The organism is Capnocytophaga sp. oral taxon 902, from assembly GCF_013394735.1.
Classification (GTDB): domain Bacteria; phylum Bacteroidota; class Bacteroidia; order Flavobacteriales; family Flavobacteriaceae; genus Capnocytophaga; species Capnocytophaga ochracea.
This window is the reverse complement of the sequence record NZ_CP058261.1, coordinates 2,177,501-2,292,843: the sequence shown is the minus strand read 5'-3', so window position 1 is coordinate 2,292,843 and position 115,343 is coordinate 2,177,501. Positions and strand designations below refer to the sequence as shown.

The 115,343-nt window shown below is 39.4% G+C and carries 84 protein-coding genes, 3 tRNA genes and 1 pseudogene (2 of these 88 running past the window's edge); 52 read left to right on the top strand and 36 right to left on the bottom strand.

The window, feature by feature from the left end; translation table 11 throughout:
* The 5 genes from HW278_RS09805 to HW278_RS09785 form a co-directional block, all read right to left on the bottom strand.
* Positions 1-193: the beginning of a leucine-rich repeat domain-containing protein gene (locus HW278_RS09805; RefSeq protein WP_178977692.1), read on the bottom strand. It extends 1,130 nt beyond the left edge of the window; the window shows 193 of its 1,323 coding nt (coding positions 1-193); its start codon is at positions 191-193; the stop codon falls past the left edge of the window.
* Positions 194-292: 99 nt separating this feature from the next.
* Positions 293-2,092, bottom strand: a complete 1,800-nt coding sequence (locus tag HW278_RS09800; protein ID WP_178977691.1) for an AMP-dependent synthetase/ligase — start codon at positions 2,090-2,092, stop codon at positions 293-295.
* A 145-nt stretch (positions 2,093-2,237) separates the two neighbouring features.
* Positions 2,238-2,915 (bottom strand): PAS domain-containing protein, encoded by a 678-nt coding sequence (locus HW278_RS09795; RefSeq protein ID WP_128090923.1) that lies wholly within the window; start codon positions 2,913-2,915, stop codon positions 2,238-2,240.
* A gap of 45 nt (positions 2,916-2,960) precedes the next feature.
* Positions 2,961-3,647, bottom strand: coding sequence for a PAS domain-containing protein (locus HW278_RS09790; RefSeq protein ID WP_009422490.1), 687 nt, complete (start codon positions 3,645-3,647; stop codon positions 2,961-2,963).
* 221 nt (positions 3,648-3,868) lie between these two features.
* A complete protein-coding gene (locus tag HW278_RS09785; RefSeq protein WP_178977690.1) occupies positions 3,869-6,340 on the bottom strand; it encodes a DUF2339 domain-containing protein in 2,472 nt (823 codons plus the stop codon).
* A gap of 571 nt (positions 6,341-6,911) precedes the next feature.
* On the opposite strand from HW278_RS09785, the gene HW278_RS12270 reads away from it, so the two are divergent.
* From HW278_RS12270 to HW278_RS09755, 7 genes are all read left to right on the top strand, one after another.
* Positions 6,912-7,076, top strand: coding sequence for a hypothetical protein (locus HW278_RS12270; RefSeq protein WP_009411712.1), 165 nt, complete (start codon positions 6,912-6,914; stop codon positions 7,074-7,076).
* A 47-nt stretch (positions 7,077-7,123) separates the two neighbouring features.
* Complete coding sequence (locus HW278_RS09780; protein ID WP_178977689.1) at positions 7,124-7,987, top strand: NDP-sugar synthase; 864 nt, start codon at positions 7,124-7,126, stop codon at positions 7,985-7,987.
* A gap of 142 nt (positions 7,988-8,129) precedes the next feature.
* Complete coding sequence (locus HW278_RS09775; protein ID WP_178977688.1) at positions 8,130-9,173, top strand: phosphotransferase enzyme family protein; 1,044 nt, start codon at positions 8,130-8,132, stop codon at positions 9,171-9,173.
* Positions 9,174-9,251: 78 nt separating this feature from the next.
* Positions 9,252-10,079: an alpha/beta fold hydrolase gene (locus tag HW278_RS09770; RefSeq protein WP_178977687.1), complete on the top strand. Its 828-nt coding sequence runs from the start codon at positions 9,252-9,254 to the stop codon at positions 10,077-10,079.
* Between the two features lie 121 nt (positions 10,080-10,200).
* Positions 10,201-11,358 carry a galactokinase gene (locus tag HW278_RS09765; protein WP_009412982.1) on the top strand — a complete coding sequence of 386 codons (1,158 nt, stop codon included), beginning with the start codon at positions 10,201-10,203 and terminating at the stop codon, positions 11,356-11,358.
* A 12-nt stretch (positions 11,359-11,370) separates the two neighbouring features.
* Positions 11,371-12,438, top strand: coding sequence for an aldose epimerase family protein (locus tag HW278_RS09760; protein ID WP_178977686.1), 1,068 nt, complete (start codon positions 11,371-11,373; stop codon positions 12,436-12,438).
* A gap of 39 nt (positions 12,439-12,477) precedes the next feature.
* Entirely contained in the window at positions 12,478-14,040 is a 1,563-nt protein-coding gene (locus tag HW278_RS09755) for a UDP-glucose--hexose-1-phosphate uridylyltransferase (protein WP_178977685.1), read from the top strand.
* Positions 14,041-14,109: 69 nt separating this feature from the next.
* On the opposite strand, the gene HW278_RS12735 is transcribed toward HW278_RS09755, so the two are convergent.
* Complete coding sequence (locus HW278_RS12735; RefSeq protein WP_255493607.1) at positions 14,110-14,241, bottom strand: hypothetical protein; 132 nt, start codon at positions 14,239-14,241, stop codon at positions 14,110-14,112.
* 1,053 nt (positions 14,242-15,294) lie between these two features.
* Between HW278_RS12735 and HW278_RS09750 the strand changes: the two genes are divergently transcribed.
* The 14 genes from HW278_RS09750 (at position 15,295) to HW278_RS09685 (ending at position 28,210) form a co-directional block, all read left to right on the top strand.
* The gene (locus tag HW278_RS09750) at positions 15,295-16,035 is read left to right on the top strand and encodes a hypothetical protein (protein WP_178977684.1); all 741 of its coding nucleotides are present in this window, start codon (positions 15,295-15,297) and stop codon (positions 16,033-16,035) included.
* A 22-nt stretch (positions 16,036-16,057) separates the two neighbouring features.
* A complete protein-coding gene (locus HW278_RS09745) occupies positions 16,058-16,408 on the top strand; it encodes a hypothetical protein (protein ID WP_178977683.1) in 351 nt (116 codons plus the stop codon).
* A gap of 46 nt (positions 16,409-16,454) precedes the next feature.
* Entirely contained in the window at positions 16,455-17,474 is a 1,020-nt protein-coding gene (locus tag HW278_RS09740) for a tetratricopeptide repeat protein (protein WP_178977682.1), read from the top strand.
* Between the two features lie 3 nt (positions 17,475-17,477).
* A complete protein-coding gene (locus HW278_RS09735) occupies positions 17,478-18,434 on the top strand; it encodes an RHS repeat domain-containing protein (protein WP_178977681.1) in 957 nt (318 codons plus the stop codon).
* A 2-nt stretch (positions 18,435-18,436) separates the two neighbouring features.
* Positions 18,437-18,793, top strand: coding sequence for a hypothetical protein (locus HW278_RS09730; RefSeq protein WP_178977680.1), 357 nt, complete (start codon positions 18,437-18,439; stop codon positions 18,791-18,793).
* An 11-nt stretch (positions 18,794-18,804) separates the two neighbouring features.
* Positions 18,805-19,326 (top strand): hypothetical protein, encoded by a 522-nt coding sequence (locus tag HW278_RS09725; RefSeq protein ID WP_178977679.1) that lies wholly within the window; start codon positions 18,805-18,807, stop codon positions 19,324-19,326.
* Between the two features lie 806 nt (positions 19,327-20,132).
* The gene (locus tag HW278_RS09720) at positions 20,133-22,649 is read left to right on the top strand and encodes a DUF5686 and carboxypeptidase-like regulatory domain-containing protein (protein WP_053581796.1); all 2,517 of its coding nucleotides are present in this window, start codon (positions 20,133-20,135) and stop codon (positions 22,647-22,649) included.
* A gap of 88 nt (positions 22,650-22,737) precedes the next feature.
* A complete protein-coding gene (locus tag HW278_RS09715) occupies positions 22,738-23,742 on the top strand; it encodes an acyl-CoA reductase (protein WP_178977678.1) in 1,005 nt (334 codons plus the stop codon).
* A 183-nt stretch (positions 23,743-23,925) separates the two neighbouring features.
* Positions 23,926-23,997 (top strand) — tRNA-Glu (locus HW278_RS09710).
* Positions 23,998-24,039: 42 nt separating this feature from the next.
* Positions 24,040-24,111: transfer RNA gene (locus tag HW278_RS09705), tRNA-Glu, on the top strand.
* Positions 24,112-24,180: 69 nt separating this feature from the next.
* Positions 24,181-24,438, top strand: a complete 258-nt coding sequence (rpsT, locus tag HW278_RS09700; protein WP_002670974.1) for a 30S ribosomal protein S20 — start codon at positions 24,181-24,183, stop codon at positions 24,436-24,438.
* 83 nt (positions 24,439-24,521) lie between these two features.
* Positions 24,522-25,640 (top strand): hypothetical protein, encoded by a 1,119-nt coding sequence (locus HW278_RS09695; RefSeq protein ID WP_178977677.1) that lies wholly within the window; start codon positions 24,522-24,524, stop codon positions 25,638-25,640.
* Between the two features lie 19 nt (positions 25,641-25,659).
* On the top strand, positions 25,660-27,447 hold the full coding sequence (locus tag HW278_RS09690) for a vWA domain-containing protein (RefSeq protein ID WP_178977676.1): 1,788 nt from the start codon (positions 25,660-25,662) through the stop codon (positions 27,445-27,447).
* A 139-nt stretch (positions 27,448-27,586) separates the two neighbouring features.
* Positions 27,587-28,210, top strand: a complete 624-nt coding sequence (locus tag HW278_RS09685) for a rhodanese-like domain-containing protein (RefSeq protein ID WP_106095731.1) — start codon at positions 27,587-27,589, stop codon at positions 28,208-28,210.
* A gap of 92 nt (positions 28,211-28,302) precedes the next feature.
* Here HW278_RS09685 and panC read toward each other — a convergent pair whose 3' ends face one another.
* Complete coding sequence (panC, locus tag HW278_RS09680; RefSeq protein WP_178977675.1) at positions 28,303-29,199, bottom strand: pantoate--beta-alanine ligase; 897 nt, start codon at positions 29,197-29,199, stop codon at positions 28,303-28,305.
* 56 nt (positions 29,200-29,255) lie between these two features.
* Here panC and HW278_RS09675 point away from each other — a divergent pair, with 56 nt between their 5' ends.
* The 9 genes from HW278_RS09675 (at position 29,256) to HW278_RS09635 (ending at position 36,837) form a co-directional block, all read left to right on the top strand.
* On the top strand, positions 29,256-30,065 hold the full coding sequence (locus HW278_RS09675) for a glycogen/starch synthase (protein ID WP_106095733.1): 810 nt from the start codon (positions 29,256-29,258) through the stop codon (positions 30,063-30,065).
* A gap of 7 nt (positions 30,066-30,072) precedes the next feature.
* Complete coding sequence (locus tag HW278_RS09670) at positions 30,073-31,599, top strand: DUF4270 domain-containing protein (protein ID WP_178977674.1); 1,527 nt, start codon at positions 30,073-30,075, stop codon at positions 31,597-31,599.
* A gap of 2 nt (positions 31,600-31,601) precedes the next feature.
* On the top strand, positions 31,602-31,925 hold the full coding sequence (locus HW278_RS09665) for a translation initiation factor (protein WP_178977673.1): 324 nt from the start codon (positions 31,602-31,604) through the stop codon (positions 31,923-31,925).
* Positions 31,926-31,960: 35 nt separating this feature from the next.
* Positions 31,961-32,707: a 3-oxoacyl-[acyl-carrier-protein] reductase gene (fabG, locus tag HW278_RS09660; RefSeq protein WP_178977672.1), complete on the top strand. Its 747-nt coding sequence runs from the start codon at positions 31,961-31,963 to the stop codon at positions 32,705-32,707.
* Positions 32,708-32,743: 36 nt separating this feature from the next.
* A complete protein-coding gene (locus tag HW278_RS09655) occupies positions 32,744-33,550 on the top strand; it encodes an outer membrane protein assembly factor BamD (RefSeq protein ID WP_178977671.1) in 807 nt (268 codons plus the stop codon).
* Positions 33,551-33,562: 12 nt separating this feature from the next.
* Positions 33,563-33,877, top strand: a complete 315-nt coding sequence (locus HW278_RS09650) for a DNA-directed RNA polymerase subunit omega (RefSeq protein WP_002670957.1) — start codon at positions 33,563-33,565, stop codon at positions 33,875-33,877.
* Between the two features lie 89 nt (positions 33,878-33,966).
* The gene (coaBC, locus tag HW278_RS09645; RefSeq protein ID WP_178977670.1) at positions 33,967-35,151 is read left to right on the top strand and encodes a bifunctional phosphopantothenoylcysteine decarboxylase/phosphopantothenate--cysteine ligase CoaBC; all 1,185 of its coding nucleotides are present in this window, start codon (positions 33,967-33,969) and stop codon (positions 35,149-35,151) included.
* Between the two features lie 37 nt (positions 35,152-35,188).
* Complete coding sequence (fabD, locus tag HW278_RS09640) at positions 35,189-36,070, top strand: ACP S-malonyltransferase (protein WP_178977669.1); 882 nt, start codon at positions 35,189-35,191, stop codon at positions 36,068-36,070.
* Positions 36,067-36,837 (top strand): ABC transporter ATP-binding protein, encoded by a 771-nt coding sequence (locus HW278_RS09635; protein WP_009411683.1) that lies wholly within the window; start codon positions 36,067-36,069, stop codon positions 36,835-36,837. The genes fabD and HW278_RS09635 overlap by 4 nt, the downstream gene beginning before the upstream one ends.
* A gap of 197 nt (positions 36,838-37,034) precedes the next feature.
* Here the strand turns inward: HW278_RS09635 and HW278_RS09630 are convergent.
* The 5 genes from HW278_RS09630 to rocD form a co-directional block, all read right to left on the bottom strand.
* A tRNA-Asp gene (locus HW278_RS09630) sits at positions 37,035-37,108 on the bottom strand.
* 142 nt (positions 37,109-37,250) lie between these two features.
* Positions 37,251-38,594, bottom strand: a complete 1,344-nt coding sequence (gene dgt, locus HW278_RS09625) for a dGTP triphosphohydrolase (protein ID WP_178977668.1) — start codon at positions 38,592-38,594, stop codon at positions 37,251-37,253.
* 13 nt (positions 38,595-38,607) lie between these two features.
* Positions 38,608-38,817 carry a membrane protein insertion efficiency factor YidD gene (gene yidD, locus HW278_RS09620; RefSeq protein ID WP_002680684.1) on the bottom strand — a complete coding sequence of 70 codons (210 nt, stop codon included), beginning with the start codon at positions 38,815-38,817 and terminating at the stop codon, positions 38,608-38,610.
* 47 nt (positions 38,818-38,864) lie between these two features.
* Positions 38,865-39,674, bottom strand: coding sequence for an enoyl-ACP reductase (locus HW278_RS09615; protein WP_009421302.1), 810 nt, complete (start codon positions 39,672-39,674; stop codon positions 38,865-38,867).
* A gap of 119 nt (positions 39,675-39,793) precedes the next feature.
* Positions 39,794-41,038 (bottom strand): ornithine--oxo-acid transaminase, encoded by a 1,245-nt coding sequence (gene rocD / locus HW278_RS09610; RefSeq protein ID WP_048747386.1) that lies wholly within the window; start codon positions 41,036-41,038, stop codon positions 39,794-39,796.
* Between the two features lie 419 nt (positions 41,039-41,457).
* On the opposite strand from rocD, the gene HW278_RS09605 reads away from it, so the two are divergent.
* Entirely contained in the window at positions 41,458-41,931 is a 474-nt protein-coding gene (locus HW278_RS09605; RefSeq protein WP_009420700.1) for a hypothetical protein, read from the top strand.
* Between the two features lie 315 nt (positions 41,932-42,246).
* Here HW278_RS09605 and HW278_RS09600 read toward each other — a convergent pair whose 3' ends face one another.
* The 3 genes from HW278_RS09600 to HW278_RS09590 all read right to left on the bottom strand — a co-directional run bounded on the left by HW278_RS09600 (position 42,247) and on the right by HW278_RS09590 (position 45,122).
* On the bottom strand, positions 42,247-42,657 hold the full coding sequence (locus HW278_RS09600) for a hypothetical protein (protein WP_178958452.1): 411 nt from the start codon (positions 42,655-42,657) through the stop codon (positions 42,247-42,249).
* 148 nt (positions 42,658-42,805) lie between these two features.
* Positions 42,806-44,044, bottom strand: a complete 1,239-nt coding sequence (locus tag HW278_RS09595; RefSeq protein ID WP_178977667.1) for a sulfate adenylyltransferase subunit 1 — start codon at positions 44,042-44,044, stop codon at positions 42,806-42,808.
* A 118-nt stretch (positions 44,045-44,162) separates the two neighbouring features.
* Positions 44,163-45,122 (bottom strand): IS30 family transposase, encoded by a 960-nt coding sequence (locus HW278_RS09590; protein WP_255493530.1) that lies wholly within the window; start codon positions 45,120-45,122, stop codon positions 44,163-44,165.
* A 1,187-nt stretch (positions 45,123-46,309) separates the two neighbouring features.
* Here HW278_RS09590 and fmt point away from each other — a divergent pair.
* Positions 46,310-47,260: a methionyl-tRNA formyltransferase gene (gene fmt / locus HW278_RS09585; protein WP_178977666.1), complete on the top strand. Its 951-nt coding sequence runs from the start codon at positions 46,310-46,312 to the stop codon at positions 47,258-47,260.
* Between the two features lie 57 nt (positions 47,261-47,317).
* Here fmt and HW278_RS09580 read toward each other — a convergent pair whose 3' ends face one another.
* From HW278_RS09580 to HW278_RS09570, 3 genes are all read right to left on the bottom strand, one after another.
* On the bottom strand, positions 47,318-48,445 hold the full coding sequence (locus HW278_RS09580; protein WP_178977665.1) for an aminotransferase class I/II-fold pyridoxal phosphate-dependent enzyme: 1,128 nt from the start codon (positions 48,443-48,445) through the stop codon (positions 47,318-47,320).
* Between the two features lie 12 nt (positions 48,446-48,457).
* Positions 48,458-50,488: a recombinase gene (locus tag HW278_RS09575; protein WP_178977664.1), complete on the bottom strand. Its 2,031-nt coding sequence runs from the start codon at positions 50,486-50,488 to the stop codon at positions 48,458-48,460.
* 142 nt (positions 50,489-50,630) lie between these two features.
* Entirely contained in the window at positions 50,631-53,507 is a 2,877-nt protein-coding gene (locus HW278_RS09570) for a TonB-dependent receptor (protein WP_178977663.1), read from the bottom strand.
* A gap of 280 nt (positions 53,508-53,787) precedes the next feature.
* Here HW278_RS09570 and HW278_RS09565 point away from each other — a divergent pair, with 280 nt between their 5' ends.
* The gene (locus tag HW278_RS09565; protein WP_178977662.1) at positions 53,788-55,107 is read left to right on the top strand and encodes a sugar MFS transporter; all 1,320 of its coding nucleotides are present in this window, start codon (positions 53,788-53,790) and stop codon (positions 55,105-55,107) included.
* A gap of 86 nt (positions 55,108-55,193) precedes the next feature.
* Here the strand turns inward: HW278_RS09565 and lysS are convergent, their stop codons facing one another.
* The 5 genes from lysS to HW278_RS12730 form a co-directional block, all read right to left on the bottom strand.
* A complete protein-coding gene (gene lysS, locus HW278_RS09560) occupies positions 55,194-56,882 on the bottom strand; it encodes a lysine--tRNA ligase (protein ID WP_178977661.1) in 1,689 nt (562 codons plus the stop codon).
* A 392-nt stretch (positions 56,883-57,274) separates the two neighbouring features.
* Entirely contained in the window at positions 57,275-58,600 is a 1,326-nt protein-coding gene (nhaD, locus tag HW278_RS09555) for a sodium:proton antiporter NhaD (RefSeq protein WP_178977660.1), read from the bottom strand.
* Positions 58,601-58,671: 71 nt separating this feature from the next.
* Positions 58,672-61,602, bottom strand: coding sequence for a glycoside hydrolase family 3 N-terminal domain-containing protein (locus HW278_RS09550; RefSeq protein WP_178977659.1), 2,931 nt, complete (start codon positions 61,600-61,602; stop codon positions 58,672-58,674).
* A gap of 88 nt (positions 61,603-61,690) precedes the next feature.
* Positions 61,691-63,067, bottom strand: coding sequence for a sigma-54-dependent transcriptional regulator (locus HW278_RS09545; protein WP_002670899.1), 1,377 nt, complete (start codon positions 63,065-63,067; stop codon positions 61,691-61,693).
* A 984-nt stretch (positions 63,068-64,051) separates the two neighbouring features.
* A complete protein-coding gene (locus tag HW278_RS12730; RefSeq protein ID WP_255493817.1) occupies positions 64,052-64,201 on the bottom strand; it encodes a phosphinothricin acetyltransferase in 150 nt (49 codons plus the stop codon).
* Between the two features lie 549 nt (positions 64,202-64,750).
* Here HW278_RS12730 and HW278_RS09540 point away from each other — a divergent pair.
* The 7 genes from HW278_RS09540 (at position 64,751) to HW278_RS09510 (ending at position 73,356) form a co-directional block, all read left to right on the top strand.
* On the top strand, positions 64,751-65,980 hold the full coding sequence (locus HW278_RS09540) for a 3-phosphoshikimate 1-carboxyvinyltransferase (protein ID WP_178977658.1): 1,230 nt from the start codon (positions 64,751-64,753) through the stop codon (positions 65,978-65,980).
* 228 nt (positions 65,981-66,208) lie between these two features.
* Entirely contained in the window at positions 66,209-66,523 is a 315-nt protein-coding gene (locus HW278_RS09535) for an HU family DNA-binding protein (RefSeq protein WP_002670816.1), read from the top strand.
* A gap of 187 nt (positions 66,524-66,710) precedes the next feature.
* Entirely contained in the window at positions 66,711-68,255 is a 1,545-nt protein-coding gene (locus HW278_RS09530; RefSeq protein WP_002670818.1) for a ribonuclease E/G, read from the top strand.
* Between the two features lie 57 nt (positions 68,256-68,312).
* On the top strand, positions 68,313-68,996 hold the full coding sequence (locus tag HW278_RS09525) for a uroporphyrinogen-III synthase (protein WP_178977657.1): 684 nt from the start codon (positions 68,313-68,315) through the stop codon (positions 68,994-68,996).
* Between the two features lie 226 nt (positions 68,997-69,222).
* Positions 69,223-70,533, top strand: coding sequence for a stage 0 sporulation family protein (locus tag HW278_RS09520; protein WP_178978002.1), 1,311 nt, complete (start codon positions 69,223-69,225; stop codon positions 70,531-70,533).
* Positions 70,520-71,008, top strand: a complete 489-nt coding sequence (locus HW278_RS09515) for a gliding motility lipoprotein GldH (RefSeq protein ID WP_009409915.1) — start codon at positions 70,520-70,522, stop codon at positions 71,006-71,008. Before HW278_RS09520 ends, HW278_RS09515 begins: the two co-directional genes overlap by 14 nt.
* A 29-nt stretch (positions 71,009-71,037) precedes the next feature.
* Positions 71,038-73,356 carry a penicillin-binding protein 1A gene (locus HW278_RS09510; RefSeq protein ID WP_048748083.1) on the top strand — a complete coding sequence of 773 codons (2,319 nt, stop codon included), beginning with the start codon at positions 71,038-71,040 and terminating at the stop codon, positions 73,354-73,356.
* Positions 73,357-73,451: 95 nt separating this feature from the next.
* On the opposite strand, the gene HW278_RS09505 is transcribed toward HW278_RS09510, so the two are convergent.
* Positions 73,452-73,598, bottom strand: a complete 147-nt coding sequence (locus tag HW278_RS09505; RefSeq protein WP_178977656.1) for a hypothetical protein — start codon at positions 73,596-73,598, stop codon at positions 73,452-73,454.
* Between the two features lie 670 nt (positions 73,599-74,268).
* Here HW278_RS09505 and HW278_RS09500 point away from each other — a divergent pair.
* From HW278_RS09500 to HW278_RS09475, 6 genes are all read left to right on the top strand, one after another.
* Positions 74,269-77,334: a SusC/RagA family TonB-linked outer membrane protein gene (locus HW278_RS09500; protein WP_178977655.1), complete on the top strand. Its 3,066-nt coding sequence runs from the start codon at positions 74,269-74,271 to the stop codon at positions 77,332-77,334.
* 12 nt (positions 77,335-77,346) lie between these two features.
* Positions 77,347-79,152: a RagB/SusD family nutrient uptake outer membrane protein gene (locus tag HW278_RS09495; protein ID WP_178977654.1), complete on the top strand. Its 1,806-nt coding sequence runs from the start codon at positions 77,347-77,349 to the stop codon at positions 79,150-79,152.
* 87 nt (positions 79,153-79,239) lie between these two features.
* Entirely contained in the window at positions 79,240-80,340 is a 1,101-nt protein-coding gene (locus HW278_RS09490; protein ID WP_178977653.1) for a DUF5017 domain-containing protein, read from the top strand.
* A 273-nt stretch (positions 80,341-80,613) separates the two neighbouring features.
* Positions 80,614-84,744, top strand: coding sequence for a response regulator (locus HW278_RS09485; RefSeq protein ID WP_178977652.1), 4,131 nt, complete (start codon positions 80,614-80,616; stop codon positions 84,742-84,744).
* 46 nt (positions 84,745-84,790) lie between these two features.
* Positions 84,791-86,374, top strand: coding sequence for a glycoside hydrolase family 31 protein (locus tag HW278_RS09480; protein ID WP_178977651.1), 1,584 nt, complete (start codon positions 84,791-84,793; stop codon positions 86,372-86,374).
* Positions 86,375-86,403: 29 nt separating this feature from the next.
* Positions 86,404-87,885 (top strand): DUF4832 domain-containing protein, encoded by a 1,482-nt coding sequence (locus tag HW278_RS09475; protein WP_178977650.1) that lies wholly within the window; start codon positions 86,404-86,406, stop codon positions 87,883-87,885.
* Positions 87,886-88,407: 522 nt separating this feature from the next.
* Here the strand turns inward: HW278_RS09475 and rpmA are convergent.
* The 7 genes from rpmA to HW278_RS09440 form a co-directional block, all read right to left on the bottom strand.
* Positions 88,408-88,668, bottom strand: a complete 261-nt coding sequence (gene rpmA, locus HW278_RS09470; RefSeq protein WP_002670844.1) for a 50S ribosomal protein L27 — start codon at positions 88,666-88,668, stop codon at positions 88,408-88,410.
* Positions 88,669-88,695: 27 nt separating this feature from the next.
* Positions 88,696-89,322, bottom strand: a complete 627-nt coding sequence (gene rplU / locus HW278_RS09465; RefSeq protein ID WP_015782584.1) for a 50S ribosomal protein L21 — start codon at positions 89,320-89,322, stop codon at positions 88,696-88,698.
* A gap of 133 nt (positions 89,323-89,455) precedes the next feature.
* Positions 89,456-90,490, bottom strand: coding sequence for a cytochrome d ubiquinol oxidase subunit II (gene cydB, locus HW278_RS09460; RefSeq protein ID WP_009751643.1), 1,035 nt, complete (start codon positions 90,488-90,490; stop codon positions 89,456-89,458).
* Between the two features lie 12 nt (positions 90,491-90,502).
* Positions 90,503-91,849, bottom strand: coding sequence for a cytochrome ubiquinol oxidase subunit I (locus tag HW278_RS09455; RefSeq protein ID WP_178977649.1), 1,347 nt, complete (start codon positions 91,847-91,849; stop codon positions 90,503-90,505).
* A gap of 266 nt (positions 91,850-92,115) precedes the next feature.
* Positions 92,116-93,603, bottom strand: coding sequence for an LptF/LptG family permease (locus HW278_RS09450; protein ID WP_178977648.1), 1,488 nt, complete (start codon positions 93,601-93,603; stop codon positions 92,116-92,118).
* The gene (locus HW278_RS09445) at positions 93,604-94,251 is read right to left on the bottom strand and encodes a LolA family protein (RefSeq protein WP_048748093.1); all 648 of its coding nucleotides are present in this window, start codon (positions 94,249-94,251) and stop codon (positions 93,604-93,606) included. It abuts the gene before it with no gap.
* Between the two features lie 75 nt (positions 94,252-94,326).
* Positions 94,327-98,667, bottom strand: a complete 4,341-nt coding sequence (locus HW278_RS09440; protein WP_178977647.1) for a translocation/assembly module TamB domain-containing protein — start codon at positions 98,665-98,667, stop codon at positions 94,327-94,329.
* 903 nt (positions 98,668-99,570) lie between these two features.
* Here HW278_RS09440 and HW278_RS09435 point away from each other — a divergent pair.
* Positions 99,571-100,317, top strand: coding sequence for a murein L,D-transpeptidase catalytic domain family protein (locus HW278_RS09435; RefSeq protein WP_106095760.1), 747 nt, complete (start codon positions 99,571-99,573; stop codon positions 100,315-100,317).
* A gap of 88 nt (positions 100,318-100,405) precedes the next feature.
* Here the strand turns inward: HW278_RS09435 and hemA are convergent, their stop codons facing one another.
* Together hemA and HW278_RS09425 are read right to left on the bottom strand one after the other, a co-directional pair.
* The gene (gene hemA, locus HW278_RS09430; protein WP_178977646.1) at positions 100,406-101,650 is read right to left on the bottom strand and encodes a glutamyl-tRNA reductase; all 1,245 of its coding nucleotides are present in this window, start codon (positions 101,648-101,650) and stop codon (positions 100,406-100,408) included.
* A 158-nt stretch (positions 101,651-101,808) separates the two neighbouring features.
* Positions 101,809-102,729 (bottom strand): dimethylarginine dimethylaminohydrolase family protein, encoded by a 921-nt coding sequence (locus HW278_RS09425; RefSeq protein ID WP_178977645.1) that lies wholly within the window; start codon positions 102,727-102,729, stop codon positions 101,809-101,811.
* Between the two features lie 117 nt (positions 102,730-102,846).
* Here HW278_RS09425 and hemC point away from each other — a divergent pair, with 117 nt between their 5' ends.
* Positions 102,847-103,713: a hydroxymethylbilane synthase gene (gene hemC, locus HW278_RS09420; protein ID WP_178977644.1), complete on the top strand. Its 867-nt coding sequence runs from the start codon at positions 102,847-102,849 to the stop codon at positions 103,711-103,713.
* 73 nt (positions 103,714-103,786) lie between these two features.
* Here the strand turns inward: hemC and gyrB are convergent, their stop codons facing one another.
* Positions 103,787-105,763, bottom strand: coding sequence for a DNA topoisomerase (ATP-hydrolyzing) subunit B (gyrB, locus tag HW278_RS09415; RefSeq protein WP_178977643.1), 1,977 nt, complete (start codon positions 105,761-105,763; stop codon positions 103,787-103,789).
* 804 nt (positions 105,764-106,567) lie between these two features.
* On the opposite strand from gyrB, the gene deoC reads away from it, so the two are divergent.
* A complete protein-coding gene (gene deoC / locus HW278_RS09410) occupies positions 106,568-107,230 on the top strand; it encodes a deoxyribose-phosphate aldolase (protein WP_015782573.1) in 663 nt (220 codons plus the stop codon).
* The gene (locus tag HW278_RS09405) at positions 107,230-107,994 is read left to right on the top strand and encodes an exodeoxyribonuclease III (RefSeq protein ID WP_178977642.1); all 765 of its coding nucleotides are present in this window, start codon (positions 107,230-107,232) and stop codon (positions 107,992-107,994) included. Before deoC ends, HW278_RS09405 begins: the two co-directional genes overlap by 1 nt.
* A 66-nt stretch (positions 107,995-108,060) precedes the next feature.
* Here HW278_RS09405 and HW278_RS12860 read toward each other — a convergent pair.
* Positions 108,061-109,334 (bottom strand): annotated as a pseudogene (locus HW278_RS12860) (sensor histidine kinase).
* Positions 109,335-109,336: 2 nt separating this feature from the next.
* A complete protein-coding gene (locus HW278_RS09395; protein WP_178977641.1) occupies positions 109,337-110,008 on the bottom strand; it encodes a response regulator transcription factor in 672 nt (223 codons plus the stop codon).
* A gap of 826 nt (positions 110,009-110,834) precedes the next feature.
* Here HW278_RS09395 and HW278_RS09390 point away from each other — a divergent pair.
* Positions 110,835-114,134, top strand: a complete 3,300-nt coding sequence (locus tag HW278_RS09390) for a gliding motility-associated C-terminal domain-containing protein (RefSeq protein ID WP_178977640.1) — start codon at positions 110,835-110,837, stop codon at positions 114,132-114,134.
* Positions 114,135-114,143: 9 nt separating this feature from the next.
* On the top strand, positions 114,144-115,343 hold the 5' portion of the coding sequence (locus HW278_RS09385) for a PorP/SprF family type IX secretion system membrane protein (protein WP_178977639.1). The gene runs 204 nt beyond the window's last position; only the first 1,200 of its 1,404 coding nucleotides appear in the window; the start codon lies at positions 114,144-114,146; its stop codon lies off the right edge, out of view.

Below are 115,343 nucleotides of genomic sequence, written 5' to 3'. Positions count from 1 at the left end.
CTGTAGATAGGTCGAGATAATAATCGCCTATCGTTCCTTGAGAAGCATCAGGCACGCCTATTCCTGAGAGGATTAAGTTGCCACGCTCACCGCGTTCTCCTTTAATTTCTACACGTTCTGTGTCGGTTTTGGTACATTGTACAAACACAAGACCAAGGCAACTTAATATTGCCATAAATAAGAATCTTTTCATACAAATTACTCTTCGATTAGCAGATAATATTAAAAATCGGGCGCAAAGGTACAAAATAAGAAAATACAACAATGCTTTTACGGATAGTCTCTAATATCTTTATCTGTACATCGCCTCTATTTCACGACTATAATTGGCATAAATCACTTTTCTTCTGAGTTTGAGCGAAGGAGTAATCTCATTACGCTCAATAGTGAAAGCCGAAGGCAGAAGCGTAAACTTCTTAATCTGCTCGTAGTCGGGTAGGTCTTTCTGAAATTTTTGTAGTTGCTTACCTATGTACTCAATCACTTGGCTATGCTTTATCATATCTGCCGTGTTTTTGCACTTAATATTGAGGTCTTTTAGTGCTTGTGAGAGCATCTCGTAATTAGGTACAATAAGGGCAGAAACAAATTTCTTACCATCAGCAATCACGGCTATTTGTTCTATAAGGTTATACTTCCCAACCTTGCCTTCAATCATCTGTGGAGCAATGTATTTTCCGTTAGAGGTCTTCATCAGTTCTTTAATGCGTTCGGTGATAAAGAGATTGTTATTCCCGTCCAAATTACCCGCATCTCCCGTGCGTAAATAACCATCAGGAGTAAAAGCTTTGGCGGTTTCTTCTGGGTTCTTGTAGTAACCCTTCATCACCATTCCTCCTTTTACCAATATCTCGTTCTCCTCTCCTATCCGCACTTGTACATTAGGCATCACATTCCCTACCGATTGTGGGTTGATACGATCGTCGCCCCAACAAGATATAGTAGCAGTCGTTTCGGTCATCCCATAACCTAATTTTAGGTTAATACCTATCGACTGAAAGAAACGTCCGATACTAGGTTCGAGGTTTGCCCCTCCACAAGGCATAAACTTAATGCGTCCACCAAGAGCCTCTTTCAGTTTCTTATACACCATTTTATCAAAAAGGTTATAAGCTTTCTGTAATACAAACGACGGTTTCTTACCTTGTTCGCGTAATGCCAATACTCGTTTACCAGTAGCTATTGCCAAGCGGAAGAGCTTACGCTTTACAAATGACGATGCGTCAGCTCGGTCGTGTACGGTGGCAAATATCTTTTCGTAGAAGCGCGGTACAGCACACATCAAGGTAGGACGTACCTCAGCAAGGGCTTCGCGCACTAAGTTAGTATCATCTAAGTAATAAACAGTAACTGCTTTGTAAAGGCAGAAGTACGTCCACGCGCGTTCAAATACGTGCGATAGTGGCAAAAAAGCCAATGACGTATCAGTGTTATCTACGGTAGATAAGCGCTCGGTATGTCCTACCATCTGGAAAGCCAAATTCTCATAAGTGAGCATTACTCCCTTGGGCTCACCCGTAGTACCCGAAGTGTAGATAATCGTAAAAAGGTCGTCTAAATTGCGTTCTGCAATGCGCTTGTCTAACTCTGTATCATACTGCGGACTATTACCGAGTGCCAAAAAGTCATTCCAGTGAATGGAATACTGTTTTTCAGTAAGAGGCACTTCGTTATCACATACCACAATCATTTGCAAAGTGGGGCACTGAGAGGCCACTTCAAGAGCTTTGTGGTATTGCTTTTCATCGCCTACAAACAGCACTTTCACCTCAGCGTGGTTCATCACGTAGAGGGCTTGTTCAGCGGTATTTGTAGTATATATGGGTACCGGAATGGCACGTATTTGCAAGCAAGCAAGGTCGGCAAGCGACCATTGTGGGGTGTTCTGTGCAAGAATTCCTACAGTTTCTTGGGGTTGGATACCCAATGAAAGAAGAGATTTAGATAAAAGGGTTGTGGTACTGCCTAAGGTCTCCCACGTAATACCTTTCCAATGAGAAGAAGCGCCTCTTCCCATCAAAGCGTCTTTCTGTGGGTATTGCTGTACATTATTGCGAAACAGCGATACAAAGTGATAGGCTGTTAAGTCCATTTCGTTATTGAATTAATTAGTCGGGGCAAAAGTATAAAATAATTTTCAATTGACAATCCACGCTCAATAAATAACAAATCCTATGCCACAAAAAGAGGAATAGAGTCTACCTCTATTCCCCTCTTATCTCTCTCTAATATTTTTATTAGTTAAACAAACGCTCGAAGAAGTTCTTGCGCTTTTCATTCTTCGAGTCATCCATTTGGTAAATATCGTCAGATACTGTCACGTTGTTATTATCAACGCCCGATACAGTTTCAGCTGTAAATTTAGTTTGACCCTCTGACATAATACTAATCACAAAGTCAACATAGTCCTTCCCTTGCTTAGCCAAATAGTTTTTAAAGAAACGACTGCTCAATTCTACACCCCCTATTCTCTCCATTTTCAAAAGTGAATCATAGAAAGGTGCCAAATAGTCTTTAATCGCTGCTTCAGGCACCGATCTTCTTCTGCCAATGTAATGTGTAATATTACCCGATGCATCACGACGCATTTCAAAATCAGTAACCACCCAGTAGTATTCTCCTGTTTTAGCTAAGTTCTTAATCACACCCACAAAGTTATTTCCCGCCTTTAAGTTATCCCAAAGAAGCTTAAAAATAAGTTTTGGCATATCGGGGTGGCGTATCAAGTTATGAGGTTGTCCTATGAGTTCTTCAGCAGTGTAGTGTGATACCTCACAGAACACATCATTCACTTTGGTAATAGTACCAACCGCATCTGTTTCACTGATGAGTACTTTGGTCTTATCCCACTGTACTTCACGGTCAATAGGAGTGGGTCTTGCAATTGTAGGTACAGCACTTTTAAATTCTGACATATTATTTTAAATTTTTTAGTTAATCACATAAGTTGCTCTAGATAGTTATTGCACAAACAATCTACCAAAGAAACTCTTGCGTTTCTCGTTTTGAGCCTCATTCATAGTTACAATATCATCTGAAATCACTTGTGTAGTATCTACTGATGATACTTGATTTTCTTCGAAAGACACATTTTCTCTATTTTCATTCATTATATCTATAATGAAATCAATATAATCCTTGCCTTGTTTAGCTAAGTAGTTCTTGAAAAAACGGGTACTAAGCTCCATTCCACCTATCTTCTCAAGCTTCAAAAGCGTATCATAAAACGGTGCTACATAGTTGTCTATTACTCCTTTGGGCACCGATCTACGGCGTGCAATGTAGTGTGTGATATTCCCATCCGCATCTCTACGCATTTCAAAATCGGTGATTACCCAATAATACTCTCCTGATTTTGCTAAGTTCTTAATCACCCCAATAAAGTTATTCCCCAATTTAAGGTTATCCCAAAGCAGTTTAAAAATCAGTTTAGGCATATCAGGGTGGCGAATGATACTATGTGGTTGCCCTACCATTTCCGCAGCACTATAGCCACAAACATTGCAAAACACATCGTTTACATTGGTAATTCGACCATAAATATCAGTTTCACTAATCACTACCAACGATTTATTCCAGTTCACCTCCTTGTCAATAGGAGTAGGACGTTGTACAGTAAGCTTAATGTCTCTATAATCTCTAATCATTACAAAATTAAATTTTGGTTATTATGGCACAAAAGTAATGCTTTTATTTTAATTATATGTATTTTTTTATCAAAAAATTTTCCTTACAACAATCTTCGCCTTTTATTAGTTTGATTTACAGCTTACTATAATAAAACTAACTCCTCTAATCTCTCTCTTCTTATTTGGAAAAATAATACACATTTAGCATTTTTTCTCTCTCTTTTTAATCTTCCACCCTCTTATTTTTGCTCTCCCTCTATCTCTTTGGTATATTTGTTATAGAGGAATGATGCTATCAGTAGCAATACCCCAAGCAGTACAAACACTATGGTCTTATGAAGAGTGTCGAGGTGGGTAGTATCGTAAAAGAATAACTTCAACAGCGTAAAACCTACCAGTATAATACCCGATATTCGCTGGTATTTCTTCCTTTTAAAAATACCCAATACTACCAATAAAATAGCATAACCTCCCCATAAAATTGTAAGACCTAATTTATAATTAGCTACCGATTCATATATATCTGTCCAGTGCAGTAATTCACTGCTAGCAACCCACAAAATAACCAGATGCAACAACATTTCCAATACACGTCTTGCTCCTGTTTTAAATTCCAAAAACTTACTGAGGGCATAAATGCTATTGCCTAATACCACCAGCGAGAGCAAACCCACATATCTAATATTTAAAAACCAAAGTGATAACTGCCCTCCTTCCTGCGCTTCTTCCATATAACGTTCACGCAACTCACTGAAATAGTAGAGCCCCAAGGTCATAAATATAGTCAGTAACAAAAAGTTTAAGCCTATTTGTAGTTCTGCCAACAATTTCTTTTTCAGGTACTTCACGTTCAGAAAACTATAAGCCGAAATAAACAACACACTGTATATAATATGCCATACCCCTTTAAAAGTGTTCAAGTCTTGATATGCCTCATAATGGTTGTAAATCTCAGGGTCTTGATGTAAAGCCCTCATATCGCAAAACACGCTTATCTCTCTGTAAAAAGTGCAATACAAAATAAGTACCGAAAAAATATTGAACAAAAAGCTCAACACTTTATTAAGCGTCCCTGTCTCTTTGTATTTATCATTGATATAAGCCATTGCTCCTACCGCCACACTATAAAGTAACCCTGTAATAAAGAGCGAGTTAGCAAAAGGCGTGATATACGCACTCGCGTCTTCCATATCAAAGATACTATAAGAGCCTTTCCCCCAATCTATCAGCAAACTGAAAGTAGCCAAAATCACTACTGCGTATGAAATTCGCTCGTACACAGGCATTTTTTTAGTACGTCCAAACCCAAAGAGTAACGCAGCTTCGGCTATCCAGAAGATAGTTATCCACGTTCCTTTAAACTGTATCGGGATTACCAAAGTAGCAAATGAGAGTGCCAACACCAAAACTAAGTATTTCAAAGCCTGAGAAGGCGTCTTTTTGAGGTGAAAATAATAACCCACCAAAAAGTGAAATACAGCGTTAAGCAATGTAAACATCGCCACAAAAGTCCGATTATTAGGATAATAATCCAATATAAGCCAAACACCCATCGCGTAGAACGACAAGCTACTAAACAAGAACAAAAGTACATCTACCGCTTCCAATTCCTGTACCCTGTGTATTTTCTGAACTATAAAAGCAATATAGAAAGTGAGGAACGTTACCAAATTAAATACAAAGTAAGGTACAAAATCGTCGTACTGATAAGCCGATGCCCACGTCGAGAACAACAATAGCCAAGTGAGGAACAACGCCGAAATGTACAGTGAACGCCATTGCTTATAAAACGAAAGTATCAGCACACCTATATTAATAATTGCTGTATACATAAATAGGATTTCTACCTGACCCGAGTTATTACTCAAAAGAAAAGGTACCGCATAACCTCCCACAAGCCCTATAATAGCTATCACCACTTGGTTATAGCTCAACGAAGCAAGTACCGTAAAGGCTGTAAAGAGGAACATCAGCACAAAGGCAAGAGATTGCGGGAAATAACCAAAAACAGCATATGCAATAAAGGTGACGAAGTAAAAAATCGTCATTGCTCCACTCACCAAGATAGCACTAAAACTCTCATATTTTTTCTTGAGCATAGCTCCCGTTACAAAAAGCCCTATACCCATTAAGTAACCTAAAACCAAGCGCATTGCAGGGCTGATAAGGTTGTGCTGAATAGAGTATTTCACCCCTATAAACACCCCAATAATAATAATCACTATCCCTATCTTGCTAAACAAGTTTTCACCGATAAATCGCTCCCAGTTAGTAGATTGCTTCGGCTCAAACGGATTTCTCACCTTCTTTTTAGGCGCAAACGGATTCGTTTTTGTACCAAAAGTAATCGGAGGGGTCTCTTGTTTCGGTTGTGAAGTTTCTTGCACCGGTTCAGCAACCGTCGCAACAGGCGTTTGCTTCTCTACAACAGCTGCCGTCATCTCCTCAGCCACAGTATTTATTACGGTTTGTTCCTGAACAGGAGCTACCGTTCCCACAGGGGGAGTCTCTGTTACTGCCTCACGTGTACCCTCAGGCACTGCCGTTTCTGCGGGTACCGCCGAAGTTAATACCGAAGTAGCACGCATTTGGGCTTTCAGTTCCCAAAGCGTTTGCTTTATCTGCTTCATCTCTTTAATGAAGTCGTACTGCCTATCCACAGCACCATCTACCTGAGCCATTAAGGCTTCTAAATCTTTTTCTGATACCATAACTTATAAGTAAAAGCGAAAGCTAATAAGCAATGAAAGCACAAAGGTAACAAAAAAAACTAATTTACCAAAATCACCCATATAATCCTTACAGCATTCACATTTAACGGATTCTCCTCCATTGAGAATATGCAAAAAGTTTTAAATAGGTATGATTGTGGATTGTCCCCCTTTGGAGGAGGAGCGGGGGAGGTAAGTTATAACACCCCTCCCCTACCCCAAACGCCCTTTACCCTAAATTACGAAAGTGCACCCCTACACCTTAGCTTTCGTTTTAATATATCTTTAACACCTCCTAAATGCCTGTCTCTCAACGTTTAATACAGTCTTTGTATACCAATCGTCCAAGATTCGTATAAGCTTCCTATAAGCTTTCTATAAGCTAAGTACACTAAACCATACCTTCAACATCTTTCTAAACCTTTCTAAAATCCTTCCAAAAACTTTCGTTCCTCCTCAAATTTTCACCCCTTTCACTCCCCTTCCCGAGACTTTCAAAGTCCTCCCGAGATTCTCCGAAAAACTCCGGTGTGTCGCTTTTGCACTACAACACTTAGCCAAAGTTTGAACTTTGGCTAAGTTAATTGGCATTACTGACATTATCGGTATTATTGGCATTATCAAAACTCTTATAAAAGAACAAGTAACGGAAAGCATTTTTAAATTCTTCGTAAAAATTTCGTTATATTTTTTTCCAGATTACAAAATTATCCCTATCTTTGCCGATGCAAAATAAGTACATTCACTTATCAAGACTTTTATTTATTAAGAAATTAACTTTATATGACAACATTAGTAATTTTAGCGGCAGGTTTAGGAAGTCGCTTTGGTTCAGACAAGCAGTTAGAAAATATTCACAATGGCAACGCTTTGTTTGATTACGGTATTTACGACGCTCTACAAGCTGGTTTCGACAATGTAGTACTCATTATCCGTCGTGAAATCGACGATTTAGCACGCCAACACTTAGAAAATCGATTCAATAATGTGCCCATTACTTATGTATATCAAGACGATTTTAACCCAAAAGGCATCGAACGTAAAAAACCTTGGGGTACAGGGCACGCTATGCTTTGTGTAAAAGAGTTTGTAAAAAACCCATTCCTCATCATCAATGCCGATGATTACTATGGCAAAGAAGGCTTTCGTTTAATGTACGAAGCACTCAATGCTGGTAAAGAAAAAACGTTCTTTTCAGGAGGATATCTACTGAAAAACACCCTTAGTGAAAACGGAACTGTTTCACGCGGTATCTGCGAAGTAGACGCCAATCATCACCTACTCTCTATCAACGAAGCTACCAAACTGCGTAAAATTAACGAAACTACTGCCGTAGACGAAGCTACAGGCGCCGAGTATCCCCTAAGCACCTACGTATCTATGAACTTCTGGGGGTTTACTCACGAAGTATTGGATATAGCCGACCGTTATTTCAAAGAATTTGTAGCCGAACATAAAGATGACCCTAAATCCGAATTTTATATCCCTATGGTAGTACAACACGCCATTAAGGATTACGGATATAAATTAGAAGTATTACCCAATCACGACAACTGGTTCGGTATGACCTATCACGAAGACCTCGCAATGGTACAAAACGAAATACAAAAACTCGTAGATAAAGGCGAGTACCCTGATAGGTTCTAATTCAAGTGAAGACTAAAAAGATAACAACTTTCAACTTTGCCAAAGTTTGAAACTTTGGCAAAGTTCAATAATAAAATGTTTAACCCGTAAGAGATAATAAGTTTTTTTTACTTCTTATCTCTTACCTCTTACCTAAATAAAAATGAAAGAAATAGCCAATCAATTTAACTTAAAAGGAACCCTCCTTTCTGTGGAACCTTATGGCAACGGACACATCAACCGTACGTATCTGGTAAAAACCACCGATACAAATTATATCCTTCAAGGGATTAACAGCAATGTGTTCAAAACCCCCGACTGCATTATCAAAAACATCGAACTGCTCTGGGAAACTGAACCCAACAATCACATCATTCTCCCGATGATGAAAGCTAAACAAGGAGGATACTCCGTAAATGCCGAGGGCATTGTATGGCGAGTATTCCCTTTTGCAGAAGGCTATACTTCTTATGAATTCATCGAAGCTCCTTGGCAAGCCGAAAAAGCTGCCACCGCCTTTGCAACTTTTATGAAAACCTTTGCCAATATCGATACCTCTCGATTGCAGGCTACCATTCCTAATTTCCATAACGGAGATTTACGCTTCCAACAACTCGAAGATGCTTACGCTCAGGCAACACCTGCACGCAAAGACAAAGCTGAAAAGCTATACGAATTTGCGCAAAAACACAAGGTAATTTTCGACCTTATCCAAAAAGAAGTAGACGAAAAGCGTATTCCTATACGCGTAACCCACAACGACACCAAAATCAATAACGTACTCATCAATAAATCCAATCCCGATGATTTTAGAGTAATCGACCTCGATACAGTGATGCAAGGTATCTTACTGTACGATTTCGGCGATATGGTACGCACTTCGGTAAGCCCTACCGAAGAAAACGAAGCCGATGAAAGCAAAATCGTTTTCAATACCGAGTTCTTCGAAGCGCTCTGCAAAGGTTATTCAGTAATGAACCCTGTGATGACTCCCTCAGAGAAAAAACACATCGTCGACGGAGCCAAATATATGATATTCATTATCGGTATCCGTTTCCTCGCCGATTATTTTAACAACGATGTGTACTTCAAAACCTCATATCCTGAGGAGAATTACATTCGTGCCCGCAATCAATTTGTCCTTTTCCAACGTTTGGAAGACAAAGAAAAAGAACTCAGAGCGATTGCTAAAAAATACTTTAAATAGGTAATAAAAACTTTTAGTTTGAAACTTTGCCAAAGTTGAAACCAAGCTAATTTTTAATTTAAAATCTATTTTTTTACTATGAGAAATGTTTTTATAACCTCCCTTTTACTTATTTTGCCACTATCTACGTTTGGACAATCTCCATTCTCAGTGAAAAAAGTAGGAGAAAAAGGAAGTCCTATTTTGTTTATTCCAGGACTTGGCTGCTCCAGCGATGTCTGGCAAGAGACTGTATCTGCTCTGATCACTAACCACACTTGCTACCTGCTTACCTTAGCGGGGTTTGGAGGAATTACCCCTGTAAAGAATCCAAGTTTGGACTATTGGACAGATGCCATTATCTCCTATATCAAAAAGGAGAACATCCAAAAACCTACGATTGTAGGGCATAGCTTAGGGGGCATCCTTGCTATGAAAATAGCTGCTAAAGCCTCTGACCTACTTGATAGAATAGTGATTGTAGATGCTTTGCCTTGCTTGCCTTTGCTTTCTGATCCTAATTTTAAGATAACACCTAACAAGGATTGTACTCCTATGATTAAGAAACTTACAGCAATGTCTAAAGAAGACTTTGAGCGTTCGCAAATGGCTTCAATGATGTACTATACAACAAAGGAAGCCAAGAAGCCTACCATCGTTCAGTGGAGTGTAGCCTCAGATAGGGAGACCCTCGCCAAACTTGTGTGTGAAATCTCTAATACAGACCTCAGAGAGGAAATAAAACAGATAAAAGTGCCTGCCTTAGTGCTCTTAGAGTCCGTATTTACTTATTCAAAAGACAACATAAGAGATCAATATCAAAATTTATCTTTGAGAGACCTTAGATATGCCAATAAAGGGCTCCACTTTATTATGTATGATGACTTTGATTGGTATTTGACTCAGCTAAAATCCTTTATAAGATAAGAAATATATTGTCTCTACAAGAAATATCTATTAGAATTGTCTTTGACAGCACTCCCTTTTTCCATTATATTATTTAATTAAGTAATTTCTAAACAAAACTAATAACTAAAATTAAAACTATATGAAACACTTAGAACAAAAGTTTCAAGAAGTTTTCGGTGCTCCTGCCGAAAAACAATTCTTCGCACCAGGACGTGTGAATCTCATCGGTGAACATACCGACTACAATGGCGGTAATGTGTTCCCTTGCGCTATCGACAAAGGCACTTACGGTCTCGTAAAAAAACGCAATGACCGTAAATTCCGTATGTATTCTGAAAACTTTGCTGACCTTGGCGTAATGGAGTTCACTCTCGACGAACTTACCAACGACAAAAAACACGATTGGGCTAACTACCCAAAGGGTGTGATTAAAATGTTCCTCGAAGCAGGACAAAAAATCGACTCTGGGTTTGATATTCTCTTCTCTGGGAATATCCCTAATGGCGCAGGGCTTTCTTCTTCTGCTTCTATTGAGATGCTTACCGCTATTGTGCTAAAAGACCTCTTCCACCTCTCTATCGACCCTGTGGAAATGGCGCAATTAGGCAAGAAAACTGAAAACCTATTCATTGGGGTAAACTCTGGTATTATGGACCAATTTGCGGTAGCTATGGGTAAGAAAGACCACGCTATCCTCCTCGATTGCAACACACTCAAATATGCCTATGTCCCTGTGGTACTTAAAGATGAGGTAATCGTGATTGCCAATACTAACAAACGCCGTGGTCTCGCCGATTCTAAATATAACGAACGCCGTGCCGAATGTGATGAAGCCTTAGCCGAATTGCAAACTAAATTGCCTATTAAAGCCTTAGGAGAACTCTCTATTGAACAATTTGAAGCCAACAAAGACCTCATCAAGAGTCCCGTTCGCCAAAAGAGAGCTAAACACGCAGTATATGAAAACCAACGTACTCTTAAAGCACAAAAAGAGCTTTCAGCAGGTAATTTAGCTGAGTTTGGTAAATTAATGAACCAATCGCACATTTCTTTGCGCGACGATTATGAAGTAACTGGCGTAGAACTCGATACTTTGGCTGCTCTTGCTTGGGAACAACCTGGCGTAGTAGGTTCACGTATGACGGGAGCTGGCTTTGGCGGTTGCACTGTAAGCATCGTGAAAAAAGACAAGGTAGACGACTTCATTAAAAACGTAGGCGAGGCTTACAAAAACAAAATAGGTTATGCAGCCGATTTCTATATCGCTTCTGTAAGCGACGGCGCTAAAAAACTATAAACAAGACAAAGTATGATAACCATCAACAAAAGCCTGTTCGGTACTCACAACGGACAGGCTGTCTATCAATATACCTTACAGAATGCGAACGGCTTTCGCGTGTCTGTTTTGAACTTAGGCGGTACTATTACCGAAATAGCTGTAAAAGATAAGCACAACGTACTGAAAAACGTAGTATTAGGCTATGCGCATTTGGAAGATTACATAGGTAATAGTGCCTATAATGGAGCTACCATAGGGCGCACTTCAGGGCGTATTCACAACGCTGCCTTCACTATCGACGGGAAAACGTATCACCTATTTAAAAACAATGGTGAAAACTCATTGCACGGTGGTAAAGAAGGTTTTAGCAGTAAACTCTTTGAAGTAAAAGAGCTCGCTAATGGCTTGGAAATGCACTACACAAGTCCTGATGGTGAAGAAGGCTACCCTGCAAAAGTAGATTTCAAAGTGATTTACACTATCACTGATGACAACAGTCTGCACATTGCTTACGAAGCCGTTGCCGATGCTAAAACCTACCTCAATATCACCAACCACAGTTATTTCAACCTTTCAGGTGATATGGAAATGAATGGCGATACCCAAGTACTACAAATCGCTGCTGATAATATTTGTGAATTGGCAGAAGGATTAATACCTACGGGTGATTACATAGCTGTAAAAGGTACTACTTTCGACCTCCGCAAAGGTAAAGTTATCGCTGAGGGTATTGCCGAAGGACACCCTCAATTCAAAATCACACGTGCCTACGACCACCCCTTTGTGCTCAACCACAGCGGACTCAAAGGTGCTCCTCAGTTGGTATTACATTCTCCTCACAGTGGTATTACTATGGAAGCCTATACTACCCAGCGTGTGGCTGTGATTTACACTGGTAACTTTTTAGATGATGTTCCTGTATTCGATAAGGTATGTACTGCCAAAGAAAAACCATCAAAAAACCCACGATTTGTAGGTGTAGCTATTGAGATGCAAGATTTCCCCGATGGTATCAATCAGCCGAAGTTTGGGGTAAAACCCTTAGAAAAAGGGGAAGTGTACAAGCAAGAAACCGTTTATAAGTTTCTTATTAAATAACAAATAGTCTTGTTAATTATTAATTGATAATTATTAATCGTGAAAGTTTATATTGAAGTAGAAAAGCTCATCAGTTATGCGGTACTTCATAACTTGGTGAAGGAAGACGACCGTATTCTTGTTACCAATGCTGTTTTGGAAAGTATTGGTTGCGATAGTTATACCGAGTTTACAAAAGAAGAGCAAGCTCAAATCGCTAAAGAGGTAGCCCAGATAACTTATCCTACGGAAGTACTCGACCGCTTAGTGCAGTGGGCAGCTGAGAACGGCACCCTCACTACCGATACGCTTACTTTCCGCGACCTGCTGAACTCTAAGATTATGGGACAGGTATTACCTCGTACTTCTGTGATTCGCAACGATTTTTGGCATACTTACCAAAGGAGTAAAGAGCAGGCAACCCAACAGTTTTATGAGCTGAACAAGCAAAGCAACTACATACGCACCGATAGGATTTCTAAGAACATTCTGTGGGAACACAATAGCCCTTATGGCAATTTAGAAATTACTATCAACCTTTCTAAGCCGGAGAAAGACCCTCGTGATATTGCTGCCCAAAAAGATGTAATAGCAACTAACTACCCAAAATGTTTGCTCTGTAAAGAGAACGAAGGCTATATGGGGCGTGTGAATCACGCTGGTAGGCAAAACTTGCGCACGATTAAGCTGGATTTAGCCAATGAGGAATGGTTTTTCCAATACTCCCCTTATATCTATTACAATGAGCATTGTATCGTCTTTTCGAGTGAGCATCGCCCAATGAAGATTGACAAAGCTTGCTTTGAGCACGTATTGGGCTTTGTAGAGCAGTTCCCTCATTACTTTCTCAGCTCTAATGCCGATTTACCTATTGTGGGAGGCTCTATCCTCTCACACGACCACTTTCAAGGTGGGCGACACGTTTTCCCTATGGAAAAAGCTACCATAAAAGAACGTGTGAGTTTTAAAGGTTTTGAAGATGTGGAAGCAGGCATCGTAAATTGGCCTATGAGCGTATTGCGATTGCGTGGTGAGAAAGACCGCCTCATCGCCTTAGCCGATGTCATCTTGCAATCGTGGATAAACTACAGCGATGAATCATTAGGCATCTACTCGCATACTGAGGGTGTGCGTCACAATACGGTAAACCCTGTGGCACGTTTTAAAAACGGCAAATATGAACTCGATTTAGCTTTGCGCAACAACCGTACGGATACTGAGCACCCTATGGGGATCTTTCACCCTTACGAACATCTGCACAATATCAAAAAAGAGAACATTGGGATTATTGAGGTGATGGGCTTAGCGATTTTACCTGGTAGGTTAAAGACTGAAATGGCGAGTATTAAAACCTTGCTTGGTGAAGCTATTACAGCTGGTAACGCTTTCAGCACTGTATATACCAAAATGAACGCTGACTCTGCTTTGCAAAAACACACTCAGTGGTTAGAACGTTACGTGAGCTCCTGCCCTACTCCACTTTCCATAGAGAACTTAGATAACTTTATTAATAGAAGTATAGGCGATACTTTCTGTGAGGTGTTGGAGAATTGTGGCGTGTTCAAACATACTCCAAAAGGAGAAGAAGGTTTTAGGAGATTTATTGCTCAGGCTCAAGTTTAGGTAAAAGGTAAAAGATAAAAGGTAAAAAAATAAAGTATATTTAAGGGACGTTTTATAAACGTCCCTTTTTTAATAAGAAAGGCAATAATACAAGAAACGCCAATAATGCCAAAAATACCGATAATGCCAGAAATAATCAACTTTGGCAAAGGTGCGAGCCGCACAGGCAGTCGTAGCACGATGGGCTATTAACTTTGCCAAAGTTTTAGATAAAAAAGCGATGTATTGAGTACTGTTAGAAGGATTCGGAAGAAAACGGAATTTTTCAGAAGAGAGCTGAGAGGGATTTTGGTAAAAAAAGGCTATTAGGAGGGTGTGGTTAGCTTATAGAGAGCTTATAGGAAGCTTATACGAATCTTGGACGATTGGTATAGAAAGGGTATATAAGTGGTTGATTCATAATATAATACAACAGTGCTAAAAATGTTAAAAACGGGGTTTCGAGGCGAAAGAAAAAGGAATAGGCAATAGGTCTTAGGCCATAGGCACTAGGGGATAACATCCCCCTTTACACATACTCCGCTCTCGCGGACTTCCGTTCAAAGGGGGAATGTAGTGACGAAAAAGGGAAGTAATGACGAGGGACGAATGACGAATGAACAAGGACGGGTGGAAAATTAGAAAATGAAAGAATTAGTAGATGAGAATATTAGAGAGGCTGTCTTGGAGAGGCTCTGAGTACCTTTAGTAACTCTAAGGACTAATTGCTAACAACCGTGAATAATTTAGACATTAGTTGTCTGTGGATAATTGTGCTTTACCTTTTGTCTTTTAACTGATAATAAACAACTTATCTATTAAACAATAAAAATAAATGCTAAAATATTTGCGTAGTATAAAAAATAGTCGTAATTATGCACCGAAAATAAAGACATATTAAAAGCGTTAGCTTTTGTTCTGTTGTCTGAAAACTGGAAACTTTCACCGCAACGCAGTTCAAAAGGGTTAATGCTCTTCGCCTATGGCGTGAGTTATACCTGTTTTTGTGTTGCAAGGTGATCCAGTACCTCAGACAGCAAAAGAAAAAGTATTTACTCACGCTTTTTCTATTATATACATATTCAAAAAAGCGTTAGCTTTATTCTGTTGTCTGAAAACTGGAAACTTTCAATCGCAACGCAGAATATAGGTTAGCCTGAGAGCAAAGGAAGCACAGATGTGCCTTCCTTTGCCGTATGCAACTTCTCTTCTAAGAATAAAGACTTCTTCGCTTGTCATTAAAAATGAAATTAATTATTAAATATATTTACTAATATGAAACACTTATTATTTTTATGCTTTACATTATTTAGCTTTGTAGCTTACTCACAAGACCTTATTACTACTAAAAAAGGTGAAGATATTCAAGCTAAGGTCTTAGAAATAAATACTTCTCAAGTGAAGTACAAAAAAACAGATAACTTAGAAGGACCTACCTACACAATTCTTAAATCAGATGTTCTAATGATACGTTATGCCAATGGTTCAAAAGATATTTTTGCTGAGAGTTTTCGTACCATTAAAAAAGAAACAATGGAACCTAAACAAGAAGAAATAATAGTAGAAGTTGAGCAAGACACTATAAAAAAGACTATTACCCAAAAAGGTAGAGAGTTTTATCTAAATGGTCAATTAATTAGTGGAGGAGAAATGAAAAATTTCCTCTATAAAGATCCTGAAGCTAAGAGACAATGGAAAGGAGCACAAGGCTTCCAAACTGGACAAATTATTTGTTCCATATCTTCAGGCATTTGCCTTACTACAAGTGCTATTATGTTATTAGCAAGTGAAACAGAAAAAAGTAGCGATAGTAAACAAAACGAAATGAATTACAAAGCATCTCTATATCCTTTAGTTCCAGCATTAGTTTTTATGATTCCAGCAGGCATATTCAATGGTCAAAAGAAGAAGTTAAGATTAAGAGCTATTGAAACTTATAACCGAAATCAAGAAAAAAAGTTTGGAGTTTCTCCTATTATAGGTACTGATAAAGTAGGGTTAGTTATACGATTTTAAACAACTTTATAATTTTAAAATAATGAAAAAAGTATTGTACTTAGTGTTATGTTTATTCATAGGAGTAAGCACTTATGCACAAGAAAAGAAAACAGTAAAAAGGAAAGCTGTTAAAAGTTACACAACAGAACAAGCCGTTGTATATGCAGAAGATTATTTTGAGTTTTACGAAGCCAATACTCCTTATAGGTCTCCTCCAATAGCAAGAAAAATATCCAATAATGTATTCCATATAAAAATAGAAGTTTGTACTTGCTATCCTAAAAGTTATTGCTATAATGATGATGAACGTGATTGTTGGCAAGCAAAAATATACACACTCACCATAGCTAACGGGGAAAAGTATAGAATGGAAGAAAAGTTTAACTATTAACTAAAAAAATAAGATTTACAGTAATTAACAAATAAAAGAATAACTTATGTTTCTAATTATACTTATACTATTAGCCGTAGGTATTCCTTTCTATTTTATCTTAACGGATAAACCTTTAGACGATACGGTTAAACAATCAAATGCGGAAGCCTCTTCTTCTTCAAATAAATTACAAGAAGCAGTCAATCAAATGCAGGGAGAAGAACTTTTAAAACAAGCACTATCCCTAACTGCTCAAAACAATTACACAGAAGCATTACCAATTTTAAAACAAGCAGCTAACTTAGGAAATGCAGGGGCAATGTGTACTTTAGGTAAGCTATATGCTGAAGGAAAAGGTGTTGATAATGATATTCAAAAATCGTGTGAGTATTACAGGCAAGCTGCTCAAAAAGAACATCCTCAAGCGCAATACCAGTTAGGAATGTGTTTCTTAGCAGGAAAAGGGGTATCTACCGATGTACAACAGGCACAACAATGGATAGAAAAAGCAGCTCAAAATGGCTATCCTGAGGCTCTTAAGATCTTAAAAAGAATGGGGATTGAAGTAACTCCTATTAGAAACTCCGAAACTATTGCAAGTGAAGAAACCCCTGAAAATATACGTACAAAAGGAATACTTAGTAATATATTTATTTCTGTTTTACTATTCGGAATTACTCTTTGGATAGTATGTTTTGTAGGATATATGGGGCAATATTCTAAAAGAACTAATGACTATAACACTGGCTATTATAATTATAGTTATGAGATATATGCTTCTAAGATTAGAGAGAATGCTGCAGAGTTTGCTACTATTACAACTTTTATAGGAATTGCTATAGGGTTAGTATGTATGCTTATAGCTTACCATAAACCAAAAATCTCATCTTTTGTGTATGTTATAGTCATTTTTGTGTTAGCAAGTATATCTACTTGGTTATCTCTATTTATAGAAACAGGTTTTTCTAACCAACAAGAGGTCGCTGATTTTCTAGGAATCATTTTTTTCTACATAATATCCCTAATTATTTTAGGCTTCTTTATCAAGCTTTCTAAAAGTAAAAAACCTATCATAAAATTTTAAGATATGAAAAAATTAGTAATCATTTTAATTAGTCTATTAACTATTATTGGTTGTGTTGGTCAAGAATCATACAAAGAAACAGACCTACAAAAACAAGAACTGAAAGGAAAAGTAAAGTCCCAAACTAAAACAACATACAGATATAAACCTACTGAAAAGTCAGGCAAAATACAAAAAGAAGAACAACAGTCCAAATTAGTGTCTTATTTCAATAAGGATGGAAACTTTACTGAAAGGATTTTTTATGATAAAGAAGAGGGTACTATAAGACAAGAATTTAGCTATGACGAAAAAGGAAATCTAATAGAAATCAAGGGTTATGAGGCAAATGGTACATTAGGCACTAAAATTACTTACAAATATGATCAAAAAGATAACAGAATTGAAGAAAACACTTATTCTGAAGGAGTCTTACAGCAAAAAAACACTTACAAATATGATCAGAACAACAGAGAAATAGAAGTAATTAGAAATGTCTTTGCTTTTTGGAATGGTGGAGTAAAACTCAGGCAAGTGAACGAATATGATACAAAAGGAAAGAAAATAGAAGAAAGAAATTTCAGCAATAATAACGAACTTACTTCAAAAGCCCTCTTCTCTTATGATGAAAAAGGTAATCTAATAGAAGAATATTTTGTCAATCTAACTGATAAAGAACCTTCTAAAAAGAATACCTATGTCTATGATAACAATGACAATAAAATTGAAGAGAAAAAGTGTGTTTATCAAAATCTTTCAGAGAATATAGATCGTAAGGTTTGCAAGTTTTATGTAACAAACTACTATAAATATGATGAGAAAGGTAATAAAATAGAAGACTCCTTTTCTGATTTTGAAAAATCTATCTTTTACAAAGTCAAGTATAAGAATGATAGTAAAGGAAATGCTGTAGAAAGTATCTACTATACTTTAGAAAATACTCCTTTCTTAATAGAAGAAATTGAAATAGAATACTATTAGCAATGAAAAGAATAACTTTATTCCTCACCCTATTTTTAACTTTGATTGCTTGCAACCAAAGAAAAAATTATTACAACGACAATAGCACTGACGTCTATGAGGAAAACTCTACTTATGAAAAAGAAGAGAAATACCCTGATGGTACTTATGAAGCTGAAGTAGAAGTTTACAATCCTGACACAGGGCACGAAGCTACTTATACATTAAATGTAGAAGTGGAAGACGGAGAACTTACCAAAATATATTGGAATAATGGTGGATGGTTAGACGATAGCCATTTCTCTCCTGTAGATATCAGTGATGGTTCAGCCTCATTTGAGGATGATAGAGGTCGTGAATACAAAGTTGAACTCAATTAAATTCTACTCTAATGAAAAACCTCCTTCTTATCATTACCCTATTCACCTCCTTATCTCTCTTTTCACAAGTGAGAAAAGAAGTAGAAAATGGTATTTGGGTAACCTTCCCTAAAAATCCGCAGTATAGTGTAGCACAAGGGGCGCGACAGTATATCGCACAAACAGACAACACGGTGTGTATGGAGCAGAGTGTAGACCTACCTCAACGCACCCAATATTTAGCGGCTGAAAGAAACTTTTCAGAGGCAGAGAAAAAAGAAGTAGCAGATAGTTTTCTCAACAACTATACTCAAGGGGTGATGGCTTCCTCGGGCAATACCGCACAGATAAGCTCTATCAAAAAAGGAGCTCTCTATGGTAGAAAAATAAGCTATTCAGCGGTCAATCCTGCAACGGGTGAAGTTACTCAACGCAGTAGTGTCGTGCTTTTTGTTCGTGCTAAAGTAGTATCAATAGAGTGTATCACAATGAATAACACCTCTAAAGCTATTGCCGAGATGAATAGTTTTTTAAACTCTATTACGGTTAAGTAGCTTCTTATAAACATTCAAAAACTTTGCCAAAGGAAGCAGCGTGTGCTACTTCCTTTGGTATTTTTTTATTATTAGGTAGGGATAAGTTTTTAGCATTAGAAAATTTGAAGATTGGGAAATTAGTAAATTAGGAAGTAGTGGAAATTAGTTGAAGAATGTCGGAGAGACTCAGATGGTTCGGACAAGCGGGATAAGTTGAGGAAGGGAGTAGGAGTTTTCGGAAGAAAACGGAATTTTTCAGAAGAGAGCTGAGAGGGATTTTGGTGAAAAAAGGCTATAAGGAAGGTATGGTTAGCTTATAGAGAGCTTATAGGAAGATTATACGAATCTTGGACGATTGGTATAGAAAGGGTATATAAACAGTTGATTAATAGTATAATACAGCGATACAAAAAATGGTAAAAAAGAGGTTTCGAGGCGAAAGAAAGAGGAATAGGTGATAGGCCTTAGGCCATAGGCACTAGGAGGGAGTATGACGAAAAAGGGGGAATGTGGCGACGGGGAAGTGAAAGAAACCTTCCTCCTATCACATACTCCGCTCTCGCGGACTTCCGTTCAAAGGGGGAATGTGATGACGAAAAAGGGAAGTAATGACGAGGGACGAACGACGAATGAAGAGGGACGGGGGTGACGAATGACAAAGGAACAATAGATGAAAGATGAGTATTATTTTTTTGTGAAAGGCAGGTCTACAAAAAATAAGAGTTTATAATAATATACAGTAGATTTGGTTTTAGAAAAGTAGCATTCTGTATATTATTTTTATTATTTTTTATATCTTTGCATTTTAAAAGTGATTTTATACGATGAAAAAACGCTTCTTACTGCTCCTTTTATTCGGTTTAATGCTCTGTCTTACAAAAGTATGGGGGCAGACACACGTGTCGGGTAAAGTGATTGATGAAAACGGTAACCCCGTGGCTTATGCCAATGTAATTTTTGCAAAAACTACCATTGGAGCTTATACCGACGACCAAGGGCGGTTTTCTCTGTATTCGGAGAAAAGACAGAAGGATTTGGAAGTTTCACTTATAGGATACAACACTAGGAAAATACATTTAGACAAAGACAACACCAAGGATTTGGTAGTGGTATTGGTGGAAGGGGAATTGCTTGAAGAGGTAACAGTTGTAGCGAAACCTACTAAGGCACTGTCTAAAAAAGAGAACCCTGCCTATACCGTATTGCAAGGTATTTGGAAGAATAAAAAAAAGCGTGGACTGCAAAACGCTACGGCGTATCAGTTTAAAAAACACAGTACAACGGAATTGGGGGTGAACAACCTCGATACCATCTTCTTAAAAAAGGCTTTAGGAAAGGAATATGACACCATCAGGCGTATTCTTTCTGAGAAGAAATACAAAGAGACCTTCTCTCTGCCAATGTATCTCACTGAAAAAATAGAAACGGTTTACGGCAACAATCAGTTGGGGAAAAAGCGAGTAGACATAGAAGCTGAACGTGCTCAAGGGATTGTACAACAAGGTTTTGGATTGGAACGTGTAAGTCAGTCGTTTGACGATTTTGATATTTACGACAATACTTATATGATACTGAACAAGCCCTTTGTGAGTCCACTAGCGGAGTTTGGTTATGGCGTATATCTGTACGTGCTGAGCGATACGATTCAGAGAGACGACCGCTCGTTCTATCGCATCAACTTCTTTCCTCGTGATGACCAAGATTTAGCATTAGAGGGTAAGTTTGAAGTAGACACTAAGACCTATATAGTGAGTTCGATACAGATGCACACTACGGCTAAAACGAATATCAACTTAGTACGTGGACTTTCTTTTGAAAAATACTTTACCATTGCCAACGACAGTATTTACCTTCCTGAACACGAGATACAAGAAGGGGACTTTACGCTCCTGACGAAGAAAGACGAAGAAAAGGGATTGTATGTAAAGAACTACATCACTTTTTCGGATATTGTTCTCAACAAGCCTAAACCTGCTAATTTTTATGACGAGCAGGTGGTAAAGGTAGCGAAAAATCAGTTTTACAAAGACGATAGTTATTGGGACGCAAATACCTTAGGAGGGGCAGACCTCACTAAAACGAAAGTTCTAATTCGGGAAGTGGGGAGCAATAAACGCATCAAGATGATAGGTGATGTAACCGATATTGTGACGTCGGGCTATATTCCTATTGGCAATTATATGCAGTTTGGCAGGTTTTGGCAAACTTTCTCGAGCAACAACGTAGAGGGTTTGCGACTAAGAGCTGGCTTTCGTTCGTTCTTCTCTACCGATGACCGCTTCCGCACCTATGTATACGGAGCTTATGGAGTGAGAGACAAAGAGTTTAAATACGGTATCAGTGGTAAATACCTTATCTCTCACAGTCCGCGTATTACCTTTGGAGCAGGCTATCAGAACGACAATTTGCAGTTGGGTACCTTTGTGATGCACGACGATACCAAATTAGATTTTGAAAATACTACCAACTTTATCATTGCACGTGGTGAGAACTATTATCTTACTCGCAACAGAAAAGTACAAGGTGTTATTAACTATGATATTGTGCCTAACTTGCAGTTTTCGGTATTTGGTACTTACCAAAAACTCACTTCGGCAAGCGAAGAGAACTTCCTTATTGCCTACCGAAACCCCAAAACAGGCGAGGAAATTCACGAATACGACAACTTTTATACAGGGGCACAATTTACCTTTACCCCCAACAGAAAGGTATTTGGCTATGGGGTGGAACAGCGTTATGGCAAAAAGCTCTTCCCGATGTATACCCTTAAATACTCTAAAGGCGTAGACGGTGTATTAAACAGTAAGTTTGATTACGACAAAGTACAAACGATACTCTATAAACCAATTCCGCTTTTCGGGTACGGTATTTTCCACGCTACGGTGGAAGCAGGGAAGGTATTCGGTACAGCACCTCTGATAGCACTAACCCCTACTCCTGCAAACCAATCGTATTCATCAGCTCCTAACACTTTTGCGCTTTTAGATTACTACGATTTCATTACCGACACTTATATCAATGGATATTTTGAGCATCATTTTGATGGTTTCTTGTTCAACCGCATTCCTTTCTTGCAAAAAACGCGCTTTAAGAGTTTAATATTTGGGCGATTTGCTTACGGAACACTCTCTGACAAGAACAAACAAGCTAATATTACCAATATTATATTCAATTCACCTGAAAAACTGTATTGGGAATACGGATTTGGGATTGAGAACATAGGGTTAGGAAACTTTCGCTTTATACGAGTAGATTTTGTATGGCGCAACGATTTCAATGATGTGAATGGGGTGCGTAATCCTAAGTTTGGCGTACGGATTGGGATAGTACCATCGTTTTAGGTAAAAGGAAAAGGAAAAGCGAGCAAGGGCTCACAGCTGGGTATGTGAGCAAAAGGCAAAAAGTAAAAAGTAAAATAGATACTTTCTAATGAAGCAACAAAATATAAACAACTTAGTTCGGTTAGGAGAACTACTTTCTAAAACCGAACAATTCAACGATATATTTGATAAAGCAGAACAGCAGAACAGTTGGTTTACGCGTGCTAATGTAATATTTGCCTTTAAATCGTGGAGTGAAGCCCTCAGCAAAAACAATGTACAACAATGGCTGTCGCAATATCAATTACCACAAACTACTTCGCCTAAAAAAATATTGATTATAATGGCTGGTAATCTGCCTTTGGTAGGCTTCCACGATTTGTTGTGCGTATTGGTAGCAGGGCATAAGGCAATAGTGAAGCTCTCCAGCGACGATGGCGTACTACTTCCCTACCTTATAAAACAGATGAAGGCTTTTGCTCCTGAATGGGCAGAAGGGGTAGCTTTTACAGATGATAAAGTAACTGAATACGATGCCGTAATAGCTACGGGTAGCGATAATACCGCACGCTATTTTGAGTATTACTTTGGCAAGAAACCCCATATTATAAGGAAAAACCGCCATTCAGTAGCCGTACTTACAGGTGAAGAAACACCTGAGGAATTGCAGGATTTAGGTAAAGACATCTTTTTGTATTACGGCTTGGGTTGCCGAAGTGTTTCTAAACTATTTGTACCCCAGGGGTATGATTTCGACCTATTATTTCAGGCTATCTACCCCTATAAAGACATTATTGAAGAACAAAAATACGCCAATAACTACGACTACAACAAAGCCGTTTACCTAATGAGCTTGTATAAACTACTCGAGAACGGTTTCTTACTGCTGAAAGAAGACGAACATTACGGTTCACCTATTGCGACTCTTTTCTATGAATATTACACCAATAAAGAAGCTCTAAAAAAGAAATTAGCAACCGACAGAGAAAAGATACAATGTGTAGTAGGTCATAATTTTATAGATGGTGAAATACCCTTCGGGCAAACGCAGACTCCTAAACTATGGGATTACGCCGATGGTGTAAACACGCTTACGTTTTTACTAAATTTGTAACAACTAAATAAAAAGAATTGTTTACATAGAAAAAACACAGATTAACAACCTACTAACTATAAGACACTTAAAAAATAATTTTAGCGTTTTTGTAAAAAAAATGTTCAAAAATATTGCAGGTATAAAAAAAAGTAGTACTTTTGCCACCGCATTAAAGGAGAAGTAGTACTTTAATGGTAGAATGGTCCGTTCGTCTAGGGGTTAGGACGCAAGGTTTTCATCCTTGTAACAGGGGTTCGATTCCCCTACGGACTACAAACATATATTAAGTTTTTTGGATTAAACAATAATTTTCAAGGTCCGTTCGTCTAGGGGTTAGGACGCAAGGTTTTCATCCTTGTAACAGGGGTTCGATTCCCCTACGGACTACTAAATGCAACTATTAGAAGTATCTTCAAAGAAAAGGTACGGCGATAAAAATAAAACTAATAAAGGAAAATGGCAAACCATAAATCAGCATTAAAAAGAATCAGAAGAAACGAAGCAGCTCGTTTACGCAATCGTTATCAACACAAGACGGCTCGTAACGCCGTAAGAAAACTACGCGCTTTGGAAAATGTAGAAGAAGCCAAAGCTCTTTTCCCTAAAGTAGTTTCGATGATTGATAAACTTGCTAAGAGAAATATTATTCACGCTAATAAAGCGGCGAATTTAAAGAGCAGTTTAGCTAAACATATTAACAAGTTAGCTAAATAGTCATTTAGGTTTTAGATTTATCACTAATAGCCAGATTTATGTAAGTAAGTCTGGCTTTGGTGTTTTCAGTAATACAAGAGGTTATGAAGTACAGATTTTATATATTATTCAGTTTATTAACGTGTTTCATTTCGTGTAATGACGACAAAGAGACTAACAAAACAAGGCAAGTGCACAAAGTTAAATCAATTGACTTTGAGGAGTTCAAATTGATAGACCTTACCCCTAAAGCTCAAGAGGATATGAAGCATTGGAAGAGTTTTCAATCGCTGATGCAGGTGATTGTTTCGATGGCTCCTGCCAAGATTAAAAACACAGATGATTTAATGCTCTCAAACCCCGATAGCCTCTTGGTGTATAGTAGACTGTACCCTATCAACTCTAAAACTGAAAACATCAATAGCTTAGTAGAACGTGATTGGCGAGCTCCCGCAGAGGCTTCGAAAGACACTGTTTTTAGGTTTGAAAAGAAAAAGAACAATGAGGTAGCCTCTTTACAATGGAGTAGATTTTTGGTAGCAAACATTCCTTATACTTTTTCTGTAGTTTTAAAAAAAGTAAACTATCCAAAAGTAAACCTAAATTTCTCAGAGTCCAACAGCAATGAACTATCGGCAACTTTTGCATTAGATACGCTTAACTCCTCGACAAGCAACGTAAAAAAGACCGCCCTAGAAGACGATTGGAACAGATATCAGATTACTTTTTCACCTAAAAAATCAGCTCCTTACACTATAAAACTTTCCTTAGATGAGAATGCTAAAGAGAATGACAATGTAATTCTGTATCGTTCTGTTTTAGAACTTCCTGCTAAATACTTTCACAAAGTAGGACAGTATTCGGATAAGATTGTGGGGGAACATTCGGAAGTAGAGAGCTCTTATTATTCAGTATTCTTTTGGTTGGTACAGATTGAAGATGCCTTACGAGAATTACTCAGCGATGACGCTACCTTCCCTGAAAAGATAAATGTTCCTACTGTAAAGGCACGTCTTAGACTTTTCCAAACACAGATAAAAGCTTTAGCTGACAATGTAAAGAACAATCCAGATTTTAAAGAAGAAGAGCTTAAAAGCAATATTTCGCTATTAGGACAAACGTTTAACAGTGTGATTGCGCGTATCAATAACATCTATGGAAACGACTTAGAAGAACGAATGAAGTTTATTGGTACACAAGACACAGATAGCATACCTAAATAAACCTTATTAATTTTATCATATGAAACGAATACTAATTTTATTTTTCTTTACACTGACCACACTGTATGCACAAGAGTACGAAGTAACAGGTACTGTTACTGATGACGCTAAAGACCCATTACCTGGTGTTTCGATAGTAATTAAAGGAACTACCCAAGGTACTCAAACTGATTTTGATGGTAAATACACTATCAAAGTAAAGAATGGTGATATCTTAGAGTTTTCTTATATAGGAATGAAAATCAAACAAGTGAAAGTTACTGGACAGAAGATTATCAATGTAGTTTTAGAAGAAGATAATGTTACACTTCAAGAAGTGGTGGTAACAACAGGTTATGTAGGTAAACGTAATAGAAAAAAAGATAAACAAAAGAAAGCTGTTACTTATGACATTTATGAACCCTCTCGCGAAACTTATAAAGCGATAGACGAAAGTGGCTTTAAAAGTACAGCTACAGATCCCGTAACTACTTTCTCTGCTGATGTGGATAAAGCTTCCTACAGCAATGTGCGCCGTATGATCAACTATGGGCAAAAACCTGATGAAGATGCAGTACGCATAGAGGAACTTATTAATTATTTTGATTATAACTATACACCTCCAGCCGAAGGTAGCAAAGCACCTCTCAATGCTACAACAACGCTAAGTAGCTGTCCTTGGAATCCTGATAATTATTTGTTGCGCATTGGATTACAAGCAAAGAAAATAGATCTTACCAAAGCTCCACCTTCTAATATAGTGTTTCTAATAGACACCTCAGGTTCTATGGACTCACCTAACAAGATGCCGTTGCTAAAAGCATCGTTCAAATTGCTTTTGGATAATTTACGTTCAGAAGATAGGATAGCGATTGTAGTTTATGCGAGCCAAACAGGAGTTTTACTGCCTTCCACCCCAGCTAAAGAAAAGAAAAAAATATCTAAAGTGATAGACGATTTGGTAGCTAGTGGGTCTACTGCAGGAGGAGCTGGATTGCAAACCGCTTACAAAGTAGCCAAAAAGAACTTTTTGCCCAAAGGCAATAACCGTATTATCTTAGCAACCGATGGCGATTTCAATGTGGGAATTTCTTCACGTGATAAGTTGCAACGTTTGGTAGAAGAGGAACGTAACAATGGTATATACATTTCGGTATTAGGCTATGGTATGGGAAATTACCGTGATGATATGGCAGAGACTATTGCCGATAAAGGAAATGGTAACTATGCTTATATCGATAATCTTACCGAAGCCAAAAGAGTATTAGTGAATGAATTTGGCGGTACACTTTACACCGTAGCTAAAGATGTGAAATTGCAGTTAGAATTCAATCCCCAATACGTGAAAGAATACCGATTGGTAGGCTATGAAAACCGCGCCTTAGCCAATGAAGATTTTGAAGACGACAAGAAAGATGCTGGTGAAATAGGTGCTGGGCATACCGTAACTGCTTTATATGAATTGGTACCTGCCAAAGGCGCTACAACCGATGGGTTGCGCTATCAAAAACAAGTAGAAAAAGGATTTGCTAACGAATTAGCTTTCCTCAAAATACGCTATAAAGACCCTATAGTAAAAGATGCTAAAAGCGTAGAAGAAAGCACTCCTATCCCTTTTACACTTACTGAGTTCGCTAAAACAGATGATGATTACCGATTTGCATCAGCTGTAGCTGAATGGGGAATGCTCTTAAGGAACTCTAAATATAAAGCCAAATCCTCATTCTCTCAGGTACTTGACTTGGCTAAAAACGCTATAGGTAAAGATGAGGAAGGCTACCGAAAGGAGTTTATCCGATTAGTGGAAGTTTCGGAGAAACTGAAGTAATGAGCTAATGAAAGCCTCACCTCACTTCACATACTCTGCTCTCGCAGACTTCTCCAAAGGAGAGGAAACAATTCATAAAAACGAGTATTTACGGAGCAAAATTGTTCTAATGCTAAGTTATATAATAAAATTAATCTTTATGAAGTATTCAATGACCTTAGGGATACTTTTGCTTGTAACAATTACAGCAAAATCCCAAACGCTCGCCGAGCGTATCAACGCTAAAAATGTAACTTTAATAGATGTGCGTACTCCAAAAGAATACGCCGCGGGGACTGCTGAAGGAGCCATTAATATTCCTTTGGAAGAGATGGGTGCCCGATGGCAAGAACTAAAAGGAAAAGAGAATATTGTCCTCTTTTGCCGTCGCGGTATACGCGCTGGTAAAGCGCAGGACATTCTTAAAATGCACAACATTACGGCTGTGAATGGCAAAACAGTAGAACACGTAAAGTCGTTACAGAAAGTAAACTTAGCCGATAAGCTCACTTTTAAGACTGATAAACCTACTACTTATTTTGTAAAAGATGGTAAAAATGTGAGACAAGTAGCCATAGCTTTAGGTGAAGGAGGAGTGCTGAAAAAACACACTACCAGTATCCCTGCAACCCTTATTATGGTGAAAGGAACTGTACGTTTTCTTATCAATGGAGAAGAAATTGTGCTCAAAGACCTCGATACCTATCAAATACCCGTAGATGTAGAACACGAAGTAATAGGAGTAGAGAAAGAAAATGTATTTATAGTTACTAAGGGGGATTAATCAATTAGCTATTTAGAAGATATATAACTTTGCCAAAGCTCGTAGCTCCAAAGACAATTAGAGTTTTGGCAAAGTTTTTTATTACTTTTTACCTAAAAAGCAAGGTTATCAATCAATCTTACTCCCTCGGCGTGTACTACTATAAAAGCACGGTAGTCTTTACCTGCTTCTTTTTTGGTAATAGATTGCAAAGTATGTGCATCGGTAATGGTAAAATACTCTAAGGTGAAGTCGGGCTGTTGAGCAAAGACTCCTTTTATCCACGCTTCTACTTCGGCAGGGCTATGAGTAGCAAAACGTTCTTTGGCAGCGAGTAGAGTGCTGTAAATAATGGTAGCACGCTGTTTCATTGGCTCGCTGAGGAGAGCATTGCGGGAGCTGAGAGCCAAACCATCGGCATTGCGCACGATTGGGCAAGGAACAATGGTTACTGGCAAGCCCTTTTGTCGCACCATTTGCTGAATAATAAGCAGTTGTTGGTAATCTTTTTCACCAAAATAAGCTCTATCGGGCATTACAATCTCAAAAAGTTTTTTAACAATCGTGCCTACACCATCGAAATGACCAGGGCGAGAAGTACCTTCCATCACTTTGTCTAATCCTGCAAAGTCAAAAGGTTCAGCGACTACTTCTTCGCCATAAATATCGGCTACGGTAGGGGCAAAAATGAATATCTCTTTACTGAACTGAGCAATCTTCTGAGCATCGGCTTCTAAGGTACGCGGGTATTTTTGCAAATCGGTAGGGTTGTTAAACTGCGTAGGGTTCACAAAAATGCTCACTACCACTATATCATTCTCTTGTTTAGCTTTTTTTACGAGTGATAAATGTCCGTCGTGTAAAGCGCCCATAGTGGGCACTAATCCAATTGTTTTTCCTTGATTTTTAAGGGTTTCCAATAGATTATGGAGTTCCTTTTGGTGTGTGTAAATCATCGGTATCAAATCTTTTTTGGGTGCAAACTTATATAAAATTATGGATATGTGCATAATTTTTTGTACTTTTGTGCCTTCTAAGAGCTAATTAAAATAACTAATTACTTTTTATGAAAGATAAAAAAGTACTCTACGTATCGTCGGAAGTGTTGCCTTATTCGCCCTATAGTGAGTTGGCAAAGATGTCATTTGAAGCCCCGAGAATGGTGAATAACAATGGAGGGCAGATACGTATTTTTATGCCCAAGTTTGGTAATATCAATGAGCGACGTCATCAGTTGCACGAGGTGATACGCCTTTCGGGGATGAATATTATTATCAATGATATTGATGTACCTCTGATTATTAAAGTAGCTTCTATCCCTAAGGAGCGCATACAGGTTTATTTTATTGACAACGATGAATATTTCAGGCGCACTGGCACACTCTTTGATGGGGAAAACAATATGTACCCAGACAACGATGAGCGCTGTATTTTCTTTGCTAAAGGTATTGTAGAAACTGTTAAAAAACTGAATTGGTTACCCGATATTATTCATATACACGGTTGGGTATCGGCTTTGTTGCCTCTTTACTTGCGCACCTATTACAAAGATGAACCTATCTTTTCAGAAAGTAAAATTGTTACCTCAGTATTCGATAGCGATTATGAGGGGGCTTTGGACAGTACGCTTATCAATAAAGTGGCTTTTGATGGTATTAGCAAAAAGACGGTAGACCCGCTAAAAAATCCTACTTATTACAATTTGATGCGTGTCGCTATCAAGTATTCGGATGGAGTTGTAGTGGTGAGTGAAGATATGCCTGAGGATTTCCAAACCTACCTAAAAAATCTAAGAAAGCCTGTGCTTTACAACAGTGATAAGGAAACTTTTCAAGATTCTTACCGCGAATTTTACACTAAAATATTAAAGAAATAACAAACGAATGAATAACATACAGAAGATTTTATTTTTTGCTACTATAGTAACACTTTTCAGTGCGTGCTCAAGTAATGATTTTAACGAGATAGATGGTGGACTGCTAAAAAATCCTAACTTTGACACTAATGTATTTACAGCTACTATTCAGGTAAGCCAAGTAAAAGAAAGTGCAGTACAAACTAACGGTTTAGGAGGATACCTATTAGGACAGTATAGCCAAGTTCCCTTTGGTACTAAATCGGCTACCATAGTGGCACAAGTAACATTACCAGCTGTTAATCCGACTTTTGGAACTAAAACACAAGCCTCTGAAAATAGTGAGAACAAATCGGAAAACGAAACCGTTACAGAAGCGTATCTATACATTCCTTTCTTCAATCCGAATAGTTCTAATAGCAACGCTTCTTACTCTCAAAATGTAGAATATACGTTAGATTCTATCTATGGGAATAGAGATGCGAGCTTTCAAGTAAATGTGAGAGAACTGAACTATTTTTTAAGTGATATTGATACGGATCTCAATGCTAAAATATATTATTCAAACGACACTAATATTACAAGTAATTTAGGTGCTTCTATTGTGTCTAACACTACTAGTACTTACACTATCAGTAATAAAGCTATTACTCGCTATCAGTTTGACAACCCACAAACAAGTGAAGATGAGAGTAAAAAAGTACAAGATGTATTAGCACCAGGGTTGCGTATTCCACTAAGCACAAATTTCTTCCAAACAAAAATTATCAACAAGGAAGGCAGTAGCGAACTTGCTAACGTTAATGAATTTAAAAAATATTTTAAAGGGATTAGTGTCAGTACTTCTAACTTTTCAAAGGATTTAATGATGCTCCTAAATATGGCAAATGCAAAAATAGAGATTGTATATAGCTATGAAAATTCAGGAACTAATTCTACAACTACAGAAACACGTAAAAATCGTTATGAACTTTCACTGAACGGCATTACAGTAAACTTATTTAACAATTCAGGAGAGAGTTTAACTGATAGCAGTAAAATATATCTCAGTGGAGCCTTAGGACAAACGGCTTCGATTACTATCGCAAATACAGATATTGCCAATATTAAGTCGCAAAAACTAATGGTAACCGATGCGAGTTTATTGTTATATGTGGATAATTCAGTAAACTATACAAAAGAGCCTGAACGCCTCTTTATCTATAACACCCAAACAGGAGCTGTACTTGTAGATTATCAGTACGACCCAACATCAAATGCTGATTCGTCTACTTATTCATATCTCTATCATCTAGGAAAATTGCAAAAAGAAAACGGAAAAGGAGCTTTTTACCAATTGAGGATTACCAATCATATTTTAAATCTGGTTAATGAAATAGGGACAAATGTACCTTTAGGAATAGTAGTAGCTTCTAATGTGAAAAACACTAACTTAGGAGCATATTTGAGAAACACTAATACAAAAGGAAAAATACCATCTTCAGCAGTGGTTACTCCTTTGGGTACTGTTATAAAAGATGTAAAATTGCGTATCAGCTACACTCAACCTAAATAGTGATGGATTTAAGAGATCAGTTAAAATCACTTTTCCCTGACCATATAGAAGAGGAGATACCTCAAGAAGCTCCTTCTAATATTTGGTTGCAGGAAGAGCCTTTACTATGCAAATACGAAAAACACAAAGGAAAACCCGTAACCGTAATTGAGGGCTATAATGGCGCAGAAGCCGATTTTAAGATTTTGGCTAAAGAACTTAAAACGTACCTTGGCGTAGGGGGAACTGTGAAAAACGATACTATCCTCATACAAGGTGATTACCGCGACACTATTATGCAACTTCTCAAAGAAAAAGGGTTTAAGGTGAAGCGCATAGGCGGTTGAAAACAATTGACAATTCATAATTAACAATTAGTAATATGAAATTATTAGAAGGGAAAACAGCTATTATCACTGGTGCTAGTAGAGGCATTGGGCGTGGTATAGCCAAAGTATTTGCATCCCACGGGGCAAACATTGCTTTTTCGTACAGTTCATCAGTGGATGCTGCAATGGCATTAGAGAAAGAATTAGCTACAAAAGGTGTGAAAGTAAAAGGCTACCAAAGCGATGCTTCTAACTTCGCACAGTCGCAAGAATTTGTAGATGCCGTAGTAGCCGAATTTGGCACAGTTGATATTCTAGTAAACAACGCAGGTATCACTAAAGACAACCTACTGATGCGCATTAGTGAAGAAGATTTTGATAAGGTAATAGAAGTAAATCTCAAATCAGTGTTTAATATGACCAAAGCGGTACAGCGCATTATGCTTAAACAACGTAAAGGTTCTATTATCAATATGAGTAGTGTAGTGGGCTTGAAAGGCAATGCTGGACAGTCAAACTATGCGGCTTCTAAAGCGGGAATTATCGGCTTTACCAAATCGATTGCCTTAGAGTTAGGTTCTCGAAATATCCGTTGCAATGCTATTGCACCAGGTTTTATAGAAACCGAAATGACAGCTGTACTTGACGAAAAAGTAGTACAAAGCTGGCGTGATGCTATCCCTCTAAAACGTGGCGGACAACCCGAAGATGTAGCGAATGCTTGTGTTTTTTTAGCCTCTGATATGTCGGCTTACATCACAGGGCAGGTGCTCAATGTTGATGGAGGAATGCTCACATAATTTTGTTATATCAGAAAAACTTTTTACTTTTGCCGAATGTTAATAAAAAAATATATCATCATCGGTCTGCTGACTGTGCTCTTTACTTCGTGTGGAGAGTATCAAAAGGCCTTGAAATCAAAAGAAGGAAGCGTAAAATACACTGAGGCTGAGAAGCTATATAAGGCTAAAAAATATAAAAAAGCGACACACCTTTTTGAACAAATAGCTTCAGAATATGCGGGTAAGCCACAAGGAGAACGTATTTATTATATGTTTGGAGATTCTTACTATCAGCTAAAACAATACAGTTTGGCGTCTTATCAGTTTGAACGACTTCAGAAATTATATCCTCGTAGCGAAAAAGCTACAGAGTCGGCTTTCCTAGAAGCAAAATCGCTTTACTTGGAAACTCCTAAATATAGTGTAGACCAAACTTATACTTATCAGGCTCTTGAGAAATTACAGTACTTTTTGGATAGATACTCTGATAGTGAATATGCTAAAGAAGCTAACGAGTTAGCCTTAGACTTAGTAACTCGCTTAGAGAAAAAAGAGTTTGAAATAGCTAAACAATACGACCAAATACGCGACTATCAAGCAGCAATGAAGTCGTTAGACAACTTTTTGACCAATAACCCAGGTAGTGTCTTTAGAGAAGATGCGTTATACACGCGTTTGCATTCAGCTTACGAGTGGGCTATCAACAGTATAGAAACTAAGAAAGAAGAGCGCCTCAATACTGCTAAAGAAGCTTACGACAACTTATTGCGTACCTACCCTGAAACTAAATACAAAAAGGAAGCAGAGAATATGCTTACAAAAATAAACACATCATTGAAAAGTTTTATATCACAAAAATAATATCATTACATTATGGATTTTAAGAAAATAGATGCTCCTACCACTACTGTTACTTATAACAAATCGGCTATAGAAGCACCTACGGGTAATATTTATGAAGCTATATCTATTATTGCTAAAAGAGCTAACCAAATAAATGCCGAAATTAAAAAGGAATTAGTAGAAAAATTAGAGGCTTTCGCTACTAATAATGATAGCTTGGAGGAAATCTTTGAGAATAAAGAGCAAATAGAGGTATCTCGCTTTTATGAGCGCTTGCCTAAACCACAAGCTATTGCTGTAAAAGAATGGCTTGAAGGTAAGATTTATTACCGTGAAGCCGAATAGAATTGGGTATTTATAGATTATTTGTTAGGCTTTAAGCAGTAAGCGTTTGCTTGCCGTTTAGAGCCTTTTTCTAATTATATTTCTGAATTATGAATATCGTACTTGGTATTACTGCGGGTATAGCGGCTTATAAGACACCTCAATTAGTACGCTTACTCACCAAAAAGGAGCACAATGTAAAGGTAATTCTCACTGAGAATGCAAAAGAGTTTGTAACACCTCTTACCCTCAGTACAGTATCTAAAAACCCTGTGCTAACAAATTTTTCCTCTCCTGAGGGCAATTGGCATAGCCACGTAGAGTTAGCTCTATGGGCAGATGCAATGCTCATCGCTCCTGCTACGGCTAATACCATTGCTAAAATGGCTCACGGTGTATGTGATAACTTACTGTTGGCTACCTATTTCTCTGCTAAAGCACCGGTATTCATCGCTCCTGCAATGGATTTGGATATGTATGCCCACCCTACGGTTACCGAGAATTTAATTAAATTAAAGTCTTTTGGTAATCATATCATTCCCGCAACTTATGGCGAACTCGCTAGCGGACTTGTAGGACAAGGACGTATGGCTGAACCCGAAGATATAGTGCTGTTTTTAGAGAATGCACTTACCGAAAATCTTCCTTTTAAAGGTAAAAAAATTCTCATTACTGCAGGTCCTACTTACGAGGCAATCGACCCCGTGCGTTTTATAGGAAACTTTTCTTCTGGCAAAATGGGAATTGCCCTTGCTAATGAAGCCGTACGACAAGGAGCTGAGGTACATTTAATATTAGGCCCCTCTACTGAAAAGAATATTCACTCACAAATTCACTTGCATCGGGTGGTAAGTGCTCAGCAAATGTATGAAGCTGCTGTAACCGAATTTCCTACTTGTGATATCGCTATCCTCGCCGCTGCTGTAGCTGACTATACGCCTGAAACTGTAGCCTCCGAAAAAATTAAAAAGAAAGGCGGTAATCTCAGTCTAACCTTAGTGCCTACCGTCGATATATTAGCATCTTTAGGAAAAATCAAAACTACTCAGACGCTTATAGGTTTTGCCTTAGAGACTGAAAATGAAGTTGCCAATGCCCAAACCAAATTGGAGAAAAAGAATTTAGATGCTATTGTACTCAACTCCTTGCGCGATGCAGGAGCAGGCTTTGGTACTGATACCAATAAAGTTACTTTTATTACTAAAGAAACGCAAATCACTTTTCCTTTAAAAAGCAAAGAAGAAGTCGCTAAAGATATTTTAGCACAGATATTTGGCATTCTTATAGAAAAGTAATATCTTTGTACTTTCAATCTTATAAAAATAAAAATAAATGAAAGCATACATCTTCCCTGGTCAAGGAGCCCAATTTGTAGGTATGGGGCTTGATTTATACGAAAAATCTGCTGAAGCCAAAGCTCTTTTTGAAGCAGCTAATGGCATTCTCGGCTTCTCCATTACTGATATAATGTTCAGCGGTACTGATGAAGACCTCAAACAAACCAAAGTTACCCAGCCTGCTATCTTCTTGCACTCAGTAATCCTTAGCAAAGTACTCGGTAAAAATTTTGCTCCTCAAATGGTTGCAGGACATTCATTAGGTGAATTTTCTGCTTTAGTAGCCAATGAAGCCCTCTCATTTGAAGATGGTTTGCAATTAGTAGCCAAACGTGCTACCGCTATGCAAAAGGCTTGCGAATTACAACCTGGTACAATGGCTGCCGTATTAGGCTTAGACGATAGTAAGGTTGAAGAACTTTGTGCAACAGTTGACGGAATTGTAACCCCTGCCAACTATAATTGCCCAGGTCAGTTGGTGATTTCAGGTGAACTCAAAGCTGTAGAAGCAGCTTGCGAAAAGATGAAAGAAGCAGGAGCTAAGCGTGCTCTTGTATTGCCTGTAGGCGGAGCTTTTCACTCAGTACTGATGAAACCTGCCGAAGAAGAATTGGCAGCAGCGATTGAGCAAACGACTTTCCATAAACCACTTTGTCCAGTATACCAAAATGTAACTACTACGGCTGTAAGCAATGAAGCTAACATTAAAAAGAACCTCATCAAGCAACTTACTGCTCCTGTGAAATGGACACAAAGTGTACAACAGATGATTGCTGATGGTGCTACCGAATTTATTGAAGTAGGACCTGGCAAAGTGCTACAAGGCTTGGTGAAGAAAATAAACAAAGAGGCAGTGGTAGCTTCAGTAGAAATATGATACAAGTAGAAAATTTACATAAATCTTTTAACGGAACTGAAGTGCTCAAAGGTATTTCTACTACTTTTGAAAAAGGTAAAACGAATCTGATTATCGGGCAAAGTGGTTCAGGTAAAACTGTGTTCCTCAAATCACTTTTAGGTCTTTTTACCCCCGATTCGGGCGACATTATCTACGATGGGGTGAAGTACGCTGATATGAAACGCAAAGAACGTGTAGCCTTGCGTCAAAAAATGGGAATGGTATTCCAAGGAAGCGCTTTATTCGACTCTATGACGGTGCTCGAGAATGTGATGTTCCCTTTGAAGATGTTTTCTCAAAAAACACCTGAAGAAATACGCGAGCGTGCTAATATAGTATTGAGCCGTGTAAACCTAGTAAATGCCGATGATAAATTACCTTCGGAAATTTCTGGAGGTATGCAGAAACGGGTAGCTATTGCTCGCGCTATCGTAAACCAACCCAACTACTTGTTTTGTGATGAACCTAACTCAGGGCTCGACCCTAAGACCTCTATTGTGATAGACAACCTTATCCAGGAAATTACTGAAGAGTTTAACATCACCACCGTAATCAATACTCACGATATGAACTCAGTAATGGAAATAGGGGCTAAGATTGTATTCCTAAAAAATGGTTATAAAGAATGGGAAGGCACTAAAGAAACTATTTTCCGGACCGATAACGAAGCTGTTACTGACTTTGTGTATTCATCGGAGCTGTTTAAGAAGGTAAGGAAAGCTTATTTAGAAGAACACGAGGATTAGATTAATAATTAAATTTCTAAAAAGCTACCTATAAAGTTTATAGGTAGCTTTTTTATTATTAGAGAATTAAGGGAATTTATATTCTAAATCTCACTTAAAAAGAAAAGCTCTCCTTGGAGAAAGGAAAGCTTTCATTGGTTTACTATAAACCCGTGTAAAAATATTTACACAAAACAACACAACTAAATCTTATGAAGCGGTCTGGACGGGACTCGAACCCGCGACCCCATGCGTGACAGGCATGTATTCTAACCAGCTGAACTACCAGACCTTCAGCAAATTTGTGCAATTCATTTCTTCATTGCGGTTGCAAAGGTACTACTTTTTTTATTACTTGCAAATTTTTAGAGCGTTTTTTTAAACTTTTTTTAATCTTTCTTTATAATATATCTGATAATAAACATATTAAAATATTAGATATTAAAGGTTGTATTGGCTGTTTTTAGATGTAATTCCACTGCATTACTATCGGTAAGGCTTGTAATATAACAAGTAATGCCCATCACTTTGTCATATAACGAGCCATTTTTGCGATACTTTTCAGGTAACTTTTTAAGCAAAAGTTTATCAAATGATGTCTCACGTCCGTTTTCTTGATTGATAATAGCTGTAAAAAAGATATCTAATAAATGTTGTAAAACCACATAGCCCGATACTTCTTTTTCTACTACCTCATCTGATTGATATATACGTTCCACACTACAATCTATTACATCAGTGATTTGGTGGCGATATTTACTATCATATAAAAGCGACTGGTGAAATTCTCCTGCCAAGATTGCATCTTCATTTTGCAAGAAGATGTCGGTAGCATCTTGTATCAAAGTGCCTATAGCAACTGCACGTAAATAAGCAATACGTTCTTCTTTAGTTTGTAGTTTGCTATATTTATGAGTATTTATCTTATCTGAGATGATACCACCTAAATACTCTAAGGCTACATCTTCGCTTATAAGCCCTAAGTTGATACCGTCTTCAAAGTCTATAATAGTATAACAGATATCGTCGGCTGCCTCGACCAAGAAAGCTAAGGGGTGACGTGCATAACGCAATTCACCATTTACACTATTAGATTTTAGTCCTAAAGTTTCAGCCACCTCTTTGAAGAATTTTTTATCGCCTTGGAAAAAACCATATTTCTTATCAGCTATACGGTCAGTAGGACGTACAGGTAGTGATTCTTTAGGATACTTAGTAAAAGCTCCTAAGGTAGCATAAGTAAGCCGTAAGCCCCCCTCTGCCCCCAAACGTGTTTCATTAAGAATTCTAAAACCATTGGCATTCCCTTCAAAACTACACAAATCAGCATACTCGGCTTCTGTGAGTAAATGTTTGATAGCAGTTCCTTTTTTGAATTGAAAAAACTCTCCTATAGCCTTTTCACCACTGTGTCCAAAAGGTGGATTACCAATATCGTGTGCTACCGCAGCTGCTGCAATAATGGCTCCAAAATCATTAGTTTGGTAACCCAATTCGCGCAAGTGAGGATATTTAGTGAGCACGTGTTTACCCACAGCACGCCCCAAACTACGCCCCACTACCGACACCTCAATACTATGTGTAAGACGTGTGTGTACAAAACTTGTTTTTGAAAGTGGAATTACTTGTGTTTTGTCTTGCAAGCTACGAAAAGCACTTGAAAAGACCACACGGTCATAATCCATATCAAAACTGAGTCGTGTTTCATCTTCATTTTTTCGCAAACGAAGACTAGTATCACCATATTTGTTAAGAGAGAGTAAGTTTTCCCAAAGCATTTTTATTGTTTATTTAAGGTACGGGGTCATAGCCACTGCCTCCCCAAGGGTGGCAACTGCATATACGCTTAATTGCCAACCAGCCTCCTTTAAAAAAACCGTACTTTTGCAAGGCTTCTAAAGTGTATTGCGAGCAGGTAGGGGTATACCTGCACGTAGGAGGCTTGAGTGGCGAAATGGCTACTTGATAAAAGCGCACTAAATAAATGAAAAGATACTTCATTTCATTAGTTATTAGTCAGTAGTTATTAGCCGTTAGTTTTCTAACTACTACTTAGTAAATCGCTCAATTACTTCGTTGCTTACACCAGTATTAGAGAAGCCTCCATCGTGGAAGAGGTTTTGCATCGTTACTTTGCGAGTAAGATCGGAGAAGAGAGATACCGTATAATTGGCACAATCTTGAGCGGTGGCATTACCCAGTGGCGACATAGCATCGGCATAGGCGATAAAACCGTCGAAACCTTTTACACCTTGTCCTGCAGTAGTAGCGGTAGGTGATTGTGAAATGGTATTCACACGCACTTTCTTGTCTTTACCAAAGAAATAGCCAAAACTACGCGCAATAGATTCTAAGTAGGCTTTATTATCAGCCATATCATTATAATCAGGGAAGGTGCGTTGTGCTGCCATATAAGTAAGGGCAACAATACTACCCCACTCGTTCATTGCATCGTTCTTATAAAGCACTTGGCATACCTTGTGAAAAGAAAGCGCTGAAACGTCCCAACCTTTTTCGGTGTTCACATAGTTAGACTCGGTGTAAGGAATGTTTTTGCGTACGTTTACCGACATACCGATAGAGTGCAACACAAAATCCAACTTACCCCCTAAAATCTCCATAGCTTTGGTTACCAAGTTTTGGAGATCGTCCATATTGGTAGCATCGGCAGGAATGATTTCAGAGCCTGTTTTTTCAGCTAAGTTTTTTATTTGTCCCATACGCATTGCTACGGGAGCATTGGTAAGTACAAACTTACCGCCTTCTTCGTGTACACGTTCTGCTGTTTTCCAAGCAATAGAATTTTCGTCTAAGGCACCAAAGATGATACCCTTTTTTCCTTTTAATAAATTATACATAATTTTTTCTTTTATAAAATGAATTTTGTTCCTATGGGGCAAATGTACAAAATATTTCTGTATAAATAAAAAGCTACCTGACATTTTAGGTAGCTTTCTATCTGTATACAATAAGTGTATTACTTTTCAAACGCTTTTAAAGCATTGATAATAATAGCAATACACTCTCTTAATTCCGTTTCATTCATTACCAATGGCGGAGCAAATCTAATGATATTGCCGTGAGTAGGTTTAGCGAGCAACCCATTATCGCGCATCTTTAGGCAGATATTCCAAGCAGTGTCACTCTCTTCTGTATCGTTGATAACCACCGCATTTAGGAGTCCTTTACCACGTACTAAGGTGGCTATTTTTGAGGTTTTGATATAGTCGCCGATTTCTTTGCGAAAAATCTCACCCAAACGAGCGGCATTTTCAGCCAAATGCTCATCTTTTACTACCTGTAAGGCTTCAATCGCTACGGCTGCTGCCAAAGGATTGCCTCCAAAAGTACTACCGTGTTGTCCAGCTTTAATCACGTGCATAATACGGTCATCAGCAAGGACAGCACTCACGGGGTATACACCTCCACTAAGGGCTTTCCCCAGTACCAATATATCTGGTTTTACATTCTCGTGGTCTACTGCCAAACGTTTTCCGGTACGCGCTACTCCTGTTTGTACCTCATCGGCGATAAAAAGTGCATTATACTTTTCGCATAAGGCTTTTGCTCCGCTTAAATACCCCTCAGAAGGAACGTATACGCCAGCTTCACCTTGTATAGGTTCTACTAAAAAGCCTGCTACTGTTGCTTTATTATCAGCAAGTACTTGTTCCAAAGCAACTAAATCGTTGTAAGGAACGGAAACAAAACCAGGTGTATAAGGACCAAAGTTCTTACGCGCATTTTTATCAGATGAAAAAGATACAACTGTAGTGGTACGCCCGTGGAAGTTCTGGTCGCATACGATGATGATGGCAGCACTTTCAGGCACCCCTTTCTGTTCGTAAGCCCATTTACGACATATTTTAATAGCTGTTTCTACCGCTTCAGCTCCTGTATTCATCGGGAGGACTTTCTCGAAGCCAAAATACTCGGTTACGTACTTTTCATACACTCCGAGCTTATCGTTGTAGAAAGCGCGAGAAGTGAGTGTAAGAGTTTGCGCTTGGTCAGTAAGTGCTTTTATGATACGTGGGTGGCAGTGACCTTGGTTTACGGCAGAGTAAGACGAAAGAAAATCGTAGTAGCGTTTGCCTTCGACGTCCCACACATATACCCCTTGCCCTTTGCAGAGTACGACGGGTAGTGGGTGATAGTTATGGGCACCGTACTGATTTTCGAGTGCCATTGCTTGTTCTGAGGTTAATTTATGTGTTATCATATATTTGTGTTATATACTTTTAAAGATAAATAATATTCATTCTATTACAAAGCTTTATTTTCATATTTACTTTGTGTTTAATAGTAATTTTTATCGTAAAAAACTTGGACAAAGATACAACAATAAATTAAATAATCCTATATATTCATATAAAAAAACAAGTTTGACGCCTAAATTTCTTTATATGAAATAGTTAATATCCGTTTTATACTTACAGTATTTTTTCTTTTCACAGAAATAATTCTGCAGTATTTCATACTTTTGAACAATAACTTTATTACAGTGTTAACTATTGATTTTCTTTGTATTAACATTAGATTTTATATTTATTCAAAAAAATAGAAAAAAGATTTTTATAAAAAATTTCTTTTTATTAAAAAATAATACATATCTTTGCCCTCATTAAATTATCATAAATTATGACAGATACAGTATTACAGCCAAAAAGTACAGATGCAAAAACAGAAGTAAATACACAACTAACTGGTGCACAGCTACAACAAATGCTTGATGCTCACTGTCAAGAAATGAAAGCAGAAATGCCAGGATTCCTCTTCTATGGAATTTTGAGCAGTTCTGATGGTTCTATCTTAAGCAAAGCTTCTGCCAATGAAGAAGCTTCAAAAATAGTTGAACAAGGTTCTGCCTTTCATCTTACTATTATTGATCAAGTAAAGAAAGTAGTAGATAGCAATGACGCTTTAGGAAAGTCGGAGTTAGATTATATCCTTATTGAAACAGACAAAATCACGTTTATGTTGATGATTTCAGCTTTAGGAAAGTTCTTTTCTATTACTGCTTTAGATAGAGCTAAATCAAACGTTGGTATCTCGAGAGCTTTACTTTACAAGTGCAAAAGAGAGTTTGGGACACTATTAGACGACTTTTTTTAGTGTTTTTTTTTAACAGAAAAAATTATAAAGAGCACAAAGCAGACAATCTGTTTTGTGCTCTTTTTTATACTAATCAAAATATAAAACTTTTAATAAGATTTCATTATAAGCTCATCATTATAGTTCTACGATATTGCTGTTTTCATCAATGAGAATATAATGCCTCTTGGAAGCATCGCATACTAAAAAAGAAGCTTATTTGAGCTTGTTGTTTCACTTTAGATAGAATGGTAGCATATATTTTGTAAAAACAAAAAAGCACAAATTCGGAATGCCCAAATTTGTGCTCTGAAGATATTATTTAATATCTATTTTTTAGAGGTGTTCATCTAATGCTCCTGCAAGGGATCTGCTTCTTTCAACTAAAGTTCTAGCTATTGCTATATTAGCTTTGGCTCTATCTAAGGCTAAGAGAATAAAATATTTCCCTGAATTTGAAACCCCAATCACATTAGTAACTTTATCAGTTTCGATAAGAATACTATGTGTTTCTTTAACTCCTAATGATTCACTTGAAGTAACCACTTTTTTCACTTGCTCTACAATAGTTGAGAAAAAGGGAGAGACTTCGTTTGCAATTTTTGAAATTTCTGGATTAGCTGAAGAACTTCCAATGATAGTTCCATCAGCGCAATTGAGAATTCCACAAAAGATGAAGCCTGGCAAATTAGCTTTCATATCTAAGCAGAGCTTGTTAACTGATTCTTGTAATTCTTTACCTGTCATAAACTTGATTTTTTTATATGTTATTTTGATGCAAATATATGTATAATATATACAAGTATTTCTTTTTTAACATTATTTAATGCTTTTTATATATGCTTTAAGTTTTTTAACTTGTATTATTGTGAAATAAAACAGAAAAATAAAAGCATTAATATATCATCACAGCTCCTACGGTAGCGTTGCTGGTCTCATCGATGAGGATAGCACTACCCATTGGAGGATTGCTTTGGAATGCATCGTATACTAATGGGGAAGCCGTTTTGAGTCGGATTTTTGCGATTTCATTGAGTTTTACACTTTCTACGCCTTCAGTTTGGTTGAGGGTATTGACATCTATTTTATACTCTATTTCCTTCACAATTGCTTTTACAAGTTTACTACGCTGTTGCAACAAATATTTATTACCTTCGCGCAATTCGCGTTTATCCATCCAGCATACAACAGCCTCAATATCTTGTCCTTGCTGAGGCTCTGCTCCTTGTTTGGCAAAGTAGTCGCCACGAGAGATATCGATATCGTCTTCGATGTGTAGTACTACTGGGTCACCTGCCTTTGCTTCTGCCACTTCTTCGCCGTTATGCTCTATCTTACTGAGTTTTGTAGTAATACCTTCTGGCTCTACTACTATCGTATCACCTTTGCGATAAGTGCCCGAAATGACTTCTCCTGCATAACCGCGGTAATCGTGTAAAGCTTCGGTTTGTGGGCGTATTACGTACTGCACCTGAAAACGAGGTTGGTCATAGTTGTTTTTGGTAATTTCTACTGTTTCCAAAAAGTCTAAAAGCGAATTGCCTTTGTACCAAGGCATCGCCTCAGTGGTATTCACGATATTATCGCCTACAAAAGCTGAAATAGGGAAATAGTGCACGCTCTTCAATCCTAAACGTTTGGCAATCTCTTCGTACTCTTGCTTGATATTGTTAAATACCTCTTCGCTATAACCTACCAAGTCCATTTTGTTTACGGTTACCACTACCTCTGGGATATTGAGCAGGGAGGCGATGATTGAGTGACGACGAGTTTGTTCGGTTACGCCATTGCGAGCATCTACCAAAATGATTATGAGCTCGGAATTAGAAGCGCCCGTAATCATATTGCGGGTGTATTGGGTATGACCAGGAGCATCGGCGATGATAAATTTGCGCTTGGGAGTAGCAAAGTAGCGGTAGGCTACATCGATAGTAATCCCTTGTTCGCGTTCAGCACGGAGCCCGTCGGTGATGATAGCGAGGTCGATACCATCGTCGTTCTTATTTTTTGATTGTTGTTCCAATGCTTCGAGCTGGTCGGCTAAAATACTTTTGCTATCGTATAACAATCGACCTATAAGGGTACTTTTACCGTCGTCTACGCTACCTGCGGTGATAAATCGTAATATATTCATTTGCTTTATTTCTGTTGAGTAAATATAATTTGGTGCAAAAGTACAAACTAATTAGCAAATTAGCAAATTTGGGACTTAGTAAATGGGACACGCCCATTCCACCATCAAGTGCAATTTTTCAGATTACTTTCTGATAGAATAAATCTTTAGGTTTTTCAAAATCTAATACTTTTCTTGGTCTATTATTAATTTTATATTGATATTCTTTAATTTCTTTATCTGTAATATTTTTAAAATCAGTATTTTTAGGTATGTATTGCCGTACAAGACCATTGGTGTGTTCACTAAGACCTCGCTCCCAAGAACTATAAGGATGAGCAAAGAAAAATTGTAGGTTCAATTTCTTTTCAACTCGCTTAAAATCAGAAAATTCATTACCATTGTCAGCAGTAATTGTCTTTATATAGTTTTTGTAAGGCAAGGTCATATCTATAAGTTCATCTGCTAATGATTTAGCTTTCTTTCCTTCTTTTAACTTTTTCATAAATAACATTTTAGTAGTCATTTCAACCAATGTAAGTATCGCTCCTTTATTTCCTGCTCCTACAATTAAATCTATTTCCCAGTGTCCAAACTCTGTTTTCTGACTTATAACCTCAGGACGTTCTTCAATAGACTTTTTATCTTCTACTTTCTTTTTACAAGTGTACAATGCTCTACTTCTATGCTTAAGCTGATGACGAGTGTGTTTGTATAGTTCGCCTCCGTTTTCTTTGTCTTGGTGAATGAAATTATAGATAGTTGTTTTTCCAACCATTGGTATTCTATTTTTTTTACAATACCCTACAATTTGCTCAACAGACCACTGTTCTTCAGTGATATGCTTAATAACAAAAACTTTCATTTCTTTAGTAAATTTACGTTCTTTCCTAAAACGTTCTTTACGCTCTTCTGAGATTTCTTGAGCTACTTTTGGACTGTATTTTCCTGTCTTTGTTTTGTTTCTTGACAGCTCTCGACTGACGGTAGAGGGATTACACTCTGCATAAAGAGCAATATCTTTTTGTTTGATTCCGCTTGCTTTTAAAGCAGAAATTACCGACCTTTGCACCAAATTTAAATGCTTATATTCTTTCATTGTCATTTACAAAGAAAAGCATTTATTTTGAAAGAGAAAAGACTTTTATAGTTTTTTCTCTTTTTTTATTTTTCAGAGGGTTGCCCCTTAGAGGCAAAACCCTCTGAAAAATAAAAGTTTTACTAAAAATTACTACTTAAAATTGCAATTATTAGTGGAACTTACAACACTTGTATTTAAAAACCTAACCCCCGTTCCCCCTTCCCGAAAGGAAGGGGGGCAATGCGCAAAAGCGACTTTTTAAAGAGAAAACATCTAATATTCTCTACGATTTTTTTGTGGTTTATTAATAAAGTATAAGCCTATTATTTTAAAAACGAATGCCGTGCTGAGTAAATGAGGCACGAACTACAAGAAATGCAGTAGCAGAGGCGGACTTGTAGAACGAGAGTCAGACAGGTGGGAGGTGCGAGTCACACGGGCGATAGAGGATTAGAGCTATCGGAAGAAAACAGAGAAGTTCGAAAGTGATTAAAGAGTGATTTTGGTGAGAAATGGTCGTTAGGAGGGTATGGTTAGCTTATAGGGAGCTTATAGGAAGCTTATACGAATCTTGGACGATTGGTATAGAAAGGGTATATAAAAAGTTGATTAACACTATGATACAACAATGATAAAAATGTTAAAAACGGGGTTTCGAGGCGAAAGAAAGGGAAAAGGCAATAGGCCTTAGGCCATAGGCACTAGGGGGGAGTGTGAAGGAAAAGAGAATTGACGGGTCGGGAAATTAGAGAATTAGAAAATTTGGAAATTAGCAAATGGAGTGAGAGGTTCTGGACTATAGACCATAGGCATTAGGAGGGAGTATGACGGAAAGAGAATTGACGGGTCGGGAAATTAGAGAATTAGCAAATTTGGAAATTAGCAAATGGAGTGAGAGGTTCTGGACTATAGGCCATAGGCATTAGGAGGGAGTATGACGGAAAAGGGGGAATTAGTGATAGGAAAGGCGAATGAAAAATGAAATTTTGTTATATTGAATTGATGTTATTTAACTATAAGGGGCGAAAGAAGAACCAATAATAACTTGTATTAAAAGTTTTACTACAAAAAACTTTACTATTAATACCAAATTTTATATTTTTGCACAAAATAAATCAGAGCTAAAAACGAGCTCATCGCTTAACTGAAATAAGAAAATGAGCTTCTGAGACAATTAAAAGATTATAAGGTAAAAGGTAAAAAAGATGACAAGTGATAAAATGAGAATTGTATTTATGGGGACACCTGACTTTGCGTTGGCGTCGCTAAAAGCATTAGTAGAGAACCATTACAACGTAGTAGGTGTAGTAACGGTAGCCGATAAACCTTCGGGACGGGGACAGAAGCTACACCAGTCGCCAGTGAAACTCTATGCCGAAAGCAAAGGGATACCGGTATTACAACCCATAAAACTAAAAGATGAAACTTTTGTAAATGCACTGAAAGCCTTACAACCCGATTTGCAAGTAGTAGTAGCCTTCCGTATGTTGCCCGAAGTGGTATGGCGATTACCTAAATACGGCACATTCAATCTGCACGCCTCTCTTTTGCCTAACTATCGTGGAGCAGCTCCCATCAACTGGGCAATTATCAACGGGGAAAAGGAAACAGGGGTAACGACTTTCTTTATAGACGAAAAGATTGATACAGGAGCTATTATCGCACAAGAGGTTACACCTATTGAGTCTCACGAAACAGCGGGTACCTTACACGACAAACTAATGGTGCAAGGTGCTGAATTGGTACTAAAAACCGTAGATAGCATTGCAGAAGGTTCTTGCACTACCCAACCACAAAACAAAGAAGTAACCTTTGCCGAAGCTCCTAAGATATACAAAGAGACTTGTAAGATAGATTGGCAAGCGGAAGGAATGACAATAGAGCGTTTAGTGAGGGGAATGAGCCCCTACCCTACTGCGTGGACAGCGTTTGTACAAAAAGGAGAAGTGTTAAATGTAAAAGTATATGATGCTCTTTTCGAACCTGTCTCTCATCAATATCCTATTGGGGAACTCTTAGTAGATAAAAAAGGACTGCGTGTAGCTGTGAAAGATGGTTATATACAGCTATTAGAATTGCAATTACCTGCTAAAAAACGTATGAAGACCACAGACTTGCTAAATGGGTTCAGCTTTGATAATACCACAATACTATAATGACGAGTCGTAGCACGACAGGCAATTAAAAAACTTTGGTAAAGTTCGCTTTCTTAATCAGATAATTGAAAAATCGGCTAATTGGCTCATTAATTTTTCGATTTCTTGTTCGGTATTAAAACTGTGCAAGCATATTCTCAACCGTTCTTGTCCCGCAGGCACGGTGGGCACTAAAATGGGTAATACACCTATGCCTTGGGCTTGTAGTACTTTGGCAAGTGCTTTCACTCGTTCATTGCCTGCTACTACTATGGCTTGAATAGCCGAATCAGAAGGAATAAAACCCTGTATATTGTATTTAGCAATTTGCGATTTAAAATACTGTATATTATGATGCAGTTGTTCTATTGACTTAGTTGTCTGTAAGGTCTCATATCCTGCCCTAATAGTTGCCACACTATGTGGACTCATAGCAGTAGTATATATGAAAGAGCGTGAAAAGTTCACTAAATACTGTATTACCTCATTTGAAGCTAAGACAGCTGCTCCGTGTGCTCCCAAGCCTTTTCCGAAGGTAACGATGCGGGCAAAGATTTCTTCTTCTAACCCCAATGCTTGCACCAACCCAGAGCCGTGCTTGCCAAATACTCCTATGGCGTGTGCTTCGTCTACCGCTATATAAGCCCCATACTGCTTTGCTAATGTTACCAAACGCACCAAATCAGGACTATCACCGTCCATTGAAAAAACTGTTTCAGTAACGATGAGCATCGTTTTATCAGGGGTAGCAAACTTCTTTAAGAGCTTTTCTAAATCGTCTAAATCATTATGTTTAAACTTATAGGAGTTGGCTAAACTCAGTGAAATACCGTCGCGTATAGAAGCGTGGCTGTAACTATCGTATAAGATAATATCACCCCGCCCTACGATACAGGAGAAGAATCCCACATTGGCGTCATAGCCCGAATTGTACAAAAGAGCTGTTTCAGCCTTATGAAAATGAGCTATATAGCTTTCGGTTTCGGGAAATATAGGCAAGTTACCTGAAAGCAATCGGGAGCCTGTAGCCCCGTGAGGTGCCGTTTGCTGAGGGAGTAATTGAGAGATGCGTTTAGTAATCTCAGAATTTGTACTGAATCCTATATAATCATTGGAGTAGAAATCGATAGCAAAATGGCGTTGTTTGAGACTGCGTAAAGCATTGTGAGCCTCACGTTCAGCTAATTTTTCTTTGATGTGTTTCATATTGAATATTCTTTATTCTCTCTCCTTTACGGGGAAGAAAAAGGCTCTGGGACGAGCTTTAAAGGCTCTCCATACACAACGACCTAAATATTTTAGTTCTGAAGCAGGTACTTCGCGAGAGCGCAAGGCTATCCATAGAGAGAGACCAAAACTCACAATAAAGTTACCAAAGCCTATAATACCTATGCCTAAGATACACCAAAAGATATTCTCTAAGCTAATGATAAAATTCATACCATACAAGCCATAAGCTAAATTACCACTGGCAAAGGTGATGTGGCGTATATCGATGGGCAAACCGAAGAAATGACCTATTGCCCACGCACTTCCCATAAAGACTCCAAACCAAATATTTGAGACGACACTCGGCCACTTTTGTTGCATCCAGTTAGCAACACGTTGCATACGTACTTTACCAAAGAAGCCTTTAAGAAAGGGGTGTTCGGAAAGACGATAATAGAAGTTGTTAAAGTTGTTTACACTAGCTACGTTACCTGCTATAATACCCGATAAGAACAGAAATATCCCTGCAATACAAGCGTGCAAAAATACAGGGGTGTGCCATATATTCAGGTCTTCCAAGAGATGTAGACTCTTTTTGGTAGCGATATTGTAACCACTGAGATAACTCATTCCTATCGCTAAAAGCATAGACACAGGAAAAGCACCAAACACATTGCCCACAAAGGCGATGAACTGCGAACGGAACAAACGCGTAAAGAGTGCTGAGAATTCGGTGTAGTGTTTCTGTTTTTCCTTATTGTTATCGTTGTCGCTGAGGCTCTCTAAAGTCTTAGCAATCGTAGAAGCCGTCATCGCAGGTTGCTTGGTAGCCAAAGTAGACCCTGTGAGGTAGATGAGCACAAAACCAATAGCGTAGTTTAAACTGTAGTTTAGCGCACGAAAAAAATCACTTTGGTCGGGTTGCATCGACATATAGAGTTTTACCAAACACATAAAACCCACGATAACGCCACCCCACAAAGCTGTTTTGAGCATCTTGAAGTACTCACCGGTAGTAGAAGTAATATAGTGTTCACCCGTCTTTCCAGTATAGTTCGTAATCTCGTAGGTGATGTTATAAACACTATCATCTATCAGTTTTCGAATATTGTTCTTCTTAGAATTAGTTTTCACCATATCTAAGTAGAAGGCAATCGTTTTTTCACATTTATCAGCTTCTTTTTCTATAAACAGGTAGTTATAGAGTCGCTTGATGCGTTTTATTTGCTGACGAATAAGCAAAAGAGTTTGGTTCACACTAAAACTCACCCCATATTTAGAAGTATTAGCATCAGCTTTGTTTACAAAATCCTCACACTGACCAGCTAGGATATTCAGCTGTTTGTAATCGAGTTCGTGGTCTTGTATATATAAATAAGGCTTATCTTCCTTGGAAAGAGTACGTGCAAGATTGTTCAGCTCATCGTCGAGAGCGATAAAGGGGCTGTTGAGATGAGCATATTCAGGCACCATACGGCGCACATCAGTTTGCAAGGCGAGCCCTCCCATACGTTGGGAGAGAATCATTATTGCCAAAAGAATTTGCTTGGAAGTAGTTTTGCTCTCACTATCCTCATAGAAAGTAGATACAGCAAGAATTTCAAAGAGTTCTTTCCAGTTATCTAAAGGAATTTGATGTACCCATTTCACATCGGAAGGACGGTAGAAGAGTTGGTTGAGTACGTATTGTATATTCTCTTGAGAAGGCTGGTCGGGCAAAAGCTGACGACTGATACGACGACGCAATTCTTTGAAGAAAGAAACACTATTCAGCAGACCAGCATCAGTAAAAAGAATTACTTTTTGTTTATTAGCAAATACGTTATGGAGTTTTTCCTTGAAGAAAGCGATGCTATCGGGTTTGTGTTTGATTTCAGTGATGAGTTCATCGATATTGAGAGGAGACTTTTTATTTTTACTTTTGCGACGAAAGTAGTTCACTACATCAAACACGAAGTCAATATCTTCATAGTCTGATGAGTGCATATAAGTCTCAAAGATTTCATAAATAGATTTATATTCTTTTGCGAATCGTAACATATCCTACAATAAATAATTAAGAATTGATAATTTAGAATGGTGCAAAGGTACGAAAAAATTGTCAATCTGCTAATTTGTTAATTAAAAAAGGCTGCCCGAGTAGGACAGCCTTTTGAGTTCTTATCTTTTATTTTTCAACTTATTAGAAGTTGTAGCGTACGCCGAAGCTAAAGGTACGACCTTCACCAAAGTACACTTGGTTTCTTACATCGATACCTTGGTAAGTTTTACTACTATCAGTGGTGTGAATGCTTGTATATGATTCAGCGATGTAATAAGTATCTAATAGGTTATAGGCGTGAGCTGAGAAAGTGAGACGTTGCTTATCAGTAAGTTGCCATCTATAAAAAGCAGAAAGGTCAAACAAATGATAAGCAGGTAATTTTATAGCTCCTTTTTCGGCTACTGTTTTTTCAGAAAAAGTACCAATATTCAAATTAGCATATAGGTTATCTATATAGCGCCAATCGATATCAAAATTCAAATTCTTCACGGGCAGTACAGTTAATCCTAAAGAAGCTGTTGTTTGAGCTGTTTGTCCTACCTTTGCTTTATCTAAGTATAGTTTGAGCTCTGCAGCCCTACCAACAGGCACCTCATTTCCTTGTAAGTCTATAGCATTACCATTCTCATTCAAAAGAGTCCCTGAAGCATCGCCTTTGTAATACCAGTCACCAAATGAGAACATACCATTTAGTTTTAAGTAATCAGTAATAGTAGCTTTGAAATCTACTTCCACCCCATTGTGTATTTCTTGAACACCCAAAATATTTGCATAGCCTGTATTACTGCCACGTCCTCCTGAAGAACTTCCGAAAGTGTAAGTTTGACGAAGGAATCTATCTTTCCAAGTAGTGTGATAAAGGTTTAAATTACCACTGAAGAACTTAGATTTAAAACCATATCCAGCTTCTACTCCAAATATCTTTTCATTGGTAAGCGAAGGGTTTAAATAGTTTAGATTGTTAGGATATACAGCGTTGAAGAAAGGTTGCTTAGAATAATATCCTATGTTAGCATACACATTATGCTGTTCGTTGATATTATAATTCACTCCTCCTTTGATATTATAACCTATCAAGTTTTTAAAACCTGTTTTAGTATACATTACCGAATTAGGATTTGTACTTATGGCGCGTGAAACTCCATCTTTCAAAAAGTTATCAATACGTTGGTACGACTGCATAGAGGTAGAACCTTGTAAGAAAGCTGAAAAATGATCGTCAGAGTATTCTAACTGTGAAAAAAGTCCCATCCATTTCACTTCCCCTTCACTACTATAACCTATACGATTTTCAAGAGGTTCTACTTTCTGGAAAGGATTCCAAGATGGCTTAGTAGATACCGCAGAACGAATTACGGTAGGAGTTGGCAAATTCTTGTTGTTATTTCGTGTATTATCAGTATAACTATCGTTACCCAACAAATCAGTTACTACTTGGTAGTGATAACCATAGTAATAACGACCATCAAGCCCCATATTAATAGTGAAGTGATTATTAATCTGGTGTTGCAGGTTGGTAAGGATACCATACCAGTCGTGTGAGTTTACTGAGCCATTTAAGGTAAACCCTTCACCATAACCTGTAAAAGCTCGACCTCCACCTGGATTAGCAATTGTTACGTTCTTTCCTGCTTCTCTTGGGTGTTGCATAGGGAGTAAATCATCTACTGTCTCTCCGTTGTTATAACGCACCACTTTATCGAAATCTATCTGTCCATCATCTTTACGGAAAGAATTTAAATAGTTTTTCTGAAGTGAATAAGTGGTTGTACCACTAGCAGTAGTTTTCGAAGAGATTGAATGTGCCACCCCCGATGAACTTGTTCCCATACCACGTCCTAATGATGCATATACTACAGTACTAAGGGAAGTACTTTCATTGATATTCCAATCCCAATTGAGCATTGCTACTGGTTTGTGATAAACATTTTTCTTAATAGTGTGTTCTTCACCATTTAAGTATCCCCAATCTGAATTATAGCGACGGTTGGGTTTGTCTTCTGAACCATATTTCTGATAATCAGAAATTAGCGGACTTATATTACGTTGGTTATGCCATTGTGGAGCCCCTGTGAAGGTAAATTGGAAACTATGTTTTTTAGAAGGTTCATAACCTAACGCAAAATAGTAGCTATAGCCATCAAACTGAGTACCATCTACATATTTACGTCCTGCATTTTTGCTGAACAACACAGAAGCCGACCAACCAGTAAGACTCTTTCCTGTATTGTAAGAAACCGTACCTTTATATTCTTGATTAGTACCATAGTTGAAAGATATATTCCCTCCTTCTTGCATATCTGAAGCACGCAAAATGAAATTCATAGTACCACCCACCGATGCAATCGCTAATTTAGATGCACCGAGCCCACGTTGTACCTGCATTGCGGAAGTTACATCTGAAAGCCCTGTCCAGTTACTGAAGTATACGGTACCACCTTCCATATCATTTACAGGCATACCATTAACCATTACAGCCACATTCCTACTGTCAAAACCTCGAATATTGATTTTAGAATCGCCAAAGCCTCCTCCGCCTTTGGTGGCGTAGACAGAAGGTGTGCGATTGAGTACTTCAGGAAGTTCACGTGTACCTAATTTTTCTATAATTTCGGTAGCTTGAATAGTAGATACCGCCACAGGTGTTTTACGCTCTTGTGCAATGTCTAACAAGGTGCTTTTACCTGTTACAATTACCTCTCCTAGGGTTTGTTGGTCGCTTGTAAGGGTAATTCGCACGTGCGCTTTACCATTCACAAGTTTATACGAAACTGTCTTGGTAACATATCCAAGATAAGAGAACTCTAAGGTTCCAGTAGGTGAGTCTACATTCAAGGAATACTTACCGTCCATATCAGTAGAAGCCCCTTTGGTAGTCCCTTTAACCAAAACATTTGCTCCCATTAACGGAGCGTTGTAATCACCATCAATTACTTCACCTGTAATAACTCCTTGCTGTGAGTAAAGCATTGATGTGAGAAAAAGTACGGCTACATTTAAAAACCAGCTTTTCATTATATTAGTTAAATTAGTTACGAATGGTTATGGTCAGTAGTGAGCTAAGTAATACTATTTATTCGGAGCAAAGTTACTAACTTTTTTGATATCCCCCAACAGATTTGTCAAAATATTTTCTAACATATTTATTAACAAGGAGTCTACTTACACTTAAAACACTAATTACAAGTATGTTGTGCGCTTAAAGTTATGTATACAGCAAAAATAAAGTGTTAAATTTTAACTATTTTTTAATCTTTTGTAGTAGATTTGCGCTCTAAACCGAGCTCATACAGCAATGAATAGACAAAAGAAACATACCCAAGCCTTTGTTCTGGTAGCACTTTTATTCTTACTTTTTGGAGGTTTAACAGTGCTCATACAGCTTTTATTACCTCATCTTCGTGATGTGTTTCAGTTGCATTATTCCGATGCAGCCTATATTCTTCTATCTTTCTTCTTGTCTTACTTATTTTTTTCTATCCCTGCAGGTTTTATTCTCACTAAAATAGGTTATCAGCGAGGCATTATCTTAGGTCTTTTGCTCATCTCCTTAGGTGCTTTGCTCTTCTATCCTGCTGCTGGAGAACGTTTATATTGGGTATTTTTAACTGCTATCTTCGTATTAGGCTGTGGCGTTACTTTCCTACAAGTGGCTATGAACTCTTATATAGTGATTTTAGGCGACGAAGCCACTACACCTCGCCGGCTCACTTTCTCTCAAGCTTTCAACGCCATAGGCACTACTATTGCTCCTATATTTGGAGCCACTTACTTACTGAGCAACGAAATAAAAAAAGAAGCTGAAATAGAAGCCTTAGACACTACAGATAAGCTTATTTATTTCCGTGAAGAAGCCTTCTCTATACAATTACCTTTTTTGTATATAGCCTTATGGGCACTTGCTTTAGCATTTGTTTTTGCAGTAGTTAAATTACCTTATGCTTATAGAATAAAAGAAGAAGTAAATAAAGACAGTTATTCGAATCTTCTCAAGAAAACTCCCTTACTGTTGGGGGCTATAGGTATCTTCTTGTATGTAGGTGCTGAAGTAGTGATAGGAAGTTATGCAGTAAACTACTTCATCAATATGAACATCACTAAGGATATTTTAGAGAGCCCTTTTATGTGCTTTATTGTAGAAACGCTTGGCTTATTGGCAGGGAAACCTCATCTAACCTCAGCCGATCCCAAGGCTATTATAGCTGTTTTTCTCACTTTCTACTGGGGAGGTGCTATGTTAGGACGCTTTATCAGTGTTTATCTCATCAAGTGGATTGCTCCCGCCAAAGTTCTCATTGCTTTTGCTATAGTTGCCATCTCTCTTATTTTGTTTTCTATCAATACTGGTGGTTTGCTCTCAATGTGGACTTTATTAAGTATCGGCCTCTTCAACTCTATGATGTTTCCTACTATCTTTGCGCTTGCTTGTGAAGGGATAGACGAACTCAAAACTCAAGCTTCAGGTATCCTTTGTACGATGATTGTCGGTGGCGGACTCTTGCCTATTCTGTACGGTTTCCTTACCGACTATATAGGTTTCCGCTTAGCATTCCTCACCTTAGTAGTTTGCTACGGTTATATCGCTTTCTTTGGTTTTTACAAGAACAATAAATAATTTATTAAAGGTTAATGGTCAATAAAAAACTTTGTCAGAGTCCAAGGACTCTGACAAAGTATATATTTTGCTAATTTTCAATCTTGTTAATTTGCTAATTCCACGAACAGTTCTTCCCCTTCTTTTACTACTTTCGCTACTTTCTTACTGGTAAGACCTTTAATGGCTTTATCCCATTTCTTGTTAGAAAATGCTGTTTGTGTTTTGAGAGCATCTAAAACCAGTCTTTCTGAGGTTTTCAAAAGTTCAAACACTACTTTTTCGTCTTCCGAAAGCTCTACTTCTTTCTTCTCAGGACGCATTTGTGGGAAGAAAAGCACTTCTTGTATGCTCTCATTATTAGTGAGGAACATTACGAGTCTGTCCATACCGATACCCAAACCTGAGGTAGGTGGCATACCGTATTCAAGAGCACGCAAGAAATCTTGGTCAATGAACATCGCTTCGTCGTCGCCTTTTTCTGAGAGTCGCAATTGTTCTTCAAAGCGCTCACGTTGGTCAATAGGGTCGTTCAATTCCGAATAAGCATTGGCAATTTCCTTACCGCATACCATTAACTCAAAACGTTCAGTAAGGTCGGGGTTGTCGCGGTGTTCTTTGGTCAGTGGCGACATCTCTTTCGGGTAATCGGTAATGAAAGTAGGCTGAATGAAGTTACCTTCACATTTCTCACCAAATATCTCATCTATCAGTTTGCCCTTGCCCATCGCCTCGTCTACTGCAATACCGATAGACTGTGCAAAGGCTCTCAATTCGTCTTCTGTCTTCCCAGTGATGTCAAAGCCTGTGAACTGTTTAATAGCATCAGTCATCGTAAGGCGTGGATAAGGTGCTTTGAAATCTACTGTATGTTTACCAAAGGTCGCCTTAGTAGTACCATTCACGGCTATAGCGCAATGTTCGATTAAGCGTTCAGTGAAGTCCATCATCCAGTGATAATCTTTGTAAGCCACATAAATTTCCATAGCCGTAAACTCAGGATTGTGAGTTCTATCCATACCCTCGTTGCGGAAGTTCTTAGAAAACTCATATACCCCGTCAAAACCTCCTACAATAAGACGTTTTAAGTAAAGTTCATTGGCAATACGCATATACAGCGGAATGTCCAACGCATTGTGATGAGTGATAAACGGACGTGCACTAGCTCCCCCTGGTATAGCTTGTAGTATAGGTGTCTCTACTTCCAAATAACCTGCATCGTTAAAAAACTGACGCATAGCATTGAAGAGTTTAGTGCGCTTGATAAACACTTCTTTCACTTGTGGATTTACTACCAAATCTACATAGCGCATACGGTAGCGTTGTTCAGGATCGGTGAAGGCATCGTGTACTTTACCATCGGCATCTACCTTAGGCATAGGTAGCGGACGTAATACTTTTGAAAGTAGCGTAAAGTTCTTTACCAACACAGTTTTCTCACCCATTTTAGTGATGAAGAGTGTTCCTTCAGCACCTATAAAGTCACCTAAATCCAATAATTTTTTAAACACCTCGTTGTAAAGCGTTTTATCATCAGTAGGGCACATCTCATCGCGGTTGAAGTACAATTGCATCGTGCCTTCACTATCCTGCAAAGTAGCAAACGAGGCTTTTCCTTGTACACGCAACGACATTAATCTACCGGCTACAACCACTTGTTTACCTTCTTCATAATGGTTGGCTACATCCTTAGAGGTAGTATCAACCGGATATAATGGAGCGGGATAAGGGTTTATCCCCAATTCTTTCAATTTAGAGAGTTTTTCTCTGCGAATGATTTCTTGTTCTGATAACATCTTTTTTAATGATTAACGCTTAATGATAAATGGTTAGTGGCTAGTGATTAATTGAAATACTTTTAGGGTGCAAAAGTACGGCGTTTTTTTGACTTACACAATAGTATTCGCAAATAAACACGACGTTCATATTTAAAGTTTTAAGAGTCTTCTCCCTTACAATCCTATTTATTCTGTAAAACAATTCTTCATAATGTGCTTTTGCTAGTAAAGATACTAAGTTATTTTTAAATGTGAACACTGTGCATTGAAGTACTTTTATATTCTCTATACACCTCCCATAATACACAAAGAGAGACTAAGAAGTAACTATGCTGATGTTCACCTATTAAAAAAGACTGCCTAAAAAATTATATTTAGGCAGTCTTTCGTATATGATGTATCGTTTTATGCTATCCAAAAACGTGTAAAGCTTCAAAACTTACCAAAGTAAGATAACCTAACACAAAACCTAAAAGGGCTATCCATAAGATGTTTTTCACATACCAAAAGAAATTAATCTTTTCCATACCCATAGCTACTACCCCCGCAGCCGAACCGATGATAAGCAAGCTACCTCCTGTACCAGCCGCATAGGCAATGTAGTGCCAAAGACCACTATCCATAGGTTCTTGGAACATACCCATACTAGCCGCTACTAATGGTACGTTGTCTATTACAGCAGAGGCAAAACCTAAGAGCAAAATCACTACGTTTGTACTTGGGATAGTCTCATTCAATGTTTGTGCAAAATTGAAAAGCGTACCGATAGTTTGCAATGAAGCCACTGCCAAGAGGATTCCTAAGAAGAATAGTATGCTCGAAAATTCGATACGTCCTAAAGCACGATGAATACTGAATTTATCCTTATCGGTCGATGAAAGTTCCCTGATAGGTTTTAATTTTTCAGAAATAAACCACATAGTAGCCAAAGCAAAGAGCATACCTATATAAGGAGGTAAGTGTGTAATCGATTTAAAAATAGGTACAAAGATAATAGAGATAAAGCCTATTACCAACACAGGCATACTGCTCTTGTAAGTAATACTCTCTTCGCTGTCTGAAGTGTCTATCTTTCCTTTGAATACAGGTAAAAACGAAGCGACAAATAAAGGTACTATCAAGCATACAGTAGCAGGAATAAATACGTATTCTACTAATTTAGCAGCACTTACTTTATTTTTTACCCAAAGCATAGTAGTCGTTACGTCACCGATAGGAGACCAAGCCCCTCCTGCATTGGCAGCGATCACAATGAGGGAAGCATACCAAATACGCTCTTTTTGGTCAGGTATGAGCTTACGTACAATGGTTATGAGAATAATGGTAGTAGTAAGGTTGTCGATAATAGAAGAGAGGAAAAAAGCAATAATGCCTATAATCCAAAGCAATTTTACTTTGCTTCTAGTGCGAATCACCCGCTTGATGATTTCAAACCCACGGTGCATATCAATGATTTCTACTATGGTCATTGCACCGATTAAGAAAAAGAGAATTTCAGCAGTTTCAGCTAAGTGATGTCGTAGTGCTTCATCAATAGCATTACTGTTGTTAGCTATATCTACGGGCACTAACACTCCGTTGAGCACTTCTAGTACATCAAGGTTAAATACTTTAAGTATCGTCCAACAGATGACAGCCATAGCTAAGGCTGAAATGGTTTTGTCTACCTTTATTTGGTGTTCGGTAGTAATACAAAGATAGCCAATGAAAAAAATGGCAATAATCCACGCTTCCATATAATAAATTCTATTTTAAAAATTAACGTGGCGCAAATGTACTAAAACTTCTCGTTATATACCAAATCTTTTTAAAAGTTTTTATTCGCAGATAGAGCTTGGTACACCACTCCTTGTATCTTTTGGCGCACCAATCGGTTTACTAAAAGTTTATTGTCAGAAGAGGGATAAGTGCGGTTCGAGAGGATAACTATTACTATTTCATTAGTGGGGTCAGCCCACGCAAAAGTGCCTGTAAAACCGGTATGTCCAAAGCTATCCATTGGCACACAACCACAAGTAGGACCTGATTTGCCTAACTGTGGCTTATCGAATCCTAAACCCCGACGGTTGCCTTCTGGACAGTAGTTACAAGTGTTGAAGATTTTTATAGCCTGAGGTTGCAAGAACCACGTACCACCGTAATACCCTTGTTGGAGGTACATTTGCATCACTTTGGCTACATCGTCGGCAGTTCCAAAAAGTCCTGCGTGCCCACCAACCCCTCCTAAAAGGGCTGCTCCTTGGTCGTGTACGTACCCTCGAAGCTCCTGAGAACGAAAGGTCTTTTCATCTTCGGCAGGTGCAATATTTACAGGAGAGAAGCGTTGCAAAGGAAGAAAAGTAAGCTGGTAGGCTCCTAAACCTCTATAAAAGTGCTTCTGAACGATTTCTTGTAGGGGCTTCTTGTTTTTTTTTTCTATGTACTTCTTGAAATAATAATAAGGGAGGTCGCTATACAAGTACTTTTTATCTTTGATAAGCTCACTCTCGTCAATTGTTTTATAAATACTGTCAGTATACCCTTCTCTAAGATATAAGTCTTTGGCTACCTCAGTAGGGAAAGAATCACTTTTGGTAGTGCTGTAATACTCAGGCGAAGGTTTTTTATCAATGTCTAAGGTTTTTCGGTAAAAAGGAATCCACGACTGGAACTGAGCATAGTGCGAGAGTACATCTTTCATTACCAAATCTCCCTTGTTTGTATGTTTGAGCTTGGGTAGCAAATCCTCAAAAGTATCTACGGGTTTGAAATCTCCACGCACATAAAGACGCATCAATTCGGGAAGAGTAGCCAATATCTTCGTAAGCGAAGCGAGGTCGTAAATAGTATTGTCGGTCACTTTATTAGCTGGATTGTAATCTAAAGTACCAAAATTCTTGCGGTAAACTACCTTTCCTCTTTTGGCAACCAATACCTGCATCCCGGGTGTCATCTTTTGTGCTACAGCATCAAGAGCAATGCTGTCTATCTCTTTTAGTTTAAGAGAATTGAGTCCCACGCTTTCAGGTAAGCCGTAAGCTAAGCGTCCTATTCTGGGAGTAGCAATTGAAGTGCCTACGGGTAAGTTAGGGTGTGCTGTTACAGGCAAAACTCCTTTGCCTTCAATAGCACCAAAGATGAGCTGAGCGGCTTTCTCTTGCGCTACTTTGTGGTTTTGGTAAGCAAATACAATAGCTTTAATAGGAGCTATATTTTTCACGTCGAGCATCGCATAGGGGCGAGTAAACACTGCGAGGATTACCTTTTTTTTCTTAGCAATATGCTCTAACCATTTCAGTTCGTTCTCTGTAAACTTGTATGCGTCCCAAGGGGTCTTATCTGGTTTGTGCAACCCGATGATAATCGTGTCAAAAGGTTCAACTGCTTCATATAGCTGTGCCTCATTCTTAGGCTCAATAAGCACGGTCTCTGCGTATTTGCGTAAGGTGGAATAAAACGCCCAACCACTGTCGTTACCAAACTTCACATAGGCTATTTTTCGCTTGTCCAAGTCCTTTATAGGCAGTATATTTTCCTTGTTTTGCCCTACCGTAATCGCATTTTCAAACAGTTCCTCAGTGAGCAAATCGTCTTCTATTGTGTGCAAGGTAGAGGTTACAGTACTTTCATCTAACTGTTTAAAAGATGTGAGCCCCACTTTGTATTTAGCCATTAGTATTTTCTTTACTGAATGTGCTAAGCGTTCCTCACTGATGCGTTTGTTCTGGTAGGCTTTCTTCATCGCCTCAAAACCCTTAGCTACATTAGCTGGCATCAGCAAAATATCGTTACCCGCCAAGAAGGCTTCTACTTCCACTTCGCCTACGGGCAAGTATTCCGATACCCCTTTCATACCAAGTGCATCGGTAAAGATAAGCCCTTGATAACCTAATTTCTTTTTGAGTAAATCAGTGATAATAGCACTTGATAACGACGAAGGTAGCCCTGTTTTAGGTTCTAAGGAAGGAATATTAAGGTGCCCTACCATTATGCTAGCTACTCCTTCTCTGATGAGGGCTTTAAAAGGGTAAAGTTCTACCTCGTCAATACGGTTAGCAGCAAAAGATATAAGCGGTAGAGTTTTATGAGAATCTTTAGAAGTATCGCCGTGACCAGGAAAGTGTTTGGCACTGCCCAGCACCCCTACCGACTGCATTCCGCGAGTAAAAGCAAGCCCTTTTTGGGTTACATTCTCTTTATCCTCGCCAAACGAACGATTTCCTATAATAGGGTTATTCGGATTTGTGTTAATATCAATATCAGGAGCAAAGTTAAACTGCATACCCAATTGTTTGCAGTGTAACCCTATGCGTCTACCGGTACGTTCTACAAGATAGTTATCTTTGATTGCCCCAAGGGTCATATTCCACGGGTAAGCATAAGTAGAGTCCAAGCGCATCGCCAATCCCCACTCGGCATCCATTGCCATAAAAAGCGGAATTTTAGAGAGTGCTTGGTATTCATTAGTGAGCTTTGCCTGACGCTTCGGTCCTCCTTTGGAGAAGATAATCCCTCCAATGTAGTATTTCTTTATGAAGTCTTTTACCTCTTCGGCTTTTTTTGTGCCTATATGGCTTGAAAATACCGATACCATAAACAGTTGCCCAATCTTTTCATCAAGGCTCATTTTGTTATAGGTGTCGTTCACCCACTGCTGTTGTGCTTGGGCATCGGTAGTTGTTAAAGGAGATTTATTTTGGGCAAGTGTAGTAAATAGTGATAAGTAAAAAAAAGTAATTAGTAAATAAGTCTTTCTCATTTTTTTGTATAAAAAGTAAAAGGTAAGAAATAACAGATAAGAGGCGTTTTACTTGCCTTTTACCTTGTTACCTCTTACCCTTTACCTATTAAAATTCGTCTATGTTATAGGCTTTAAGTTTGTTGTAAAGTGTTTTACGTGTAAAGCCTAACAGCTTAGCTGCTTCTGTTTTATTATTATGGGTCTCGTGTAGCGCACTAATAATGAGTTCACGCTCGTTTTCTTTGGTTGAAAAAGAAAAACGCTCTGTAGGGAAATGGCGTGTTTCAGTAATTACAGGCTCTGGCAACTCATTTTCGGTAATATAATCACCTTGTGTGAGTAGGGCAGCGCGTTTCACCGTGTTCGATAGTTCGCGCAAGTTACCTCCCCAAGTGTATAAAAGCATCTTTTGTACCGCCTTTTCAGTAAACCCTTGTACGTTCTTATGTAGCTTTTCATTTGCTTTTTCCAAGAAGTATGAAGCAAATATCATCAAGTCGTCTTTGCGTTCACTTAGCGAAGGTACTTTTATCGAAAACTCGTTCAATCGGTGATAAAGGTCTTCGCGAAACTCTCCTTTTCCTACTGCTGCCAATAAATCTTCGTTGGTAGCTGCCAATACACGAATATCAACTTCTATTTCCTTAGAACTACCAATAGGTTTAATACGGCGCTCTTGTAGGGCACGTAGCAACTGTATTTGGTTGTCATAGCTTAGGTTTCCTACCTCATCAAGGAAAATAGTACCACCATTTGCCTCTTCAAAGTGTCCTTTTTTATCGGTAATTGCTCCCGTAAACGAACCCTTTACGTGACCGAAGAACTCACTCGATGCAATTTCTTTAGGAATGGCACCGCAGTCCACCGCAATAAAAGGCTTGTTACGACGCTCACTTTTCAAGTGAATAGATTTGGCTATCACCTCTTTACCCGTACCACTTTCACCAGTAATGAGTACCGACATATCCGTAGGGGCTACCAAACTGATAAACTTGTTCAGCTTTTTAGAAGCGGCACTTACACCTTCTATATATGAATTTTCGTTAGTAACAACAGGCTGAGCAGCTTTGCCAGGGCTGTTGTCCGCCTTCACATTTTCCTTCTTAGGTAACGAAGCCGTACGCGTACTGCTTTGCGCATTCTTAATAACATTCAGTACGTCCTCTTGTTGGAACGGTTTCGATATATAGTCAAAAGCACCCAATTTCATTGCCTCTACCGCAGTCGATACTTCCGCATAGCTGGTCATTACCACTACAGGCAAATCTGGATATACTTCTTTCACCTTTTTCAAGAAATTGATACCGTCACCATCGGGCAGACGTAAATCAGTGAATACTAAACTTAGCGATGCATTTAGGCTTTTCTCCGCTTCTTCTAAATTATAACATCTTACTACTTCATATCCATTGCGTTCCAAAAATTTACCTAACATTTTGGAAAAAACTACATCATCTTCTACTAAAAGAATTGGATTCTTCATACTTTATATATGTCTTTTTAAATTAAAAAATATACTGTTTTTAGCCGTTCTCTCACTTATCATCATATGATAAAAATATGAACATCAGCTTTGTGCGTTTAAAAAGCGCTCTTTAAAACAGGACAAAAATTTTGCAAATATACAAAACTTTTCTAATAAACATACTATATTAATAAAAAAAGACTTTCTTTTTTCAAGAAAGTCTTTCTTCAATGCATATAATATAAATACTACTACTAACTCCCAATATTTGTTAGTACTTTAAGCTAGCTTGGCTAAACTTAAAGGAATGTCTTAAAATAGTTTAATAAATGATTGTGTTTAAACAATTAAAATTTTAGCAATGTTCTTAATATAAAAGTTGTTTCCCAACAACACAATGAAATGAAATTTAATTTTTAACAACAGTTTTGTTTAATGATTCTTATCTAACAATGTTTCTTTTAGCAATTTTTTCAGTAATTTAATTTTTAACCATTTTCTGTTTGTGACAAATCATTTATTTTATTACTATGCACAATAAGTTTTATCAACTTACGCCTACTATATAGAAAATTCCGTGCCAAAATACCGTAAATCTGTTTATAACTACATTAAAATACTTATTATCAACATAATAAGTTATTAACAACCTGTTGATAACTTGTTAGTATCCCGTGCGTAACCTGTGTACAAAGTGTGTAGTTATACACAAAATGTGTAAATATGTAACTTTTTACACACTACTACTCCTCAGTTCAACCCCTCCTACACAATGTCATCTCCTCCCCTTCTCTTCATCTTATTTTTATCTTAACCTCAATTCAACCATCAAATTCATCTCACAAGTGCTACTTATCCCACAAATCTGAGTGTACAAAAGAACTATTTTCTCCACTACCCTTCTACCAATTCTCTACTAATTGTCCGTACAGCTCGTCTCTACCCGTCGTGTTACACCCTCACATTACCTTCACCATTCGTCCCTCGCTATTCGTCATTTCTTTACTTTCCCGTCACTACATTTCCCCTCTCCAAAGTAGCCAGCAATAGCTGGGTATGTGCACTGCGAGAGCGGAGTATGTGTAAAAGGGGAGGTTTGTCACCTTTTCCAGCTTGTCCCCCTTCGGGGGTTCGGGGGCTTACCCAATAAATAACTCACCACATTTCCCCTTTGAACGGAAGTCCGCGAGAGCGGAGTATGTGAATAGGGAGATGTTTTCACCACATTACCTTCATCATTCGTCATTCGTCCCTCGTCATTAATTCCTCTTTCTTTCGTCTCGAAACCCTCTTTTTACCGTTTTTTGCATTGTTGTATTATATTATGAATCAACTACTTATACACCCTTTCTATACCAATCGTCCAAGATTCGTATAAGCTTCCTATAAGCTCTCTATAAGCTAACCCCACCTTCCTAACAGCCTTTTCTCACCAAAATTCCTCTCAACTCCCTTCCGAACTTTTCCGTTTCCTTCCGAATCCCTCAACTCTCCAAATTTGCTAATTCAACAGCCTGTGTGGCTCACACTGCCTGTGTGGCTCGCACCTTTGCCAAAGTTAATTATCAGTATTATTATTAGTATTATCAGCATTTTTGGTTTTATCAGCATTATTCCCTACCTTTGCACCCTATTAAACACCCATTAACCATTAACCATTAACCATTAACTTTTTACCTTTTACCTTTTACCTTTTACCTTATGAACATACAATTACCTCATTCCATATTACAGTCAGGAAAACATTTGTTGCTCTCAGGCTCCAAGTCCGAAAGCAATAGAGCACTTATATTGCAAGCGCTCTTCCCTGAACTCACTGTGCGAAACCTCTCCACTGCCGATGATACCCTACTGCTACAACAAGCTCTTAGCTCTCACACAGAAGTTGTAGACATTCATCACGCAGGTACTGCAATGCGCTTTCTCACCGCTTATTTTGCAATACAGCAGGGCAAAGAAGTGCTCCTCACAGGTTCCCCCCGAATGAAAGAAAGACCTATACACCTATTAGTAAATGCATTACAACAGTTAGGTGCCGATATTACATATACTGAAAAAGAAGGATTTCCACCTATATATATAAGAGGCAAAAAGCTTACTAACAACGAAATACATATCCAAGGTGACGTCAGCAGTCAGTACAGCTCAGCTTTATTGCTTATTGCTCCTGCTTTGCCTAACGGACTCACCTTGCATTTGGAAGGCGAAGTTACCTCTCTGCCTTACTTAAAAATGACTACCAATCTCTTAGCTCATTGCATAGGACAAGAGCAAGTGTCGTTCAAAGCTAATACTATAAAGGTAAACACAATGAAAGGAAAAAACTTACTACATAACAGTTGGGAAGTAGAATCCGATTGGTCTTCCGCCTCCTATTGGTATGCTTTTGTTGCTTTATCGCCCATAGGCACCACCCTTTCATTGTCCTATTTTAAGCCTCATAGCCTGCAAGGCGATAGTGCCTTAAAAACTATTTATGAGTTTTTTGGAGTGCACTCCTCATTCAAAGGTAATGAATTAACTATTGAAAAAGTAGCTGAACCTCAGCAAAAGCGTTTCGAGTATAACCTAAATGCCACCCCCGATATAGCACAAACCATAGCCGTTACTTGTGTAGCAATGGGCTTAGAGTGCCATTTAACAGGCTTACACACTCTTAAAATCAAAGAAACCGACCGCCTTCAAGCACTACAAACCGAACTGAGAAAGTTAGGAGCAGAAGTAAGTATTACTCACGATAGCTTGCATTTAGCACCTTGCTCACACTTGTGCTCTGGCATTAGCATTGCTACCTATAACGACCATCGAATGGCAATGGCTTTCACACCTTTAATGCTAAAAACTACCCTCGAAATAGCCGATAAAGAAGTCGTGAGCAAATCCTATCCCTCTTTTTGGCACGATGTAGCCCAGCTTACAGTTAAAAGATAATCATTAAAACTTATTTTCAATCAGTAACATAAAAATCTACCGCGATACAACAAAAATATATTTTAATCGTAAAATATTAGAAAACAGTGTTTTAAACAACTAATTATCAGACACTAAAAAATAAAAAATAAAAAAAGTTGTTCTAACATAGTGTTTATTAAATAATTAATTTGTACCTTTGCACGCTGAAAGGATTTAGAGAATATTATTAATAAAAACAATATAAAGATGACAAAAGCAGAAATTGTATCAAAGATTTCCGACAAGTTGGGTCTTGATAAAAACGACGTTCAACTAACGGTTGAAAACTTTATGAACGAAGTAATCAACACATTAGAAAGTGGTCAAAACGTATATCTTAGAGGCTTCGGTAGCTTTATTATCAAAACTAGAGCTGAAAAAACTGGACGCAACATCTCTAAGAATACCACTTTGAAAATTCCCGCTCATAACATTCCTGCCTTTAAACCTGCAAAAGTATTCGTTGAAGGAGTTAAAGCTAAGGTAAAAGTAGCTAAAACTGATAAAAAAGCGAAAAAATAACATTGTATTAATAAATCACAATATATTAAATAATTAAGTTATGCCAAGCGGAAAAAAAAGAAAAAGACATAAAGTGGCTAACCACAAACGCAAAAAAAGAGCGAGAGCTAATCGCCACAAAAAGAAAAAGTAGTTTTTAACTACTTTTTCTCTTTAAAGTAGTATTGTTTAACTAAAATCCAACAAAGTGGACAAAGAATTAATCATTCGTTCTGGTTCCTCTTACGTAGATTTTGCTTTGCTCAGAGACGGTAGGCTCATCGAACTTCATAAAGAAGAAGATACTAACGGCTTAGGAGTAGGAGATATAATGCTCGCTAAGGTGCGCAAACCTATACAGGGGCTCAATGCAGCTTTTGTAAACGTAGGTCACGAAAAAGACGCCTTCTTGCATTATCACGACTTAGGCCCTCAATTAGCTTCTCTACTGAAGTTCCTTAAATGGGTAATCTCTGGAAAACTAAAAGACTTTTCTCTTAAAGATTTTCCCTTAGAACCCGATATCGATAAAAATGGTTCTGTAGCCGAAACACTTAAACCTAATCAACCTATACTGGTACAGATAGTAAAAGAACCTATCTCCACCAAAGGTCCTCGTATCAGCTCTGAACTCTCTATCGCAGGTCGTTACCTCGTGTTGGTTCCCTTTTCTGACCGTATTTCTATCTCTCAGAAAATAGAAGGTAAAGCCGAGAAAGAACGCTTGCGTAAACTCTTGCAAGGCATTAAACCCAAAGGTTTTGGTGTGATTGTACGCACCGTAGCCGAAGGTAAAAAAGTAGCGGAACTCGACAAGGATTTGCAAAGTCTCTTCAATCGTTGGGTTTTGATGTGCCGAAAAATTCAAAAAGCGGTTTTTCCCTCTAAGGTAATGAGTGAAGTGAACAAAACGGGGGCTATCCTCCGCGATATGTTCAACGATTCCTTTACAGGTATTCACGTAGATAATGAGCAACTCTATGAACAGATAAAAAAATACGTACAAGAAATTGCTCCTGAGAAAGAGAATATCGTAAAACTCTATCACTCATCAGTGCCTATATTCGAAAAGTTCCATATCGAACGACAAATCAAAACGGCTTTCGGTCGCACCGTATCGATGCCAAAAGGAGCTTACCTCGTAATAGAACACACCGAAGCCTTACACGTGATAGACGTAAACAGTGGCAACCATTCCAATAAAAATAACGACCAAGAAACCACCGCTCTATCCGTAAACCTCATCGCTGCTACCGAAATCGCACGACAACTCCGATTGCGCGATATGGGTGGTATCATCGTCGTCGATTTTATCGATATGGGCAATAGCGAAAACCGCCGTGTATTATTCGATCACTTGCGCAATGAAATGGCCGAAGACCGTGCTAAACACAAAATCTTGCCTCCTAGCAAGTTCGGTCTGATACAAATCACACGCCAGCGAGTGCGCCAAGAACTAAACATCAAAACAAAAGAAGAGAATCCAAGCAAAGAAGGCGAAATCGAAGCGCCTATCGTTCTAATTGATAAAATCAATATAGAACTTGAAAGCATTATTAAGGAGGAAGCCTATAAAGGACGTATCGTGCTAAATGCGCACCCTTTCATAGCAGCTTATTTAACCAAAGGGCTATTTAGCTCTATCCGTTTCAAGTGGTTCTTGAAATACAAGCGATGGATAAAAATCCTACCGCGCGATGCCTATACTTATTTAGAGTATCGCTTCAAAACCAACGAAGGAACCCCTCTTTAACTTTACCAAACTCGGTGCGTAGCAATACTCACCGAGTTTTTTTATTAAATAACAAATATGAAAACCATCGTCTCTACAAAAGTCTTATCCCAAGAACAGAAAGCAATCCTTTCAGTTCTTCCTATACACCTTATCGAACACAACTTTATCACTGTAAGTTCTATAACAATGAGCCTCACACCACCCTACGATTTGCTCATTGTTACCAGTCAAAATGCAGTGAAGAGCCTATCACAACACCCTTTGGCAACTACCTTAAAAGAGACTCCTGTTCTTTGTGTAGGTGAGCAAACTCAACAACTACTCACTCAAAACGGTTTTAATGTATTGCATTTTGCCCACTATGCCTCTGATTTGGTTCAACATTTACAGCAAAACTTAACTTCCTTAAAAAAACTTACCTCTATCGCATTCTTTGCAGGTACTCAACGCCTTAATACCCTCCCCAACTTCTTTGTTGAAAACAATTTAAAAGTAAAAGAAATCACCGCTTATAAAACTGAATATACTCCTATTGAGATAAAAGAAAACGCAAGTGCTATTCTCTTTTACAGTCCGTCGGGAGTAGAAAGCTACTGCTCGCGCAATACCCTTACCGCTGAACAACAGATATTTTGTATAGGTAAAACTACCGCCGAAGCCGTAAAAAACAGATTAAAAAACCAAACTGAAAATATAATCCTCCCTCCAATTCCTACTGTAAAATCTCTTTTAGAAATACTGTCTATAAACCTAAAATAACAGACTATATTAGGGTAATAATCCTAAAAATAAAGAAAATAATCACTAAACATTGTTGCTCTAATTATATTTTTTTGTATTTTTGCCGATTGAGGTAGTATGCTACCTAAACACTATTAACATAATAAACAGGAAAATGAGTTGCAATAGTTGCACAATCAATCATACAAAAAAAGGGTGTATATCCAACTGTCGAGCCAGTAGCTTTGGGAGTGTAAAACTCTCAGTGTTCGATTGGCTTGCTAATACTCAATTAGCTGGTGGACAAGAGTTTTTCGACTGCGTGGAAGTACGTTTTAAAAACAGTCGAAAGGAATACTTCCGCAATGTCGACAAGCTCCCTCTGCAAATGGGAGATGTCGTAGCTACCGAAGCTCCCTCAGGTCACGATGTGGGGGTGGTAACGCTCACAGGTGAGTTGGTGCGTTCGCAAATGAAGAAGCGAAAAATAGATTGGGAAGGCGAGTTGCCCCGCGTATACCGCAAAGCCAATCAGCACGATATAGATGTGTGGCAACAGTCACGTGCCAAAGAGATTGAAGTACAAAAACAATCACGCGAGCTGGCTATTGCCTTAGGACTCGAAATGAAAATCTCAGATGTCGAATTTCAAGGAGATGGCTCTAAGGCTACTTTCTATTATACAGCTGAAGGACGCGTAGATTTTCGCCAACTCATTAAGGATATGGCAAAAGCCTTTTCAGTGCGTATAGAAATGCGCCAGATAGGTTTCCGTCAAGAGGCAGCTCGCTTGGGCGGTATAGGCTCTTGTGGGCGCGAATTATGTTGCTCTACTTGGCTTACCGATTTTAGAAGTGTTTCTACTTCCGCTGCCCGCTATCAGCAACTCTCTTTAAATCCACAGAAATTAGCAGGACAATGTGGTAAGCTAAAATGTTGCTTGAACTTTGAGCTCGATACTTATTTAGATGCTCTGCAAGACTTCCCAAGAACCGATACAAAACTCCATACACAACGCGGTATGGCTACTTGTCAAAAGATAGACATCTTTAAGCGATTAATGTGGTTCACTTATGATGAAAACCCTATTACTTGGCACAAACTATCTGTAGATAGTGTAAAAGAAATCTTAGAAATCAATAAAAACGGCGAACCTATCGAGGAACTCGAAGAATACGCCATTGTAACCGATTTGTCTTCTCGTAAAAGTACCTCAGTATATGAGGGCATTGAACTCGCTCCAGTAGAAGAAGATAGCATCACCCGTTTCGATACTCCTAAGCGCAAAAAGAACAAACGCAACAATAAAAAGGACAATAAAGGAGGTCAAAAGAATGCTAAATCTGCTCAAAGTAACAATAATAACTCCTCTAAACAACTGAAATCACAGTCCAATCAAGGAGCTAAGAAAAACAATAACAATGCAGAAGTAGCAAACGAAAAACAAGCTCAAAAGCCACAAGCGAAACCTAAAAATACTCATTATACCAATGGGAATAACAAAAAGAACCCTAATTATAAAAACAAACAAAAAGTTAATAATAACGACAATACACCAAAAGATGAGAATTCTTAGCCTGCTAACCTTCTTTACCTTGCTTATTTCTTGCCATAGTGGGGTGGAATATAGCCAATATGTTTCCCTACCCAATGGTTGGGAACAGCATAAACCTATGTTTTTTGAATTAGAAGAAAACGACACAGTAGCAAAGAAGAACCTTTTTATAATGCTCCGAAATGACGAACATTATGAGTTCAGCAATCTGTTTCTCATTACTAAAATGGAATTGCCTAACAGTAATAAAGTAATTGTAGACACTTTGGAGTACGAAATGGCTACCCCCGAAGGTAAATGGTTAGGCTATGGCTATTCAGCCGTAAAAGAGAGTAAATTGTGGTATAAAGAGAATTTCACATTCCCTACTAAAGGTAAATATCTCATAAAAATAGAACAAGCAATGCGAAAAATAGGAGATAACAACGGCGTACCTGTGCTCAAAGGAATTACTGAAGTAGGATTAAGAGTTGAGGAAGTAAAAAACAGAAAGTAAACTTTCATTGATAAACTGATAAATAAGATATGAAAAAAACAAACGACACAGAAAACAATAGTCAAACCAAAAAGGGTATAAGCCCCGTCGTAAAATGGTTTTGGTACATCTTTGCTGGTGGAATTGTAGCAATTATGTTGCTGTTCTTATCAGCGTCTTTGGGACTATTAGGCGAGATGCCTGACTTCAAACACTTAGAAAATCCCGAAACCAATTTGGCTACCGAAATAATTACCGCCGATGGTAAATCCTTAGGAAAATTCTATTTAGACGAGAATCGTACTCCTATTAAGTTTAAAGATTTGCCCAAATCATTAGTCGATGCGCTTATTGCTACCGAGGACGAACGCTTTTATGAGCATTCAGGCATCGATGTACGTGGCACCTTGCGTGCAATGGTATTCTTTGGTAGCAGAGGAGGAGCTTCAACTATTACCCAACAGTTGGCTAAACAGCTCTTTCATAAAGAAAAGAAAAGAGGCTTAGGACGCTATACTCAAAAGATAAAAGAATGGGTCATTGCTACTCGTCTCGAGAAACAATATACCAAAGAAGAAATATTGGCAATGTACTTTAATGTCTACGACTTTAATAACAATGCCGATGGTATACGCTCAGCTGCCAAAATTTACTTCGATAAAGAACCTAAAAACCTTAAAATAGAAGAGGGGGCAATGCTAGTCGGAATGTTTAAAAACTCCGCTCTTTATAATCCAGTGAAAAATAAAGTAGGCGTCACCAATAGGCGTAATGTAGTACTTGCCCAAATGGCAAAGAACAATTACATTACTCAAGAGGAAAAAGACTCTCTGCAAAAACTGCCTTTAAAAATTAAATTCACCCCTGAGAGCCATAACGACGGCTTGGCTACCTATTTCCGCGAATACTTGCGCACTTATATGAAAACTTGGATTGAAAACAATCCTAAGCCAGACGGTACCAAGCACAACTTATATCTCGATGGACTAAAAGTCTACACTACTATCGATTCTAAGATGCAAGCCTACGCTGAGGCTGCCGTTAAAGCTCATATGCAACGACTACAAAAGGCTTTCGACGCCGAAAATAACCCTAAGAAGAACCCTATGTTCCCTTTCGTGAAGGTCTCAAAAGATGAGTACGCAGCCCTAATTGAAAAGGCAATGAAAAACTCTAATCGCTGGGCTCACTTAAAGTATTTAGGCTATTCCGAAAAGGAAATCCGCGACTCTTTCTATAAAAAGACCGATATGCGCGTATTCAGTTGGAAAGGTGAGAAAGACACTGTAATGACTCCTCGCGATTCTATACTGTACTACAAGGCTTTTTTGCGCACAGGAATGATGTCTATGGAACCCCAAACAGGGCATATCAAGGCTTGGGTTGGTGGTATTAACTACAAACATTTCCAGTACGACCAAGTCATACAAGGAGCTCGCCAAACTGGGTCTACCTTCAAACCTTTTGTTTATGCCACAGCTATTGACCAGCTCCACTATTCTCCTTGTTTAGAGCTACCCGATATACAAACTTGTGTAGAAGCCCATAAATATGGTAACCTGCAAGCGTGGTGCCCGCGTAACTCCACAGGTAACTTTACCGGTAAGATGATGACTCTCAAATATGCATTAGCAAACTCTGTGAACTCTATTACGGTGAATTTAATGGATAAAGTAGGTCCTCTTCCTGTCATTAACTTAGTGAAAAAGTTAGGGATTACTTCCAATATGCCTCAAGCTCCTTCTATCGCCTTAGGTACTGCCGATGCCACTGTTTTCCAAATGGTAGGTGCTTACGGTACTTTTGCCAATGAAGGCGTATATGTAAAACCTGTACTGATTACCCGTATTGAAGATAAAAACGGTACAGTACTCTTCGAAAATACTCCTGAAACTCACGATGTAGTAAATGCCGAAGTAGCTCGCGCCGTAGTAAATCTTTTGGAAGGTGTTACTCGCTACGGTTCAGGGGCGAGATTACGCACCAAAGGAGCTGATAGTTACAACGCTGTATATAAAAATGTGATGACTGGCTATCCTTACCAATTTACCAATGCCATAGCTGGTAAAACCGGTACTACCCAAAACAACAGCGATGGTTGGTTTGTCGCAATGGTGCCTAATCTTGTAACAGGCGTATGGGTAGGGGGCGAAGACCGTGCAGTACACTTCCGTAGTATGGCTTATGGACAAGGGGCTACAATGGCTCTACCTATTTGGGGATACTATATGAAAAAGTGTTATGCCGATGCTGACTTAGCTGTTTCCAAAGCAGCATTCCCTGCTCCTCAGAATGTACAAATCCAAATAGATTGTAGCAAGGAGAAAGAAGAAGACTCTGGAGAAGACGATACCTCTATCGATTTTTAATCATTAAATATATAAAAAAAAGGGATACCTTCGGTTTTGCGTGGGTATCCCATTTTTTTTGCATTGATAAATACAACCGAACTTTCTTCTTATCCCTATCTTAACTTTAACTTACCTTCACTTTTTCTTCGTCTTTTGTTCATCATTTGTTCGTCTTTTCTTTGTTCATTGTTCATCATTCCTTCGTCTTTTATTCGTTGTAGAGCCACTGTAGAGCCACTGTAGAGCCACTGTAGAGCCACTGTAGAGCCACTGTAGAGCCACTCATTGTTCGTTCTTTGTTCATTCTTTGTTCGTCTTTTCTATAAGCTCTCTAAATCTACATTATTTAATTCTCCCGCCCCCATTTGCTAATTTGCTAATTAACTCATTTACTAATTTTATCCGTCTGTGTGGCTCGCACCGTCATTTCTTCCCTTCTCCGTCGCTACATTCCCCCTTTTCCGTCATACTCCCCCCTATTGCCTATGGCCTAAGGCCTATTGCCTATTCCTCTTTCTTTCGCCTCGAAACCTCATTTTTAGCAGTTTTTAATCGTTATATTATAGTATTAATCAACTACTTATATACCCTTTCTATACCAATCTTCCAAGATTCGTATAAGCTTCCTATAAGCTCTCTATAAGCTCTCTATAAGCTAACCCAAGCTCTTTTCAACCAAAAAACACTTTTTCCAGTTACTTATAATTCCTTTTTATTTCCTTTTATAAAGTCCTTGTGCTTCTATTCTGTATATTTTTCGTAACATAAATACTACGATATTTCTTACGTTGAGCTCACGTTAACTTATTGATTACTTACGTTTTTACCAGAAAAATAACTTTTAGTAAAGAAAAATGTACAATAAGTAAAGTGCTTTTTGTTAAGTATCCCTTAATTTTGTCCCAAAGAAAAAACTTTAAATTTTATATAATGAAAAGCATCATTAGCATTTGTATTTTGCTGTTCAGTATCCCAATGCTGGCGCAAAAAGTAACTATTACGGGGGTAGTTACCGATGAAAACAAACAACCCCTCCCTGGTGCAAGCGTTGCTGTAGAGCACGCACATTCAGGTACGGCTACTGATTTTGAAGGGCGTTTCTCCCTAAGTGTAGCTCCTACCGATAAAATAGTAGTGAGCTTTATGGGCTATCGCTCCAAAACCATAGCCGTAGGTAAAACACGTACTTTCAATGTATCTCTCGAACCTGAGGTCACTCAGATTGATGAGGTAGTGCTTGTAGGGTACGGTACACAGCGCAAAAGCGATATCTCTACGGCAGTAGCTTCGGTGAAGATGGCAGATATTGCCCAAAGCAGTCCATCGCAGGTATTGCAAGCGTTGCAAGGTAAAGTGAGTGGGGTGCAAATCATCTCTTCCGATGGTTCTGCTTCCAGCGGACTCACATTTAGAATTCGCGGGGTGAACTCCATTACAGGAGGTACGCAACCGCTCTTTGTTATTGATGGGGTGCCTATGCCTACCCAAAGGGTAACCAATACCAATGAAGATGTGGCTACCAATCCGCTACTCAGTTTAAACCCTAACGACATTGAGTCAATGGAAATCCTCAAAGATGCCGCCGCAGCAGCTATCTACGGGTCTAACGGTTCTAATGGGGTAGTGCTTATCACCACCAAAAAAGGTAAGGAACTCGCTAAACCTAAATTTAACTTCAGTTATGCAAGTTCTATTGAAATGATGCCTAATATCCCTTTGAAGGTGCTCAATGCTGAAGATTATGCTCACAAAATGCTCGATTATGGCACTTGGGGCAATCAACCTCAAATAGACTTTTGGCAACGAATGATTGCCGAAAAAGGCTGGAATCACCCTGCTGTAAAAGATTGGCTGAAAGAAGTTACCCAAACAGGTACTAAAAACGAAGCTAACGGTAGTATCACGGGTGGTACCGACCAAACCCGCTATATGCTTTCAGTGGGCTATATGAACCAAGAAGGACTTATCAAGCGTTCTGCTTTCAATCGCTTTACTTCACGTCTCAACCTCTCACAGAAGATTAACGATAAGATGAATGCAGGTATCAACCTCTCATACGCCGTTTCTAAGGATAAAAATCCCGTAAGTGATTGGTCTCAAAATGGAGTGGTTCTCAAAGCTTTGCAAACTTCTCCTTTCTTAGACTACCCTGGTTTTGGTACCCTGATGAGCTATCCTAATATCCGTACGATGAGCCCTAAGGTAGCAGTAGACCAAGTGGATATCAATACCAAATACAACGAGCTCAACGCCAATGTATATCTCAGCTATCAACTGCTTAAAGATTTGACTTTTAACACCAGTGCTTCTTACCGTTTACACACTATTGGTCAAGACCGTTTTTGGGGGCCTGACACTTGGTTCGGACAGTCAGAACGCGGACGTATGGAGCTCTCTCATCGCAATGAGAACAGCTGGGTATATGAAGCCCGTTTGCAATACTCTAAGAGCATCAATAAGCACTATTTTTCTATAATGGGTGCTTTTGAAGCCAATAAGTATTGGACAGATTATACTTACAATAAGTCTACTAACTTCGAGGATACCAAACAAGGCATTTGGGGTATCAACCAAGGGTTAGTAACCTATGCGCCTTTGTACACTTATGATGGCAACCAATTGGTATCGTACATCAGTAGGGCTACTTATAGTTATAACAACAAGTATGTGCTTAATGCTTCTTTGCGTGCCGATGGTTCTTCTAAATTTGGTAAGAACAACAAATACGGTTATTTCCCTGCTATTTCTTTGGCTTGGAATGCTCACGAAGAAGACTTTATCAAGAAAATAGAAGCTATTTCCAATTTGCGTTTGCGCGGTAGTTTTGGTATGACAGGTAACAACCAAATCCCGTCTTACCAATCTTTAGCACAACTTGCTAAAAACAAAGTAGTATTAGACGGTAACAAAGTGGAAATCGGTCGTTATACCAGCAATATTGCTAACGACAACCTCAAATGGGAAAGCCAAAAACAATACAATATCGGTTTAGATTTGTCCTTCCTCAAAAACCGCTATACCTTTTCTACTGAATTGTATTACAAACGCATAGACGATATGCTTTTGGAAGTGAATATCCCTTCTACTTCGGGATTCCAAAAAGCGTGGAAGAATGCAGGTTCAATGGAAAACAAAGGTCTCGAAGTGAGCTTCAATGCACAATGGTTGCGTGAAGGCGATTTCAAATGGACAACCGATTTCAATATTTCTTTCTACCGAAACAAAATCCTTTCATTAGACGAAGGTCAGTATCAACAATTTTACGACCGAGGTATCAACTCCAAAATCAAAAGCGATGTGCTCTTGCGTGTAGGTATGCCGGTAGGTATTTACTACGGTTATGTAGCCGATGGTGTATTCCACAACCAAAACGAAGTGGATAACGCTCAGCCAGGGCCTAACGTAGCTTTAGGAGGTTTGCGTGTGAAAGACATCAACCACGATGGTGTAATCGATACTAACGACCGTGTACCCGTAGCCGATGTAAACCCATTGCACACGGGTGGTATAGGCAACACTTTCTCATATAAAGGTTGGGAATTATACGCTTTCTTGCGTTGGTCGTATGGCAACGATGTAGTAAACGGTAATGCTTACTACCTCACAGGTACTAAGAATATCGACAATATCACACAGAGTGTTTACAACAACGTGTGGTCGGAAGCACACCCCGACCGTAACTTCCCGCTCTTTGGAGGTGGTTTCTGGGCTGAAAATGCTTTCCGCAGCGACTTGGTAGAAGACGGTTCTTTCTTGCGTTTGCAAACTGTTACTCTTAGTTACAACTTGCCTAAAGAAGTGTTAGAGCCTTACAAACTTAACAAATTACGTGTAGGCGTTACCGGTACTAATCTTGCACTTTGGACGCGCTATTCAGGGTTTGACCCCGAAGCCAATACGGGCTATGGAACTATTGCCCGCTTAGCCCCAGGTCTCGATATGAGTCCGTATCCACGACCCACATCGGTTTTATTCTCAGTAGAAGTTGGTTTTTAAAAGATATAGATTATGAAATTACATATTACCACCATTATAGCAATAGGGGCAAGCCTCGGATTGAGCAGTTGTGGCAAGTTCTTGGAAGAAACCCCCAAGAGCACCCCTACATCTCAATTTTTCTATGAAAATGAATTGGATGCTCGCCAAGCGATGAACGGTACTTACCGTTACCTCACCGATGTGTATGTTACAGGACACGGCACTAAACAAATCAGTACCGACCTTGCTAAACGCGCCGATTGGGACGAAGGGGGAGGCTTGCGCAACTACAAGTTTGGGTCAGACAACGATTATATTACCCAAATGTGGCAACAACACTATGCTGCCATTAAGAACTGCAACTCGGTAATCGATAATGTAACCGAACACCAAGGTCGCATCAATAACTGGGAACGCTATGTAGCCGAAGCTCGTGGTGTACGCGCTTACTTGTACTTCGATTTGGTGCGTTGGTTTGGCGATGTGCCTTTGGTACTAAAAGAAACCCAATCACTCAACGACCTCAAAGTATCTCGTACCCCACAAAAGCAAGTGTTTGAGCAAATCATTGCCGACTTTACTTATGCAATGGCTCACGTAGCCGAAAAAGGCGATACAGGCAATGGTTACCAATACGGACGTATTACCAAAGATGCTTGTCGCGGTTTCTTAGCTAAAGTACACTTGTGGCTTGCCTCAGTAGCACAACGCGACGGACGTGAAGTGCTTGGTTCGGCTACTGAAAACTACACCAAAGCAATGAACTATGCCAAAGAGGTCATACAAGGCGGTCGCTACCAATTAGTAGAATACTATCCTGATGTATTCAACGCTAAAACCAAAATAAGCGAAGCTCCAAAAGAAGTTATTTGGTGCGTACAAGGTCTTACAGGTGACGATACCGGTACACTCACAGGAATGCTTTACGGAATGAGAGGTAATGAAAACTTAGGAGGTTCTTGGGATAATATTTCTAGCTCCGATTATCACCGTATGATTTATGAACCCTCTGACTCTATTCGCAGGTTGTGGAACTGCCCACGTGTGCAAGTACTCGACAATGGTAAGTTATGGGGTTGGGACTACAATATTTACAAAGATACCCGTGTAGACCAACCTCTTAGTAAGGCTACCGAAAACAATAACTGGGTAATGTGGAGTATCGGTAAGTTCCGCCGTTTCCCACTAGCTGATACCTCTTCGTATAACTACAAGAACTTTGGTATGGATGAACCGTTACTTCGCTTTGCTGATGTACTCCTCATCTATGCAGAGGCTTATAACGAGGTAAACCATTCACCTGGGGCTTACACACCCTCGTCTTCTTTAACAATGAATGGCACCAACGTGCAAAGCGCTTACGATGCGGTGAATTTAGTGCGTAAACGCGCTCGTATCTCTAATAAAGCAGGCGGACGCATCGTACACCGCGATGTATTGCCTCGTGATTTGGATAAAACCCATATCAACGATGTAAACACCGTAGTACCCGATTGGAAAACCTCCTCTTATGGTTATGACTATGCAGGTACTGCTATGTGGACAGCTAAACATTACAGCGATGATTATACCGCTTTCCGCACTGAAATCTTAAATGAACGGGCTCGCGAGCTTGTAGGAGAAACCACCGACCGCTGGTGTGACCTCGTACGCCGTGGCATTTTGGTACAAGCTTTCCAAAACTGGCGTATCAACAATCCGTTTATCAGTGGGGAAGAGCGTCGTATTCCAGCACCTGCTGCGCCTGAGAATGTTCGCCCTTATCACCAATTGTTACCTATTCCGCTTAGCGAATTGGACGCAAATAAGAATTTAACTCAAAATCCTGGATACTAAATAGCCAATGAGAGTGTCGCAAAACTTTGCCAAAGTTTGAAACTTTGGCAAAGTTGAAAAAGAACTAACAATTTAACACACAAACAAATGAAAACACATATATTACTCATTAGCGGGTTGCTACTCACGGCTTTGGGTGCTTGTACTAAGGATAAACCTGAAGACGTAGACCTATCAGTAACAGCTGATAAAACCCAAGTGAAGGTAGGCGAACCCGTAACTTTTACTATTCATCATAATGTAAATGCTTTGGCTATTTACACCGGTGATGAAGGGCACGATTACCAAAAGAGTATAGACAATGTACTCAAAGGGAAGACTTCAGAGGAATTACAAGGTAAAAACTATCGCCCTACCGACCCTGATGTGAAACCTTACAAAGTAGACTTTACTTCTACACAAGTAGGGAGCACTACTTTAGCCAATGGCGCTTTTGAAGTGCGCAACGCCAATAGCGGTGATAACTTAGTTGGCAGTCAAGCCGAAGTAGTAACCGATGCTACCATAGGTAAAAATGTAGTGAAAGTGAATGCCAAACACCCTAACTGGTGGTATGAAGCTTTGCGCCTTAATGTAAACACCAAAGTAGGAAGCGACAAGAAGATGACTTTAAGAATGAAGTTTGCGACAACTACTTTGAAGAGTACTAATGACGAAAGCGAACACCCCGAAGAAACAAAGTTCCCTATCGTGATATTCTTAGGAGGAATTGCTGAAGGAGAAACAGCAGTCACTTTCAAAAAAGAAACCGTTTGGGATTTATTTGTAGAACCCAAAACTGAGTATACCGATTACACTTTTGATATTGGTCGTACCATTTCAGCGTGGGAAAGTGCTGTAAACAAAAAAATGGCAACGCTTTCTTATATTCAGATTCTGTTTACTACCGTGGGTGCTGGCATTGGCTATATAGGCGATTATTTTGTTGAATCGGCTAACTTTGGAGCTATTGACTATAAGGCTTTCGATACAGGAAAAGGTATTACCATTACCGATGATTCTGGTGTGACCAAATACACTCATACGTATGACAAAGCAGGAACTTATGAGGTAGTGGTAGTGGGCAGTAGCAGTGGTTTTAAAAGCTATTCAAAAGACGGCTATAAAACTGATGTAGGAACTGTAAGTGCTGACGAGTACAAGTACAACACTGAATACCGCACTATCAAAATTACGGTGACCCCATAGGATAGTGATGAGGTGTAATCTGTACGAATAGGGTAAAGAAAAGACGAAAGAAAGGTGAACGAAGAGTGGGTCTACAGTGGCTCTACAGTGGGTCTACAGTGGGTCTACAACGAACAAAAGACGAAGGAATGACGAACAAAAGGCGAATCTACGATGAAGGTAAGGCGAATCTAAGATGAAGAAATGAAGGTTACTTATCAGTTTTTAGATTTGGGTATTTTGAGCTTTTGATAAGGATTTTATATCTTTGCCCTCTAAATGAGATTTTAACAAATGAACAGAACGATAAAGCTCCTGCGAATCCTGCTGTTGTGGCATTTTCTCTTTCCTATCGCTTTCACAGAGGGGGTGGTGGTGAGAACACAAGCGCAAGAAACTTTCCTTTTCCACCATCTTACGCGCAATGAAGGTCTGTTGCACGACAACGTTACTTGCATTGCTCAGGATTCGTTGGGCTTTATTTGGTTAGGTACTCATAGAGGGCTGAACCGTTTCGATGGCTATACTCTTGATGCCTACAAGTACGAGCAAGACCCTATCAACTCGGTGTACTACAACCGTGTGTACAGCTTGCAACCTATGGGGCGTTACCTTTGGGTAGCTACCGAAGCAGGAGTAGCTTGTTTTGATATTCGGCTGAAACAGTTTGTCAATTTCAAAATAGACGACCCTCTTGATTTGGCTTTCTATACCAAAGTAAAACTCTTACAAAAAGGCACAAACAATGAACTTTGGCTTTTGAGCGAAAACCAAATTAGGCGTGCTAAGGTAGTGTGGAATCAGCGCGAGAAGGCACTTACGCTGAAAACATTGCCTATTGGCTCTGTCTCACAACTCACTACTTCGCAACTCAATCCGCAAATAGCAGTGAGCGAAAAAGGAGAAGTGTGGCTTTCGGGGTTCCCTTGGTTATCGGCTTACGTTCGTGACAAGGGCAGACTAAAAGCCCTACCTGAAAAGGTGAACAACATAGGTTCGGGTATCGTAAAGATGCTCTATGCCGATGGCTACTTGTGGGTGATTTATCGAGATAGCTTAGTGAAGTACGCCTGTAAGCCCGATAACACCTATGCGATAGTCGCTAAAAAGGAATTTGACCTGAACAAACATTTGCTTTCTCTTACACTGAGCGGGCAATACGTGTGGATAGTGAATGAAGAAAGTATCTTTCAGTTGGATAAAAACAGTCTTTCTCTGCTGAAAGAACACAGTCACTCGCCTTTGAATCCGTATTCGGCAAGCAATCATATCAACAGTGTGTTCTTAGACAAGGAGAGCAATTTGTGGGTATCGGCTTGGTCTAATGGTGTATCGTACAGCAGTACGCGCGATGCGTTTTTCAAGACGGTATGGATAAAACCCCAGAGCAAAGTGGGTTCGGAGTTTGTAAGCACGATGCACTACGACCCCGATGGCTATGTGTATATAGGCAATAAGTTCGGCGGAGTGATTAGGTTTCACACCCAGAGCCAGCAGTTAGACGAGCACTATTGCAATGCTCCTGAGCTTTCGCCTAACGTTACGAGTATTCAGAGCGATAAAGCACACTTGTACGTATCGGTTCGCGAACGGGTATGGGTGATAGACAAGCAAAGCCGACGCATTATCGGTTCGTTTGCAACACAGTGCAACGATTATATATTTGATATCAAGCTCGATACCTTTCACCGTTTGTGGATTACTACCTATTCAGGATTGGAGTGCTTTGAAGAGCAAAAAGGACAATGGCAAAACGTCTACACCTTTACCGAAACAACGCCTGAACCTCGTAGGTTATCTACTAACAAGCTCCACAAAATATATGTGGATAAGGCTAAGAACGAACTGGTGATAACCTCGGTAATGGGCTTAAACAGATTGCAACTCAATGCCAAAGGCGAGGTAGTGCGTGTGCTCAAATACGCTGCCGACGCTAAAACCCCGCACAGCCTGAGTAGTAATTATCTTTGGGCAATTGATAAAGACAAAGATACTTATTGGATAGGTACTATGGGTAGCGGACTCAACAAGGTGGTTCTCACTGATAACGCTAATGGCAAACTCACTTATACTGCCGAACATTACGGCATAGAAGAAGGGGCAACCTCTAACGATATTGAAAGTGTGGAAGTAGATGCTTTTGGCAATGTGTGGTGTGGAGGCTTTTACTTGAGTTTCTTTGATACAAAACTAAAACGTTTTGCGGCTTTCAGCAACAACGATGGCTTGCAAGGACACAGTTTCGGGACGGCTTCCTCTTGCAAAGATGCTGAGGGGAATCTGTACTTTGGGGGCTCACACGGCTTTAACTATTTCAAACCACAAGCGCAGATGTTTTCGTCAGCTCACCTAAGAGTACATTTTAGCAGGTTTGAAAACAACGGCAAAGTAGTCAATTCGTCTATAGAGTTTACCGATGCGCTTTCGATAGCGTACCCGAACAACGATTTTTCGGTGTACTTCACCACTTTGTCATACAATGCACCTCAGCGATTGCGCTACCGTTATAAATTAGAGGATTACGACACTGATTGGCACTATATAGCCGTGAATGACCCTGCCCCACACGCCACTTACCAAAAGCTCCCTTATGGTACTTACAAACTATTAGTAGAGGTAGGCGATTGGCAACAGTGGAGCGGAGCGCAGACCGAGCTTACAGTGGTCTCCAAGCCTCCTTTTTGGCTTACGTGGTGGGCGTACACCCTCTATGCACTTGCCCTTGCAGGCTTGCTGTACATAGGTTTTAGGTACTTTATGCGATGGACGCAAATGAAGCATACCATAGCTGTACAAGAGGAAAAAGAGCGACATAAAGAAGAGCTAATGCAGATGAAAATGCAGTTCTTTACAGACGTCTCACACGAGTTCCGTACACCACTTACCCTAATGAGCCACGCAGTAAGTGAAATGGAAGAGGAAATGCCTTCCAATAAGTATGTGCATACCCTCAAACGCAATACGGGTAAGCTCAGCAATATGGTAAACGAACTGCTTGAGATACACCGTATGGACGTATATACACCTCAGCTAAAAGCCAATTACATTTCGGCAAATAGCTATGTGCAAGCCATTTACAACGAGTTTAAGGAGTGGGCAAGCCAAGTGGCTATAACGTTGCAATTAACACTACCTGAACAAGAAGTAAAGTTGTGGTTAGATGAGAAGTATTTTAGCAAGATACTTTCGAATATTCTTTCCAATGCTATTAGGTACTCCAATGCGGGAAGCACTATACGCTTATCGATTTCGGTAGAGAATTTGAGCGAGCTCACACCGCTCTACAAGAGCGCCTTTGAGAACACTGCGCATACCTTGCCAGGCAAACAGTTGGTGGTAAAAGTGCAAGATGAAGGCGTAGGGTTGGAGAAGAATGCCTTATCCGAAATCTTTGAACGCTTCCACCGTGTAGAGGGACAAGGACAAAAAAGAGTAGGTTCGGGCATCGGGCTTTCTTTGGTAAAATCATTAGTTGAAGCGCATCGCGGTGGGATTATCATTAGCAGTAAGCCCAATGTAGGTACCGAAGTCATCATCACCTTCCCTATGGACGACAGTTACTTATTGCCCGAACAGAAGTTGCAGGACAGTGCTTTTCAGCTGAAAGAATACTTATCGGACTATGCGGTTGAGTATGAACACATAGGCGAAGAAGAGGACGAAATGTTAAATTTGCCCCAAGAAGATAAACCTACCTTGCTTTTAGTAGACGACAATCACGAGGTACTGATGATACTCAAAAACATCTTTATCAAAGAGTACAACATCATTCTCGCCTCCGACGGCGAACAAGCGATTGAGAAGTGTAATCAGCATTTTCCTAATTTGGTCATATCGGATGTGATGATGCCTAAAATTGACGGATTTGAGCTCTGTGCTATCCTGAAAAAGAACCTGCAAACGTGCTTTATCCCTGTGATATTGCTCACGGCGAAATCGCAAATAGAGTCGCAGATAGAAGGAATTGAGTTAGGTGCTGATGCCTACCTTACAAAACCTTTTGATGTGAAACTGCTCAAAACCAATGTGCGCAACTTGCTCAACAAGAGCAAACAACACGCTCCTATTGAGAATATCCGTCAGAAAGTGATTGATAAAAAACAACAAGAACAGTTAGACAAGCTCACTCATTTGGTAGTGACCAATATGCAAAACCCACATTTCTCGGTAGATAACCTCTGCCTTGAACTCGGTATAAACCGCACTAAGTTGTACAGCTTTGTCAAACAAGCTACCGAGCTTACCTTGGCGAACTACATTCGCAAAATACGCTTAGACAAAGCTGCCGAACTGCTTAAAACTACCGATAAACTCATCAGTGAAGTGTGTTACGAAGTAGGAATCGATAGTCCGTCGTATTTCACAAGAGCTTTTAAAGAACAATTTGGGGTATCACCCTCAGAATTTATTTTAGGTAAGAGGTAAAAAGTTAACGGCTAAGAACTAATAACTAACGACTAAAAACATACAAATGAAAAGAATATTTGCTTTTATTACTTTGTGCAGTTCGCTATGGGCGAGCGCACAACAGCCCACTGAAATCACCCTACTACCCAATGAACAATGGTGGGGTGGCTTTACGGGCGTAGGCAAAGAGATGCCTTACCAACCATCGGAGCGTATTTACAACTTGCGCACCGAGAATTTTAACAACCAATCAGTGCCCTTTCTGTACTCTAATCAAGGGCGTTATATCGCTTCGGAAGCTCCTTTTGCTTACCAATTTAAAGACGGAAAGATACTTATCACTCCTTCACGGGCTGAGGTGAGTTGCCACACAGCAGGTACTACCCTCAAAAGTGCCTATCAGGAAGTGAGTAAACAATATTTTCCGCCTTCAGGGGTAATTCCCCCCGAAGTGTTCTTTACCAAACCACAATACAACACTTGGATAGAACTTATTTACAATCAGAATGAAAAGGACGTTTTAGCCTACGCCAAAGCTATTCTGGATAACGGAATGCCAACGGGAGTAATAATGATTGATGACAACTGGCAAAAAGACTATGGCGTATGGCAATTCCGCCCCGATAAGTTCCCTACGCCTAAGGAAATGATAAACCAGCTCCACCAAATGGGCTTCAAAGTGATGGTATGGGTATGCCCGTTTGTATCACCCGATAGCCAAGAATACCGCTTTTTGCGCGACAAAGGCTATTTAGTGAAGAAAAAAGGAGCTGACACCCCTGCTATCCTCGATTGGTGGAATGGGCTCAGCGCTTGCTATGACCTCAGCAATCCCGAAGCCTTTGCCTACTTTGTGAATATGCTTAAAGACCTACAAAAAGAATACGGCATCGATGGATTTAAGTTTGATGCAGGTGACCCAGAGCGTTATTTGGCGGAAGATGTAGACGTTTTCGACCAAAAATCTTACGATACTGAACAAACCTATCTCTGGGGTAAATTAGGCTTAGAATTCCCCTACAACGAGTTCCGCGCTTGCTGGAAATTGGGCGGACAGGCTTTGGTACAGCGTTTGGGGGACAAGAGTTACTCTTGGGACGGTGTAGCCCGTTTAGTCCCCGATATGATAGCCGCAGGACTCAACGGTTATGCATTTGCTTGCCCCGATATGATAGGCGGAGGGGAATACGGCAGTTTCTTGAATGTAGACCCTACTAAGTTCAATCAGAAGCTCATCGTGCGCTCTTGCCAAATACATTCGATGATGCCTATGATGCAATTTTCAGTAGCTCCTTGGCGCATTCTATCGAAAGAGAATTTGGCTATCTGTATCAAATACGCTAAATGGCACGAACAATTAGGCGACTATATCATAGCCGAAGCTAAAAAATCGGCACAAACAGGAGAACCTATTGTGCGCAGTATGGAGTATGCTTTTCCTCATCAGGGTTTCGCTAATTGCAAAGACCAATATATGCTGGGCGATAAGTATTTAGTAGCCCCTGTAATGACCGAAAGCGATGTTCGCACGGTAAAACTCCCCAAAGGCACTTGGCAGGATGAACAAGGCAAAAAGTACAAAGGAGGCAAAGCATACACCCTAAAAGTACCTTTGGAGCGATTGCCTTATTTTGTAAAGATTAAGTAATAAATTATGCATTGTAAACTTAAAATCCTATGAAAAAATATCTTTTAACATTTTTTGTTTTACTAACCACCATAATCTCTTGCCAAAGCAAAGAAGATGACGTTAACAATGGAGGAGGTACACAGTCACCTACTACCAAAACCTCTACTACTACGTCTACTACCACCCCTATACCACCCGTTACACCCCCAGCAGTTCCTCCTCTCAATCAGACAGTGAGATATGAAGGTACTAATGAGGTGTTTTTAAATCCTGAAAGAGGTTTTTTAACCCATCAAGACCAAGGGGAAGGTGATTGGACACTTAATGCAGATTGGGTGAGACAGAAGCGAAATCAGGAGGGGATAAGTCTTATCCTCACGATTTATTATATGAATAACTTTCGAGAGAAAGACATTCCGGAGTACTTTTTAAATCGGATTCGGAATAATATGCGAGTCATTCGCGAAGGAGGCTCTAAGGTAGTTTTACGCTTTGCTTATTCAAAAGACCAAGGTGATTATTACAATGGTAGAGGAGATACCTCGTGGTATTGGACGGAAAGACACCTTAACCAATTGGCACCAATAATTCGTGAAAATGCTGATATCATAGCTGTATGGGAAGCAGGTTTTGTAGGTGTTTGGGGCGAATGGTATTACACCAATCATTACGGCTTTGAACCCCAAGAAAATGCAGGAGCTTATGAAGCCCGCAGAAAGGTATTGGCAAAAGAATTAAGCATTTTACCTAAGGATAGAATGGTGTGTGTGCGCTACCCAATGGCAAAGATATTTACCCAAAACATCAATGTGCACACGAATCTTACAGAGGGAAATGCTTATAATGGCAGTGACTTATCACGCATAGGCTTCCATAACGATTGTTTTTTAGCTGATGCTCCTAATATGGGTACTTATCCTAATGAAAACTACCGCAAGTATATGGAGCGGGAGACCCAGTATGTGGTGATGGGCGGAGAGACTTGCACCTCGCCTAATAGTTTTACAGAATGTAGCAATGCTTTAAGAGAAATGGCTTTGTACCATTGGAGTTATATTAATATGGACTTCCACGAGGGTACTATTAATAGTTGGAAAAACAGGTGTATGGACGATATGAAAAGAAAATTAGGCTATCGTTTTGCACTTAATTACAGTAAATTTACGGGCAACCCAGTGCCTGGAGGACATTTGCAAATAGAGTTTGAACTCAAGAATGAGGGCTTTGCTTCGCCGTATAATCGTCGTGATGTGCAGATTGTTTTAGTGAGAAAAGGCACTTCGGAAAAACAAGTATTTAAACTCAATGACGACCCTCGACGTTGGTTTGCAGGTAAGACTGTGAAAGTGAAAGCAGATATTACTTTACCTCAATATCTTTCCAAGGGGCTTTATGACATTTATTTGAATTTACCAGACCCTTACCAAAGTCTTGCTCATCGTCCGGAATACAGCATTCGTTTGGCTAACAAAGGCATATGGGAAGCTCAAACAGGTTATAACAAACTCAATACGATTACGATACAGTAAAGATTAGGATAATAGAAACAGAAGAAGAAGGTCAGCAAGAAGAGTTTTGCTGACCTTTTTTAATAATATAATACCAGAAATACCAATAATATCAGAAATACTGATAGGTGATGGAAGGTCGAAAAATTCAAAAGGAAACGGAAGATTTCAGAAGAGGCTAGAATGCAATTTTGATGAAAAAAGGTTATTAGGAGGGTATGCTTAGCTTATAGAGAGCTTATAGGAAGCTTATACGAATCTTGGACGATTGGTATAGAAAGGGTATATAAGTAGTTGGTAATGAATAATTAAAGGTGGTGAGAAAACACTAATTTTGAAGGAAATAAAACGAAGGAAAAACGAAGTAAAATAGCGGATAAGACAAGGTAAGAAAGATGATGCAGCTTTTTTTGATTTTGTTTTTGACCTGCGTACTAATATAGACCCTAAATACACTATTATAGTAAAATAGGATGGTATTATTTACAAAAAAAGCCTTTGGAACTCCAAAGGCTTTTTTTATTGTAACATTAAAAAACTTTATTATGATTCTAATGGAATAACAGAAACAAATGATTTGTTATCTCTCTTCTTTTCGAACTTAACGATACCATCGATTTTAGCGTGCAAAGTATGGTCTTTACCAATATACACATTCTCGCCAGCATTGTGTTGAGTTCCACGTTGTCTAACAATAATGTTTCCTGCGATGGCAACTTGACCACCGAAAATTTTAACACCTAAGCGTTTAGAGTGAGATTCTCTACCGTTCTTAGAACTACCGACACCTTTTTTGTGAGCCATTTTTTCTTAGATTTTTAGGTTTAACAATTATTTTACGATACCACCGTTCAACTCGTCTTGCCATTTTTTAAGTTCGTCCCATTTGCCGTCAGCGGCTAATTGAGCTTGAGCTGCCCAAGTTTGAGGGTCTAAGTGTGCCAAGGTTGAACTTGTTTCTGATAGAATGGTTTTGATTTCTTCAACTGATTTCTTAGCTAATTTAGCAAAGGTGTCTACCCCTGCTGCTACTAAGGCTTCTGCTGCTTTAGGCCCAATACCTTCTATCTTTTTCAAATCATCAGCTTTTGCTGACTTAACAGGAGCTTTTTCTGTCTTAGGTTTTGCTTGGGTAGTTTTAGCACCACTTGCAACGATGTTCTCAATTACAATTTGCGTAAGGAACTGACGGTGTCCGTTCTTAACTTTGTAACCTTTACGTCTTTTCTTTTTGAACACGAGCACTTTGTCACCTTTCAAATGTTTCAAAACCTTTGCTTCTACGGAAGCTCCATTTATAGCTGGGGCGCCTACGGTGATGGTTCCGTTGTTATCTAAAAGGAGTACGTTATTAAACGCTACTTTCTCTCCCTCTTGATTAGGCAAACGGTGAACAAACACTTTTTGGTCTTTGCTAACTTTAAATTGTTGCCCTGCTATCTCTACAATTGCATACATAGCTTTGTTATTTAATAATGGTTTAAATCGGGCGCAAAAGTACGAATTATTTTTTACCTACCAAAATAAAAGAGAGAAAAAGTTTTAAAACCTTTTCTCTCTTTCTTATTTTATAGCGCCTATAAGGCTTGTATTAATAACTGTTTTCATCAATCTCTACTTTGCCCCAGAATACTTTGTAGGCGAAATAAGTGTAGAGAAGCAATAACGGCGCCCCTATCGCAGTAATAGTGAGCATAATCTTTAATGATTTTTGAGAAGCTGCTGCGTTGTATACGGTAATGCTATTGCCTGTTTCTAAAGTAGTTCTCAAGAAAGTAGGGTGCAAATTCAGTGCTGCTACCACCATAAAGAAAACGATGGTGAGAATAGTACCCACAAAAGCCTTTTTATAGTCTTTTTTCTTCATAAAGAAAGCTACGCTTAAGATGCTGAGGAGCAATAACGCAGGGAATACTTTCAGTGCAGTGTTATTAGCAATATTTTCAGCTAAATGAGGAGTGAGCATACTGTAAATCGCTACTGCTGTAAACACTACCAAAAAGCCGAGGTATGCATAGTTAATGCGTTTCTCGATGCGGTGGTGCATATCTCCGTGAGTTTTGAGAAGCAAATACAAACCTCCGTGTACCATAAAGAGCAAGAGTGTCATTACACCTACAAGTAATGCATAAGGGGTAAGGAAAGTAAAAAGCGCTCCTCCGGTGTACTGAAAGTTCTCGTCTAACGGAAGCCCTTGTAGTACATTGGCTATTACCACGCCTAAGAGCACAGGCAATACGATGCTACACACGCTATATACGGTATCCCAAGTGTTGCGCCAACGGTCGCTGTCCTCTTTGCCGCGTACCTCAATAGCTACCGCTCTAAAAATAATAAAGGTGAGGAAAAGCATAAAAGGCGTGTTCATAGCCGAAAACAATTCGGCATACATTAGTGGGAAACCAGCGAAAATACCTGCTCCCCCAATTACTAACCACGCTTCATTACCGTCCCATACTGGTCCGATAGCGTTTAGAGCTACACGGCGTTCTTTTTTCTTATCGAAGAACAAATGCCACGCTCCAGCGCCGAAGTCAAAGCCGTCTAAAATAGCATAGCCTGTAATCAAAAATCCTATAATGATGAACCACCACGTAGGGTAGTCGATTCCTAAAAATGTTTCCATATCTGTATAATGTTATGCTGTTTGTAATTGTTCTTGAGTTTCGTGTTCATCTATACCGTGAACGATTTTCTTGTTCATCAAGTAGATGAATAGAGCGAAGAGGATGATATAAATAACAGTAAATAAGATAATCGCAAAGAGTATTTGGTTAGCCGATACCGATTTAGAAAGGGCTTCGCTCGTGCGCAAGAGTTTGTACACTATCCAAGGCTGGCGACCCATTTCGGCTGCAAACCAACCTACTTGATTACCTATTTGTGGCAATAGTACGCTCCATACAAAAATATGCAAGAGCCAGCGTTTGTTGTATAATTTGCCTCTCCACAATAAGAAAGAAGCGTAGAGAGTGAGTGCGATGAGGAACATACCAATGGCTACCATTATATGATAGAATTGGAATACAGCATTCACTTGCCCAGGGCGGTCTTCCACTGGATATTGGTCAAGACCTGTTACGGGGGCATCAGCATCAAAATGCACCATATACGAAAGCCCCTTAGGAATACTCAACCCGTGAGTTCCCTCATTCTTTTTATCTACCCAACCAATAATGTAAGCATCGCCAGGGCCTGTTTTGAAGTGCCCTTCCATAGCAGCTAATTTCTCAGGCTGGTTTTTAGCTACACCATCAGCTGAGCTGTGTCCTGAAACCAATTGCAACAAGCACACAAAGGTACCGATGATAAGAGTTACTTTAAAGGCTTTTTTAGAGATTTCTACGTGGCGACCTTTGAGTAAATACCAAGCGTGAACGCTCAATACCAAGAAAATACCAGCCAAGAACGCTCCTTGCCACACGTGCCATATACGGTCTATGCTCGAAGGGTTGAATACCATCGCCCAAAAATCAGTGATTACGGCTTTAGCTTGCATACCTTCGCCTGCAATTACATAACCTGCGGGGGTTTGTTGCCAGCTGTTGGCTATTACTATCCAGATAGCAGAACACATAGAGCCTAAGAACACCCCAAGGGTAGCCAAGAAGTGCCATATAGGCTTTACTTTGTTCCAACCGAAAAGTACAATACCAAGACAGGTACTCTCTAAAGCGAAAGCAAAAACACCCTCAGCCGCCAAAGCACTACCGAAGATATCACCTACATAACGCGAATAGGTAGCCCAGTTGGTACCAAATTCAAATTCCATTACAATCCCTGTAGCGACTCCTAAGCCAAAGGTAAGTGAGAAGATGCGCGTCCAGAAGCGGGCGAGCGTGTCATACTCTTTTTTACCAGTGCGTAGGTAGATACCTTTAAAAGCTACCATTAGTAATCCAAGCCCTATACTTAAAGGCGGATAGATGTAATGGAAAGCAATCGTCAGTGCGAACTGCACCCGTGCTAAAATTTCTGTCTCCATATGTCGAGTAATTTAATTAGTGAAATATGCGACAAAAGTACACTATATGAGTAATATACCAAAAGAAAAGTAGAAAACGGATATTAATTTATATTATATCTAAATAATATAGCTCTTTCTCTACTCTCATACCTAACTTATCGCTAGCTTTACCTCTAATGATTGGTATTATTGTTTTTTTCGGTATTGTGATGTTATAAAAAATCAATGGATACTCAATACTCTGAATATCCATTGATGAACTTATAATTAGATATTATCGATTTTTACTTGTTCTTTTTAATTTTCCCTTTTATTTCTTTCACTTTGTCTTCTACAAAGCGCATTAGTTTATTGGTAATAGGGAAATTGAACACTTCTTTATCAGTAGTAACCCTTGTAGTGAGATAAATACCCAAAGGCAGAAGTATCAAAGCGGGTATCCACGGTGCTAAGGCTGGGTTAATTGTGTTGTTCTCAGCTATATTTTTCATAAACATTCCTATAAAATAATAAGCTAAGAACAGTATCATTGCTATTACCAAAGGCATACCAATCCCTCCTTTGCGAATGAAAGCTCCTAAAGGTGCCGCTACGAAAAAGAGAACAAAACAAGCTACCGTGAGAGCAAACTTATCGCTGAGATTTAAAATGTGTAAGTTCATTAGCTTATAGCGATATTCAAGGTCGCTTTGGCGGAATTCCACATTGTCTAACTGAGCTTGGTTGGTATTGATAGCCATATCAAGTACCATTGATTTTTGTGTGTTGTTCAGTTTGTTAAAGAGCTCTCTCACCGAAGTAATCTCCTTAGCAGGTTTAGGTTTCTCTTGTTTTTTTTCCTCGGCAGAAGGGGGTGGCGGAGGGGCTACTGAGAAACCTGTACGCCGAAACATATTATTGCCATAGTCAGTAATATTCTGCTTAAAATCGGTGCGGAGTGAGTCGATAGCGTAATTAAGCTGTCCTACATTCATCATACGATAGGTAGTAGCATCGGTTTTCTCGTTAAAATCTACATTGTTCAAATGCGAAAGGTCAAGATTGATGATGTATTTTTTAAAGTATACCTTGGCAAAAGGTTCTTTTTGTTGGGCTTCATAAGAGTTGGTTTTAATATCCTCGTAATAAGTCCCGTCTTCCAAAATAAGCTGTAAGAAGTTGCTATTAGTCTTAGAACTCTTAAGTTCTCCTCGCTTGGCATTGATTACAGTGCGATTTACTTTATCTGGAGTCTTTTTGTGAATGAGCACATTCTCTAAAAACTCGTCATTATCACCTCTTTTTTTTCCTACTTTTATGCTTATATCCTCCCCTATGTTAGAGAATACACCTTCGGCTATAGCCATAGCAGGCTTCACTTTGGCAATGTTCGATCTAAGGGTATACACCTCGCGATAAGCTACTGGAATTACATTATTGGCTAAAAAGAAAGTGCCTAAACTCAGTAATGCCATCAGTATAATCAGCGGACGCATTACGCGCATTAGCGAAATACCTGAGGCTTTCATCGCAGCAAACTCATAGTTTTCAGCAAATGCCCCAAAGGTCATAATAGAGGCTATTACCACTGCCAAGGGCATAATGATAGGGATAAGTTGCGGAATAAAATAGATTAGAAACTTGAATATAATCCATAACTCCAAACCACGCCCCGCTAGCTCATCAATGTATGTAAAGATAGTGTGGAATACAAAGATAAGAACAAGTATAGAGAGTGCTCCTAAAAAGTTAGTAAGGAACTGAGTGATAATGTAGCGGTCTAATATCTTCATCTATAATTCACTGATAGTATAGCCGTCCTTTTTGTACTTCTCGCGGTCGAATTTAAAGATATTGTTCGAAATAGGCTGGTTTGTTTTAAAAGTATTCACTGTGATAGTGGTTTTAGTACCGTTCTTTCCTATTTCAATAAGGTTGTAGATGTGTTTAGTTTGTATATCTACCCCCAACAGAATTTGCTTTACATCAGTATTAGCTTTCTGTGGTTTTAGCTCCACATATTGTATTTTGCGCCCGCGTACATTTTGCTGTATATCCCATTTGTACTTATAACCTTTCTTATAGAAGGTAAGCATTTTTGAAGGAGTAATGGCATTGTCGTCATTGGCGTTTTTCTCTATGGTTACTTCTTCATTCTCGGGTACTATGGTATAGGTCTTATGACCGTCGTATATTTTAGTAGCCCCCAGATAATTCAGCACATACTTGTTTTTGGCAATGGTTACATTACCTTTGGTTTCCTGATTGATATTCTCAGCAATATTATCGAGGTTATACTTAAAATCTATATAGATATTATTGTAAGCAACCATCTTGTTGTACACTTCGTCCAATAGCTTTTTTGCCTTGTCTACTTGCTGGCTATGTGCCTGAAATACGCCTAAAAATAAAGCAAAAGCTACAATAAATATTCTTCTCATTTCTAGTGTTTTTAATGATTTTGTCTCTGTCTAATAGCAATTATTGTTCCAAAGTTTTATTGCGATATATATTTTTTACTTCTCTGTCTTGGGTTCTATCACTTTGCCTCCCTTTTTAAATATCTTTTGCATCAACCCTTTAAAGGTATTGAAATCTACCGAATAGGTCAGTCCTACCCCTTGGGCATACCCTATACGGTCGAGCATATACTGTTGCCATTCGTTTTCTCTGTTGAATATTTTAGCCGTCAGGCTACCGTCGGTGTTTAAGCGGAATTGTACCTCTACGTTACCCGCCACTGCCGTACGGCTCACTCCTCCCACAGGGATACCCACTTTGGCATTCACACTCGCCCAATCGGTGATTTGGGTAGAGACAGTAAAGCCCAAACGGTCGCTGTTGATGTCGGACGAACCGTCGTTAATCCCCGCTTCGTACGATACTCCCAAGTTCAGCTTGTTGTCTTCGTCCGAGAGCAATTGGTTAAACAAGCCTGCTGCCGTTTCAAAGAGATTGTAAGCTACCAAACGGTTATCGGTATTCTTTTCGCTCATAAACGAACCCTGTGCCAAGAGCGAAAAGGCTTGCAACTGCTTGCGGTCTTGGTCTTCAAGCTTGTAGTTGAGCTCCGATACCAAACTCGGACTACTATCAGGGAAAGTAATGTCAAACAAGGTTTCGGGGCGCATCAATTCTCCCTCTAATTTAATGATTACCTGAGTGTTGATTTTCCGGTTATACTGGGTGCTTTCCAATAGCGTACTTGGGTTCGCACTCAGGTTATAAGCCGCTTTCAAGTCGCGCAAAGTAGCTCTTAGCGGGTCGCCACTCCAAGAGATAGACCCCCCTGGGAGCACCGTAAAACGCTTGTCGATGATGTTTTCGTACTTGAAATTATAAAAGCCCGAATAGGTGATAAAGTCCCCCCACATATTGAACTTACCGTTGGTATTGATTTCAATAAGGAGCGTACCTGCCCCACGCCCCACAAGGTTACTACCCGTTTTTCTATCCATCACAATTTCCACTTCGGCAGTAGGAAGAATATCAAGCTCAAAGTTCAGTTCTAACCCCTTGATAGACTCCAATTCTCGGTTAATTTTTACTTTTTTATCGCCCTTCTCTACAAAAGTGATAAACGAGTCATCGCCCACACTCTCACTATCGCTGAGCGGTATTTTAAAGGACGTACCCTCTTCGGTCTTCGCATTTACCTTAATCGCAATTTCGTCCAATGCTCCTTTAATGCTCGCATTCCCTTTGATAAAGGCAGTCCCGTAGAACAGCGCATCATCAGTATAAGGGGTGTTGAGCACCATAAAGCGCTTGCCAAGGGTTTGCAATCTTAGGTCTAAAAACCAATCTAATAGTTTGTTATGCCTAATCGAACCATTCAGTTTGGCTTGTGTTTTATAAGCGATATCGGTCAGTAGCCAGTTGTCTATATCAAACGTCTTGTTGTTTACCTTTATCCGTGCACCTTCCTGAATATCAGTGTTGAGTTTCAGGTACGTAATCCCCACACCTGCTTTGTGCAAGGTGAGTTCGCCGTCCATCAGTGGGTCGGTTACGCTACCGTCTATCTTCACTTGCCCCGACATCGTGCCTCTAAGGTTGTAGAAGATTCCCTCCAAGAATGGATTAAAAGGCGAGAGCTCAAAGTCTCTAAAATAAGCCGTAAGGTCAAGCAAAGTACCCCGCTTCTTGTCTAAGTTAATTTTCCCTCTCGTAGCAAAGCCAAGAGCCCGCCCGTTAGAGAAAAACGCCCCTACATCAAACGACGACAAATCACTGTTACCAAAGATACCCACTTCCAAATCGCCATAGTCATAGCCATTCAGTTTAAAATAGCGTATAAAAAGGTCTGCCGAAGGGTAATATAAGTTCCCGCGTTGAGTAAGCGACACGTTACCATTGAGCGTTCCCGTGAGGTTGAGCCCTTTGATTTCGGGTACTATCTTGTCCATCGCTACGTTATGGGCAACTAAGTGCAGGTTCTTATAATCTTTGGTAGTGATGAGCCCACTGAGGTTCATATATTGGTTTTGGTGCGCCATCTTGAAGTTGCTCACCTTAATCGTATCGGCAGTACGGTTGAGCACAATCTTGTTGTACTCATTCATCGCATTCTCGCGGTTGATATACCACGCATTGCCTTTGAAGTTTATCAGTGATTTCTTAATCCCTATAATCGACTGTTGTTTCTTGTTCAAAGTATGGTAGAAATTCAGCTCATAAGTATCTCTGCCGGTATCGCCCCCTTTGAACTCAGTACGGAAGAAAAGCGTATCTTTGATAGTGGTATTAATCAGGTTAAAATCTTGAATGGCATACACCCCAAAATCGGCTTTCTTCACTTCAAAATAAGTATTGTACAGTGGGTTTTTATTGTCTATTTCAAGACTAATACTGTCTATCTGAGTGCCGTATGCATTCACGCTAGGCGACTTCATTTGGAACTTAAAACTCCCTTTATCGGCATCTATATTCCCGTTGATGAAAGTGTTTCTGCCTATCTTCACTTTGGGCACAAACACTTCTACTATCTTGTTGTAAATATCAAAATGGAAGTCTACGTACTGGTTTTTCTCTATCTTATACGGGTTGTATTGGGCATAGATACTTCCCACCGCATTTTGCATTACCTTTTTTAGCTCAGCTAACTTGAACTTTCCTCTTACATTCCCGCTCACAATATCAGGCGAATTAATCGCGATTTCTTTCACTCCATTGTTCAAGGTTGAAACGACCTCGAAGTCTTTAAAGGTAAAACTTCCTGCTGAATTGATGTAATTGGTGTGTTTAAATGATATTTTACCCACAATATCGTCCAACTGATTGCCCGAAATGTCTATCACTACCTTACCACATAACTGCGATACACTGTCCATTTCCATAAAGTGTAAAGCGTGCAAATCGGCAATAGCAATATCCGCTTGAAAGTCAAATTTGTTGTTTCTGCCCGATAGGTCAGCAAGTCCGTTGAAGTTCATTGTAAGGTTCGGGTCTCTTGCGTCTATTTTACCGTTAAACACCTGATTCCTAAACTCCCCATTAATACCTATGCGCTGGTAGTTATAACCGTTGTAGCCCACCGAATGAACCGTGCCATTGGCGTAGAGTTGCATAGTTTTAAAGTTCAATCCCTGTCCGCGCACTGTCATATCGGCAGTGAGTGCGCCCATAGTTGGGTCGTCTAAAATCTTGCCCAAATGAAACTGATTCGTAGTGAGCGTGCCTCTAAAAGCCGTTTTATCGGTATGGGTAAGGTCTTCCAAAGAGCCGTCGATATGTGCTTCGCCGTCATTGGTTTTCAGCAATACGTTGGCTTGTAGCGAAGTCGTTCTGTAAGCAAAATCACCTTCTACTGAAAACATTCCTAACCTTTGTAGTTCCCCTGGAATATTTTCACCCAAATCCTTAGGCATTAAGTAAGCCAAATCGTTATAAATACTCTCGGCATATATACCTTTGCCTATCACGGCTATATTAGCGTGTTTTGCTAATAGGTTTTGGAAAGTTAAATCTCCCTCAATAAGCGTGTTCTGATAAGATATTTTTCCCTGCGGAATAGTGAAGTTGTTCAGCGTTCCTTTCATCGTTACGCCCTCTAACACAATGTTTCTACCTCCGTTGAAACCATTGTAAAAAGCGTTCAAATCGGTAGTGTTTACCGTAGCTTTGGGCAGATTAATGTCAAAGACTACCTTGTTCACAAAATCGCCAAAACTGCCGTTGTGAGAGAACATCGTTATAGTACCCTGAATGTCCGTCAATGCCGTTTGCAGTCGCAAATCCTTGGCTTGCATCAAGCTATCGGTATAGCTGAACTGTGTATTTAGGTGGGTAACATTCAGTTTGTCATCAAAGCGGAAGTTCCCTTCTTGCATCTCAAAAAACACTTTGCTACCCAAGATTTTAAAGTCATTTAGCTTAGTGTTCAGATGGTCTACTTTCAAGATAGAAGGGTTGGCGTTATTCTCGTCCGAAATACGGCAATAGCTGTCTTTTAGCTTGATACTTTTTGCCTTCATCACAAACTTGCCCGTGCTGGGTTCCCCCGAATCGAATTTGTTTACAAACACGTCTAAGTTAGACAAAGTATCGCCCTTATGGGTTTTCATATTGAAAATGAGACTATCACCCTTTATGTGTCCAAAGTACAAATTACCGTCAAACAGCTGTTTAAAGTCTAAAATAGAAGTCGTAAGTTTCTTTGCCGAAATAAGCGTATCTTGCTTGTGGTCGCGAATAAGTACTCGCTTGATATCCACATCCCCGTTGATTTTCAGATGTATGCGCTCTATATTCAGGTCGATATCAAAATCTTCATTCAGGTAGTTCACCACCTTTTTAGCAATGAAGGTTTGGGTGGCGGGTAAGGTCAAAAGCAGAGCCGTAACCCCAAGTAACACAGGGGTTATAAGGAAGAAACGGACAAGTATTTTTCGTAATTTTTTGATAGAATGAGTTCTTTACTGCTGACTTAGCGTGCAAAGATACGAATAAAATTGAAAAGCAAAAAAAGATATACTGAAAAAATACCCAAACACACTAAAATAGCTTCTTTCCTCCTTCATCTTACCCCCGCTTTATCTTCATCGTGCCTTCGTCATTCGTCACTCGTCATTCGTCATTTCTCTCCTTTTCCCTCACTACACACCCCCCTCTCCTTGGGAGAGGGACGGGGTGAGGATTCCCTTTCTTTCGCCTCGAAACCCCTTTTTTAACATTTTTAGCGTTGTTGTATGATATTATGAATCAACTTTTTACATACCCTTTCTATACCAATCGTCCAAGATTCGTATAAGCTTCCTATAAGCTCTCTATAAGCTACCCCCACCCTCCTTACACCCTTTTTTCACCAAAATTCTTCTCAGCTCTCTTCCGTTCCCCTCCGATATCTTTCGTCTCCTCCTAACCACCCCAATACATCGCTTTTTTATCTCAAACTTTTGCAAAGTTTAAAACTTTGCCAAAGTTGAATAAACTAACAATCCCTATTTTCTCATTTCCAAATTTTCTTATTTCCAAATTTTCTTATTTCCAAATTTTCTTATTTCCTCATTTTCTAATTTTTGACATTATCAACATCAAATTGGTACAATTATTGCGTTATGGTGTGGCTGAAAAATACTGCTATCAACCATCACAAAGGCTATTACGCTACTTCTTATGGGTATTGTGGAAATTATTTAAACGTGTTAAATAAATGTTAAAGTGTCACCTTTCTGATACAACGTAAAAAAAATATACTACCTTTGCACCCGCAATGAATTCTTATTTAACAATTAAAAAATGTTTCGAACAACAACACTATGAACAAAAAGTATTTTTTCTTATTCCTTATTTTTGTATTAAGCAGTTTTTTGTATTTCGTACACGCCCAAAATTCCCATCTTAGCAAAGAAAAACTATTAGCCTTAAAAAAAGTCGAACTTAACATTAAAGATTTGTATAACGAGCTAAACGCCGCCCAATACGACCTTAGCTTCGAAGCTTTTCGCTACGCTTATATAGGCTATCAATCTCTCAGAAAGCAACACCGCTTAAACGAAAAAGACCTCTTCTCTATTATTGATTTTACAAAAGATAGTAGCTCTAAGCGCTTTTATACCATCGACTTAGAGAAGATGAAAATAGTGTATTACACCTATGTAGCACACGGTAGAAATAGTGGAGAAATAAAGTCCTCCTCTTTTTCAGATGCGATGGAATCTAACAAAAGCAGTATAGGCTTTTACATTACAGGTACCACTTACATCGGTAGTAAAGGATTTAGCCTAATGTTGTACGGCGATGAAAAAGGCTATAATAGTAACTTAGCCAAACGTGCAGTAGTTATCCACACTGCCAATTACGCCAATGAAAATTACATAGCTCGTACGGGGCGTATGGGCAGAAGTTTAGGTTGCCCTGTATTGCCCGAAAACATATATAAACAAGTCATTGAAACTATCAAAGAAAAAACAATGATTTTTGCTTATTACAACGATGCAAAATACCTCAGCTCCTCTAAATACTTAAATGTTTTAAAACTTATTGACGACGAATCCGTCTTCTAAATAAATTTTGATTATCCTTATCTGAATACTTAAAAAATAAAAAAGACTGCTGTGTAGCAGTCTTTTTTATTTTTCTTATATAGATGTCTTATACTTCTAACTGAAACACCTCTTGTACCCAACTGATACTTTCATCTACTGACGAGGTATCTTTCAAGTGGTTTACAAATTGCGTGGTTATCTTCTGAATGATGCGGTTACTTATCATTTCAGCTTGTTGCTCGTTAAAGTTTTCAATTTTCTTTCGCTGGAAGTCCATTTCAGCTTCTTTAAGGCTTTCAAGCTTCGCTTTTAACGCTTTGATAGTAGGCGCAAATTTGCGGTTGTCTAACCATTGGAAAAACTCTTCTTTTACCTCTTCTACAATCTCCAAAGCCTGTGGAATCGCTTCTTTTCTACGCTCTAAGGCTTCGTCTTTGCGCTTAGAAAGCTCGTCCATATGCAAAAGGGTTACATTGGGGAGTGTTGCCACTTGTTCCTCCACGTTCTTAGGAATAGAAAGGTCTAAAATGAGTATCGGTTGAGCCGGATTGATAAAATCTTTATACACCGTAGGAGTAGCAGCCCCTGTGGCGACTATGAGTACATCAGCTTTGCTAATTTCATTTCGTAACTCGTTAAAATCTTTAACTATTACATTAAACTTACCCGCTATTTGTTCTGCTTTCTCGCGCGTGCGATTGATAAGAGTAATATGTTCGTTCTGAGTGTGCTTGATGAGGTTTTCGCACGTATTGCGACCTATCTTGCCTACACCAAAGAGAAGAATATTCTTTTGCGACACCTCAGGTATATTCTGCATAATATACTGCACCGCCGTAAACGATACTGAGGCTGCCCCTGAAGAAAGCGCCGTCTCGTTCTTGATACGCTTGCTGGCGTTAATAACAGAATTCATCAATCGCTCCAAAAAGGCTTTGGCAAGACCTTTGTCGCGCGAGAGGGTAAAGGCTTGTTTTATCTGCCCTATAATCTCAAAGTCCCCAAGAATCTGGCTATCTAAACCTGTACCTACTTCAAAAAGATGATGCACAGCCTCTTTGTTTTTTGTTACGTAACCCACTTTCTGAAAATCATCTACCGACCCATTAGAATTTTCACAGAGCAGTTGTATCAGCTGAAAAGGGTGTTCGGCATAACCATAGAGCTCCGTACGATTACAAGTAGAAATCACCAATAGCTCCTCAAAGCCTTCACTTTTAGCTTGGGAGAGCAATTGGTCTTTGTTTTCAGGGGTAAGACTAAACATTCCACGCATCGTTGCATCAGCTTTCTGGTAGCTGAGCCCAATGCAGTAAAAGGTTTTATTCTTAGATATAGTAGGTTGTAACATAGTTTTTTAGTAATTGATACTATCAGTAGTTGTGTTTCGCAAGCGCAAAAATAATAAGTTCGCCGTAAATCACATAAGATACGACGAACTTTTATTCTAAAAAAATAAAATATGTAAACAATCTAAATAATTAGTCTTTTTATCATTTTGTCTATTTGTTAATTGCCACAGCGACTGAGAGGCAAAGTAGAGCACCTTAGCAATCCCTCTTGTTTGGCAATCTCGGCATACGGAATTTCCTCTACGGTGAAGCCTTGCGAGCGCAACCAGTTATTCAAGCGTGTAAAATTCTTTTCAGAAACCACCACCTCTGGGCTAATAGAAAAGATGTTGCTAAACATATGGTACATTTCCTCTCGCTCTATATGAAAAAGATTCTCTTTGCCAAAGAGGTCTACCAAATACTGATAATCAGCTTCACAACGGAAACCGCCTTTGTAAATAATTCCTTTGTCTTTACCAATCGGTTGGAAGCAACAGTCGAGGTGGAGGGCATTATCGCGCGCCTCAGTTTGTGATTTCACCAAATCAAACTCCTTTACCTTTTTCTGAGGGAAGAGCTTTTGGATAAAAGCCACCCCTGCTACATTAGTACGAGCTGTGATTTGCTGTTTATAATCTTCCCCTTTATAAGTCCCGATGAAAATATGGTCGTTCCAAGGCATTACATCGCCCCCTTCAATATGTACCTCAGCAGGAGGGGTTATCACTTTTTTAGGGTCTATTTGTTTTACAATGTACTCAATAGCCTGAAATTCTTCTTGTCTATCGGGTAGTATATTAGCTTTGATAAAAGTATCTTCAATCACAAAACCGATATCGCGAGTGAATATCTGGTTGCAGTCAGTAATGATTTCAGGACGATAAACGGTCACGCCGTATTTTTGGAGTACTGCACAAAAAGCGTCCATTTCAGCAACCATATCTTTTTCTATGGGATAAGTACCCGCTTTGATATGCTCCGCCGATTTAGGGTCGTAGGCTTCTTCGAGCTTTGGAGTAGGTCCATTGCTAGTAGCTGTGCCTAAAATCACAGTTTCTAATTGATTAGTTTCGTTTGTAATATGTAATTTTAGCATATTAATATTGTCTTGTTTTGGGCAAAGATACAAATAATTTGGTAATTAGCAAATTTATCAATTCTCAATTGTTAATTGATAATTATTTTGTACTTTTGTCGCTCTAAATTCAATACAATGAACACCATACGCATAGGTACACGCGATAGTGAGTTGGCTCTCTGGCAAGCTAAAACCGTACAAAACCAATTAAAAACCTTAGGCTATCCCACTGAGATAGTAAGCACTAAATCTCACGGAGATATAGAGCTAAGCAAACCACTCTACGAAATGGGGGTTACCGGTATCTTTACCAAAGCGCTGGATATTGCCTTGCTCAATGGTGAAATAGATATTGCCGTACATAGTATGAAGGACGTACCCACGGCTTTACCTGAAGGAATTGTGGTAGCGGCGGTGCTCAAGCGTGGAAATCCTCACGATGTATTAGTATACAAGGGTGACCTTTCGTTTTTGGAGGCTGAAATAGCAACTATAGCCACCAGCAGTTTGCGACGCAAGGCGCAATGGTTACACCGCTACCCGCATCATAAGATAGAGAATTTAAGGGGGAATGTAAATACCCGCTTGCAAAAACTCACCGATAACTCTTGGAATGGGGCTATCTTTGCTGCTGCGGGCTTGGAACGCATTAATAAATTACCTGAAAAACACTTGGTGCTGGATTGGATGCTACCTGCACCTGCGCAAGGAGCTATCGTAGTGGTGGTGCGTGAGGATAACGTAGCTTTGCAGAAGAAACTACTCCCTCTCCACGACGATTATACTTATATAGCCACTCAATTAGAACGCGATTTTCTTCGCGCTTTAGAAGGTGGCTGTACAGCACCTATTGGAGCTTTTGCTGAGTTTAAAGATGAAAAACTCTACTTCAAAGGAGGCTTGTGGAGCGAAGATGGCAAAGAGTCTTCGGTAATAAACGAAGTACTCACTCAAATAGATGAATATACGGGAGAAAAACTTGCTACAATGGTAAGAAGTTAACGATTAATGGTTAAAAAAAAGCGCAACACTTGTAACCAAGTGTTGCGCTTTTTTATTGCTTGTTATACTATAACTACGCATCGATTTTAGCGTACTTAGCGTTTTTCTCGATGAACTCACGACGTGGTGGTACTTCATCACCCATCAGCATAGAGAATACGCGGTCGGCTTCAGTAGCGTTGTCGATGGTTACTTGGCGAAGGGTGCGGTGTTCGGGATTCATAGTGGTATCCCACAACTGGTGATCGTTCATTTCACCCAAACCTTTATAACGCTGGATATTCACATTGCCCATTTCAGCTGAAAGCGCATCGCGTTGTTTGTCGTTCCAAGCGTACTCTTCGCGTTTGCTATTTTTGCTTTTTACTAAATAGAGCGGTGGTGTGGCAATATACACGTGTCCGTTCTCTATAAGTTCGCGCATATAGCGGAAGAAGAACGTAAGGATAAGAGTCGTGATGTGCGAACCGTCTACATCGGCATCACACATAATAATCACTTTGTGGTAACGGAGCTTGCTCAAATTAAGTGCTTTGGCATCTTCCTCAGTACCCACAGTTACACCCAAAGCGGTATAGATATTCTTAATTTCATCGCTATCGAACACCTTGTGTTGCATCGCTTTTTCGACGTTGAGGATTTTACCTCTGAGGGGTAGTATTGCTTGGATATCTTTGTTACGTCCTTGTTTAGCTGTACCGCCTGCTGAGTCTCCTTCGACAAGGAAGAGTTCGCATTTTTCTGGATCTTCTTCAGAACAGTCGGCGAGTTTACCAGGAAGACCGCCACCACTCATCACGCTCTTACGTTGTACCATCTCACGAGCTTTGCGGGCTGCTTGACGTGCTTGAGCAGCCAAAATCACTTTCTCGACAATGGTTTTGGCATCGTTAGGATTTTCTTCGAGATAATCTTCGAGCATTTGTCCTACGGCTTGAGATACGGCTGAGGTTACTTCGCGGTTACCGAGTTTGGTTTTTGTCTGTCCTTCAAATTGAGGTTCGGCTACTTTTACCGAAATGACAGCGGTAAGCCCTTCACGAAAGTCATCACCTTCAATCTCCACAGGGTTCTTTTTATCTTTACTCATCTTCTCGAGCAAGCCTGATTTATCGGCATAGGCTTTGAGGGTACGAGTGAGCCCCATACGGAAACCTTGTAGGTGAGTACCTCCTTCGGAAGTGTTGATATTATTGACGTAAGAGTGTAGGTTCTCGTTATATGAATCGTTGTAAATCATAGCGACCTCCACAGGGATACCGTTCTTTTCACCGTCTATAGCTATCACGTTTCCGATGATAGGCATACGGTTGCCATCGAGGAATTTAACGAACTCTTTTAGTCCGTTTTGTGAATAGAATTTTTCGGTGATAAAGTTACCTTTTTCGTCTTTATTGCGAAGGTCGGTAAGGGTGATAGTAATTCCTTTATTTAAATAAGCGAGCTCGCGAATACGGGCTGCGAGGGTATCGTATTTGTATTCAATAGTTTGTTCAAAAATTACTTCATCGGGGTGGAAAGTAACCTTAGTACCGCGTTTATCGGTGTTGCCCACTTGTTTTACAGGGTACATCGCTACCCCGCGTTGGTACTCTTGTTGCCATATTTTGCCGTCGCGGTATACGGTAGCAGTAAGATGGTCGGAAAGGGCATTTACGCAGGAAACTCCTACCCCGTGCAAACCACCTGATACTTTATAAGAACCCTTGTCGAACTTACCTCCGGCACCGATTTTAGTCATTACCACTTGAAGGGCAGAAACGCCTTCTTTCTTGTGGACATCTACTGGGATACCGCGACCGTTGTCTTCCACGGTGATAGAATTATCCTCATTAATGGTTACCGAAATAGTATCGCAATAGCCTGCGAGCGCTTCGTCGATAGAGTTATCGAGCACCTCGTATACAAGGTGGTGTAACCCGCGCGTACCCACATCGCCGATGTACATTGAGGGGCGCATACGCACGTGTTCCATTCCTTCAAGGGATTGGATATTGTCTGCCGAATATTCAGCTGAATTTTGTTGTTCGTTATATAATTCTTCTGCCATAATTTTAATATCGAATCAAGGGTGCAAAGATATGAATTAATTTATTAATGAGCAAATTTTATAATAGATAAATAAAATTAGAAAATGAGAAAATGAGAAAATGAGAAAATGAGAAAATGAGAAAATTAGGAAATTAGCAAATGGGTAGTGATAAAAAAGGTTTTTTGACGGGTCTGACTTGTCGGACAAATTGGACTGATCTGGGTTATCGGAGGAAAACGAAAAATATAAAAAGTGTGTTGGAAGGATTTTTGGTGAAAAAAGGGTATAAGAAGGGTGGGGTTAGCTTATAGAGAGCTTATAGGAAGCTTATACGAATCTTGGACGATTGGTATAGAAAGGGTGTATAAATAGTTGATTCATAATGTAATACAACAAGGCTAAAAATGGTAAAAACGGGGTTTCGAGGCGAAAGAAAGAGGAAGAGACAATAGGCCTTAGGCCATAGGCACTAGGGGAAATGTGACGGAAAAAAGAAAGAAATGACGAATGATGAATGACGAGAGATGTGACGCAAAAGCAATCACAATATTGTAAACCAGAGATAATCACTCTTTTTAACCCTTAGATTCGCTTTACTATCTTTGCTGTTAGAAAAAAAATATCTACCTTTGCCAAAAATATTTAGAGCTACGCAGGTAGAAATTGTAAGATTTCAAACAGAAATAAGTGCGTTAGACTTCCCTTTACTTACAACTATTAAGAAGAAAGTTGTAATAACACGAGTGTAAGAACAAATAAGAATTGACAAATAGAAAAGAATCGGTTGAATTCTTTTCAGTTTTAACTTTTAACTAAAACAATATGGAATTAAACAAACTAATTGACCACACGCTTCTAAAAGCAACGGCTACCATTGCGGATATTGAGACCCTTTGCAAAGAAGCAGTGGAGTACGATTTTTATTCGGTATGTGTGAATAGCTGTTATGTAACAACAGCTAAGAAATTTTTAGCAGGCACTGATATCAAGGTGTGTAGCGTGGTAGGCTTTCCCTTAGGAGCAATGTCGGCTAAAGCAAAATACTTTGAGACGGGTGAAGCTCTCTCCGATGGTGCCGACGAGATTGATATGGTGCTAAACGTAGGCTTGTTAAAATCTGGTGAAGTGAACAAAGCATTAGACGAAATTATATCGCTGAAACGCTGTGTAGGTGAAAATAGAGTGCTAAAAGTAATCCTCGAAACCTGCTACCTCACTGACGAAGAAAAACGCTTGGCTTGCCGTATGGCTCTTGATGCTAAAGCGGACTTTGTAAAGACCTCTACAGGATTTGGCTCAGGAGGGGCTACTCTTGCTGATGTGAAACTAATGAAAGAATGTGTGCAAGACAAGGCAAAAATAAAAGCCTCAGGAGGTATACGCGACTACGAAACAGCTATGCAGTACGTGAACTTAGGGGTACAACGCATTGGTACATCGAACGGTATTGCTATCTTAAAAGGAGAAAAAGGAACAGGCTACTAATGAAAATTATCAGTTATAACGTAAATGGCATTAGGGCAGCGCTTACGAAAGGATTTGCCGACTGGCTGAAAAGTGCTAACCCCGATGTGTTGTGCTTACAAGAGATTAAAGCTACAGAAGACCAAATCCCCACGGAAGTTTTTTCGGAATTGGGCTATAAATATCAGTATTACCACAGTGCAGAGAAAAAAGGTTATAGTGGCGTAGCGATACTCTCTAAAATAGAACCTAAGCACGTGGAAGTAGGTACGGGTATCGACTATATGGACAGGGAAGGACGGGTGCTTCGCGCCGATTTTGAGACCCTATCAGTAATGAGTCTGTACTTGCCCTCAGGTACAAACCCTGACCGCCTTGACTTCAAACTGACTTTTATGGCTGACTTCCAAAAGTACATAGACAAACTGAAACAGAAGATACCTAACCTCGTTATTTGTGGTGACTATAACATCTGTCACGAGGCGATAGACATTCACGACCCCATACGAAATGCCAATGTATCGGGCTTTCTTCCCGTAGAGCGCGAGTGGTTGGATAAGTTTATGAAGAGTGGTTTTATTGATAGTTTTCGCTATTTCCACAAAGAAGCACATCAGTACTCGTGGTGGAGCTATCGCGCAAATGCTCGCAACAACAACAAGGGCTGGCGCATCGATTATCACTTGGTATCTGCTCCCTTAGAAAAGCGTATGGAGCGCGCGCTTATTCTCCCCGAGGCTAAACACAGCGACCACTGTCCTATCTTATTAATGATTAATGATTAGTGGTTAATGATTAAAGGCTGTCCGAAAAGTTTATGCTGTTATAGTTTTTCGGACAGCCTTTGTTTCTTATTTCTTCTTTAAAGTAAAACAGTGCATTTCCTCTTCAAAACTATACTTCACCTGCAATTGATAACTATCGGCGATAGACTTTACAATAGCTAAGCCTAAGCCAGTGGAAGTAGCTTCCTGTTGCCCTTTGTGGAAGCGTTGGAAAATCTTGTTGGGGTGTAAGCGTATTCCGTCTTTGGCAGTATTCTTCACTTGAAAACAGTTTTCTTCTAAACGGACTTGTATCTCCCTTCCCTTTTCGGTGTATTTAATGGCATTGCGCAATAAGTTCGACACGAGTACCGTTGCCAAATCCTTATTCATTTCCACTTGAAAATCACTATCTTCTTTCACCGTAATTTCCAATTCTTTAAAGGCTATTAAATCACTGAGATCTTCTATAATAGTTGCTGTGAGCGCTTGAAACGATATGCTCTCAGCTTGCTTGTATTGGTGATTTTCTATGCGGGTGAGCATCAGTAGCGACTTGTTTAAGTGAGTCATTCGCATTAGTGACTGCTTGACTTCGCTGAGCTGAACTAATTGCTTTTCGGTCAGTGAAGGGTCATCGGCTAATAGTTCTAATTTGTTGAGGGTAATAGCTAAGGGCGTTTGCAATTCGTGTGAAGCGTTCTCAATAAACACTTTCTGTTCTTCAAATACTACTTCGTTGCGTTGCCACATTTGCTGGATATTGTCGTGCAACACGTTGAACTCAATTACATCGGTAACGATGGGCTGTAGTTTGGTTTTATTCCCTACTTCATATTGGCGAATAGCTGTGAGTATCCCCTTGAAAGGTTTCCATATTTTGTTGATAACTAACAGATTGACAAGATACATTGAGAGTACCAACACCACATACAATACCCCAACGCAATGGCTAAATTGAACAGCAAATCGTCTTTTTCTACCGTAGAGGTGCGTATTTCAAGCGTATAAGGGTTCATATCGCGGTCGTAGAAGCTGGTTTTGAGTACCCTGTATGGCTCGTCCTCATCATCAAAAGGCATATAGAAAAAGGCATTACTAAGAATATTATGGTCGGAGAAATCTTCTTGCGAAGGGTACACTCTAAAGTCCTCGATACCAAATTCATTTATCTTTAACAGCTCGGGGTGGCGAAGGATATTTTGGATAATGAGCGTCTTCTTGTCTTTCAGTCCGTCATCGATATTGTCGTACACCTCGTCTAAAATATAAGCGTAGAACACCGCCGCCCACACCGCCAAGATGAGCAAAAAGGTGAGTGTGAGGTAGCGCAAGGTGTAGTTTTTCAGTGATATTTTCATAGTTAAACCAATTTATACCCAATGCCATAAACCGCTTGGAGGTCTATTTCGGCTTCGGAAGTTTTGAGTTTTTTGCGGAGATTCTTTATTTGCGAATAGATAAAATCGAGGCTATCCACTTGGTCGATATAGTCTCCCCAGACGGCTTCGGCAAGGGTAGTTTTCTCCACCAATCGTTCAGGGCGAATGATAAAGTAATACAACAGGTCGTATTCCTTTCGGTTGAGGGTAAGGGTTGTATCGCCTACCCTCACGGTACGAGTTTCGGGAAAAAGCTGTACGTTTTTGAGGGTAATCACTTCCTCACCTTGCTGGTTTTTGCGCCGTATAATTGATTTGACGCGAGCCAAGAGTTCGGCGAGGTGAAAAGGTTTTGCAAGATAATCGTCAGCACCCTTTTCGAGTCCGAGCACCTTGTCCTCTACTGAGTCTTTCGCCGAGATGATAAGCACCGAATGGTTCTTTTTCATCGCCCTAAGCTCGTCCAGCAATTGCATACCGCTACCGTTGGGCAACATAATGTCCAAAAGAATGCAATCGTAGTCGTAGTCGGCAAGTTTAGCTAGCCCCGAAGGGTAGTCTTTTGCTGTTTCCACCAAAAAGTGTTCTTGTTCGAGGAACTGTCGCAGGGTGAGGCGCAGTTCTTTTTCGTCTTCTATAATCAGGATTTTCATACGGGGGCAAAGATAATAAATAATTGCGAATGAAGAATGATTGGGAAATGAGGAAATGAGGAAATTAGAGAATGAGGAAATTAGCAAATTAGAGAATGGGGTAAATACCAATAATGCCAAAAATACTGATAGTGCCACCAAGGAGAATGGACGGGTCGGACAGGTTAGAGGAGGGATTGGAGGATTCGGAAGGGAACGAAAAAGTTCGGAAGAAGGGAGGAAGGTTTTTTGATGAAAAAAGGCTATAAGGAGGGTGGGGTTAGCTTATAGAGAGCTTATAGGAAGCTTATACGAATCTTGGACGATTGGTATAGAAAGGGTGTGTAAATAATTGATTAATAATATGATACAACAATTCAAAAAACGGTAAAAACGGGGTTTCGAGGCGAAAGAAAGAGAATCCTCACCCCGTCCCTCTCCCAAGGAGAGGGGAAATAGTGACGGGAATAGTGACGGGAATAGTGACGTGAAGGGGGAAGATGGTGACGGGGATTATACCGCTTGTGGTTTTATTTTTTAGCTTTTACCTGCGTAAGCTTTGCGTTAAACATTCTTAAAAGATTCTTAATTGATGCTTAAAATTTCACAGGAGTAGCGCGATGGCATAGGGAATGTGAAGGAGAATTATATAACGAAAAGTGTATAATTTTCAGCAAGTTATAACAAAAAGCAGATAGAGATATTGGGTAAAGGTAACAGAAGAGTGTAAAAAAAATGGACAATTAATTTTGTGTAGATATTTCTTTTTCGTATCTTTGCACCGTGTATAGTACCCAGTGGGTATGATTTATAATGTTTTTAGCAATGTTTTAATTCGTATTTTAAAATGAAAGTAAGCAATTTTTTTAAATACATAAGTGTTTTTCTGCTTTTATACTTCTTTGGTATTGAGGGGGTACAAGCACAGCAAAATAAATTACTACACGCAAAGAGTAATTTTAATACCAGTTTCTGTGTTACTCCCAATTATAACGGAAAAGTCATCGTTACTAATCCTGATGGTACTAAAACTACTTCAGGATTTAGAGTTAAAGTTCGTTGGTCTCCTCCTCTTCCAAATGCGGATAATAAATATATATTTGAACTATCAGATGCTAACGGAAGTTTCAATAATCCTACTGTATTACCTTATGAGACTGATGGTATTCCAAAAGGGAAAACAATAAATAATGTTCTATTTTTTGATGCTTATTTAACTTTTCCTAAGACTCTAAATGGTAAAAAATATAGAATTCGTCTTCGCTCAACTAATCCAGCAAGTGAAGTAATTGTTATAGGTGAACTAAGCGGTAAGGAAGAGTTTGAGGGTAATTTTATAAATGCAACAGGATCTGTAAAAACAGTACCTTCAGGTAATGTAAACCTTTGCCCTGGACAAACTACAGAAATATCTGTAACCCAAATATTCACAACAGCAAGCAATAATATTTCAGATTATAATTATGTTTGGTATAAAAGTGATATTGGAGGTAATAATAGTGTAAGAATAAATGGACAGACAGGTCCAAAAATAACAGTAAGTGAAGAGGGAACTTATAGGGTTTATATTGATTATGGAGCTTGTACAAATTCTGACCAAAACATTTCCAAATCCAATAATATTAACGTAAGAATAAAAGGAGGAGGACAGTCGTTAGTGCTTAGTAGTTCTGCTACTGAGATATGTAGTTCAGAGAGCTTTACCCTTACGGCTACCCCTGCGGGTACCGATACTTATTCGTGGTATCGCGACAATACTAAGTTGGGTGAAACTAACGGGGTGGCTACCTATGTGGTGTCGCCCCCCAATAACTTGCCAGGTAAATACCGCGTACAAATAGGCGACGGAGGTGGTTGTGGCGTGCGCTCTAACGAGGTGGAAATAAAACATAAAGATGCTATTAAAGCTAATATTACTACCACGGGGGGCAATGTATTGTTGCCCAACAAACAGCGTACCCTCAGCGTAAACACTACCGCTCAAAATCCGTCTTACAAATGGTTTAAGGACGGGGTGGAAATACCGGGGCAAACTGCCAATACTTATGTAGCCACCAGCGCAGGTAAATACAAAGCCCAAGTAATCCAAACGGGCAGTTGTGCCTCGACGGTAGAAACGGAGGAGTACGAACTTAAAGCCCCTGATAGCTTCAAGGTGAGCATCAAGCCTAAAACTTCTTATCAGCCTTGCGAGACGAACAGCATAGACCTCACGGTAGACAAAATTACAGCCGTATCGGGTGCTACTGAGCTTGCAATAGACCCGAGCGACTATTCGTTTTTCACTTTCCAATGGCAAAGAGAAACGGGCGGTGCATTTACCGATATCAATACCACGCAAGAAATCACCCTTAACAGCGCTACCCAAAACGGCAAATACCGCTTGAAAATAACGGCTTCGGGGTTTCCTGCCATTCCTGAATCGAATGTATTAGATATTCAATTGCAGGACAGCAATGCATTGCGCATTAACAACAGTGTAGATAATGTGGATTTCTGTGGAGAGGTGTATACGCTCACGGTTACCACTGGTGCCGACCCTACGGCTACTTACACTTGGTTTAAAGACCGTACGCAGATAGCGCAAGGGGTAGGAATGACCGAATATGGGGTAACTACCACAGGAGTGTATTACGCTACCATAGGCGGTACGGGCGGAGGTTGCCCCGCTACGTCCAACTCGGTAGTGGCAAAGCGCACCGTTATCACAGCACGTTGGGCGGAAGATATGAACACTCGCGAGATTTACTACCCTGCGAAAACTACGGTACTGAAAATATCGCACAATATGACCAACCCTACTGTGGAATGGAAGAAAAACGGCACCGTAATAACAGGCGCTACGGGTGTGGAATACACAGTTACTGATACGCCTGTATCGGCTGACGTATACGAAGCAAAAATCACCGATGGCGGTAGTTGTGGTACAAGTATCAGCCTTACCCCTATTTATTTTGAAACCATTGCTGATATTAAAGGCGTGAGAGTAGGAACGGTAGCATCTACCAACTGTGAAACCCGTACGCAAACCACTCTTGAAGTACAAAAGATAACCGTACAGCTAAGCAGTAGTGGAGAACAAGTGGAAGTAAAGAAAATAGATTACCAATTCTTTAACTTCCAATGGCAAAAAGACAGCAACGATGTGCCAGGCGAAACCCGACAGCAGTTTGTCGTGTCGCGTGCAGGCAACTCAGAATCGGCTAAATATTCAGTGCGGGTTAGTTATGGCACGATTATCAAGACTTCGGACGAAAAACCGGTAGCCTTTACTCCTATCCCCGATTTTGAGATATCGTCGGCTGACGGTGCGAAGAGAACAGTATACCTTTGTCAAGGAGGAACTATTAGTCTTACCGTAGCTGCCGATAGCTTCGACCCTAACTCATCAGTAGCCGATAGTTTTTCTTACGTATGGAAGAAAGTAACGAGTGCCAATTACACTAACGACACTCCCATAGGCAGCGAAAACCCTACGGCAAGCGTGAACGAAATAGGCGAATACTATTTAGAAATTAACAACGGCGGTTGCCCTAAACGCGCTCATATACAAGTGAAGAACTACCAAGTAGGCGGTTTGAAATTGAGTTTAATGCGCGACAGTCAAGGCACTGCTCCTGTGAAACAAGTATACCAAACCAGTACAGCACGTGAGCGCAAGTTCGACGTGCGTATAGGTGATAGATTAGTTGCCGAAGGGGGTAATAAATTCAGCTGGACAAAAGACGACGGCACGGTGAAATACGGCACAACTTTGGAGGTGACCTCTGAGGATATGTCGGGTTCTTATACACTGAAAGAGGAGTCGTGCGTGGCAGCAGGCGAGAACATATTGCCTTTTGAACTGAATATCTACCAAGTGGTGGAAGTGCCTAATGTGGTAACTCCTAACGGCGATGGTATTAACGATAAGTGGGAAATACCGTCGGTATACCTCACTCCGAAAGTGAAGGTAACGATATACTCACAAGAAGGTAAAGAAGTACTCTCGACAAACAACTACCAAAATAATTGGCCTGATGAGCGTACTTTCAATGACCTTGGCAAGCGTGCGCTTATCTATATCTATACCCTCAAAGGTGAGATTACCGAAAACGGCGAAACGAGAGGCGTGGATAAGAAAGGAACCATTACAATACTTAAATAAGAATTGACGATGAAGATAGTACATAACATAACGATAACAGTGTTGGCGCTTAGTGTTCAGTTTTTATTTGCACAAAGTGATGGTAATTACCTACCCTACGAAATGCCTGGACATACGGCTGTAAAATACAACACCTACCTAATGAACCCTGCGTTTCCAATATTTAGCAAGAATGAGTCGCAAATTACCTTCTTTCATCGCAACCAGTGGATGGGCTTTAAGGAAGATAAGTTTAATACCTTTGGGCTCTCTTATGGCAAGAAGTGGGGTGGCGATGCAGGTAGAAAGAATGATTACTACGATGGCAACAATATGGCACACGGGTTGGTTTTCCAACGTACAGCAGGTATATTTGCCAATATAGGTATACTAGGGAACTACGTACACCAAGTAGAGATATCAGATGATAACTTTTTGCGCTTAGGGTTAAACGTAGTGTTTGCCCGTAGTAGTATCGACAGAAATAAAGTGCGCGCAAACGTGCAAGACCCCTTGATAGAGAATGCGAAACCTACGAGTATCATCAACTTACAACCAGGGGTAGACGTAAACTTTAACTTCTGGCATTTTGGTATTACCGCGGAGAACCTCTTAGACTATTCGTTTTCGGCAGGAGAAATGGCAGTGCCTTTTAATGAAAAGTCGCTCACCGCTCACGTGATGTATCGCAAAGAGTTGGATTCTCGCAGTGATTTCTTAGAAGATGGTTTTTTCAGTGTGTATGCTAAAGCTAAGAGAACCAAAGATAATTTTCAAATGGGCGGACACGTGATGTTGGATGTTCCTCTGGGTTGGGCTTACGCCGGTTATGACCAAAAATATGGAGCTTTCGGTGGCTTAGGCTTTAACGTGACTAACCACTTGAGCGTAGGATTTGGCTACGAACAAACCATTGCTAATTATGTAGCTGAATTGGGTGGTAGTTATGATGTGGTAGTTTCTTATCAGTTTGGTGGCAAACATCACATTAAGAAACCAATTAAGACCACTCCTCCTGAACCTATTGTGGTAACGCCTCCAACGCCTAAGGTAGTAACTCCTACGGTAACAGAAACAAAAACACCTACGGTAGAAACTCCTAAAACAACAACTAAAACACCTACTGTTCAAGAAGAATTAGACAAGCGCATAAGAGTGGTAGAAGACCCAAAAATAGAGGGTATAGCACAAGGCTATTATGTGATTGCAGGAGTATTCCAAAATCCTAAA

What these genes read in the sequence shown, in the direction of transcription:
- HW278_RS09720 (WP_053581796.1), top strand. Translation starts at nt 20,133, where the DNA reads ATGAAAAAACGCTTCTTACTGCTCCTTTTATTCGGTTTAATGCTCTGT.
- HW278_RS09800 (WP_178977691.1), bottom strand. Translation starts at nt 2,092, where the DNA reads ATGGACTTAACAGCCTATCACTTTGTATCGCTGTTTCGCAATAATGTA.
- rpmA (WP_002670844.1), bottom strand. Translation starts at nt 88,668, where the DNA reads ATGGCTCACAAAAAAGGTGTCGGTAGTTCTAAGAACGGTAGAGAATCT.
- HW278_RS09490 (WP_178977653.1), top strand. Translation starts at nt 79,240, where the DNA reads ATGAAAACACATATATTACTCATTAGCGGGTTGCTACTCACGGCTTTG.
- rpsT (WP_002670974.1), top strand. Translation starts at nt 24,181, where the DNA reads ATGGCAAACCATAAATCAGCATTAAAAAGAATCAGAAGAAACGAAGCA.
- yidD (WP_002680684.1), bottom strand. Translation starts at nt 38,817, where the DNA reads ATGAAGTATCTTTTCATTTATTTAGTGCGCTTTTATCAAGTAGCCATT.
- HW278_RS09745 (WP_178977683.1), top strand. Translation starts at nt 16,058, where the DNA reads ATGAAAAAAGTATTGTACTTAGTGTTATGTTTATTCATAGGAGTAAGC.
- HW278_RS09565 (WP_178977662.1), top strand. Translation starts at nt 53,788, where the DNA reads ATGAATAGACAAAAGAAACATACCCAAGCCTTTGTTCTGGTAGCACTT.
- HW278_RS09715 (WP_178977678.1), top strand. Translation starts at nt 22,738, where the DNA reads ATGAAGCAACAAAATATAAACAACTTAGTTCGGTTAGGAGAACTACTT.
- deoC (WP_015782573.1), top strand. Translation starts at nt 106,568, where the DNA reads ATGGAATTAAACAAACTAATTGACCACACGCTTCTAAAAGCAACGGCT.
- HW278_RS09550 (WP_178977659.1), bottom strand. Translation starts at nt 61,602, where the DNA reads ATGAGAAAGACTTATTTACTAATTACTTTTTTTTACTTATCACTATTT.
- HW278_RS09730 (WP_178977680.1), top strand. Translation starts at nt 18,437, where the DNA reads ATGAAAAGAATAACTTTATTCCTCACCCTATTTTTAACTTTGATTGCT.
- HW278_RS09405 (WP_178977642.1), top strand. Translation starts at nt 107,230, where the DNA reads ATGAAAATTATCAGTTATAACGTAAATGGCATTAGGGCAGCGCTTACG.
- HW278_RS09485 (WP_178977652.1), top strand. Translation starts at nt 80,614, where the DNA reads ATGAACAGAACGATAAAGCTCCTGCGAATCCTGCTGTTGTGGCATTTT.
- HW278_RS09580 (WP_178977665.1), bottom strand. Translation starts at nt 48,445, where the DNA reads ATGAAACACATCAAAGAAAAATTAGCTGAACGTGAGGCTCACAATGCT.
- HW278_RS09670 (WP_178977674.1), top strand. Translation starts at nt 30,073, where the DNA reads ATGAATAACATACAGAAGATTTTATTTTTTGCTACTATAGTAACACTT.
- fabD (WP_178977669.1), top strand. Translation starts at nt 35,189, where the DNA reads ATGAAAGCATACATCTTCCCTGGTCAAGGAGCCCAATTTGTAGGTATG.
- HW278_RS09515 (WP_009409915.1), top strand. Translation starts at nt 70,520, where the DNA reads ATGAGAATTCTTAGCCTGCTAACCTTCTTTACCTTGCTTATTTCTTGC.
- coaBC (WP_178977670.1), top strand. Translation starts at nt 33,967, where the DNA reads ATGAATATCGTACTTGGTATTACTGCGGGTATAGCGGCTTATAAGACA.
- HW278_RS09480 (WP_178977651.1), top strand. Translation starts at nt 84,791, where the DNA reads ATGAAAAGAATATTTGCTTTTATTACTTTGTGCAGTTCGCTATGGGCG.
- HW278_RS09395 (WP_178977641.1), bottom strand. Translation starts at nt 110,008, where the DNA reads ATGAAAATCCTGATTATAGAAGACGAAAAAGAACTGCGCCTCACCCTG.
- HW278_RS09750 (WP_178977684.1), top strand. Translation starts at nt 15,295, where the DNA reads ATGAAACACTTATTATTTTTATGCTTTACATTATTTAGCTTTGTAGCT.
- hemA (WP_178977646.1), bottom strand. Translation starts at nt 101,650, where the DNA reads ATGTTACAACCTACTATATCTAAGAATAAAACCTTTTACTGCATTGGG.
- HW278_RS09595 (WP_178977667.1), bottom strand. Translation starts at nt 44,044, where the DNA reads ATGAATATATTACGATTTATCACCGCAGGTAGCGTAGACGACGGTAAA.
- HW278_RS09665 (WP_178977673.1), top strand. Translation starts at nt 31,602, where the DNA reads ATGGATTTAAGAGATCAGTTAAAATCACTTTTCCCTGACCATATAGAA.
- HW278_RS09500 (WP_178977655.1), top strand. Translation starts at nt 74,269, where the DNA reads ATGAAAAGCATCATTAGCATTTGTATTTTGCTGTTCAGTATCCCAATG.
- HW278_RS09605 (WP_009420700.1), top strand. Translation starts at nt 41,458, where the DNA reads ATGACAGATACAGTATTACAGCCAAAAAGTACAGATGCAAAAACAGAA.
- HW278_RS09570 (WP_178977663.1), bottom strand. Translation starts at nt 53,507, where the DNA reads ATGAAAAGCTGGTTTTTAAATGTAGCCGTACTTTTTCTCACATCAATG.
- HW278_RS09615 (WP_009421302.1), bottom strand. Translation starts at nt 39,674, where the DNA reads ATGTATAATTTATTAAAAGGAAAAAAGGGTATCATCTTTGGTGCCTTA.
- HW278_RS09425 (WP_178977645.1), bottom strand. Translation starts at nt 102,729, where the DNA reads ATGCTAAAATTACATATTACAAACGAAACTAATCAATTAGAAACTGTG.
- nhaD (WP_178977660.1), bottom strand. Translation starts at nt 58,600, where the DNA reads ATGGAAGCGTGGATTATTGCCATTTTTTTCATTGGCTATCTTTGTATT.
- HW278_RS09435 (WP_106095760.1), top strand. Translation starts at nt 99,571, where the DNA reads ATGAACAAAAAGTATTTTTTCTTATTCCTTATTTTTGTATTAAGCAGT.
- HW278_RS09535 (WP_002670816.1), top strand. Translation starts at nt 66,209, where the DNA reads ATGACAAAAGCAGAAATTGTATCAAAGATTTCCGACAAGTTGGGTCTT.
- fmt (WP_178977666.1), top strand. Translation starts at nt 46,310, where the DNA reads ATGACAAGTGATAAAATGAGAATTGTATTTATGGGGACACCTGACTTT.
- gyrB (WP_178977643.1), bottom strand. Translation starts at nt 105,763, where the DNA reads ATGGCAGAAGAATTATATAACGAACAACAAAATTCAGCTGAATATTCG.
- HW278_RS09765 (WP_009412982.1), top strand. Translation starts at nt 10,201, where the DNA reads ATGAAACACTTAGAACAAAAGTTTCAAGAAGTTTTCGGTGCTCCTGCC.
- panC (WP_178977675.1), bottom strand. Translation starts at nt 29,199, where the DNA reads ATGCACATATCCATAATTTTATATAAGTTTGCACCCAAAAAAGATTTG.
- HW278_RS09455 (WP_178977649.1), bottom strand. Translation starts at nt 91,849, where the DNA reads ATGGAGACAGAAATTTTAGCACGGGTGCAGTTCGCACTGACGATTGCT.
- cydB (WP_009751643.1), bottom strand. Translation starts at nt 90,490, where the DNA reads ATGGAAACATTTTTAGGAATCGACTACCCTACGTGGTGGTTCATCATT.
- HW278_RS09695 (WP_178977677.1), top strand. Translation starts at nt 24,522, where the DNA reads ATGAAGTACAGATTTTATATATTATTCAGTTTATTAACGTGTTTCATT.
- HW278_RS09525 (WP_178977657.1), top strand. Translation starts at nt 68,313, where the DNA reads ATGAAAACCATCGTCTCTACAAAAGTCTTATCCCAAGAACAGAAAGCA.
- HW278_RS09650 (WP_002670957.1), top strand. Translation starts at nt 33,563, where the DNA reads ATGGATTTTAAGAAAATAGATGCTCCTACCACTACTGTTACTTATAAC.
- HW278_RS09740 (WP_178977682.1), top strand. Translation starts at nt 16,455, where the DNA reads ATGTTTCTAATTATACTTATACTATTAGCCGTAGGTATTCCTTTCTAT.
- HW278_RS09675 (WP_106095733.1), top strand. Translation starts at nt 29,256, where the DNA reads ATGAAAGATAAAAAAGTACTCTACGTATCGTCGGAAGTGTTGCCTTAT.
- HW278_RS09780 (WP_178977689.1), top strand. Translation starts at nt 7,124, where the DNA reads ATGACAACATTAGTAATTTTAGCGGCAGGTTTAGGAAGTCGCTTTGGT.
- lysS (WP_178977661.1), bottom strand. Translation starts at nt 56,882, where the DNA reads ATGTTATCAGAACAAGAAATCATTCGCAGAGAAAAACTCTCTAAATTG.
- dgt (WP_178977668.1), bottom strand. Translation starts at nt 38,594, where the DNA reads ATGCTTTGGGAAAACTTACTCTCTCTTAACAAATATGGTGATACTAGT.
- HW278_RS09775 (WP_178977688.1), top strand. Translation starts at nt 8,130, where the DNA reads ATGAAAGAAATAGCCAATCAATTTAACTTAAAAGGAACCCTCCTTTCT.
- HW278_RS09590 (WP_255493530.1), bottom strand. Translation starts at nt 45,122, where the DNA reads ATGAAAGAATATAAGCATTTAAATTTGGTGCAAAGGTCGGTAATTTCT.
- HW278_RS09685 (WP_106095731.1), top strand. Translation starts at nt 27,587, where the DNA reads ATGAAGTATTCAATGACCTTAGGGATACTTTTGCTTGTAACAATTACA.
- HW278_RS09795 (WP_128090923.1), bottom strand. Translation starts at nt 2,915, where the DNA reads ATGTCAGAATTTAAAAGTGCTGTACCTACAATTGCAAGACCCACTCCT.
- rplU (WP_015782584.1), bottom strand. Translation starts at nt 89,322, where the DNA reads ATGTATGCAATTGTAGAGATAGCAGGGCAACAATTTAAAGTTAGCAAA.
- HW278_RS09785 (WP_178977690.1), bottom strand. Translation starts at nt 6,340, where the DNA reads ATGGTATCAGAAAAAGATTTAGAAGCCTTAATGGCTCAGGTAGATGGT.
- HW278_RS09540 (WP_178977658.1), top strand. Translation starts at nt 64,751, where the DNA reads ATGAACATACAATTACCTCATTCCATATTACAGTCAGGAAAACATTTG.
- HW278_RS09510 (WP_048748083.1), top strand. Translation starts at nt 71,038, where the DNA reads ATGAAAAAAACAAACGACACAGAAAACAATAGTCAAACCAAAAAGGGT.
- HW278_RS09760 (WP_178977686.1), top strand. Translation starts at nt 11,371, where the DNA reads ATGATAACCATCAACAAAAGCCTGTTCGGTACTCACAACGGACAGGCT.
- hemC (WP_178977644.1), top strand. Translation starts at nt 102,847, where the DNA reads ATGAACACCATACGCATAGGTACACGCGATAGTGAGTTGGCTCTCTGG.
- HW278_RS09770 (WP_178977687.1), top strand. Translation starts at nt 9,252, where the DNA reads ATGAGAAATGTTTTTATAACCTCCCTTTTACTTATTTTGCCACTATCT.
- HW278_RS09450 (WP_178977648.1), bottom strand. Translation starts at nt 93,603, where the DNA reads ATGAAGATATTAGACCGCTACATTATCACTCAGTTCCTTACTAACTTT.
- HW278_RS09735 (WP_178977681.1), top strand. Translation starts at nt 17,478, where the DNA reads ATGAAAAAATTAGTAATCATTTTAATTAGTCTATTAACTATTATTGGT.
- fabG (WP_178977672.1), top strand. Translation starts at nt 31,961, where the DNA reads ATGAAATTATTAGAAGGGAAAACAGCTATTATCACTGGTGCTAGTAGA.
- HW278_RS09445 (WP_048748093.1), bottom strand. Translation starts at nt 94,251, where the DNA reads ATGAGAAGAATATTTATTGTAGCTTTTGCTTTATTTTTAGGCGTATTT.
- HW278_RS09690 (WP_178977676.1), top strand. Translation starts at nt 25,660, where the DNA reads ATGAAACGAATACTAATTTTATTTTTCTTTACACTGACCACACTGTAT.
- HW278_RS09600 (WP_178958452.1), bottom strand. Translation starts at nt 42,657, where the DNA reads ATGACAGGTAAAGAATTACAAGAATCAGTTAACAAGCTCTGCTTAGAT.
- HW278_RS09790 (WP_009422490.1), bottom strand. Translation starts at nt 3,647, where the DNA reads ATGATTAGAGATTATAGAGACATTAAGCTTACTGTACAACGTCCTACT.
- HW278_RS09575 (WP_178977664.1), bottom strand. Translation starts at nt 50,488, where the DNA reads ATGTTACGATTCGCAAAAGAATATAAATCTATTTATGAAATCTTTGAG.
- rocD (WP_048747386.1), bottom strand. Translation starts at nt 41,038, where the DNA reads ATGATAACACATAAATTAACCTCAGAACAAGCAATGGCACTCGAAAAT.
- HW278_RS09635 (WP_009411683.1), top strand. Translation starts at nt 36,067, where the DNA reads ATGATACAAGTAGAAAATTTACATAAATCTTTTAACGGAACTGAAGTG.
- HW278_RS09475 (WP_178977650.1), top strand. Translation starts at nt 86,404, where the DNA reads ATGAAAAAATATCTTTTAACATTTTTTGTTTTACTAACCACCATAATC.
- HW278_RS09725 (WP_178977679.1), top strand. Translation starts at nt 18,805, where the DNA reads ATGAAAAACCTCCTTCTTATCATTACCCTATTCACCTCCTTATCTCTC.
- HW278_RS09390 (WP_178977640.1), top strand. Translation starts at nt 110,835, where the DNA reads ATGAAAGTAAGCAATTTTTTTAAATACATAAGTGTTTTTCTGCTTTTA.
- HW278_RS09655 (WP_178977671.1), top strand. Translation starts at nt 32,744, where the DNA reads ATGTTAATAAAAAAATATATCATCATCGGTCTGCTGACTGTGCTCTTT.
- HW278_RS09545 (WP_002670899.1), bottom strand. Translation starts at nt 63,067, where the DNA reads ATGAAGAATCCAATTCTTTTAGTAGAAGATGATGTAGTTTTTTCCAAA.
- HW278_RS09495 (WP_178977654.1), top strand. Translation starts at nt 77,347, where the DNA reads ATGAAATTACATATTACCACCATTATAGCAATAGGGGCAAGCCTCGGA.